Origin of the sequence: Ruminococcus intestinalis (assembly GCF_014288065.1) — a bacterium.
Taxonomy (GTDB): domain Bacteria; phylum Bacillota; class Clostridia; order Oscillospirales; family Acutalibacteraceae; genus Ruminococcoides; species Ruminococcoides intestinale_A.
This window is the reverse complement of the sequence record NZ_JACOPS010000007.1, coordinates 1-85,004: the sequence shown is the minus strand read 5'-3', so window position 1 is coordinate 85,004 and position 85,004 is coordinate 1. Positions and strand designations below refer to the sequence as shown.

The following is an 85,004-nucleotide window of genomic DNA, read 5'->3' as shown; positions in this document are numbered from 1 at the left end:
CTGTAGTATCAACGGTAGCAGCACTTGCCACTGTTGAGAATGCAAAGGTTGTGCTTGACATAACGGTGCAAAGTGCAATTGCAACGCTTGTCGCTTTTAGCATTCCGTGCTTGTTCATTAGTTTGATTACTCCTTTCAAAATTAATTTAAAGGGCAATCTGCCCTATTTTTGAATTTCTGTCATAAATAATATTATCACATAATTATCAAAATTACCATAATTTTACTAATTAAAAAATAAATACGGCAATATTTACAAATAGTTTGAGCTACTTATGTGTATTATGCCTTATGCTTTGTAAAATTTAAAGGAGTCGACTATGCTTATACGATGCTTTATGTAAGGTCAAAAAAAGCAAAGGAACCCGACATAGCAATCGGATTCCTTTTTGAAAAAACATATTATTTGTCGCCCGACTTAGTGATTAAACCTGCAATCAAGCCAAAGAATATTGCCGCAGAAATACCTGCCGCAGCACTTTTAAGTCCGCCCGTGAGAATACCGAGAGCTCCGTCTGCGGCAAGTCCCTCTTTTACGCCCTGACTCATCAAAAAACCAAAACCGCTGATAGGAACTGCCGCTCCTGCGCCCGCAAACTCGGCGAAGGGTTCATAAAGTCCGACTGCGCCCAAAATCACACCTGCCACCACAAAGCCTGTAAGTATTCGGGCGGGAGTAAGTTTTGTTTTGTCAATTAAAATCTGACCGATTACGCAAATAAGTCCGCCTGTCCAAAATGCATTTATATAATCCATAACAATTCCTCTTTACAAGATTTTATTACCTTTAGTTATTTGCAAATGTGCGATTTTTATTCCGAAATGTGACAGAAAAATGAAAATTTGTGTAGCCGCTATGATTTTTCATAAAAAATATACACAAAACTGTTTTTATATAGTATAATATATGCTGTTGCGATATGACTTTGCGGAGTACACAAAGTTTTTATATGCTTACTATTATTAAGGAGTGAACAAGTCACATGGTTGAGGTTAAAAAACTCACAAAAAATTACGGCAACATCAAAGCTGTTGATAATATCAGCTTTACTGTTGGCGAGGGCGAAATCCTCGGATTTCTTGGCCCGAACGGTGCCGGAAAATCTACCACTATGAATATAATCACAGGGTATATTTCTTCCACATCGGGCACAGTAACTATTGACGGAAAGGAAATACTTGAAAATCCGAAAGAGGCAAAGGCAAAAATCGGTTACCTCCCCGAAATTCCACCGCTTTACACTGATATGACGGTGAAAAAGTATCTTGAATTTATGTTTGACCTCAAAAAGGTTAAACTTCCTAAAAAAGAACACATTGAAGAGGTTATGCGACTTGTTCGTATTACCGAACAGGCAGACAGAATTATTAAAAACCTCTCAAAAGGTTATCGTCAGCGTGTCGGTTTTGCCCAGGCTTTGCTCGGCAATCCGCCCGTGCTTATTCTGGACGAGCCGACTGTCGGACTTGACCCTATGCAGATTATCGAAATCAGAAAACTTATTAAAAGTCTTGGCAAAAAGCATACCATTATATTATCTTCTCATGTGTTGTCGGAAATTTCCGCAACCTGCGACAGAATTCTTGTTATTTCAAACGGTAAAATAGTTGCCGATGCAAAGACAGACGAGCTTTCGTCTTCTACCGCAGGCGAAGAAAAACTTGCGCTTGTGGTCGAGGGTGCCGCTTCGGATATTATCTCTGCAATCAAAAACATTCCTGCGGTTATTCGTGTAAATAAAATCTCCGAAAAGAACGGCAACTCGGCAAAATATATGGTTGAGTACGAAAAAGATCACGACGTATGCCGTGATGTATTTAACGCAATGGCAAGAATCGGCTGTCCGATTCTTGATATGCAGTCGGGCAACGAAACACTTGAGGAAATGTTCCTTAAGCTTACTGCTAACGGCAATTATGACACAGTCGGAGGTAAAAAATAATGGTGGCAATTTTAAAGCGAGAGCTTTCTTCTTATTTTAATTCAGCCGTTGCCTATGTTGTAATGGCGGTATATTTCCTGTTTTCGGGCTTGTTTTTCAGTATGATTTGTATTGAAAACGATACTTCAAGCCTTTCCTATGTTTTCGGAAATATGTTTATTATTATTCTTTTTATAATTCCTATTATCACAATGAAGAGCTTTTCAGAGGAAAAGCGTCAGCGTACAGACCAGGCGCTCCTTACATCGCCTACAAGCCTTTTTGAAATTGTAATGGGCAAGTTCCTCGGAGCACTTATTCTCTTTGCAATATGCTCGCTTATCTTTGTTGTATATGCACTTGTAATTTCATTCTTCACTTCTCCCGACTGGGCGGTTGTGCTTTGTACCGTACTCGGACTTTTGCTTTTAGGCTCTGCTCTTATTGCAATTGACATTTTCATCTCTGTACTTACAGAAAGTATGATTATTTCCGCAGTTGCAGGTATGGGCGTAGGTCTTCTTATTTATATGCTAAGCAACCTTTCAAGCAACATCACCGTTGACTGGATCGCAACTATTGTTAAAAAAATTGATTTTCTTACATACTACACAAACTTTACATACGGTATGCTTAATCTTACAGACATTATATTCTTTTTAAGTGTTACGGGATTGTTCTTGTTCTTTACCGCCCGTGTACTTGAAAAAAGACGCTGGAGCTAAGGAGGTAAAGAGCAATGAGCGAATTGAAAAAAGACACCGTGGCAGAAAACACTGCCGAAGTTAAAACAAAAAAAGCCGACGATAAAGCGGCTAAGACCGAAAAAACCGAAAAGCCTAAGAAAGACAAGAAAAACGGCGGATTTAAGAATTTCTTAAAATCAAGAAAAGCCCGCCACGGCTCAATTGCGGCGGCAATTGTTGCAATTGTAATCGCACTTGTTATCGTTCTCAACATAGTGGTTTCGCTTCTCGTTGGAAGATTCCCGAATATGGTTCTTGACTTTACCAAAGAATCTTCATTTGCACTTGAAAACGACACTATAGACTATGTTTCTCACATTGACAAAGACATTACAATCACTGTTCTTACAACAGAAGAAAAGTTTGAGGGTTCGGGTGCGTATTACATTCAGGCAAACAAACTCCTTGAAAAAATGGAGAGCGCATCAAATGGCAAAATCAAACTTAATTACATTGACCTTTCAAGCAATCCGTCTATTTCACAGAAATACGCAGACGCAGATTGGAGCAAAAACTCAAATATGATGATCGTCGAGTGCGGCGACCAGTACAGAGTGCTTACAATTGACGACTGCTTTGAATACGACAAGGATTACTATTCACAGTACGGCACTTACTATGTAACATCTTCACTTGTTGAGCAGGCCGTTGTTACAGCTATTCTCAATGTTACTACAGAAGACAAAGTTGTAGTTGATATGATTACAGGTAACCAGGAGCAGGATTCGTCGGCAATCAAAACTCTTTTACAGAACAACGCTTATCAGGTAAACGATGTTTCTCTCGCTACAGGCGACCTTGATGAGGAAGCTAAGTTTGCAATCCTTTATGCACCGTCTGTTGACCTTGACGAAAGCACAGTCGAAAAGATTTCAAAGTGGCTTGACAATGACGGCAAATACGGCAGAAACCTTATCTTTATCCCTACAGAAAACAATGTAGACACTCCAAACATTGACAGTCTTTTAAACGAGTGGGGTATGCAGGTAAATCCGGGCTATGTTTATGAAACAAGCACAGACCGCCTTGTAAGCAACAGCTCACCGTACATCTTCACAGTTGACTACACCGACTACTACACAACAGGACTTAAAAATCCTAATATCCCTGTTGTAACACTCTTTGCAAGAAGCGTTACACTTTCGGATTCAAGCGTTTCACATGCACTTCTTACAACATCTACATCAGCAGGTATTTACCCGACAGACGCAGATGACACTTGGAATTACAAAAACGGCGTTACAGGCGAAAATATTAATGTTGCCGCCGAGGGCGTTAAGTCAAATACAGACAATGCATCTTCAAAGGTAGTTGTTTTCGGTTCATATTCAATGTTTACTTCTGACATTATGTCATACAACAGCTTTAACAATTCAGGCTACTTTATGAATATGATTAACACACTTGCAGATAAGGACGATGCGGGTATTACCATTGAGGGTAAATCAATGCAGAATGCCGAGCTCGGAATTACCGATGCAACAACAAAGAACACTCTCTTCGTTATATTTGTAATCGTAGTTCCTGTTGCAGTTCTCATAACAGGCATTGTAATGTGGTTACGCAGGAGGAACAAATAATGAAAAAGAATGTTAAACTTCTTATTATAATCGCAGCCGCAGCAGTTGTGCTCGTAGGCGTAATGCTGTTGCTGATATTCCTGCCGAAATCAGGCGATAACGCAGACCCGATGGACGGCATTGACCCGGGTATCGATATGTCAACATCTGTTGATGGAAACGGTATGCACCAGGCAACCATCAAAACAAACGATAAGGGCGAAATTGAAAATAACAGCTACGGTACTTTGATTGATTATGTGCCTGCAAAGATTTCAACAATCAATGTTGAAAACACATCGGGTACACTCGACATAAAGTCCGAAACTCCCGTTGATGATAACGGCAAGACAGAAAAAACCATTTATACTCTTGTAGGCTTTGAAGATTTTGATTTGCAGACAGGCTACTCCGATGCAATCGCAAACGATGCTGCGGCACTTGATTTCAGCAAAGTAATCAGCCTTGACGGTGCAAAATCTTCGGAGTGCGGTTTTGACAATCCAAAAGCAACAGTCCTTGTTACATATACAGACAATACAAAGGCTAAATTCATTGTAGGCGGCGATGCTCCGTCATCGGCAGGAACATATGTAAAGTTCGGTACATCCGACACAATCTACCTTGTAGCAAGCGATGCCGTAGACTCGTTCTCATACAGCCTTACCGATATGTTCTCAAAGGCAATCAACGATGCCGCATCGGATACAGACAATTCACAGTTCAGCAAAATTACACTTTCGGGTAAAAACTTCCCGCAAGCCGTAGTTCTTGAACCGAACAACGACGGAAAGAACTCCGCTGCAACAGTTATCACTTCACCTAATAAGGCTTACGCAAGCGAAGATGCAAGCAGTAAGGTATCGGGTGCAATCAGAGGCTTGTATGCCAAGTCGGTAAAAATGGTAAAACCGTCCGACGCTCAACTCAAAGAACTCGGACTGGCAGATCCGTATGTAACTCTTGAGGCTGTGTATCCGGACACAACAATAAACCTTATTGCATCACAGCCTGACGGCTCGGGCAATGTAAACATTATGGAAAAGGGCGGAAAAGTTGTTTATTCAATGGCATCCGCAAACTTGCCTTGGGTAGATATGAGTTACGAAAAACTTTCGTCAGAGTATGTTCTCCATCCGCTTATGACGGCTGTTTCCACACTTACGGTAAACAACGGTTCCGACACTTATACTTTTGACATTGGCACAAAGGAAACCGCTACAACAAACGAAGACGGCGAGGAATCAACTACAACCACAACATCTGTAATGTACGGTGACAGTGAGATTAACTCATCATACTTCTCAACATTCTTCCAGAACCTTACATTACTTAAGAAAAGCGACACAAGCAGTGACAAGCCAAGCGGAAAGGCGGTATTTACAGCCGAGTACAAATATACAGATGGCAGTACAGATACAGTTAAATTCTATGATGCAGGCGGAAACAAATACCTTGCAGAGGTAAACGGCATAAGCGTAGGACACCTTTACAAGACAAATCCAAGTAAACTTATAGAACAGGTTAAAACTGTAGCAAATAATAAAGAGGTTTCAGACTTCGCAATATAATTTGTTATAATTAAACGCTGCACAGCCCGATTCAAGAAACGAATCGGGCTGTGTTTTTGCTCTTTGTAAAAATTAGGTTTAGCAAAGTGCTTTGTCAAGGCAATTATAAAAGTTTGGTCGACCTTTTCAAAGGTTGTGGGTGTGGGCAAAGCTCACAAATACTTTCCGTTTATGCAATCTAACGATAGTCAAACAGCTTGCTGTTTGGCGGCTTGAACACAACGGCGAAAGCCTTTGCGAGAGCAACAAAAGAAAATAAACATCATTTTCATAGTCAACGCAATGCGTTGTCTATGTTTTTAGCATTTCTGTTTATAATGGCTGTCGCCTGTTTTAACAAACTAAGTCTTAGCACGCAAACAGCGTGGCTGTTTGTGACCGAAGAATTGTTATATCGAACGATTTTATGGGCGCTGCCCAAACCCGCAAGCCTTTAAAAAGGCTTGACCTAAATTTTTAATTATTTCGCTTAACCCGTGCGATACACCATAATTACCCGGCTTTTTATAAAAACCCTAAAAACCACAAAACGCAAAAACCGCCCGACATCACTATGCCGAGCGGTAATTTTTATATTAAATTAAAATTCTAAATTACTTATCCTGAGCAGCTGCTTTGATTTTCTTTGCAAGGTGCGGAGCGGTAAGCTCAAACTTATCGAGAAGTTCAAGTGCAGGACCGCTGTAACCAAAGCAATCGTTTACGCCAACCTTTGTTACCTTAACAGGATATTCCTCACTTACTACAGAACATACAGCGTCACCAAGACCACCGATTACATTATGCTCTTCAATAGTGATAATTCTGCCTGTTTCTTTTGCAGCCTTAACGATGATTTCTCTGTCGATAGGCTTGATTGTGTGAATATTAATAAGGCGAGCGTTAATGCCCTCTTCCTTAAGCTGCTTACAAGCCTTAAGAGCCTCATTTACACAAAGACCTGTTGCAATAACTGCCACATCGTCACCGTCAAGGAGTGTAATACCCTTGCCAAGTTCAAATGTATAAGTTTCAGGGTCGTTAAAGCTCTCAATAGCAAGTCTGCCAAGACGGATATATACAGGACCGTCGTACTCGATAGCTGCCTTTGTTGCAGCCATCATCTCGTAGTGGTCGGCAGGGTTGATAACTACCATACCCGGAATTGTACGCATAATACCGATATCCTCAAGGCACTGGTGAGTTGCACCGTCTTCACCTGTAGAAATACCTGCGTGGCTACCTGCAATCTTAACATTAAGGTGCGGATAAGCAACCGAGTTTCTGATCTGCTCAAATGCTCTGCCTGTTGCAAACATTGCAAATGATGCCGCTACAGGAATTTTGCCTGCTGCCGCAAGACCTGCCGCAACGCCTACCATATTGCCCTCGGCAATACCGCAGTCGAAAAATCTTTCGGGAAATTCCTTTTTAAAAATACTTGTCTTTGTTGCCGCTGCAAGGTCAGCGTCAAATACAACGATGTCCTTGTTAGTCTTAGCAAGCTCGCAAAGTGCCATACCAAAGCTCTCACGAGTAGCAATTTTCTTTGATTCAGCCATTAGCAGTTGCCCTCCAATCTGTCAATTTCAGCCTGAAGCTCGGCTGTAGCCTGCTCGTACTGCTCTTTGTTAGGAGCAGTGCCGTGCCAGCCAACCTGATTTTCCATAAATGAAACGCCCTTGCCCTTTACTGTCTTTGCAAGGATAGCAACAGGCTTGCCCTTAACTTCTCTTGCCTTGTTAAGTGCGTCCTCAATCTGATTGAAGTCATGACCGTCTATCTTAAACACTTCAAAACCAAAACTCTCAAACTTTTTGTCGAGCGGCTCAATGCCTGCAACTTCGTCAACTGTACCGTCAATCTGTAAACCGTTCTGGTCAACGAAAATCACAAGATTGTCAAGCTTATTGTGAGCGGCAAACATAGCAGCCTCCCATACCTGACCTTCTTCAACCTCGCCGTCGCCGAGTACAGAATATACACGGTAGCTCTTGTTGCTGATTTTTGCGGAAAGCGCCATACCGCAAGCCGCAGAAATACCCTGTCCGAGTGAGCCTGTGCTCATATCAATGCCGGGTGTGCCCTTCATATCGGGGTGACCCTGTAACATTGCGCCTACATGACGGAGCTTTGAAAGCTCGTCCCATTCAAAATAGCCCTTAAGTGCAAGAACCGCATAAAGGCTTGGGCAACAATGGCCCTTTGAAAGAACAAAACGATCTCTGTCCTCCCACTTAGGATTCTTAGGGTCAACATTCATTTCCTTAAAGTAGAGATATGTGAAAATATCCGCTGCCGAAAGGCTACCGCCCGGATGTCCCGACTTAGCACAAAAAGTGCCGAGAATTGCTCCCATTCTTGCCTTTGTTGCAAGGATTTGGAGTTGCTTGATTTCTGAACTGTCCATTCCATTATCCTCCTGATTAACCTTAATATAAGTAATCAATTTCATATACATAGTAACATAATTGCAATAATTTATTTTTCGATATTGGAATTAAACCGCATTTTCATTAATTATGTCGGAACTTTCTTTAATTATTTTTACAACAGACTGAAATTGCAGATTATTTGTTTGTATTTTTAGCATAATTTTCAAAAAATTACGGCATAAATTGTAGCTTTTCCCTCTCGGTAGCTTGAATATTTTTGCCTATCGTGTTACAATAAAATATATTGCTTTTTGACTTTATCAGTTAAAAATGCAAAAAGGAGATTTTTTAAATGGAATATACATTTTCCGACAGGGTTTCTAACCTTAAGCCAAGTGCAATCAGAGAAATTTTTAAATATGCGGCAGACCCCGAGGTTGTATCGCTTTCTGCGGGCAACCCTTCCCCCGACGCCTTTCCCGCAAAGGAAATAGCAGAGATTTCCGCAAAAGTTCTTGCCGAAAATCCTATTTCCGTATTACAGTACAGCGTAAGCGAGGGCTACACTCCCCTGCGCCGACACCTTACCGAATATATGAAAAAAGAACATAACATCGGCAGAGAGGGTGACGATATTTTAATCACCACAGGTGCACAGCAGGTTATGGATTTATGCTCAAAGGCTCTTGTAAACGAGGGTGATGTTGTTATTTGCGAAGCGCCGTCTTTTATCGGTTCGCTCAACACATTCAGAAGTTACAACGCAAAACTTGTCGGCGTTCCCGTTGAGCCTGACGGAATGAGCATTACCGCCCTTGAGCAGGCGCTTAAAGACAACAAAAACGCAAAATTTATTTATACAATACCAAATTTTCAGAATCCGTCGGGCGTTACAATGAGCCTTGAAAAACGCAAGGCTGTTTATGAGCTTGCAAAAAAGTACGGCGTTCTTATTCTTGAGGACAACCCTTACGGAGATTTAAGATACAGCGGCGAATTTATCCCAAACATCAAGAGCTTTGACGAGGACGAAATCGTAATTTACTGCGGTTCGTTTTCAAAGGTAATTTCACCGGGTATGCGTGTTGCTTACTGCATTGCGCCAAAGCAGATTTTCCAAAAACTCGTAGTATGCAAGCAAGGCAGTGATGTTCACACCAATATATGGTCGCAGTATGTTTGCGATGAGTTTATTACAAAATATGACTTCAACGCACATCTTGAAAAATTACGCAAGCTATACACTAAAAAAGCACAATTCTGTATGGATTTGCTCGACAAATACGCAAGTCCCGCAATTACTTATCATAAAATTGACGGCGGACTTTTCATTTGGTGCGACCTGCCAGAAAGCATTGATATGCCGTCATTCTGCAAAGAAGCCGTGCTCAAAAAGGTATGCGTAGTACCGGGCAATGCATTTCTTACAGACGAAAACGAAAAGTGCAACAGTTTCAGAATCAACTTTTCAACACCGACCGACGAACAGCTTGAAAAAGGCATTAAGATACTCGGCGAGCTGGCAAACAGCAAGCTGAAATAAAGGAGAATATTTATGGAAAACGAAAAGAAACAAATCGCATTCAGTGCCATTCAGCCGAGTGGCACAATAACACTTGGCAACTATCTTGGTGCTATCCGCAATTGGGTTACTATGCAGAACGAGTACAACTGCATTTACGCTCTTGCCGATTTACACACCATTACGGTAAGACAAGAGCCGGCTCAAATGAGAAAAAATATTCTCGACGCATACGCTTCAATTCTTGCTTGCGGAATTGATACAGAAAAGAGCCTTTTCTTCATTCAGAGCCATGTGCATACACACGCAGAAATGGCATGGGTGCTCGACTGCTACACACAGTTCGGTGAGCTTTCGAGAATGACACAGTTTAAGGACAAGTCGGCAAAGCACGCAGACAACATAAATGCAGGCTTGTTTACATATCCGTCACTTATGGCAGGCGACATTTTGCTTTATCAGGCAGATAAAGTGCCCGTAGGTGCAGACCAGCAGCAGCACATTGAGATTACAAGAGATATTGCAACCCGTTTTAACGGTCTTTACGGCAATGTTTTCAAAATTCCTGAAGGATTTATTCCAAAGAACGGCGCAAGAGTAATGAGCTTGCAGGACCCGACCAAGAAGATGAGTAAATCGGACGAAAATGTAAACGGCTGCGTACATCTTCTCGACTCACCTGAGGCAATTATGCGCAAATTCAAGCGTGCGATTACTGACAGCGAGGCTCATGTTCACTACGGCGAGGGCAAAGACGGAATCAATAACCTTATGGGTATTTACAGCACAATCACAGGTCTTAGCTTTGAGCAGATTGAGCACGACTTTGAGGGCAAGGGATACGGCGACTTTAAGACAGCTGTCGGCGAGGCAGTTGTAGAAGAACTCCGTCCTATTCGTGAGCGTTATGAGTCATATATCAAGGATAAGGCTTACCTTGAAGAGTGCTACCGTAAAGCGGATGAAATTGCACTTAAAATCAGCAGTCGTACAATGAATAAAGTTATGAAAAAGATTGGCTTTATCTTATAATATTATTTAGATTAAGCGTATTTTAATGATAAAATATTGTTTTTACTAAAACAAAATAATATCGTCCGAGTTTGACCTTTGCTGCAAATTCGGACGATTTTTATTGTATAATAAATGTATATTTTTGAATTAAAACGAATATTTATTGATTGTTAATTTGATAAATATTCATTTTGAGTGTTGTAAAATTTACAGTTTTCGACATTTAATTATAAAAGTTTGGTCAACCTTTTCAAAGGTTGTGGGTGTGGGCAAAGCCCACAAATACTTTTCGTTTACACAATCTAACGATAGCCAAACAGCCTGCTGTTTGGCGGCTTGAATATAACTGCGTTAGCTTTTGCGAGAGCAACAAAAGAAAATACACTTCCCTTTCACGGTCAACGCAATGCTTTGACCGTGTTTTTAGCATTTCCGGTTACAATGGCTATTGCCTGTTTTAACAAACTTAGTTTTAGCACGCAAACAACTACGCTGTTTGCGCCCGAAGAATTGTTATATCGGATGATTTTTATGGGCGCTGCCCAAACCCGCAAGCCTTTAAAAAGGCTTGACCTAAATTTTTTAATCATTTAACCTAAGCACCGTGTTAAACCACAGTTTTCTAAAACGACCTAGCTGACAATCTTTTAACACATTTATAACAAATTGTTAATAACTACAAGCACACGCACAAATGCCCGACAATACATTCAGTCATTGTCGGGCATTTTATTTTAATTTAAACCAAAATGTTAGTTAAAATTATTCGGCAATATCTGCAGTTTCGGTTGATTCAACAGCATTTTCATCTGCATCTTCAACCTCTGACTTCGGCTCTTCGAGCTTTACGCCTGCATATCTCGGCATACCTGTACCTGCAGGAATAACCTTACCGATAATAACATTTTCCTTAAGACCGATAAGCGGATCAATCTTACCCTTAATAGCTGCATCTGTAAGAACTCTTGTTGTTTCCTGGAATGATGCGGCAGAAAGGAAGCTGTCTGTTGCGAGTGCTGCCTTTGTAATACCGAGGAGCAGCTGTGTGAATGTTGCCTCTCTGAGGTTTTCTTCACCGTTAGCAATACGCTTTTTAATCTGCTCGTTCTCAAAGAGAACATCGTTCTTATCGTAGGTCTGACCGGACATAAACTTAGTATCGCCTGCGTCCTCAACTCTTACCTTTCTCATCATCTGACGAACGATAACCTCAATGTGCTTATCGTTGATTTCAACACCCTGTAAACGGTAGGTACTCTGTACCTCTGAAATAAGGTAGTTCATTACTGCGTCTGAACCGAGAATTGCAAGAATATCGTGCGGATTAACAGCACCGTCGGTGATTTTGTCACCTTTCTTGATAATCTGACCTTCCTGAACCTTAACTCTAAAGCCGAAAGGAATAAGGTACTGCTTTTCTTCGCCTGTTTCGTGGTTGAATACAATAGCGTGACGAGCATTTTTGATTTCTTCAAATCTAACTTCACCGTCAATTTCACTGATGATTGCAAGGCTCTTTGGTTTACGGGCCTCGAACAACTCTTCAACTCTTGGAAGACCCTGTGTGATATCTTCTGCCGATGCAACACCGCCGGTATGGAATGTTCTCATTGTAAGCTGTGTACCCGGCTCACCGATTGACTGTGCGGCGATAATACCTACTGCCTCACCGACTGTTACAGGCTGGCGGTTTGCAAGGTTAGAACCGTAGCACTTCTTACAAGCACCGTGCTTAGCACGACAAGAAAGTACGGAACGAATCTTAATTCTTTCAACGCCACTGTTTACGATAATGTCAGCCTCTTTGTCGCCCATCATTACATCCTTAGAAACAAGGGTGTTGCCGTTTGAATCGCAGAAATCGTCAACGAGGTATCTGCCGATAAGTCTTTCGTGAAGTCCCTCGATAACATTGTTTTCGCCTGCCTTGATGTCGAAAATTTCAAGACCGTCTGTTGTACCGCAGTCGTCCTCACGAATGATAACTTCCTGTGATACATCAACAAGACGACGGGTAAGGTAACCTGAGTCGGCTGTTCTGAGCGCTGTATCTGTAAGACCTTTACGAGCGCCTCGAGATGAAATAAAGTATTCCATAATGTTAAGGCCTTCACGGTAGTTAGCCTTGATAGGAATTTCGATTGTTTTACCTGATGTATTGGCAATAAGACCACGCATACCTGCAAGCTGACGAATCTGGCTCATACTACCACGGGCACCTGAATCGGCCATCATGAAGATTGGGTTGTAGCGGTCAAGGTTCTTCTGGAGGGCATCGGTTACATCGTTTGTAGCCTTCTCCCAAATCTTAAGAACTTCCTCGTAACGCTCCTCATCAGAACGAAGACCCATCATATAGTCCTCACGAACTACATCGACATCAGCCTCTGCCTTTTTGATGATTTCTTTCTTGGCAGGAGGAATAACGGCGTCACATACGGCAACAGTAATAGCGCCTCTTGTTGAGTATTTATAGCCCTGTGCCTTGATGTGGTCAAGAACATGGCTTGTAATCTCTGTGCCGTTTATCTTAATACATTTATCAATAATCTTCTTAAGTTTAGACTTACCTACAAGGAAGTCAACCTCAAGTTTAAAGCGGTTTTCAGGCTTGCTTCTGTCAACAAAACCAAGGTTCTGCGGAATCGGGTTGTTAAAGATAATCTTACCGATTGTTGTATCAACAAGGTCGGAATACTTAACGCCGTCAATTACCTTTTCGTATCTTACCTTAATCTTTGAGTGAAGCTGGATAACACCGGTCTGATAAGCCATCATAGCTTCATCAACATCACGGAATACCTTGCCCTCGCCACGCTCGCCGTCCTTATCAAGTGTAAGGTAGTACGAACCGAGGATCATATCCTGTGTAGGAACTGTTACAGGCTGACCGTCCGATGGTTTAAGGAGGTTGCCGGCTGCAAGCATAAGGAATCTTGCCTCTGCCTGTGCCTCTGCGGAAAGCGGTACATGGACAGCCATCTGGTCACCGTCAAAGTCGGCGTTGTACGCTGTACAAGCAAGCGGGTGAAGCTTAAGTGCTCTGCCCTCAACAAGTACAGGCTCAAATGCCTGAATACCGAGTCTGTGAAGTGTAGGCGCACGGTTGAGAAGAACAGGGTGACCCTTGATTACAACTTCAAGTGCATCCCAAACCTCGTCCTTTGCACGCTCAACTGCTTTTCTTGCAGCCTTAATATTGATAACAGCCTTAGTTTCTACAAGGCGTTTCATAACAAACGGTTTGAAAAGCTCGATAGCCATTTCCTTAGGAAGACCGCACTGGTACATCTTAAGTTCAGGGCCTACAACGATAACCGAACGACCAGAATAGTCAACACGCTTACCGAGAAGGTTCTGACGGAAACGGCCCTGCTTACCTTTAAGCATATCGGAAAGTGACTTGAGCGGTCGGTTGTTAGGGCCTGTAACAGGTCTGCCTCTTCTGCCGTTGTCAATGAGAGCGTCTACAGATTCCTGCAGCATTCTCTTCTCGTTTCTGATGATGATTTCAGGAGCGTTAAGCTCAAGGAGCTTTTTAAGACGGTTGTTTCTGTTGATAACTCGTCTGTAAAGATCGTTTAAGTCTGATGTAGCAAATCTGCCGCCGTCAAGCTGAACCATAGGGCGGATATCAGGCGGAATTACAGGAATAACATCCATAATCATCCATTCGGGGCGGTTGCCCGAAAGACGGAAACTCTCAACAACATCAAGGCGCTTGAGAATACGAACTCTCTTCTGACCCGATGCTGTTTCAAGCTCTTCTTTAAGCTGTGCAGAGAGCTGCTCAAGGTCAATTTCCTTGAGTAACTTCTGAATAGACTCTGCACCCATACCTGCCTCAAAGTCGTTGTCATACTTTTCACGCATTTCAGCGTACTCTTTTTCGCTCAGGCACTGATTTTTTTCAAGATCACGGCAGTTGCCGGGATCTGTAACAATATATCTTGAGAAATAAAGAACATTTTCAAGTGTTCTCGGAGAAATATCGAGCATAAGAGAAATTCTTGAAGGAATACCCTTGAAGTACCAGATATGAGAAACAGGAGCGGCAAGCTCAATGTGACCCATTCTCTCTCTTCTTACTTTTGCTCTTGTAACCTCAACACCGCAACGGTCACAAATTTTACCCTTAAAACGGATTCTCTTGTATTTACCGCAGTGGCACTCCCAGTCCTTTGTAGGTCCGAAAATACGCTCGCAGAACAAGCCGTCACGCTCAGGTTTTAATGTACGGTAGTTGATTGTTTCGGGCTTTTTAACCTCGCCGTAAGACCAGGCTCTAATTTGCTCAGGGGAAGCAAGTCCGATTTTAATTGAATCAAATGCGTTATTATCTATCATTTTTATACTTCCTCCTTACATATCATTCTTGTTTAAGTCGTCAAAGTCGAAGTAGTCGCTGTCATCGTCATCTACTGCAAGACCCGAATCGTCAAACATATTGCCCTCTTCGCCTTCTTCATCGAGGTTGTAACCGTCCATTGACTCGGTCATTACGCTCTCCTCGTTGAACTCGGTTGTAGCTGCATCTGTAATGTCTTCGTCCTCATCAAACTTCTGCTTAATGTCAATTTCCTCGCCCTGTGCGTCAAGAACACGAACATCAAGAGCAAGTGACTGCAATTCTTTAATAAGAACTCTGAATGATTCAGGGATACCCGGTGCAGGAATGTTCTGGCCCTTAACGATTGCCTCATAAGTCTTAACTCTGCCGATAACATCGTCAGACTTAACGGTAAGAATTTCCTGAAGTGTATAAGCCGCACCGTAAGCCTCAAGTGCCCAAACTTCCATCTCACCGAAACGCTGACCGCCGAACTGTGCTTTACCGCCGAGAGGCTGCTGTGTAACGAGTGAGTAAGGACCTGTACTTCTTGCGTGAATCTTCTCGTCAACAAGGTGATGGAGCTTAAGGTAATACATATAACCGACGGTTACAGGGTTGTCAAAACGCTCGCCTGTTCTGCCGTCGATAAGCCATGTCTTACCGTCCTCGCTGTAACCTGCATCTTTAAGTGCCTGGAAAATATCGCCTTCGTGAGCGCCGTCAAATACAGGTGTCATAATCTTCCAGCCAAGTGCCTTAGCCGCATAGCCGAGGTGAACCTCGAGCACCTGACCGATGTTCATACGAGAAGGTACGCCCAACGGGTTAAGTACGATGTCAAGCGGTGTGCCGTCAGGAAGGAATGGCATATCCTCTACAGGAAGAATTCTTGAAACGACACCCTTATTACCGTGACGACCCGCCATCTTGTCGCCAACGCTGATTTTACGCTTTAATGCAAGATAAACTCTGACAACCTTATTTACACCCGGCTGGAGTTCGTTACGGCTGTCGGCTCTTGTAAATACCTTAACATCTACAACTGTACCGCTCTCACCGTGAGGTACTCTGAGTGAAGTATCTCTTACTTCTCTTGCCTTTTCGCCAAAGATAGCTCTCAAAAGTCTTTCTTCGGCAGTAAGCTCGGTTTCACCCTTTGGTGTAACCTTACCTACAAGAATATCGCCTGCGTGAACCTCTGCACCTACCTGAATAATACCGTCTTCATTAAGGTACTTGAGCATATCTTCGCCGACATTAGGAATATCTCTTGTGATTTCTTCGGGGCCAAGCTTTGTATCTCTTGCCTCTGTATCGTATTCCTCAATATGAATAGATGTATAAACATCATCTCTTACGATTTTTTCGTTAAGGAGAACCGCATCCTCGTAGTTATAACCTTCCCAGGTCATAAAGCCGATGAGTGCGTTCTTACCGATAGCAACTTCACCGTGGTCTGTAGCAGGACCGTCAGCGAGAACTTCACCTTTCTTAACTCTCTGTCCTCTTTCAACAATAGGACGCTGGTTGATACATGTACCCTGGTTAGAACGAAGGAACTTGATAACCTCAAAGTCCTGAATTCTGCCCGAATCGTACTGTACACGAATGTTGCGGGCGTCAACGCTTAATACAACGCCGTCCTCTTCCGCAAGAATACATACGCCTGAGTCTGTACCTGCCTTGTACTCCATACCTGTACCTACGATAGGTGCTTCTGTTCTGAGGAGAGGCACTGCCTGACGCTGCATGTTCGCACCCATAAGAGCACGGTTTGCGTCATCGTTTTCGAGGAACGGAATCATAGCTGTAGCAACCGAAAGTACCTGCTTAGGCGATACGTCCATAAAGTCAAACTCGTCTGCAGGAAGATCTACGAATTCATCTCTTCTTCTGCCGACAACTCTGGTATGAACAAATCTGCCGTTCTCGTCAAGCGGCTCATTCGCCTGTGCTACGGTGTAGTTGTCTTCAACATCGGCTGTCATATAAACAACTTCGTTTGTAACAACGCCTGTTTCTTTATTAATCTTACGGTACGGTGATTCGATAAAGCCGTACTTGTTGATTCTTGCAAATGATGTAAGGTATGAAATAAGACCGATGTTAGGTCCTTCAGGAGTTTCGATAGGACACATTCTGCCGTAGTGGGTGTAGTGTACATCTCGAACTTCAAAGCCTGCACGATCTCTTGAAAGACCGCCCGGGCCGAGCGCTGACAAACGACGCTTGTGAGTAAGCTCTGCGAGTGGGTTTGTCTGGTCCATGAACTGTGAAAGCGGAGAAGAACCGAAGAACTCTCTGATTGCGGCAGTTACCGGACGAATATTGATAAGTGAGTTAGGAGAAAGCGAGTCCATATCCTGTGACTGTGTAGCCATTCTTTCTCTTACAACTCTGTCAAGTCTTGAGAAACCGATTCTTACCTGGTTCTGTAAAAGCTCGCCTACGCAACGGATTCTTCTGTTGCCGAGGTGGTCGATATCGTCTGTTCTGCCGACACCGTGAGCCACGCAGTTAAGGTAGTTGATTGTAGCAAAAATATCATCTTTTGTGATATGGTTAGGAGTAAGCTCGTCTGCTCTGTCTGTGAGCATTTCCTTAAGCTCTTCCTCGTTCTGTGCTGCGTCAAGAATTTCGCAAAGAACATCAAAACGAACATTCTCACGGATTCCGCATTCAGCCTCTGCATCAAAGTCAACATAAGCCTTGATGTCAACCATACCGTTAGAAATAACTTTAACGATTTTTTCGTCCGGTGCTTTTACATAAGCAATCTGAACGCCGGCATTTTCGATTTCTAAAGCCTTTTCTTTAGTAATTTTCTCATCTCTGAAAGCCATAACCTCGCCTGTGCGTGGGTTAGAGATAGGCTCTGCAATAACCTGGCCTTCAAGTCTGTCGGCAATGCCGAGTTTTTTGTTATACTTGTATCTGCCTACTCTTGACATATCATATCTGCCGGGGTCAAAGAAAAGATTATTGATATGCTGTTGAGAGCTGTCTACTGTAGGAGGCTCTGACGGACGGAGCTTTCTGTAAACTTCGATAAGACCTTCTTCAACACTGCTTGTCTGGTCTTTTTCAATAGTAGCTTTCATTCTCTCGTCGTCGCCGAAGAAGTCGAGAATTTCAGCGTCTGTGCCAAGACCTAAAGATCTGATGAACGCTGTAACGGGAAGCTTACGGTTTTTATCGATACGAACATAGAAAACATCGTTGATGTCTGTTTCGTACTCAAGCCATGCACCACGGTTAGGAATAACGGTAGCGCTGTAAAGCTCTTTACCTGTTTTATCGTGGTCCATCTTATAATAAACGCCCGGGCTTCTTACAAGCTGAGATACAATAACACGCTCTGCACCGTTGATGATGAATGTGCCGCTCGGTGTCATAAGCGGGAAATCGCCCATAAACACATTGCTCTCTTTAATCTCACCTGTAGCTCTGTTTAAAAGTCTTGCTGTAACACGCAAAGCGGCAGAGAATGTAGCATCTCTTGACTTACATTCTACAATGCTGTAATTTGGGTGATCAACATCAATAGAGTAATCAATAAAATCAAGCACAAGATTATTTTGATAATCGGTAATTCCCGACACATCCTTAAATACTTCTTTAAGACCTTCGTCAAGGAACCACTGATAAGACTGCTTCTGGACATCAATAAGGTTAGGCATATCAATAACTTCATTGATTTTGCCAAAGCTCATTCGTTCACGATTGCCGAGCTTAACGGGTTTGACATTAACCATAGGCGTATCACTCCTTAATAAATTTGAGGGCAATGCCCCTGTCAAAAAAACCTCTTGACACTTTGGAGATTTTGTGATAATATCCCCCTGTAAGATAAATTTTTTTGACGATTTGTCCGACTGTGTCGGTACATAACCCCATTATGGTACATTGTACTATTTTACGCTACCAAAGGGAGGTTGTCAAGGGCTTTTTTCTAAAAAAGCAAAAATTTTTCAGAAATTTTGATTTTTAGGCAAATAAAATTCTCCACAGGAAAATAAATCCTGTGGAGATTATTTTTGCCCTAAAATGCAACACCCGACAGCGTGTAAAGAAATATCAATACCGATTTTGAGGTAAAAAGGTGTTGAGATTTTATCAACAGTTGATAATCGCAATTTATAAGTTTTCAAAATCCGCTGCAATATTTGCAATGTCCTGCCCTCCGTAAAAAATACGGATAACCGTAACGGTCAAACTGCGGGTGTCTACCGTTTAAAAAGCAATATAAGTATAAATTCCTTTTAAATCGTCCTTTGCTTTCGGAGAGTACACAACCGAAAATAACTTATTCATATACCGAATTCCTTTGCAAGTTCAGCGTCCACCTCATCTGCCGTATAGGTTTTTCCTGCTTTTATAGATTCTTCACCCTTTATTAATTCGGCATTTAATTCAGATTGAGTCATTGAACCGATAGCAGTCGGTTTAACCACAGGAAGTTGAAGATTTAAGGGTAGACTTCTTGTAAGTACAATCTGACTGTAAAGCATCTGAATTGCACTTGACGGAGTAATACCAAGCTGTGCAAGTATATTTTCCGCATTTTCTTTCAAACCTGTATCAATACGGGCATAAACTGCTGAAGTATTTGCCATATAAATCACGCTCCTTTAACTATATTATATTCACTTATGACGGCAAATGCAAGCAATTGCTTGCAAATTATTTTGATTTTTAAAAATTGTAAATGTAAGTAAATCTCGAAAATATTTTATAAACGGTTCTTTATTAAGAATTGGAGGAAATTATGGTATAGCAGGCGGGTTAAGTAAAATAATTTAAAAATTCAGGTCAAGCCTTAAACTTTTATAATTGTTTAGCAACCGTTAAAAATCGCACAAAAAACAGTCTGACAAACGCACTGTTTATCAGACTGTCATATTGTTTATTTAATCAAAAAACCTTTGACAAAAATTCCTTTAATCTGTCATTCTTAGGGTTTGTAAAGAATTCCTGCGGCGGCGCTTGCTCTACGATTACGCCCTTATCAACGAATACAACATTTGTACCTACTTCACGGGCAAAACCCATTTCGTGAGTTACAACCACCATTGTCATTCCGTCTTTTGCAAGCCTTTTCATTACTTCAAGAACTTCGCCTACCATTTCGGGGTCAAGTGCGGAAGTAGGCTCGTCAAAAAGCATTACCTCCGGATTCATACAAAGCGCACGGACAATTGCCACACGCTGTTTTTGACCGCCCGAAAGCTGTGACGGATAGTCATTTGCTCTGTCTGCAAGCCCTACTCTTTCAAGCAGCTCCATTGCCTCTTTGGTAGCCTCTTCCTTACTCTTTTTAAGAAGTTTTACAGGGCCGAGAATCATATTCTTGAGCACTGTCATATGAGGGAAAAGGTTAAACTGCTGAAACACCATACCCATTTTTCTGCGGTGGAGGTTTATATCTACATTTCTGTCGTTAATATCAATGCCGTCAAAAATGATTTTTCCGTCTGTCGGCTCTTCAAGCAGGTTAAGGCAACGCAAAAAAGTTGATTTACCCGAACCCGACGCACCGATAACCACCATTACATCGCCCTTGTGAATTTCGGCATTAATGCCCTTGAGCACTTCGTTATTGCCAAAATACTTTTTCAGTCCCTCGACCTTAATTAAAATATCATTGTTAGTGGTCACTGCTGCGCAACCTCCTTTCAAGTTTTTTGAGGAAGTATGTCAGAATCAATACTATAACAAGGTAGATTGCCGCAACCGAAATAAGCGGGAAAAATGCCTCGTAAGTTCTTGAACGAATAAGATTGCCCACATAAGTAAGATCCTGGAGTGCAACATAACCGGCAACTGAAGTTTCCTTTACAAGCACAATAAACTCGTTGCCGAGTGCAGGCAAAACATTTTTGAAAGCCTGCGGAAGAATTACATGGAGCATTGTGCTGCTGTAATTAAATCCGAGCGAACGGCTTGCCTCAAACTGACCTTTGTCGATTGACATAATACCCGAACGCACAATTTCGGCTACATATGCGCCTGAATTGATACCGAATGCGAGTACCGCTGCGATAATTCCGTTTCTTGACGATGAAAATATGATGTAATACATAATCATAAGCTGAATTACAACAGGAGTACCTCTGATTACCGTAATATAGATATTGCAGAGAACATTTAAAAACTTGAGTAAATAATCACTCGGCTTTCTGCATTTTTTACCGACAAGGTTCTTGTCGTAAGTCGAACGAACCATTGCGATTAAAAAACCGAGGATAATACCTATAACGGCGGCAACGACTGTGATTTCAATCGTTACTCCAAGACCTCTTAAAAATTGCATCCAACGGTCGTCATTAATAAAAGTTCTCTGAAAGCTCGCAGCTATTTCTTGAAAAAACTTATCCATATGTTAAATTCCTTTATATATCAGAAAAGCAGCTTTTATGCTGCCTTTCCGGAAAAATCTTTAATTATTCTTTAACTATAATTACCTGAGTAGCTGTTGTATAGCTGTCAGAGAAGTTGATTGACTGTAATCTTTCATCTGTTACTGTCATACCTGCCATACCGAAATCAGCCTTGCCTGTCTGAACAGATGTTATGATAGAATCAAAGTCCATATCGTCAATAACAAGCTTGTATCCGAGTTTGTCGCAGATAGCCTGTGCCATAGATGCGTCAATACCTACTACTGTGTCGCCGTCATAATACTCGTAAGGCTCAAAGAAAGCGTTTGTTGCCATATGAAGCTCGCCGTTCGGATAATCTGTTCCTGCAGGAGTTACATAAGGTGTTTTTCCCTTTGTATCGTCGCCGATGAAGTTCTTTTCGATTGACTCTGTTGTACCGTCAGCTTTGAGCTCTGCAAGAGCTGTGTTGATTTTGCCGAGGAGTTCTGTATTGTCCTTAGCTACGCAGATTGCATATTCTTCTTCCGCAAACGGTTCGTCAAGAATCTTAAGACCGTCATTAGCGGCAACAAAAGCCTTAGCAGGCTCGCTGTCAATGATAACGCAGTCAATCTTGCCCTGTGTAAGAGCGAGAACAGCGTCTGCACCCTTGTTAAAGCGTTCTACCGTTGAACCCTTTTCCTCGTAATCACTTGCATAAATGTCGCCTGTTGTACCGAGCTGAACGCCGATTTTTGCGCCCTCAAGGTCATCAACAGTTGCAATGGTTTTTGTCGTGTTGCCACCACAAGCGGCAAGGAGCATTGAAGCCGAACAAATTACGGCCGCAAGCGCCAATGAAATAACTTTTTTCATAGAGATCCCCTTTTCTTTTTAAAAAAATCATACATCTATTATAGTAATACAAAAACCAAAATAAATCAAGTAAAAAAGGTAAGATAAATTTGCTAATTCCTACAAAATATCCGTAAAAATTCTGTAATTTTTACATTACGGAAAAAGATATTAAAATTTAGGTTTTTAATGCACTGTTTAAGACAAATTTTTACAATAAAAGAAGACAGCCTTGTCACCCAATTGTTACTTTGCCAAATCATTCACCCGTCACTTAAAAAAGCAAAAACAAAAGCAGGGCGATATTTACACCGATACCGCTCTGCAAAACCGTAAATTATAATTTAACCTTAAGGTTATTGTCTTTTAAATGGTTCTCACTGACTTTTTATTAAATCAAATTTTATGAAATACAAAAAGATATTCGTGTGCAATGAGTAAAAAGTTATATTTTACACTGTTTGTTTTCCAATATCCTGTGGCTCGGCAATTATGCTGTTCCTTGATTATAAGTTCTTTTAAAGTAAAACCTGCATCCTGAAATATTTTCATAACTTGAAAACTCATCGGAATCATATGTCCTTTTTGTCTTGTATCTCCCATAAGAATTGCACAAAATTTTTCTTTTTTTAATACTCTGTAACATTCTTTTGCAACAGGTTTCATTTGTTCAAGAAAGTCTTTTACTTTTAACTGTGATAAATCATTTTCAAGTCCGTCACTATATTTAATTATGTTAGCATACGGTGGATACATATTACAAATTTATTTTTCTATAATGTCCTCTTTCTAAAAATTCTATATATCCTTTATCTCGTAACAGCTGTAATTGTTGTCTGATTTTTGCCTCAATGTGATTATTATTAATATGTTTTTCTTTTAGTACCTCAATAAACCTATAAACATCATTTAGTTTAAACTCTTTATCGGGTATCTCGTTTATACAATTAAGCACATCAAATAGCCAACCTCTGTTATTAATGTTGTTGGTCTGCATATTTTTAATTAATTTATAATCATTGATAACATCTTCTTTGTTTCGCAAATGTTGACGGTCGACAATAAATATTTTTCCCTGCTTAGGTATATCGCTAATAAGTATATTACACCCAATCCAACCCGCTCTTCTTGCATTTTCAGAAAGCGGTTTTCTTTTTTCAATTATCTCCGGCGTGAAAAAGAATTTTGGTACAACTAAAAGATTTAAGACTTGGTACTCCTTTGTGTATTGCATAACAAATAAATCCGGATTAGAAATACTTGTTATTCTTTCAATCATCGTTGAATAAGCCCCATCGGTTATTTTTTTGCCTATATTATTCTCTTTTGCTTTTAATTCAAATACTTCTCCACAAGAGTCACAATAAAAATCTGCCACCGGTTTATTGTTAGCAAATTTACTTAAGTGTGAATTGCCACAATAAGGGCAATAAACATTTTCTGCAAGCCAAGTTTCACTCATTACTCTTATTTTTTGAGAATTACTTTTATAGTTTTCAATAAGTGATAAGTTAAAATTATAATTCATTAAAACTCAATCCATTCACAATTTTTACCATTTAAAACAGCTATCCTTTTTTCTAATAAATTGCCCGGCTCTAAAACATATTCGCCATTATTATATTTTTCTTTTGCAATACTTATAGCTTCATTATAAGTGTTTGCTTCAATATTAAAATTTTGTGAAATTACTTCTTCTATTGTTATATTAAAAATCAAAATATTCCCCTCTTTCTTCCAGAATATAAAAACGGATTCAACGAAAATATATAAATTTATAAAAGCAGAGCAGTATTTTGTTAAATACCGCTCTGCAAAACCGTAAATTATAATTTAACCTTAAGGTTATTGTCTTTTAAATGGTCCTCGCTGACTTTTTGATAAAGTCTGTTTCCGCTCCAACGGCTGTTGTCGGGAGTGAGGGCACAAATCAGAGGCATTTTATTTATGCCGTGGCTTTCAAGTTTTTTAAGCATAACATTAAATGTAAGGTGCGGAAAATCCTTGATAACCATAAGCTCATCGTCAAAGTTCGGAGAATCGTCGGGCAACGGTTCAATATCCTTTAATCCGAACAATGTTCCTATAGGCTTTGAAAAGTCCTTTTTCGCCGCTGTTTTTACAGGTATTTTCATAGACAAAAGCGTATTTCTTACGGCTTTCAGTCTGTCGCCTTTATAATTATAAAGAAGTACAGCCTCGTTCACGGCAAAACACCTCTGTTTTATTAATTGTATTTCTCAAGAGAAACTTCAATGATTTTTTCGCAAAGTGACGGATAGTCAATACCCTCTGCCGCTGCCTCCTGTGGGAGCAAGCTTGTCGGAGTCATACCGGGAAGTGAGTTTGCCTCAAGACAATAAGCCTCGCCCGATACTTTATCAAGAATAAAGTCAATTCTTGCATAGCTCTGCAAGTTGAGAGCCTTAAACGCAGCCTCGGCAGCTTTACGAAGAACATCGTCCTCGCTTGCAGTAATGTCAGCAGGGCAAATTTCGTCTGTTGCGCCTGCCTGATACTTTGCCACATAATCGTAGAAACCTGTCTTAGGAATAATCTCAATCGGAGGCAATGCTCTGCCGCCGATAACGCCTACGGAGAACTCTCTGCCATCTACGAACTGCTCAACTACGATTTCTTTTTCATATTTGAAAGCCTCTTTTACAGACTCTAAATACTCCGCTCTGTTTTCTGCCTTTGTAATGCCTACGCTTGAACCGCCCGAACACGGTTTTACAACGCAAGGATAGTAACTCCAATCCTCTGCGTCTTGAGCTGACTTGTAAACTCTGCCCGCAGGGGTTGTAACTCTGTTCTGAATAAGTACGCTCTTTGTAAGCGCCTTATTCATAGCAAGCGCAGAGCCGAGATAACCCGAACCCGTGTATTTGATGCCGAAAAGGTCAAGTGTAGCCTGAATCTGACCGTTCTCGCCCTCACCGCCGTGAAGAGCAAGATATGTAATATCTGCCTCGGCGCAGATTTCAATAACATTCATACCGATAAATCTTGACGATTTATCAAGGCGGTTCTCCTTGACTGTCTTAATGTCGGGAATTTCCGTGCCGACACCGAGGCTGTCCGTAAAGCTGTAATTGTGCTTGAAGAGTGCGTCAATGTCGCAGAAATTCTCTTCGTAACCCATAAATACATCAAGCAAAACTACTTCGTTACCTTTTTCACGCAAAGCAGACGCTACCTTAATACCCGAAGATATTGATACATCACGCTCTGTACTTAATCCGCCTGCAAGAACAACAATTCTCATAATAACTCTTTCTCCCGTAAAATATATAGATAATTATTCGGTAAATAACAGTCTGTTTTCAGAACATAAAGCTGTCCATACCCCAATGCTCTACTTCATCGTACTTAACATAGCAACGCTTGCCCGCAATGCCGTTTGTCTGCATAATATTGCAGATATTCTCGGTAACTTTGGCATAGCCGTCTTTTATACCCTTGCCCAGAAGTTTTACTTCAACTATTGCCGCAGGCTCGTCACTGCTGCCCTGAAAACTCATTTTTAATCCGTCATTAACGGCGCACATAACATACGCCTCGCTCTTGCCGATTGCCTTAAGCGAACCGGAAAGCTCTTTCATAAGTTCGTCTGCTTTCTCCTTTGAGAAAGTCACATTAGTTTTAACATCTATAAAAGGCATAAAATCTGTCCTTTCGTAAATCATAAGCCAAATAACTATCCTATATTATAATACGCATAAGTTTTTAAAGCAAGGATTTTTTGATGTTGTAATAAAGTTTATAAAAAGCGTTTTTTATACATCTTAAAAAGCAAAATATTTTTGGCATTTTGCATATTAAAACATTAAAATACTATTGAAAACAACGAAGTACAATTGCCGAATACACAATAATACTTTATAAACATTTTATATTATTCACAAAATGCCGTCTTATTTACAGGCTCAGAAAATTCGTTATAAAAATTTTAAAAACTGCAAATTATCTGTTGCACTTGAGTGAATTATTTGATATAATAAAATTTAATAATAAACAATTATGTATGAGAAAAGGAAAATGGAGGATAGTTTATGTTGAATACAGATTACAATCAGAAATTCGGCAAAGAAGGTCTTACCTTTGATGATGTTCTTCTCATCCCCGGTGAGTCTGATGTAGAACCTAAGAATGTTGATATTTCATCAAATCTTACAAAAAATATTAAGCTTAACACTCCTGTTGTTACTGCTGCAATGGACACTGTAACCGAAACCGCAATGGCTATTGCTATTGCCAGAGAGGGCGGTATCGGTGCTATTCATAAGAATATGAGCATTGAAAAGCAGGCTGACCAGGTTGACCGTGTTAAGAGAAGTGAAAACGGTGTTATTGTAAATCCGTTCTTCCTTTCTCCTGAAAATACAGTCCGTGACGCTAACGACCTTATGGGCAAATATAAAATTTCCGGTGTTCCGATCTGCCGTGACGGCAAACTTGTAGGTATTATCACAAACCGTGACCTTCGCTTTATGACCGGCGCTGACTTTAACCAGCCTATCGCAAACGTTATGACTTACGAAAGCCTTGTTACCGCTCCTGTAGGCACAACATTAAAGCAGGCACAGGAAATTCTCCGTAAACACAGAATTGAAAAGCTTCCGCTTGTAGGCTCTGACGGCAGTCTTAAGGGACTTATTACAATTAAAGATATTGAAAAGTCGGTTCAGTATCCTAATTCAGCCCGTGATGACAAAGGCAGACTCCTCTGCGGTGCGGCTATCGGCGCTACAGCAGATGTTCTCGACAGAGTTGCCGCTCTTGTTGAGTCACAGGTCGATGTACTCTTCCTCGACTCCGCTCACGGTCACAACTCAAACATTTTAAAAACAGTTGCCAAAGTTAAAAAGGCTTATCCTAATGTTCCGCTCGTTGCCGGAAACATTGCTACAGCAGAGGCTGCCAAGGCTCTTATTGAGGCAGGTGCAGACACAGTAAAGGTTGGTATCGGTCCGGGTTCTATCTGTACAACAAGAATTGTTGCAGGTATCGGCGTACCGCAGATTACAGCAATTTACGATGCGGCTTGTGAGGCATCTAAGTACGGTGTACCGGTTATTGCAGACGGCGGTATCAAGTACAGCGGTGATATAGTTAAGGCTCTTGCGGCAGGCGGCAGCGTAGTTATGGTCGGCTCACTTGTTGCAGGTTGCGAAGAAAGCCCGGGAGAAAAAGAGATTTATCAGGGCAGACAGTTCAAGGTTTACCGTGGTATGGGTAGCCTTGGCGCTATGGGCAAAGGCAGCTCCGACAGATACTTCCAGGCAAGCAACAACAAGTTTGTTCCGGAAGGTGTTGAAGGCAGAGTACCCTACAAGGGAACTCTCGGCGACACAATTTATCAGCTTATGGGCGGTCTTAAGTCCGGTATGGGTTACACAGGTTGTGCAACTATTTCTGACCTTCATCAGAAAGCACAGTTTGTAAGAATTTCAGGAGCAGGTCTTCGTGAAAGCCACCCACATGACATTCAGATTACAAAGGAAGCTCCAAACTATTCTTTTAACGGCTGATTTTAAATAAAAAATATTTAACCGCTTGGTGTTTTATGCATCAAGCGGTTTTTTGCGGTTTTTATTAAAGTTTTTTCAGGTTCTTTATCAAAAGTTGGGGTAAATTGTGGTTTAGCGGAGTGTCGGTCGGGCATTGAAATTCAGCTAACGCTAAATTATCCTCCCAAAAGCAAAAAAGTTTACTCAATTTTTTCAAAAATTGCGGGTTTGGGCAGCGCCCATAAAAATCTTCCGATATAACAATTTATCAGGCGCAAACAGCCACGCTGTTTGCGTGCTTGCACTTAGTTTGACAAAACAGGCGACAGCCATTATAAACAGAAATGCTAAAAACATAGTCAACGCATTGCGTTGACTATTAAAATGATGTTTATTTCCTTTTGTTGCTCTTGCAAAGGCATTCGCCGTTGCGTTCAAGCCGCCAAACAGCGAGCTGTTTGGCTATCGTCAGATTGCGTAAACGGAAAGTATTTGTGGGCTTTGCCCACACCCACGACCTTTGAAAAGGTCGACCAAACTTTTATAATTGCTTGGCTAAACTGTGAGTTAAACCATAATTTATTATTGTTACCCCAACATTTAGTACAAAACCTTTTTTCAATAATTTTCTCCAAATTTTTTATAAAAGCCTAAACAAAAAACAGCAAGGAAAAATCCTTGCTGTCTTTAAATTCCATTAAGTATTAACTTATGCCTGAGCAGGTGCTCCTACCGGGCAAGTTGCCTCGCATGCTCCGCACTCTACACAAACATCAGCGTCGATAACATACTTGTCATCGCCCTCAGAAATTGCGCTTACAGGACACTCCTCAGCACAAGCTCCGCACTTGATGCACTCATCACTAATCTGGTATGCCATTCAAAAACACCTCCTGTGAAATATTACACCTATATTGTAACATATATTTTTAAAAATGCAATATTTTTAGAACATTTTTCAAAAATAAATATTTTCCAAAAGGTATTTTTGGTTAGTTTACTCTAACCCTTTTAATTTTTCCATTTCTTCTTTATCGACTTTAATGTAGCCGTCTTTAACAATTTTGCACTGCTTTACATTAAAAGTCTTTGCCGGTGCTTCGGGCGGAGTGTTGTTCAGTTTAACCTTAAGCGTGCGGGCAATAAGGTTATTTTCCACTACAAGACCTTTTCCGTCAGGTGTATTGACTATTGCGCCAACCTTAGGAGTTTTCTTTAACAGGTCTGTGTATGCGTCCTGCTCGTACTTAAGGCAGCACATAAGTCTGCCGCAAGTACCCGAAATCTTTACGGGTGAAAGCGAAAGTCCCTGCTCCTTTGCCATTTTTATTGAAACAGGCTGAAACTCGCCCATAAAACTTGCACAGCAAAACGGTTTTCCGCATACACCGAGTCCGCCGAGCATTTTTGCCTCGTCACGCACACCTATCTGTCTTAACTCGATTCTTGTTCTGAATACAGACGCCAAATCCTTTACAAGCGCTCTGAAATCCACTCTGCCGTCTGCTGTAAAGTAAAACAAAATTTTACTGTTGTCAAAAGTACATTCAACGCTTACAAGCTTCATTTCAAGTTTGTGGTTTGCAATTTTCTGCTCGCAAATTCTGTATGCCTCCTTCTCCTTAAGTTTGTTTTCCTCAAGGTGACGAAGGTCATTTTCGGTTGCAATTCTGATAAGCGGCTTGAGCGGATACGCAAGCTCTTCATCAGAAACCGTTTTATTCGGTGTGGCAACCTTACCGCACTCAAGACCTCTTGCGGTTTCTACAATTACCATATCACCGGCGCTTAACTTATTATCAAGCGGGTCAAAGTAATAGACCTTGCCGACTTCTTTAAATCTGACTCCGATTACCTCTGCCATATTATCCTCCTGTACTCCCCGCTCAAAAAAGCGGAAAGCAAATCCATATTTACATTCTGCGGTATTTTCTGCCTTGCAAGCTCGGTTGCCTCTACAAGCTGCAAAGCCATACCCGTAGTTATTCTTTTATTCAGCTTTTGTGCAAGCTGACCGTCTATTCTCGCACTTATTCCCCGTGCAACCGCTATGCAATCTCTGAAAATCACCGTAAGCACGGCAAGGGTTTCGTCTGCAAGTTTTCTGTCGGAAAAGCCTGTCAATGCCGACAGCAACTGCCACTCGCTCGGCGCAATCGTTCCCTCTGCCACCGCTCTTGCAAGCTCGGTTGCCTGCTCGCTGTAGCTTTCTTCACCTTTAACGGTAAGCACGGTACAGCGTGACAAAATAGTGTTGAGCAATCCTCTTGAATTTTTGCAAAGCAACAAAAACAGGCAATTCTGCGGCGGTTCTTCAAGCAACTTCAAAAATGAATTTTGTACCACAGGCGAAAGCCTTGTATCTGCACTTTCAAACACAAAAATCTTTATATCCGCCTCATTCGGGCGAATACTTGCGTTTTCAATAATATCTCGCATTTGCTCAATGGAATAAATCTGCGATTTCTTTTCAGGTTGGGCATAGTAAATGTCGGGGTGCACCTTCTCCCTTGCTTTTATGCACTGCTCGCATTTTCCGCAAGGCTTATTTTCGGCTCTGCACACCGCCCTCATTGTAAGAAAGGTTGCAAGCCCCTTGCATTTTTCGGCGTCTGCGCCCTCAATTACTATTGCGTGAGGTTGTCTGTTCTGTGAATACAGGCTGTCAAGCCTTTGCTTTAAAGCCTCGTCAAACTCAAAATCCGTGTAATTCAACCTTTCGCCTCCCGACCTTATTTTAGTATAACACAAAAATGTTCATAATGCTACAAAAATCATTTTACAGCTACGGTATTGGTAATAATTTCACCCTTGTCGGTAATATCAATTATTCCGTAGCTTGCCATATATCCGCCGCAGCTGCCCGGGTTAAGAACATAAAGTCCGTCCTCGTACATAGAAAGCGCAGAGTGAGTATGACCGAAGCAGAGAATATCAGCTTTTGCCTCTCGTGCGGCGCACATAATTGTGTAAAGTCCCACCTTTGCGTTATACAAATGACCGTGGGTTATAAAAATTGTCTTTCCGTTTATTCTCAAGGTTTCGGTCGCAGGCAGCATACTGCCCCAATCGCAATTGCCACGCACGCCGACAACCATTTTATCCTTAAAATTCTGTTTTAAATATTCAACCTGTTCTTCGCCGTCGCCGCAGTGAATAATAACCTCTGCAGTCGGCTGCTCGGTAACGGCTTTCATCATTCTGTTAAAATCTCCGTGTGTATCGGACAAAACTAAAATTCTCATACTTACCTCCGCAAAACTAAAGCTAAGTGTTATAAAAATATATAAATACGCATATTATTATCCGAGGTGTTTATATGGCTGATAATAAGAATATGCAGGATATGCTTAAACAAATGTCGCAACAGCTCAACCTGTCGGAAAACGAGCTGAAATCCGCTGCAAAAAAGGGCAATGCAAACAGCATTTTTAAAAATGCCGACAGTAAAACTCAAAAAACAGTGGAGGAAATTTTAAACGACCCGCAAAAAACAAAAGAGCTTTTGGAAAGCCCGCAGGCAAAAGCAATAATTGAAATGCTGAGAAAGGGGAAGTAAAACCCGCCATGGCAGATATTCAGGATAAAATAAACGAAATACTCAGCAATCCCGAGGCTTTGCGACAGGTGCAAAGCCTCGGTGAGCAGCTCGGTCTTGCAGGAAACGCACCCGAAAAACCACAGCCTCCCGAAAAGAAAAATGAGCTTTCCCTGCCCACGGATTTTATGAACGACGACATTGCAAAAAGTCTTATTAAAATTCTGCCCGCCGTTAAATCAATCGGCTGTGAGGACGATACAACAAGGCTTTTAAATGCTCTGCGCCCGTTTTTATCTTGTGAAAAGCAGGAAAAACTTGATAAAGCCGAAAAAATGCTTAAGCTGTTCAAAATTCTCCCTCTGCTCAAAGATATAAATATATTTTGAAAAAACTCAAAACTTTTTATTATTTAACTTAATCTGTTCAATAGTATCTCTTACCCGAACATTAGGTTCTGTTCTAAATGTTGCGGTAACATTTAAAAATTACGATTTAGCAAATTGCTGTATAAAGCAATTATAAAAGTTTGGTAGACCTTTTCAAAGGTCGTGGGTGTGGGCAAAGCCCACAGATACTTTCCGCTTACGCAATCTATGGTTTCTTTTTATAAAAAAGCTTGACCTAATTTTTTAATTATTTAGCCTAAGCAGTGTGCTAAACCGTAATTACCCCAAACTTTTAATAAAGAACCGCATTTAACAAATCCCCAAAGTAATATTAACACCCAACCTTTGGAGGTGATAATTTGGCATCGTTTGAAGAAGAGGCTCTGCGCCGTGCGCAACAAATGCACTCTCGCCCACCGCATCAGACGGAGCGTGAGAAAAAGCCTAAACCGCCTGAAAAAAAGCCCGAAGATACTCCGCAAAAAACAGATAATAAACAAGAAAACAAAGCGCAGGGTCAGCAGAAAAGTCTTGTGGATTTTCTGCTCGCCGACAAAGAGCAAAGTCTGATTCTGCTCCTGCTGCTTTTGCTTTCAGGCGAAAAAGCCGACCCGTCGCTTTTGCTTGCATTGATGTATTTGCTTATGTAATTATCTGATCTGACCGTTGCCTCTTATAATAAATTTACAGCTTGTCAGCTCATTAAGGCCCATAGGACCTCTTGCATGGAGTTTCTGTGTGGAAATTCCGATTTCCGCACCCAAGCCGAACTCTCCGCCGTCCGTAAAGCGGGTTGATGCATTTACATACACTGCTGCCGAATCAACGCAGGCGGTAAATTTATTTGCGTTGTTGTAGTCATTTGTAATTATGCTTTCGCTGTGACCCGTGCTGTACTTTGCAATATGGTCTATAGCGTCATCAAGACTGTCCACAACCTTAACGGCAAGAATATAGTCGAGAAATTCCTTTGCATAATCCTCCTCGGTTGCAGGTATAACGCTGTCGCCGAGGATTTTTCTTGTGGTTTCACAGCCTCTAAGCTCTACATTCTTTGTGTCGAGTAATTTTTTAATTTCAGGCAAAGCCTTTTCGGCAATGTTCTTGTGAACAAGTATAGTTTCTATCGCATTGCATACAGACGGACGAGAGGTTTTGGCATTAAAAATAATGCTTGCCGCCATATCAACATCTGCACTTTCGTCAACAAAAATGTGGCAGTTGCCTACACCTGTTTCGATTACAGGTACTTTTGCGTTTTCGACAACGGAACGAATAAGTCCTGCGCCGCCACGGGGAATAAGCACATCAAGATAATCGGATAACTGCATAAGCTCTGTTGCGCTCTGTCTTGATGTATCCTTAACAAGTGCGATACAATCCTTTGGAAAACCAACGCTTTCAACAGCGTTTCTCATAATCTCCGAAACGGCAAGGTTTGAATTGATAGCCTCTTTACCGCCACGCAGAATTACCGCACTGCCTGCCTTAAGGCAAAGTGCCGCCGCATCCGAAGTAACATTCGGACGAGCCTCAAATATGATGCCGATAACGCCCATCGGTACTCTTACTTTCTCAATATTAAGTCCGTTTTTGAGAGTTCTGCCCTCAAGAACATTACCGATTGGGTCGGCAAGAGCGGCTACCTGTTCAACGCCCTCCGCCATACCGTTTATACGCTCGGGAGTAAGTCTTAATCTATCGAGTAAAGACTCTGTAAGACCGGCGTTTTTTCCGTTTTCTATGTCAATTTCGTTCGCCTTTATAATTTCATCGCTGTGCTCACGCAGAGCCTTTGCAATAGCCAAAAGCGCATCGTCTTTTTTACTGCCCGCCGTACGCAAAAACACCGAGGCATTCTTTGCGTTTGCACCCATAATTTCAAGCTGTGTCATATCAATTCTCCTTTCTGGCAAGGAACTTTGTTCCCACATTCATTCCGTCAAATACATAGTAAAGTACATTCGGATTTGCACCGTTTACAATGTGGCACTCTACCCCACGCTGAGTTGCATAATCCGCTGCGTGCAGTTTTGTAATCATTCCGCCCGTACCTCTGTTTGAGCCTGTGCCTGCCGCCATTTCAAAAATTTCGGGAGAAATTCTGCCCACAACATCAATTTTGTTAGCGTTTGGATTGGAGCGTGGATTATCGTCGTACAGACCGTCTATGTCTGTAAGAATAACAAGTTTATCCGCACCGACAAGACCCGCAACAATGGCGGAAAGCATATCGTTATCGCCAAAGTTGTTGCCCTCAAGCTCATCAATGGCAACCGTATCGTTTTCGTTGATTACAGGGATAATATTCATATCAAGCAGTTCATCAAGAGTATTGATTACATTCTGCCTTTTCTGCTCGGTTTCTACGGCATAGCGTGTTAAAAGTATCTGCGCAACCGAGTGGTTGTATTCACCGAAAAGTTTGTCATACATAAACATAAGCTCGCACTGACCGATAGCCGCAAGAGCCTGTTTTTTCTTGGTTTCTGTGGGACGAACTGAAAGCCCTGCCTTGCCCATTCCGACGCCGATAGCACCGGAGGACACAAGAATTATCTGCTCACCGCTGTTTTGCAAATCAGCAATAACTTTGCAGAGAGATTCGATACGGCGATAGTTGATTTTTCCGTTTTCGTATGTAAGGGTTGATGTACCCACCTTAATTACGGTAAGCTTTTTTTCCATATTATACCTCACCCGTTTTCAATATTCTTTCAATATTCATTATACTGTATTAATTTTGAAATATCTGCCGCACCGCATACGGCAGCAGACACCTGTATTTAAATTATATCACAACTGCCCCTTAAATTACAACAAAATTTACACAAATGTATATGCGGTTTTTCGCAAAAGTTTCATCAAAACTGTTAATTTATATTGACAAAAAGCCGTTAAAATACTAAAATTATAGTATATGTTACTAATTTAATATTTCACGACTTGAAAGGAGCATAACATAATGAAAAAATATGCATTTGGTGTTGATATAGGTGGCACAACAATTAAAATCGGTTTGTTTGAAACTTCGGGCAACCTTATCGAAAAGTGGGAAATTCCTACAAGAACACAGGAAAACGGCACATATATTCTTAACGATATTGCAGAGGCTATTGCGGCAAAACTTGCCGAAAAGAACATCAGCGAAAAAGAGATTGAAGGTATCGGCGTTGGCGTTCCCGGCCCTGTAGGCGATGACGGCACAGTATATAAGTGCGTAAACCTTGGCTGGAGCGTATTTAATGTAGCAATCGAGCTTGAAAGAAAGACAGGCTTTAAGGTTAAAGTCGGCAACGACGCAAATGTAGCGGCACTCGGCGAGATGTGGCAAGGCGGCGGCAAGGGCTACAAAAACCTTGTAATGGTAACACTCGGCACAGGCGTTGGCGGCGGTGTAATCATTAACGAAAAGATTATTCCCGGCAGTGACGGTGCGGCAGGCGAAATCGGCCATCTTCGTGTAAAGGAAAGAGAAACCGAAACCTGCGGCTGCGGCAATCACGGCTGTCTTGAACAGTATGCGTCTGCAACAGGTATTGCGAGAGTAACAAAGAAATATCTTGAAGAGCACGATGACGAAACCGTACTCAGAAACACACCGGAACTTACCGCAAAGGCAATCTTTGACGCAGCAAAACTCGGTGACGAGGTTGCTATTAAGATGGTTGACGAAACCGCAAAGATTCTTGCAAAGGGACTTTCACTTGTTGCCTGCGTAGTAAACCCACAGGTGTTTGTAATTGGCGGCGGTATGTCAAAGGCAGGCGACTTCCTTATTGAGCAGGTACAGAAGTATTATCAGGAATATGCGTTCCACGCTTGCAAAAATACATTCTTTAAACTTGCAGACCTCGGCAATGACGCAGGTATTTACGGTTGCGTAAGAATGATCATTAAATAATTTAATATTGTTTTAATTATCTGTCCGACTTAGGTTTTAACTTAAGTCGGATTTTTTGTGTGAATTAATAAGATGTTTTTTATTGAAAGTCGGTGTAAATTATGGTTTCAAATTTCTTTTAACATTTTATTAACTCGATGTTAAAAACTTTTCCTCTTCCCTTTTACGCAAAAATCCGAACACCGTTTTAACAAGTGTTCGGATTTTTCATTAAATATTATTTACAAAATCATTTATAACGGCAACCGTTTTCTTACTTGCCATTTCGCAGAACTTTACAAAGTCCATTCCCTTGTTTTCGTTCAGGTCATCGGAAATCGCTCTTAATATTCCGCACGGTACTTCCGTTCTTGAGCATATATGGGCAATCGCCGCACCTTCCATTTCACACGCAAGGGCGTTAAAGGTTTCCCCTATCTTTATTCTTTTCCTACGCTCCGAAATAAATATATCTCCGCTTGCAATCGTTCCTTTTTCGGCTCTTGTATTCTCAAGTTTATTTGCAGAAGCAAAAAGTTTGTCGGCAATCTTTTCGTCGCAATTAAAATACATTACCTTGCTCTCGGGGAAAGAAACCTCACCCTGCAAATCGCCGAGCGCTGTTGTATTCATATCGTGTTCGACCACATTTACAGCCACTACAATGTCGCCGACACTGACTTTTTCGGAAACCGAACCTGCTACGCCGCTGTTTATAATGCAATCGGGCTTATAATTCTGAATCATTGCAAAACTGCACATAGCGGCATTTACCTTGCCCACACCGCAAACCACAACAACAAGCTCTTTGCCGTTAAGCGTTCCGCTTGTAAATGTCATTTTGGCAATTTCCCTTTGCTTTTTGTTTTCCATAAGCGCAATTATGCCGTCTGCCTCAATCTGCATTGCGCAAATTATTCCTATCATAATTATTCTCCCTTAAGCAAAAGCTCTTTCATTTTATGAACATCTCCGTCCATTATATTATAATTGCTAAGCAGCTCACCCTCAATTTCAGGAGAAATGCTCTGGTGAATATACAATGAATCAATGCCGAAATCGTGAGCACCCTTTATATCCGAAATATAATCGTTGCCAATCATAATAGACTCGTTTTTTTCAAGTCCGTATCTGTCAAACAAAATTTCAAAATAATGACTGTCAGGCTTTGAACACTCCTCATCGGAGCTGATGCAAATACCGTCAAAGTATTTTGTAAGTCCGAGCATATCCATTTCATTTGCGGTAAAACTTCTCTGTGCATTTGAAAGCAAATAAATCTTCTTGCCGTTTGCCTTTAATGCGTCAAGTAATTCTGTTACGCCGTCATAAAGTTTAATATACTTTGTGGAAAAGCATCTGAACACTGCGCAGGTCTGCTCAACAACAGCCTTAGTCACCTTAACGCCCTTTTGGTTGTAAAGCTTTTTAAAAACCTTATCTATCTTAATGTCGATAACGCTGTAGTCCTTGTGTCGTCTGTGTACAGCCTTTTTCTCTGCCTCAACAAGTTTACCGTACTCCTCGTTTAACTCTTCGGCAGTATAGATTGCACCCTTGTATCCGTAGTAAACTGCCATTTTCTCCCAAAGTTCAATACTCCACTCATCTGTGTTTATGTCAATTAATGTTCCGTATAAATCAAAAACACAGTTTTTATACATTAAAAAATCACCCTTTCTATCTATATTTTAACAGTTTTTACTGCTGATTGCAATAGTAATTATTTTGTGTTACACTATTAAAGAGGTGATATTATGGATAAAAAACAAATTGCCCTTATGGCTGTCGATGCGCTCAAAGCAGAGTACCCCGATGCAATTTGCAGCCTTGTATATACAGACCCCTTGCAACTTCTTATAGCCACCCGTCTGGCTGCGCAATGCACAGATGCAAGGGTAAATATAGTTACTCCCGCACTTTTTGAGAGATTTAAAACCGCACAGGACTTTGCAGATTCTACTCCCGAAGAAGTTGCCGAGTACATTAAATCGTGCGGACTTTATAAAACAAAGTCAAAAGACATTGTAGCAATGGCAAAAATGCTTTGCGAGGATTTTGACGGCATTGTTCCTGACAATATTGACGATTTAATAAAATTACCGGGTATCGGCAGAAAAACCGCTAACCTTGTATGCGGCGATATTTTCGGCAAGCCTGCGGTTGTAGTTGACACGCATTGTATACGAATTACCAAGCGGCTTGGTTTGCACAATTTAAAAGACCAGAAAAAAATAGAGTTCGCTCTGCGTGATCTGCTTCCCCCAAAAGAAAGCAATGACTTTTGCCACAGACTTGTACTCCACGGTAGAGCTGTCTGCACGGCACGAAACGCTAAATGTGAAAGCTGTTGTATGGACGGCTTTTGCCCTAAGAATATATGAGGTGACTATGAACAAAATTAAATTACTTGCACTTGACCTTGACGGCACAACCCTCACAAGCAAAAACACTCTTGCACCTGCCGTTAAATCTGCGCTTGAAAAAGCAATTGAGAACGGCATAATCATTGCGATTGCAACAGGCAGACCCCTCGGCACTATGCCAAAAAGCATCTTGGATATTGAGGGTATTGACTATTTGATTACATCAAACGGCGCAGCTATCTATGATAAAAGCCGCAAAAAAATTCATTCCGCAACGCTCAGGGAAAGCGATGTGCTGAAAATTCTTGATGTTATGAAAGACGAGGATATTATTTCGGAGGCTTTTGTTGACGGATTGACTTACACCGACAAGCGTTACAGCGACAATCCTCTTGCATACGGCTGTACCGAGGCATACATAGATTATGTAAAGGCATCGCACGGTCATATTGAAGATATGAGAAAGTTTATATTTGAACACAAGAATGAGCTTGACAGCATTGAATATATTTCTACCGACCCGCAGACAAGAAAAAGAATTTGGACTATGCTTGAAAATGCTGTTGATAATATTTTTATTACCACTTCCTCCGAACACTTTATTGAATTAATGGATAAGTCGGCAACCAAGGCGTCTGCCCTATCTCACCTTGCCGAAATGCTCAACATTGATATGCAAAACACCTGTGCCTGCGGCAATGCCGATAATGATGCGGATATGATTGCCGAATCGGGATTTGGAGCGGCTGTCGATGATGCGTCACGCAAGTGCATTGAATGTGCCGATTATGTTGTACCCGACTCCGATAACGACGGTGTAGCCGTACTGATTGATTACATTTTGAGTAACTGTTAAACAATGTTTCACGTGAAACATTTGATAAACAGGTTTTCAGTATTGTGATTTCCTAAAAATTATGTTCTAAAGGAAAGTCTGCTGTCCAATTATAAAAGTTTGTCAACCTATAAAAAGGCTTGACCTAAATTTTTAATTATCTTACTTAACACCCAAGTGATAACCAACTTATCACACTTTATAAGCTAATCAAAGACAAAACTGCAACTCACTACGGGTTGCAGTTTTTCTGATATTGTTTAATTTTTGGAGCGGTAAGTTCAAAGCTAATGTCGAGAAAAAACTTTATATTCTCTTCACTTGCCGAACCGTCAAGTGCCGCCGTTATCCAATTTTCCTTATTCATATGATACGCAGGATAAAAGCCATTATTACCAAGTGCAGAGCCAACCATTACTTTATCGCACTTAAAATTTACAATATCAATGTACTCGTCACTGTCAACTCCAATACAATGCTTTTTCACCCTCATCACAAGCGCAAACCATTTTCTGTTACCAATATGACGAAAAACAGTTGACTCGGGATCTTTTTGCCACGGGTTATCGCCTTTCACACCGTATGCAGTTTGAACATAGTTTATAAATTCGTTTCTGTTCATAACACCTCAATAAAAAAATTTCAATAGATGGAGTAAATTATAATTAACGGGCCGGTTCACCAAGTAATTATAAAAGTTTGGTCGACCTTTTCAAAGGTCGTGGGTGTGGGCAAAGCCCACAAATACTTTCCTTTTATGCAATCTAACGATAGCCAAACAGCTTGCTGTTTGGCGGCTTGAACACAACAGCGTTAGCTTTTAAAAGCGATAGCAATAAGAAAACAAATTAGTTATTCCATTAATAAAAAATAGGTCTTTTTAATGGCTGTCGCCTGTTTTTTCAAACTTAGTTTTAGCACGCAAACAGCGAGGCTGTTTGCGCCGAATAAATTGTTATATCGGAAGATATTATGGGCTCTGCCCAAACCCGCAAGCCTTTAAAAAGGCTTGACCTAAATTTTTAATTATTTAATCTTAACCGTGCGTTAAACCATAATTTATTTAATGCTACCAATCATTTAGAATTAAACCACAAAAGGGAAGTCAAACGACCTCCCTTTTGAAATTAATTATTTTGTAGGAACTTCAATTTTTTCTTTGCCGCCCATATATGGTCTAAGTGCAACAGGAATATTAATTGAGCCGTCCTCATTAAGGTTGTTCTCAAGGAATGCAATCAACATTCTCGGAGGTGCAACAACAGTATTATTAAGTGTGTGAGCAAAGTATTTGCCGTTTTCACCTGTAACTCTGATCTTAAGACGGCGAGCCTGTGCGTCACCAAGGTTTGAACAAGAACCCACTTCAAAATACTTCTTCTGACGAGGTGACCATGCCTCAACATCAAGTGAACGAACCTTTAAGTCTGCAAGGTCGCCGGAACAACACTCAAGTGTACGAACAGGAATATACATTGAACGGAAAAGGTCAACTGTGTTCTGCCAGAGCTTATCAAACCACATTTTGCTTTCATCAGGCTTACAAACAACAATCATTTCCTGCTTTTCAAACTGGTGGATTCTGTAAACACCACGCTCCTCAATACCGTGAGCGCCCTTTTCCTTACGGAAACATGGCGAATAACTTGTGAGTGTATAAGGGAGGTCTTCCTCTTTATTAATTGTGTCAATGAACTTACCGATCATCGAGTGTTCGCTTGTGCCGATAAGATAAAGGTCTTCGCCCTCAATCTTGTACATCATAGCGTCCATTTCAGCAAAGCTCATAACGCCTGTAACAACATTACTTCTAATCATAAAAGGAGGTACGCAGTATGTGAAACCTCTGTCAATCATAAAATCTCTTGCGTAAGCGATAACGGCACTGTGAAGTCTTGCGATGTCGCCCATAAGATAATAGAAACCGTTACCTGCTACCTTTCTTGCAGAGTCAAGGTCAATACCATTGAGTTTTTCCATAATGTCTGTGTGGTACGGAATCTCGAAATCAGGTACAACAGGCTCGCCAAAACGCTCAATTTCTACATTCTGGCTGTCATCTTTACCAATCGGAACAGATGGGTCAATCATCTGTGGAATAACCATCATAATCTCGGTTACTTTTGCCGAAAGGTCTTCTTCTTTCTTTTCAAGCTCGGCAAGCTGTTCAGCCTGACGGGTAACCTCTTCTTTAAGAGCCATACCCTCTTCTTTTTTACCTTGAGCCATAAGAGCGCCGATCTGCTTTGAAATTTTGTTTCTGTTAGCACGCAACTCGTCAGCCTGCGCCTTTACTGCTCTGCTTTCAGCGTCAAGCTCGATTACCTTGTCAACAAGTTCAAGTTTGCTGTCCTGAAATTTATTTCTTATGTTCTGCTTTACAGCCTCAGGATTTTCTCTTAAAAATTTAATATCAATCATTTTGCATTTCCTCTCATTATATTTTAATATGCCATACGGCAAATAGAAATATCTATTTTAATTTATTTGAAAGCTCGGTCAGCTCTTCATCTGAATAGAACTCAATTTGAAGTACGCCGCCTTGCTTACCTTTGTTTTTATTTACCTTGATTTTTCTGCCAAGACTTTCGTTCAGTGCAAGCTCAACCATACTGTAAAAAGACGGTTTTCTCTCCGGTTGAGTATCTTCCTCAACTTCCGGCTTTTTCTTTGCAAGTTTTTCCGCCTGACGAACCGATAAATCTTTTTTATAGATAAGTTCTGCAAGTTCAAGCATATCTTCTTCGTTGTCAAGCATAAGCAATGCTCTTGCGTGGCCTGCGGAAATTTTGTCTTGCTTTACATACTCAAGCACGCTGTCCGGAAGTTTTAAAATTCTTAGCGAATTTGCAATTGCAGGTCTTGATTTACCGACAGATGTTGCAACTTCTTCCTGCGAAAAGCCATGCTCGTCAATAAGCGCTTTGTAACCGAGTGCCTCTTCAATAGGCGACAAGTCCTCACGCTGTAGATTTTCGATGAGCGCAAGCTCCATAGTTTCTGTATCCGAAAGTTCTCGAATTGTAACAGGCACTTCGGTAAGTCCTGCCATTCTGCAAGCACGGTATCTTCTTTCGCCTGCTACTATCTGATAGCCGCCGATTGGCAGTGGTCGAACAAGCAAAGGCTGCAGAAGTCCGTGTTGTGAAATACTCTGTGCAAGGTCGGATAATGAATTTTCGTCAAAATCTTTACGAGGCTGGGAGCGGTTTGGTTCGATTTCAGATATTTTCAGCATAACGGAGCTGTTGCTGTCTTCGGTTTCGTTCTCGGCAAAAATAGTATCAAGACCCTTGCCAAGACCGCCAAATTTTTTACTCATAGCTTCTCTCCTTTGCTATTATTTCCTTTGCAAGTTCCGTGTATGTAATACTTCCCTTGCAATTCTTGTCATAATAAATTACGGGCATACCAAAGCTCGGGGCCTCCGACAGTCTTACACCTCTCGGAATTACGGTTTTAAACACCTTACGAGGGAAGAATTTTTTAACTTCCTCGACAACCTGCTGTGTAAGATTCAGTCTGCCGTCATACATTGTAAGCAAAACGCCTTCAATGTCAATAGTGTTGTTGTATTGTCTTTTAATTCGTCTTACCGTACTCATAAGCTGTGTCAGACCTTCAAGTGCATAATATTCGCACTGAATCGGCACTAAAAAAGTATCCGATGCCGTAAGAGCATTAGTTGTAATAAGTCCGAGTGACGGTGGGCAGTCAATGATTATGTAATCATAGTATTGCTTAATTGGCAAAAGAGCATTTTTTAAAATAGACTCTCTGCCCTTTTTATCTGAAATTTCAAGTTCAGCGGCGGCAAGGTCAAGACTTGACGGCAGAATATGCAAATTTTCATACGGAGTTGTAACAATACAACTCTCTGCCTTAGCACCGTCAACCAAAATTTCATAGGTTGAGGCAGTAACCTTACGCTTATCAATAGCAACTCCGCTTGTTGCGTTACCCTGTGGGTCGGCGTCAACGAGCAAAGTTTTTTTGCCCAAAGCGCCCAAACAAGCAGCAAGATTAACCGCTGTGGTGGTTTTGCCAACACCACCTTTCTGGTTTGAAATTGAAATAATTTTAGCCAAAATATCACCTTTACCGTAAAATAATGCGTGTTTTCTAAATCTAATATACATTATACCACTAATAATGCATATTTAAAAGGGTATTTATAGAATAATTGTAATTTTTCTTATATTTTTTGTTTGTTAAACAGTAAAAATGTTTCACGTGAAACATTAAATCAACGGTCGGGTAATTTTGTTTGAGCTCGCACAAAACTTTATACTCGGACTAATAAATTTGGTCAACCTTTAAAAGGCTTGACCTAAATTTTTTATTATTTGTGCAAAAACTATTGGCTCAAAACCCGACTAATTAAATCGCTGCAATACTCAAATAAGGAATTTCTTTTAAAACCTCCTCTCCCCCACTCTAACTATCCCACATATTTTTACATAACACAAAAAGTCCGACAACAACCTTAGTCATTGTCGGACTTTAACGATTTAAATTAATGAAAAGTTATTAACTTATATAATCAATTAAACTTTTCTGTAAGATGTGTGCCAAATATCCTTAGCATACTCTACGATAGCTCTGTCTGATGAGAACTTACCTGCATTAGCAATGTTGATAAGACACTTCTTACCAAACTCTTTACGGTTAGCATAATCTTTGTTAGCTCTGATCTTTGTTTCAACATAAAGTGGGAGATCATAGATGTGGAAGTAGTGGTCTGCCTCCTGCCATGATGTACCATTGATAAGAGCATTGTGGAGTTCAGCAAAGCTGCCCTCGCCCTGAGCGCCGTCATCATCAAATGTGCCGTCGATAAGTGTATCAACAACCTTCTTGATTTCAGGATTAGCCTCATAAAGCTTCTTAGGATCGTAGCCTTCCTTCTTAAGTCTTTCAATATCTTCTACTCTTGCACCGAAGATATACTCGTTCTCTTCGCCTGCGCACTCTGCGATTTCGATGTTTGCACCGTCATATGTGCCGAGTGTTAATGCGCCGTTGAGCATAAACTTCATATTACCTGTACCTGAAGCCTCAAGACCTGCTGTAGATGTCTGCTCTGAAAGGTCAGCAGCAACTACGATCTTTTCAGCGTAAGATACATTGTAGTTAGAAATGAATACAACCTTAAGTTTATCCTTTGTATCAGGATCGTTGTTTACAAGGTCAGCAATCTCGTTGATGTACTTAATGATTGCCTTAGCTCTTGCATAACCTGGAGCAGCCTTAGCACCAAAGATAAATGTTGTTGGTGTCCAGTTAGGAAGCTTGCCCTCTTTAATGCGGAAGTAAATTGTCATAATTGAGAAAGCATTGAGAAGCTGTCTTTTATATTCGTGAAGTCTTTTTACCTGAATATCATAGATAGAATCAGGGTTAATCTCTACGCCGTCCATCTTCTTGATGTACTCTGCAAGCTGAACTTTCTTCTTCTTCTTGATTGTGTTAAACTTTGTAATTGTCTTAGCATCAATGCAGTCATTGAGCTTTGAAAGAAGTGAAAGGTCAATAAGCCAGTTGTCGCTGCCAACTTTCTCTGTGATAAGTGCAGCAAGTTCAGGGTTGCAAAGACCTAACCAACGGCGCTGTGTAATACCGTTTGTCTTGTTCTGGAATCTTTCAGGATATACCTGGTACCACTCCTTAAGAACATCGTCCTTGAGGATCTCTGTGTGAAGCTTAGCAACACCGTTTACATATGTGCCTGCATAAGTTGCAAGTCTTGCCATATGAACTGTGTTAGCGTCAACAATACGCATCTTAGCTTTCATATCCTCACTAATGCCCTTAGCTGTGAGCTCTTCCTGTAGCTTATTTGCGATAAGGCAGATGATGTGGTAAATTTCAGGAATTACCTGCATCATAAGGTCAGCATGCCACTTCTCGAGAGCCTCGCCGAGAACTGTGTGGTTTGTGTAAGCACAAGTCTTTCTTGCAATCTCGAAAGCCTCGTCAAAGTTCATACCCTCGTTCATAAGAAGTCTTACGAGTTCAGGGATTGAACATACAGGGTGTGTATCGTTAAGCTGAATAGCGTTTTCCTTAGCAAAGAAGCTGAAATCGTTGCCGTGCTTTGCTTTGTATCTGCGCATAATATCCTGAAGTGAAGCAGAGCAGAAGAAATACTGCTGCTTAAGTCTTAAAACTTTACCTTCATACTTATTATCGTTAGGATAAAGAACCTTTGTGATGTTCTCAGCATCGTTCTTCTCCTGAACTGCTCTGTTGTACTCTGTATTGTTAAATGCCTGGAAGTCAAACTCATTGATAGCTTCAGCCTGCCAAAGTCTGAGTGTGTTGATGTTAGTTGTCTTGCAACCGATAACAGCCATATCGTAAGGAACAGCCTTAACTGTCTGACCTTTAAATGATACTGTTACAGCCTCGTCCTCACGACGGAGGCACCACGGATCATCAAATCTCTGCCAATCGTCAGCAACTTCTACCTGATAACCGTCCTTGATAAGCTGCTTGAAAAGACCATACTTATAACGAATGCCGTAACCGTCGAGCGGTACTTCCATAGTAGCGGCACTGTCGAGATAGCAAGCTGCAAGACGGCCAAGACCGCCGTTACCGAGAGCTGCATCGTCAATATCTTCAAATACATTGATGTCAACGCCCTTTTTCTTGAGCATCTTCTTTACATCATCAAGAATACCGAGGCAGTAAAGGTTGTTGTACATCATTCTGCCCATAAGAAATTCAGCAGAGAAGTAGTAAGCTCTGCGCTCGCTGTTGTGTTTAGCTTTGCTTGCTTCCCAGTTGTCGGCAATTTCGCCCATAACAGCCTTGCCGAGAGAAAGATGAAGTTCGGAAGGTGTAAGCTCTTCTATCTTCTTACAATACATAGACTGTGCTGTAAGCTCAAGCTTTTCCATAATATTGCTCATTTGTTTAGTCCTCCAGTCGTCCGCTATTTACAGACATTGTTTTTAATTTATCTGCAAGCTCATCAGTAAGAGCTGCTTTATCAACTCTCCAAGTCCAGTTACCGCCGAGTGTTGACGGAATGTTCATTCTTGCCTCTTTGCCAAGGCCGAGAATATCCTGAACAGGAACAATAGCCAGATTTGCCTTGCTCTGATATGCTGTACGGATAAGACCCCAGTTAAAAGGCTCGTCCTCAGGCATCTGACAGTAACTTCTAGCATAGCTTACATCCTCTGGCTTAGCTGTTTCTACCCAGCCCATAACGGTGTCATTATCGTGAGTACCTGTGTAAACAATGCAGTTTTCAGTATATTTATGCGGGAGATAATCGTTCTCTTCACCGCTGTCAAAAGCAAACTCAAGTACCTTCATTCCCGGATAACCTGTCTGCTCCATAAGCTCGGTTACATCGGGAGTAAGAGTTCCGAGATCCTCTGCAACAATATCAATCTTGCCGATAGCCTCTTCCATCATCTTGAAGAACTTAATGCGTGGACCTTCAACCCACTCACCGTTAATAGCGTTTTCAGCAGGGTAAGGAATTGAATAGTAGCTTGCAAAAGCTCTGAAGTGGTCGATTCTTGTGACGTCATAAAGCTTTGACGCAGCTTTAATTCTCTCAAACCACCACTCGTAATCTGTTTCTGCGAGGTAATCCCAGTCATAAAGAGGATTGCCCCAGAGCTGACCTGTTGCCGAGAAATAGTCAGGCGGACAACCTGCAACCGCAATAGGATCACCGTCATCATAAAGTTGGAACAACTCGGGGTTAGCCCATGTGTCTGCGCTGTCCATGGCAACATAGATAGGCATATCACCCAAAATCTTAATTCCAAGACCGTTTACATAAGCACGGAAAGCCTCCCACTGCTCATAAAACTTAAACTGTAAGAATTTCCAGAAATCAACATCGTCTTTAAGCTTGCGCTCATAGCGCTTAACAGCAGCTTCCTCGTGCATACGGATTTCTTCGTCCGGCCACTCTGTCCAGGAAACCATATCAAAGCTCTTCTTTACAGCCATATAAAGTGCGTAATTTTTGAGCCACTTGCTGTTCTTTCTCTTAAATGAGGAGAAAGCCTTCTGGTCTTTCTTTTTGAAATTATCGTAAGCAATTCTAAGAGCATCGAATCTGTTGTTGTAGATTTTCTCGTAATCCACTTCAGCATCGTTAGAACCCCAATCATAGCTATCGAGCTGCTCTTTAGTAATAAGACCCTCTTCACAAAGTGTGTCAAGGTCAATCAGGTAAGGGTTACCTGCATAAGTTGAAAAGGACTGATAAGGAGAGTCGCCGTAGCTTGTAGGGCCGACAGGAAGAATCTGCCATACCTTCTGACCTGCCTTTTTGAGGAAGTCAGCGAACTCACGAGCCTCTTTACCAATAGTACCAATTCCGTAGGGGGACGGAAGCGAAGTAACCGACAATAGGATACCTGCACTTCTTTCCATTAAAATCAACTCCATTCTGACGGATATTAAGTTATATTTTCGGGATAAATCAAAAGATTAAATTATAATTACTTAAATGAATTATAATTTAAGGGCAAAAAAACCCCCATATCCACAGTTACGATTTTATTTTACCACAATATTAATTTTTTTACAAGATTTTTTTACAACATTTAGGTTAATTTCCAAATTGTATAAAGAACGGCATTACAAGCAAGTTTTCTTATATAATTTCGGGAATTTTTACTTCCGTTTGTTTCACCGAGCAAAAGTTTTACGGGAAATTTACTGCAATTTGCACAAATTCCCACATAAACAAGTCCGACAGGTTTTTCATCTGTTCCTCCTGTCGGCCCTGCAATACCCGTGGTGCTTGCGCCGATGTCGGCATTTGCAAGTTTTTTTACACCCTCCGCCATCTGCAAAGCGGTTTCGGGCGACACTGCGCCGAGTGTGTTAAGAGTTTCTTCACTCACTCCTAGCACCTTGTGCTTAATTTTGTTTGCATACGAGCAAACACCGCAGTCAAAAACCTCGCTTGCACCGCTCACGGCGGTAATTCTTCCCGAAAGCAAACCGCCCGTGCAGCTTTCTGCGGTGGCAAGTTTAAGGTTATTTTTTTTGAGCTTTTCCACTACCATATTCTGCAGCTCATCGGGATTTATATTCTCTTCCCTGAAAATTTTTTCCAAATCATCGGCTGTATATGTCAGCATAGTAAGACTTCCTTTTTATAGTATATCCAAATTTATGTAAACTAATTTTAATCATCATCTTCAAGTTTGCCGCCGCAGTTTGGGTAATGCTTTGGATCGCCCTTTGTACTGAACGAAAGCAAACAGTTGCAATGCGGGCATCTGGCTTTTATAAAACCGAACACAAAACCTGCAATAATAATAAGTATTCCTATAATAAATGTGGGATGAATGCTGTTCATTCCGAATTTAATCTTTGAAATAAAAGCAAAAATTGCTCCTAAGACACATATTAAACTTGCAAGATACCTGCATTGATTGGGATTTAAAAAATTTTTCATTATTTATTTAATCTTCCTTTATATAAGACATTGGGAGAAAATTCGGAAATTCCGAATTTTCTGTTTTATCAATCCGTACCCGTCAAAAACGCAATACTTCTTTCAATCGAATCTTTCGATGTACCCCAATCCTGTCCCTGACTGCGGTAATCGAACATTGAACAAAAGTGTGTAATATCCGCCTTAAGGCTTACAAGGTAATTTTTTGTGAGGGCGGCGGTTTCAGCGTAAAAGTCAGGCAAAAGTTTTGACGAAATTCCGCCCTTGCCCGTTGCGGCACTCATTATAAAAGAATAGTGCTTTAAACAGATAAACGGCTGTTCGTTATACAACTTTCTGAATTCTTCGCCCTTTACCCACTCTGCAAAAACCGTTGCCATAAAATGGTGCATATCGCTTGCGATTCTGTCGCAGACATAGCAGGAAGATAATTCTTCCCTTATGCCCTCAAGTTGTTTTTTGTCGGGCTTGCCTTTAAGTTTTGCAGGCATATATTTGTCGATAATTTCCTGCAAATGACTTTCTAAAATCAGCGCATTAGGCAATTTTTGACCTACCGTGAACATCTGCGAAAAATGGCGGTGACAAAAACCTTTTTTATTGGTTTCTATTCTGATGTTTGGCTCCATCATTGCATCGCCTGTAATGAATTTAACATACTGCTTTTCGAGCATATCCTCCATTCGGCAGATAGGGCAACCGTCTTTTGGCATAAAAATATCGTTTATCGGTATAGTACAGATTGTTTCCTTCACGGTAATTCTCCTTACACTGTTTATAATTAAATAAATTATATCACATTTTGACTGTTTTTAATAGACTTTTTAAATTTTTTCTTTAAATCATTGTATATTTTTATATACTTTTGTTTATTTTATAATGATTTAAACAAAAAGGCGGTACATTGCTAAAATACAAAACAAAAAGTTTTCAACTGTATTATAACAAAATGTTGAAAACTTTTTTGTTCTGTTTGTTGGAGTAAATGAGTTTAGCAAACAGCTTTGCAAGACAAAACTTTTATTATTGCTCGGTAAAGCCATATTCTAAACACTGAATTACATCAACTATTAATAAAAATTTCTTTTTAATTTTAATCGACAAGTGTTTTCTTAAAAAATTCAGCCACCATATTCCATAATTCGTCCTGTGCAAAGAAAATATCTGCGTGTTCAGCACCGTTTACGGCTACCAATGTTGCGTCGCAACCGTTTTTTATAAGCAAATCATAAAGCACCTTGCCTTGCGAAAACGGAACAGTTGAATCGTTTGTGCCATGAAAAATCATAAACGGCGGTGCTGACGGTGTTACAAAAGATACAGGGCAACATTTCTGCGCCTTTTCCTTGTTGAGAACTACATTCATTCCGAGCATAAGCGACTCCATACTTGCGCCTGCCTCAAGAGCCGATTTGTACGGAAAAGTTGCAAGGTCTGTCGGCGGATAAAAAGGGCAACAAGCCTGAACTTCGCTTGAATAATCGAGATAATTGCCGACATCAAGGCTTTTGTCGTTGTTGAGTGCGCACATTGCGGCAAGATAACCGCCCGCAGATTCGCCTGCAACACCGAATTTATTTTCGTCAAGACAGTAACGCTCGGCGTGAGCCTTAAGGTAACGGATAGCCGCCTTAACATCTTCAAGCGGCATAGGGTAAGCGCCCTCGTTGCTGGTACGATACTCAACGCTTGCCACGGCAAAACCGTTGAGAGCGAGTTTTGCAAGGTAAGCAAGGTGAGCGGATTTATCCATTCTTATCCAACCGCCGCCGCAAATCCAAACAATGCAGGGGACTTTTTTGCTCCTGCTTTGAGGATAAATTAAATTTAGTTTTAAATCCCGTGTTGTATGACCAAACCAAGCGTCAACCTGAGCATAGGTAATATCAGTGATTGTGAAATAACTGGGCTTTTCAATTTTTAAATCAAGGTTAATTTTCATAAGATTTTCCTTTCGTTGTATTGTACAATATTTTAAAAATAATACTTGTTTATTATGATAATTTTAGCATAACAATATTAAAATTTCAATAATTTTAATAATTTATAATTATGGTTTAACTCACAGTTTATCCAAGCAATTATAAAAGTTTGGTCGACCTTTTCAAAGGTCGTGGGTGTGGGCAAAGCCCACAAATACTTTTTGCTAACGCAATTTTCGGATAGCCTAACAGTTTGCTGTTAGGCGGCTTGAACACAACGGTGAAAACCTTTAAAAGCGATAGCAACAAGAAAAGATATTTATTATATAATAAAAAAGTTAATTATTTTTTATAAATGGCTGTCGCCTGTTTTTTCAAACTCGGTGCAAGCACGCAAACAGCGTGGCTGTTTGCGCCTGATAAATTGTTGTACCGGAAGATTTTTATGGGCGCTGCCCAAACCCGCAATTTTTGAAAAAATTGAGTAAACTTTTTTGTTTTTGGGAGGATAATTTAGCGTTAGCTAAATTTCAATGCCCGACCGACACTCCGCTAAACCATAATTTATTATTGCTATCCAAGCATTTAGAATAGAACCCTTACAAAAAATTTCACAAAACAAAAGGACTGCTTTTGAGCCGCCCCCTCAAAAGTCAGACTAAAAATCTAACGATTGTAGGTCGGCTCATTATTATAGGCAGTCCTTAATCTCACGCTTCGGTATTATATTTTTTCGGCTCGGTTTCATACACATTATTGCCCTTACTGTCAATTGCTACAATGCAAGGAAAATCTTCGACAGTATATCTTCTGACCGCCTCTGTTCCCAAATCTTCGTAACACAGCATTTCTTCTTTTTTAATGCTCTTTGCTATCAAAGCGGCGGCACCGCCGATTGCCGCAAAATACACACAGCCGTTACGGACAATAGCGTCTATTACTTCCTTATTTCTTGCGCCTTTGCCTACCATTCCTTTTAATCCGAGGTCAAGCAATGCAGGTGCGTACTTATCCATTCTATAACTTGATGTAGGGCCTGCAGGGCCTACTGCGTATCCGGGTTTTGCAGGTGCTGGGCCTACATAATAAATTATTTCGCCCTTAATATCTACAGGAAGGTTTTCGCCTTTTTCGATAAGCTCAAAAAGTCTTTTATGTGCCGCATCTCTGCCTGTAAGCATTGTGCCGCTAAGCAAAACGCTTTCGCCTGCTTTTAAATTTTTTATATCTTCATCGCTGAGCGGTAATGTTAATTTTTTAGGCATAGTTCTCTCCCCCTTAAATTTCTGTGCTTGCGTGTCTTGCCGCATGGCAACAAATATTTACCGCAACAGGCATACCTGCGATATGAGTCGGCGAAGTTTCAATATTAACTCCGATTGCTGTTGTAGTTCCGCCAAGACCGGCAGGACCGAATCCCATTTTATTTATGCTCTCAAGCAATTCGTCCTCAAGTTTTGCGTAACGCTCGTCTTCATTGTGTGTGTCAATTGCTCTGAATGTTGCCTTTTTTGCAAGCTGGGCACATCTTTCAAATGTACCGCCGATACCTACGCCTACTACAATAGGTGGGCACGGGTTAGGACCTGCGGTTCTTACAGTATCAAGAATAAATTTTTTTACACCCTCAATTCCGTATGACGGAGTAAGCATTTTTATTGCAGACATATTCTCACTGCCAAAGCCTTTGCCGCCGGCAGTAATTTTTATTTTGTCACCTTTTACAATTCTTGTATGAATAATGGCAGGTGTGTTATCTTTTGTATTTAATCGGTCAAAAACAGGGTCATTTACTACACTTTTTCTCAAGTAGCCGTCCTTATAAGCCTGTCGTACACCCTCGTTTACCGCATCTTCAAAACTGCCGTCCTCAATAACGACCTTATCGCCGTACTCTACAAACAAAATTGCCATACCTGTATCCTGGCAAAGAGGTACTTCTTCCTTTGCGGCAAGTTTGTCATTCTCAATAATCTGTGTAAGCACACTTTTGCCTACTTTTGACTTTTCGTTTTCTCTTGCGTTTTCAAGAGCGGTCATAATATCTTTGCCAATAAAATAGTTGCAGTCGAGAAAAAGCTGTTTTACCGTTTGTGTTACGGTTTCAGCCTTAATTTGTCTGATATTCATACTCAAATTCCTTTCGGTGTAATTTATCCGTATCTTTTATTATAAAACTTTTTGCGACTTATTTCAATGAATTTTGACGCTTTATCTAAAGTTGAAGAAAATTATGGTTTTAAGAAAAGTTGTAATTAAATAATTAAAAAATTTAGGTCAAGCCTTTGAAAAGGTTGACCAAACCTTTACAATTGATTGGTAAAACATTTAGCTAAGCGTTAATTAATAAACTCCAATATTTTTACGCAAAAAGAACAACCACTGTAAAACAGTGGTCGTCCTTTTTGGGTATAATAAAGAAAAAACTTGTAATCAATTTTAATCATCTGTTAAGCAGATGTTTTTTATACTGTGCAGGAGTGTAACCGTAAACCTTTTTGCACTGCGTAATGAATGACTTTACATTTGCAAAGCCGTTTTCAACTGCGGCAACCGTTACGGTAGAATTTTTTGTAAGCATATCCTGCAAAGCATTTTCAAGACGAAGATTTGCAAGGTACTCCGAAAAGCTAACCTGTGTTACGCTCTTAAAGTATTTTGAGAAATAAGACGGCGAAAGATTAACCACGCTTGAAATCTCGTTAAGAGGAATCTCCTGCTTGAAGTTTTCGTTGATATACGCAATAGCGGTTTTTGCATATGAAAAATCACGCTTCGGTATAATGAAAGAATTAGAACTTCTCTTAAGTGAAGTACAATATTTAAGCAATTTGTAGTATAATAAATTAACTCCTGAAATCTGCTTTAATACACCGTATTCGTCATGGTCTATATCAATACTTGCAATCTGGCGCAAAATTTCGCAGATTTCACCTTTTTGCTCGGATCTATCGTGAAGATCAAAGATAACGCTGTCAATGGTCTTGCAAAACATTCTCATATATTCAAACGAAAGCTGAATAATAATCATATTCGCATGATGTCCCATTTTAGGACGAACCAAATGCACATCTTCGCTGTTAAAAATTTTACATTCCCCGGCAGGAAGATCCATAACATCGCCGTTGTGAGAACACTCTCCAAGACCGTCAAGTACATATACAATCTCCGGTTCACGATGCCAGTGAAGTTCGGTTTTATGTGTTTCAGACGATAAATCGCAATATAGAATTTTTGCCGGAATGTTTTTGTCATAATTTACGATTTCGTATTTGTAGTTCATTTTCACTACCTCCGCAAACAGATGTTGCATTTAACAAAATTTTGTTGTATTATGTAATTATTATAAACAAGTTTGTAAATTATTGATATAGATATTTGTTTTTAGTTTATAGATAAATGTTGCATAAAACTAAAAAAACGGAAATTTACAGGTGAAATATGGAAAAATATAATAAATACAATATACAAGCCGCTCATAATATTTTAAACGGAAAGTACCATTTTTCAAAAAAATACAGTATAATTGCCCTTAATCAAAACATTCCCGCCTTATATTATGTACTGAAGGGCAGTGGCATTTTATGGATTGACAAGATAAAATATGATATAACCGAAATGCAAAGTATATTTGTAAGACCAAATGTTGAGGCTACTTTTGAATGCGGAGATGACAACTGCGAATTGCTGTATGTATTTTTTACAGGTGTAGATTATATGTGGCTCATTTCTCATACGGCATTTACATCGGGACTTTATGTTACCCCGCCTATTGAATTACCTGATGTTGAAAAATTGTTCAATATTACTGTTGACGGAAAAGGAGACATTTATCAGAACGCAAGGATAAACGCAAGAATGTGCTATTTGCTTTCTTATTACATACAATATTTTCCTGCGGTAAACGAAGAGTTTAATCACTATGTACTCTCTGCGGCAAAATATATTGAACTCAATTACCGAAATTCAAGTTTTACCGCAACCGATGTTTCAAACTATCTGAAACTCGACCGTTCTTACCTTTATAAGCTGTTTAAATCGGAAATGGGTATGTCTGTACACGATTATATCAATAAATTACGCATTTCAAGGGCAAGTTCATTGCTTGCAACTTCCAATCTTACTATAAAAGATGTTGCAAGCGAATCGGGATTTGCAGATCAAATGTACTTCTCCCGACTTTTTAAAAAGAAAAAAAATCTTACTCCGAGTCAGTACAGGTCATATTTTAAAGATTCACAACAAGATGATATTTAACAAAAATCCGCATTTGTGTAAAATGCGGATTTTCTTGCTTTATAATATTTTTACTTTTTAAACGCTTTAATGTTGTTTTAAAAGTCCCCGTTTTGGTAAGCTCTTGTAATTACATATGACGGTTCGTAATAAGCACTGCAATTATAATTGTCTATAACTTCACAAATCAGATTATTATAAACCCTGATAATTCCGTCAACTTTGCTTTCGGGCAACACGCTATATCATATAACAAATACAGAAAACATCATCTTGAGTAATTTTTCATCAGAAAAATATATTTGTCATAGAATTTCACTACCTTTAATTAGCTTACATTAATTATCATCAGAAATATCTTCCTTAATCTCAACAACCTTTACAGTGTCAAGTTCAAACCAGAATGTACTGCCTTTGCCGAGGGTGCTTGTTACACCGCATCTTGCGTTGTGGGCATTCAAGATAGATTTTACAATTGACAGTCCAAGACCGGTGCCTATTACACTGCGCTTGTGCTCCTTGTCAACCTTATAATATCTGTCCCAAATGTACTCGAGTTTGTCGGCAGGAATACCCTCGCCGTGATCGGTTACATTGATTCTCACCTTTTCACCGATTACCTGCTGGGTAACAACAACCGTTTTGTCCTCGCCCGCATAGTTAATAGCGTTATTTACAAGGTTGTATATAACCTGCGAAATTTTCAGTTCGTCGGCTTTTACAAATACTCTTTCCTTGCATTTATCAAGATAAATATTATATCCGTCCTGCTCCTTGAGCTTTGCATATCTCGCAAAAATAGTTTTGAAACTGTCGGTAATGCAGAAAACCGACTTTTGAAGTTCCATTGTGCCCGACTGCAATTTTGACAAATCAAGCAAATCATTTACAAGGCTTGAAAGTCTTGTTGCCTCGTCAATGATAATCTGAATGTTCTCGGCGGTATTTTCACCCGGTAAATCACGCATAACTTCGCCGTAGCCTGTAATCATAGTAAGCGGTGTGCGCAAATCGTGGGAAATATTTGCGATAAGTTCCCGTTGCAGTCTTTCGTTTGCGGCGAGTTCTTTTTTGGCAAAATTCAAGGTGTCGTTGAGTTCCTGAACCTCAAGATAACCCTTTGAATCAAACTCGACATCGTAGTTTTTCTTTGCAAGTTCTTTTGCCGCCTTTGTTGTAAGCGAAATAGGTTTTGCAATTCTTTGGCTTGCATAAAGTGATATTGCCACAGCAAGCACGAAAAATACAATAGAAATTACAAAAATTTGGTCTTTTATAATTTCAATCGTATTATTAATCGGTGTAATTACGGAAGAAACTATTACAAAACATTCGGTGCCGTCCTCGAGAGAAAGAATTTTGCCGTATGTCATAATTTTTGCTGTACCGCTCGATTTTCTCTTCCAGTTAAATTTACTTGCGGTATCGTTTGTGGCGGTATTTTTCTGATAATCTTCAAAAAGACCGTCCTGTCGTTCGTTCTCACCTATGATTTCAAGGCAGCTTCCGTTGTTATCGGACGCACAAGAATAGTATGAATAAACTTTGTGCGCCTCAATGTTCAGCGAAACCGACGGAGAGGCATAGTTACATTCGTAGCGTTTTTGAAAAAATGCTGTGCTTGTATCGTAAACCTGTACACACAAAGAATTGTATGACGCCACATTTTCTATGGTAGCAAGCGGATTTTGATTATTTTCAAGAGATTCCGCTATTATTTTTGCACTTTTTTCCGCCGCATTTTTCTTGGTAGATGTGTAGAACGATTCAAGAAAAAATGATTGGAATATCCACAGTACAACAAGAATTAAAAGACCGAAAAGCAAAAAATAACATAAAAGTGTGAAATGCAACGGCATTTCTCTGTTTTTTACCTCAGCCCAGCTGAGTTTTCTGAATTTAGAGTGTTTCAAAACGATAGCCAACTCCTCGCAGAGTAACAATACATTTGCTGTAATCTTTCAGACTTTTTCTTAACAGCTTGATGTGAGTATCAAGCGTACGCTCATCACCGAAGAAATCGTAACCCCATACTTCGCTAATCAGCTTTTCACGGGTGAGCGCAATACCCTTGTTTTTCACCATATAGAAAAACAGCTCGTACTCCTTTGGAGTCATCTCAACTCTTTCTCCGTCAATGGTAACAATTCGTGCGGAAAAATCAACGCTAAGACCTTTGTATGTAAAAATATCCTTTTCAGGCTCGCTGTTTGCCTTTCCGCTTCTTTTTATAACTGCGTTTACACGCATCATAAGTTCCTTTGGTGAAAACGGCTTTACCACATAGTCATCACTGCCGATTTCAAAGCCGTGAATTTTGTCGTACTCCTCACCTCTTGCCGAAAGCATAATAATAGGTGTGGATTTAAATTTTCTTATTTCTTTGCAAGCCGAAAAACCGTCAAGCTCAGGCATCATAACATCCATAATAATCAAGTCAAAATCCTGTCGTCTGCAAAGCTCAATAGCCTGCATACCGTCAACGGCCTCTTCTACCTCGTAGCCCTCAAATTCGGCATATTTTTTAATAATCTGTCTGATTCTGTATTCATCATCAACAACAAGCAATTTGCTCATAATGGCACATCCTTTCGTATCCCTCATTATATATGAATATCGTAACTTTTTAATGTGACAATTTTTTGATGTTCTTTTTAAAATTAATAAAAGTTTGACCAAACTTTTATAACCTATGCGCTGACATCTAATTTCTGTCAAAAAATTCGTTAATCTATTCCGTAAAATATTTTTGCATTTTCTGCGGTGATATTTAAAAGCTCCTGCACATCTGTATTTCTGATTTCAGCAATTTTTTCCGCCGTATATTTTATCATTGTACTGTCGCACCTTTTGCCACGGAACGGTACGGGCGACATATACGGACAATCGGTTTCAAGCAAAAGTCTGTCAATCGGCACTTCTTTTGCAACCTCAACGCTATGTCTTGCATTTTTAAAAGTAACAACTCCGCCAAGACTGATGTAACTTCCGTAGCGCATCACTTCACGCATCATCTCAACACTGCCCGAAAAGCAGTGAACAAGCGCCTTAGGTTTGTACTTTCTCAAATAATTGAGAGTATCGCCGTGCGCCTCTCTGTCATGCACGATTATCGGCATATTCACATCAAGCGAAAGTTTTATCTGTTCTTCAAAAACTCTGTTCTGCAAATCTTTAGAAATATCCCAATGATAATCAAGTCCCGTTTCTCCGACAGCTACAATTTTTTTGTGCTTTAAAAGCTCTGCAACCCGGTCAAGATAATCATTTGGCATATCTTCGAGATTTTCGGGGTGAAATCCAACCGCACCATACATAAAATCGTATTTTTCGCAAAAATCTATACAGACTTTTGCAGTTTTTAAATCAACAGCGTTGTTTACAATGCCGCACACGCCGTTCTCTTTCATTGAGGAAAGCAAAACTTCTCTGTCCTCGTCAAACCATTTGTCATCGTAATGTGCGTGCGAATCAAAAATGTTATAAAAATTATTTTCCATAATTACAAAGCCTTTGCTTTAATTTTTCCCAATTGACGGGGGTATTTTTGCGGTGTGTTTTTAACTTTTCTGACTACCGCAATTGCTCTTTCTCCGCCGTTTTCGGGTAATTCAAAGAAATATTTTTTTTCGAGTTTACCGCCGAGGGTGTTAATTGCATTTAAAGATTCTTTAAATTCCTCGTTTGCCTGTGCGCCCTTCATTGCGCAGAACGCACCTCCCACCTTTACATACGGCAGGCAGTATTCGCTCAAAACATTCATTCTCGCAACTGCTCTTGACACTGCAAAATCAAAATTTTCCCTAAGTTTTTCATCTCTTGCGCCGTCCTCCGCTCTGCTGTGGATAAGTTCGGCTTCAATACCGAGTTGAGCGCATACCTCGCCCAAGAAAACAAGTCTTTTATTCAGGCTGTCTATAAGGGTGAGTTTTATGTCGGGTCTGGCAATTTTCAGAACAACACCCGGAAAACCCGCACCCGTACCGACATCGGCAAGACTGCTGTTCTGCGGAATGTCAACAAAGTTGAGCAAGCTAAGGCTGTCGGCAAAATGTTTGAGTGCCACACCGCTCTCGTCTGTGATTGCGGTAAGATTCATTTTTTCGTTCCACTCTGCAAGCAATTCAAAATATTTTTGAAACTGCTCGTACTGATTTTCCGTGAGTGTGATTTTGTAATCTTTTATATAATTTTGGAGCAAATTCTTAATCATAAATTCCTCCGATTATTTATTCTGTGCAAGCCAAATGAGCAAAACGCTGATGTCGGCAGGCGAAACTCCCGAAATTCTGGATGCCTGTCCAATGCTCAACGGTTTGATTTTATTCAGCTTTTCCTGCGCCTCAAGTCTTAATCCCTTAATTGTGCTGTAGTCAAAATCATCGGGCAGTCGGCGGTTTTCAAGTTTGCGCATCTGCTCAACCTGCTTTAATTGCTTTGAAATGTAGCCTTCGTACTTGATTTCCACTTCAACCTGCTCAAAAATGTTCGGGTCAAGTTTCGGTCTGCCTGTGTCTATACTTTCAAGCGACTTGTAGTCAAGCTGCGGTCTTTTTATAAGGTCAATAAGATGTACTCCCGTGGTAATTTCACTTGTGCCACGCTCTGTAAGAATTTTGTTTACTTCTTCTGTCGGAGAAATTACGGTTGTCTTAAGTCGCTTTATCTCCTGCTTTTTAAGCTCCTGTTTGTTAAGAAATTTTTGGTATCTTTCTTCGCTGATAAGTCCGATTTCGTGGCCGAGCGGAGTAAGTCTTTCGTCCGCATTGTCCTGACGGAGAATCAAGCGGTACTCACTTCTCGATGTCATCATTCTGTAAGGCTCGTTTGCACCCTTGGTTACAAGGTCGTCTACAAGAGTGCCGATATAAGAGCTTGCTCTGTCAAGAATGAGCGGAGATTTTCCGAGAACTTTCAAAGCGGCATTAATTCCGGCAACAAGTCCCTGTGCCGCCGCTTCTTCGTAACCCGAGCTGCCGTTAAACTGACCAGCACCGAAAAGGTTTGGAAAATCTTTAAATTCAAGGGTAGCAAGCATAGCTGTCGGGTCAACACAATCATATTCAATGGCATAGGCAGGGCGCATAATTACGCAGTTTTCAAGACCTTTTATGGTGTGGTAAAACTTAAGCTGTACCTCTTCCGGGAGTGATGAGCTCATTCCCTGCAAATACATTTCTTCTGTGTCAAGACCGCACGGCTCAATAAAAAGCTGATGTCTTGGCTTATCCTTAAACCTCATTATTTTATCTTCAAAACTCGGGCAGTAACGAGGGCCTATACCCTCGATTTTACCTGCGTAAAGCGGTGAACGGTGAATATTTTCAAGGATAATCTGCTTGGTTTCGTCATTTGTCCAGCTTATGTAGCAGTCCACCTTGTTCTCGCCCAAACTTTCGGTTTCATAAGAGAAAGGCTGCGGCGGTTCGTCACCCTTTTGTACCTCAAGGTCTGAGTAGTCAATGGAATTTCTTAAAACTCTGGCAGGAGTACCTGTCTTAAATCTTCTTAACGGCAAGCCGAGTTTTTTAAGACTTGCACCGAGAAAAGATGCAGGAAAAATGCCGTCAGGGCCGCTTTCGTATGATACTTCGCCCACAAAAATTCTGCCGCCGAGGTATGTGCCTGTGGCAATAACAACCGTCTTGCAATGAAAAACCGCTAACATTCTTGTGGTAAGGTCGTAACCGTCCTCTGTCTTTTCTATTTCAATGATTTCCGCCTGTCTTAATTCAAGATTTTCCTGCAGTTCAAGTTTGTGTTTCATAACGGTGGAATATTTGCGGCGGTCAATCTGCGCTCTCAATGAGTGAACGGCAGGACCTTTACCACGGTTGAGCATACGGGACTGCAAAAAACATTCGTCGGCAGTCTTGCCCATTTCGCCGCCGAGTGCGTCAATTTCACGAACAAGATGACCTTTTGCCGTTCCGCCGATTGACGGATTGCAAGGGCAGTTGCCGACGGCATCCATATTAATAGTAAAAACAGCAGTTTTACAGCCAAGTCTGGCGGCAGCCAAAGCCGCCTCAATGCCTGCGTGACCCGCACCGATAACTGCTACATCATATTCTCCTGCAAAATATTTCATATATTTCATTCCTTTTTAGGGTTAATAAATTATAAAAGTTTGGTCAACCTTTAAAAAGGCTTGACCTAAATTTTAAAATTATTTCGCTTAATTTGCACATTAAACCATAATTTACTCTGACTTTCGATTTTCAATAACAAGACTACTTGCCCACGCAAAAATTATGGAATACTCTGTCTACAACTTCATCACTTGTTCTCTCACCCGTGAGTTCAAGCAAACTTGTAATTGCCTCTTCAATGCTTACAGTGATTGCATCATAGGTAAGTCCGATTTCAAGAGCATTTTTTGCGTCTTTTACAGAGTTTAGGGAGTTTAATACCGCCTGCCTCTGTCTTTCATTGGAAAGTACACCCTCGCTCGGGTTAAAATTATCCATTCCCGCAATATCTTCAACCGCTTTTACAAGCTCTGCTCTGCCCTCTCCGCTTTTTGCCGAAAGATAAACCACATTTTTTATCTTGCTTTCAATGTACTCTGTGTCAAGCTGTTTGTCCAAATCGGTTTTGTTGATTATTGCAATGCACGGCACTTCGCCTGCCGATTCTATCAATTCTTTATCGTCATCGTCAAGACTGCGGTTATAGTCAAACACCGCAAGCAAAAGTCCGCACTGCTTTAATCTGTGCTTTGCTCTGTCAACTCCGATTTTTTCTACCTTGTCATCGGTTGTTCTAAGTCCCGCAGTGTCGCTTAACCTAAGAATAACATCTCCGACAATTACCGTGTCTTCAATAATATCTCTGGTTGTGCCGGGTATGTCGGTAACAATACTGCGCTCGCAACCCGAAAGCAAGTTCATAAGAGTGCTTTTTCCTACATTCGGTCTGCCCGCAATTACCGTGTCTATACCCTGCTTTACCGCCTGTCCGCTGTCATAACTCGAAATAAGTCCGTCAAGTATTGCAATGCTGACATCAAACGAATCGTAAAGCTGTTCGTCGGTTACTTCGGCAATATCTTCTTCGGGATAGTCTGCCCATGCGGAAAGATGTGCCGCCGTTGAAAGCAAGAGATTTTTTACTTCGTCAATTTTGTTGCGAACCGCACCCTCTTTTACACAAAGAGCTGCCCTTGCGGCGGAACGGGATTTTGCGGAAATGATGTCGATTACAGCCTCAGCCTCGGAAAGGTCGATTTTTCCGTTTAAAAATGCCCGTTTTGTAAATTCACCTGCCTGTGCCGGAACTGCGCCTGCATCAAGCACCGCACGAAGTACAAGTTTTGTAATATAGATACCACCGTGGCATGAAAGCTCGACAACATTTTCGCCCGTATAGCTTAAAGGTTCACGAAAAACAAGAGCAACTGCCTCGTCAATTTCTTCGCCGTCACTTACAATTTTTCCGAAAGATGCGGTATAGCCTTTCATATCGGCAAGTTTTTTATTATTGATGCCTTTAAAAATTTTATCGCATACAGTAAACGCAGAATCACCGGAAATACGAATAACCGAGATACCGCCCTCACCCTGCGCCGTGCTGATAGCAGCAATAGTGTCAGACATAAAATCACTCTCTTTAAAATGGTTTTAAATAAAAAACAAAAGGGAGCAAAAATGCCCCCTTTCTTTAAAAATCATTATTTATCAATTCTGCCGTAAAGTCCGTCAAGGCTTCCTTCGTTAAGGGGCTTTCTGTCGGGATTTACCTCGTTATTAACAGAGTTGTTGTTGTACGGGCGTCTGCCGCCTCTGCCTCTGTTGTAACCTGAATTGTTGTTTCTTGAATATCTCTTAAACTTTGGATCAGGTCCTATTACAACATGACGGTTTGCGTTTTCGCCCTCGCTCCATGAAATAGCACCGTTCACCTTCTGTACAGAAGTATGAATAATTCTTCTTTCATACGGGTTCATCGGCTCAAGACTTGTTTTTCTGCCTGTCTTAATTGCCTTGAAAGCAAGCTTTCTGCCGAGAATTTCAAGAGTTTTTTCTCTCTTTTCACGGTAGTCGCCTGTGTTTACAGTAACCTTAAAGTACGAATTGTCAGCGTGATTTGCAACAAGGCTTGTAAGGTACTGCAATGCGTCGAGTGTTTCGCCTCTTCTGCCGATTACAAAACCGACATTTTCACCCTCAAGGTCAAACTCTACGCCGTTTTCAATTTCTTTTTTATTGATAGAAACCGACTCAAGCTTCATATTCTTAAGTACATTGCTTAAAAATTCTTCCGCTGTTTCGGCCGGGCCTGCCTTAAGAGTAATTTTTACCTTAGCGGGTGCACCGCCAAAAAGACCGAATTTCTTTTTCTCGGCACGCTGAATAACCTCAAACTCAACAATCTCGGATTCGTCAATACCGAGCTGTCTTTTTGCGTCTTCAAGGGCGAGAACTTCAGTTTCGCCAACACCGATTGCTTCTCTAATCATATTATTCACCTATTTCAATTACTTCTTTTTCTTTTTTCCGTTGCCGTTTGACTTAGAGCTTGTCTTCTGTTCAACAGGTGAGTAAACATAAGGAACTTTTGCCTCGTTTAGCTCCATAAGAGCAATGTGACGAGCCTCTTCTTTTGCAGTAAAGCTTACCGGAGTAAAGAACTTTGCAATAACAAGTGATTGGATAAACGCAATTACTGATGAGCAAATCCAGTAAAAACCTACCGCAGCCGGTACGGTATATGCGATATAAGCTGTAAACAGAGGCATTACATAGAGCATTACCTTGAGGCAGCCCTGCTGCTGTGCCATCTGAGCTTTATTGATTTTCTGCATTACAAACTGCGAACCAACATAAGATATAAAACAAAGTACAGGAATGAGCGAGTACCATGAAAAAATACCCATATCCTTAGGAATTGTAAGGAGGTTGATTCCCATCATATTAAATCCGTTTGCAAAATCGATTATCTGCTGGCAGTCCGCAGCTGAGAACATTCCCTGAATTGTTTCAGTGTTCATAATGCTTGGGAACACCCTGATAAGTTCGATTTGCTGATAAGTAGCATTTGTAGTGATTGTGTAACCCGGAATTGTGTTCATATATGCAACAGCGCTGTTTACTGTGTCCGAGTTAAGATGTAATGTGTTTGTAAGAGGATATGCAACGGCATAAAAAATACCGAGCATTACAAGGAGAGGAACAATCATAGTAAGGCAACCGCCCATAGGCTTTACTCCCTCTTTTTCGTAAAGCTTGTTCATTTCCTCCTGGAGCTTAACCTTGTTATTGGCGTATTTTTCCTGGAGCTCCTTTTGTTTTCTTTGCATTCTCATTGTGCCTGCCATAGATTTTTGTTGCTTGACAGTAAATGGGAACAAAATAAGTCTGATTACAATAGTAAATACAACTATTGAAAGACCGAAATCTTTTAGAAAGTAGAAAGCAGCCCAAAGAACATAGCCGAGAATACTTCCAAAAAATCCAAATATATTTGCCATAAGCTACCTCACTTAATTTTTCTTGGCTTGTCCGTTTTTTCCGGGACAGGATCGTAGCCACCCTTTGAAAAAGGATTACAGCGCAGTATCCGCCATATGGTCAGAGCGGTACCCTTTAATGCGCCAAAGCGCTCTATCGCCTCAATTCCGTATTGAGAGCAGGTAGGCTCATACTTGCAACTTTTTGGCAGATGCGGAGAGATTGCAGCTTTATAAAATTTTATCAGCAGAATTAAAATTCTTTTCATAATATTACTTTTTCAGAACGCCGGCAGACTCCATATGATTTTTCATAGCGTCATATACCTTTTGAGATTTTACAAAAGGAGTCCTCGACCTTGCCACAAAGACAAAATCGTAACCGGGTTTCAAATCATTGTAAAGCTGATAATATGCGGCACGAATCACACGCCTTGCACGGGTGCGCTTAACCGCTTTTCCGACTTTTTTGCCCGTAGTTATTCCAAAACGCAGGTTATCGGATTTATTTTTTATAACATATGTTACCAAAACAGGACTTACAAAGGATTTTCCCCTCCTGTAAAGTCTGGAAAAATCCCTATTGTCCTTTAAAGTGATGAAGTCACTCAAAATTAAAACCACCTAAGCAAAGTAAAAGCCGCAAACAACAAAGAAAGACCACTGTAATAAAGTGGCCTGTTCTTTAGTAAGACAACCTTTTTCTACCTTTAGCTCTTCTTCTAGCCAATACTTTTCTACCGTTGGCTGTAGACATTCTCTTTCTGAAGCCGTGCTCCTTCTTTCTGTGGAGCTTCTTTGGCTGATAAGTTCTCAACATACTGAAAACCCTCCCTTCAATATATAACCTTGCAATATAGCATTATATATTAATTTTTCTTTATAGTCAACAAAAAATAAAAAGTTTTTTTAAAATTTGTAAAGCAGAGCGGTTTTACGGTTTGCTTATATATACTTATATATAGAAAAAGATTGCTGATAATATTTATTAATATAAAAGTTAATATAAAAAGAAAATTGAAAGAAAAATAAACATCCGATTTTTTATTTTTTCCGTTTCAAAGCAATTATAAAATTTTCGGTTTTCTCTTTTAGTTTTAATTAAGCGTATTCCTAAGTTTTAAAAAAGAGTCTTTAAAGTCAAAAATTAAATAAAAATCCTCTCTCGGGCTTTAAAAGCACCTTAAAAGCCATTATTTTTAGAGTAATAAAAAGATTGATTTTTTTTAGGAAGTGTTCTATAATATAATAGAATAGATTTACTATGGGGTAATATGGCGATATTGCCGTATTTATTATGGAAGGGAAGTCGTATATGGAATCTTTTGAAGAAGCGTGGGGAATCATATGCAGTTATTGCAAAACTAAAATTACCGATGTCGCTTACAACACTTGGATCAGCAGAATCGAGCCTATCGAACTTGATTTTGACAAGAACAAAGCTGTAATTTTAGTTCCTAACGATTTTCATCGTCAGACTATAACTCGCTGCTATCTTTCTCTGCTTAACGAGGCTTTTGAAGCCGTATTCGGTCAGATTTTCGTTATTGAAATGAAAATTCCCGAAGAAATCTCTGTCAAAGAGGAACAACAGGCAGCTGCAAATGCGGAAATCACAGACATAAGTTATGAATATACTTTTGATACTTTTATTGTCGGCTCATCAAACAAATTTGCTCATGCAGCCTGTCTTGCAGTTGCCACAAATCCCGCCAATGCCTACAATCCGCTGTTTTTATACGGAAATTCCGGTCTTGGCAAAACTCATTTGCTTTATGCAATCGGCAACGAAATCAAGAAAAATTCACCCGAAAAAACTATTTGTTACATAAAAGGTGACGATTTTACCAACGAACTTATCGAGTCACTTCGTATGGCACGAATGAGCGAGTTCAGAAAAAAATACAGACAAGCAGATATTCTGCTCGTCGATGACGTTCAGTTTATCGGAGGTAAGGAAAGTACACAGGAAGAATTTTTCCATACTTTCAATGCTCTTTATGACGCCCACAAGCAGATCGTTCTTACATCCGACCGTCCGCCAAAGGAAATTAAAACCCTTGACGACCGACTTCGTTCAAGATTTGAGTCCGACCTCATTGCCGATGTTCAGCCGCCTGATGTAGAAACAAGAATCGCTATCATTAAAAGAAAGGCAGAGCTTCTCGATCTCGACCTTTCAAATGAGGTTTGCGAGTACATTGCTTCTAAAATCAAGGCTAATATTCGTCAGCTTGAGGGCACAGTTAAAAAATTAAAGGCAAAAAACCTCGTAAATCAGGAGAAAATTACAGTTTCTTCGGTTCAGGAGGTTATTTCAGACATTCTTAATAACGATACTCCGCCGGAGGTTACCGTAGAGCGCATTATCGAGGAAGTTTCCCGTACTTTCGGCGTTACTCCCGAGGCTATCCGTTCTGAAAACAACAGAAGTGCAAACATCAGCAATGCCAGACACATTGCAATTTATATTTCAAGAGAGCTTACAACACTCTCAATGGCAAACATCGGTGAAGAATTCGGCGGCAGACATTACTCCACCGTTATCTATACCGTTAAAAAGGTTAAGAAAATGATGCAGAATGACCGCAAGATCAAAGAGATAATCGACGATACCATCAAGAATATCCGTGACAGGTAGTTCAACGGGTTTTCAACATATTTGGTTACACGATTTTAACCTTTTAACATTATTAACATTACAGTTTTGTAACATTTGTAAACACTTAAATTTCGGCTTAAATGCTTAGCTTTCAGCCGTTTGGTCAATACTTGAAAGCATACAGATTTAACACAACCTGTTAATGCCTTTCCATAATTTCAACATTTTTAGTATGTTCAAAAATATTAAAAATTTATTTGTAAAAAACTTTGAAATATTTTTCCGTAAATTGCACTAATTAATGCAATTTCGGACTTATTTTCACCGTAGTTGAGGGAACACCCTAAAAAGCTGCGTTCACAGCAAAAAAATCAGGAAAAAATCCGTATTTTTATGAGCCTGAAAAAGAGGAGATTTTTGCCTATATATAATAGTATAGAAAAATCTAAAAAAACAGGCTTTGAATTTACTATTTTTAAAGCGTAAAATTTACGGATTTTTTAATCAAAAATGTGGCAGGATTTTTCCGTACAGTCGGAAATCTTATAAAAAACAGCTTTTGAAAGGCTTTTTTATACCGAATCCGATTAACATTTTTATTAACATTTCACTAACAATTTTCAACCCTATGTTGAAAGAAAAAGTCCTTTTAACAGACGATGTAAAAGCTGTTAAAAGGCTGTGGAGTGTTTTGTGGACGGTTTTTTCAAGGAATAATCGGAAAAGTTACAATTTTTTAACAATTTAACACCCCCTACTACTACTACGAAATATTTAAATTATCACTACATAAAGGAGAGCTACACTTGAAAATTTCGTGCTTGCGAACAGACCTCGCTAACGCTGTGTCAAATGTGTCACGAGCAGTATCTTCAAAAGCTGCAATACCCGCTCTTGAAGGTGTGCTTATAAAAGCGTACGACAATTCACTAAATATATCAGGCTACAATCTTGAAATAGGAATCACAACTGACATTGATGTTACCATCCAGGAGGAAGGCGAAATTGTTGTCAGTGCAAAGCTTTTTCTTGATATTGTCAGAAAGCTGCCGGAAGAAATCGTTATGATTGAGACCGACGAAAGAATGGTGACTTATATTACCTGCGGAAATGTAGATTACCAAATTGTGGGAATGTCATCAATCGAATATCCGGATCTTCCTACTTTTGAACAGACAGATATGATTACCGTAAATGCAAAAACTCTGCGTGAAATGATCAGGCAGACAGTATATGCCGTGTCCGATAACAACGCAAAGCCGATTTATACGGGTTCGCTTTTTGAAATTGAAGACGGACTTTTCAGAATCGTAGCAATTGACGGCTACAGAATGGCAATCAGAAGTGAAAATGTAGATTCCGAAAGCAAAAATAAATTTGTTGTTCCGGGAAAAACTCAGCTTGAAGTCCTCAAACTTTTGGGCGATGACGAGCAAAATGTAGATATTATCATAGGTCAAAGACACATCACCTTCAAGGTTGACAATTACAGAGTAATTTCAAGACTTATCGAGGGTAATTTTATTGATTACAAGACAACTATTCCGACCGATGTAAAAACAGAGGTCATTATAAACACAAGAGTTATCATAAACTCGGTTGAAAGAATGTCACTTTTAAACAACGACAGAATTCAAAGCCCTGTAAGATGCAATTTTGATAATGACGAAATCAAACTTTCATGTGCGTCTGCAGTCGGCAGAGCAAACGACAGTATTTCGGTTTCGATTATGGGAGAAAAAGTTGAGATTGGTTTTAACAACAAATATTTGCTTGACGCTCTCAAAAATTGCGATACCGATGAAATCAGACTTGCTTTAAGCGGCCCGATTAAGCCGATGGTTATCAAACCGGTGAAGGGCGACAGCTTTTTGAGCATTGTAGTTCCAATGAGGCTTTCAAATGAAGGATAAAAAAATCAGCATTGACACAGAATTTATAAAATTACAGGATTTGCTTAAGCTTGCAGGTCTTTGTGACACGGGCGGAATGGCAAAAATGATAATTCAGAACGGAGATGTCACCGTAAACGGTGAGGTTTGCACTATGCGTGGCAAAAAAATGCGTAAAGGCGACTTTGCAGAGTTTGACGGAGAAAAAATTACCGTTATCTGAGCTGGGAATGATATTTTTTGAAGGTACTTGCGCTGAAATTTGAAAATTACAGAAATCTTGATGACGCAATTATTACCCCGTGCGACGGTGTGAATGTAATTTACGGCGACAACGCACAGGGAAAAACCAATCTGCTTGAGGCTTTTTGGATGTTTTGCGGCGGTCATTCGTTTCGGGGTTCAAAGGACAACGAACTTATAGGTTTTGGCAAGCCTTTTGCAAAACTCGAAGTCCGATTTTTCGGACAGGACAGGGAACAGACCGCCTCTATAAAATTCAAAGGCAATAAAAAGCAGGTAGAAATCAACTCTGTAGCCAAAAATTCGGCTGCGGCACTGATTGAAAAATATTGTGCGGTCGTTTTTTCGCCCGAACATCTCAATTTAATTAAAAGAGGCCCGTCCGAAAGGCGAAAATTCATTGACAGCGCTATTTGCAGAGAAAAATTAAAAAATGCGGTGGTGCTTTCAAAGTACAACCGCACGCTTAATCAGAGAAATTCTTTGCTCAAAGATATTTACAGGCATCCAGAACTCGAAGAAACTCTTTCAATCTGGGACAATTCCCTGCTCTTGAACGGTGCTATACTCATAAAACAGAGAATGGAGTATCTCCAGATGCTCGAAAAACGGGCTGCGGAATACCATTTTGGCATTTCGGGCGGCAAAGAACAGCTTGAAATTAGGTATTTATCGACTACAAATGCCGAATACGGCGACAGTATTGAGCAAATTCACCAAAAATTATACGAAACTTTTGAACAAAGTAGGGCAGATGATATAAGAAACGGCTGTACTACAAAAGGTGCGCACAGAGATGATGCAGAGATACTTATAAACGGCAAAAATGCAAGACTTTATGCCTCGCAAGGGCAGCAAAGAAGTGCGGTATTGTCATTAAAACTTGCCGAGGCGGCGGTTTTGTCTGAAAGAATGGGCGAAAAGCCGATAATTTTGCTCGACGATGTTATGAGCGAGCTTGATTCCAAAAGACAGGATTTTTTACTGAATAAACTTGATGACTGCCAGGTTTTTATAACCTGCTGCGAGCAGTCAAACAAGGAGCAGCTTAAGCACGGCAAAATTTTTAATGTTTGTAACGGAGTAATCAGTTGAAATGTATTTACATTTGGGACAGGATACTGTCATAACCACAAAATCAATTATCGGTATTTTTGATATGGACAGATGTACCGTTTCTAAAAAAACGAGAGATTATCTTACAGAGGCAGAGAAAAGAGGAAATGTTGTAAATGTTTCTTACGAACTGCCAAAGTCATTTATTGTCTGCAAGGAAAACGGAAAAATTATGGTTTATATAAGCCAGCTTTCGAGTAAAACGCTGTATAAGCGTAACAAAGAAGGTACTTATAAAATATTGCAGTCGGAAATTAATTAATATTACTCAAAGTATAATTTTAATAAAACAATATTTAAACAATGCAATAAAATACAGATTATGTGAATAACTAATGAATATTTATTCATTTTAAAATACATTCAAAAAGAGGGATTGTTTATGAAAGCAAAAAAATGTCCTTACTGTTCAAAACGAATTTCGTATATTTCGGGTTTTTCAAGCAGACGAAAAAGTGAATATATATGCACAAGATGTGGAAAGGAAAGTAAAGTCATAATTAACAAAATGATTTTTGTCGGCTTTGCACTTGCAGTTGCGGTTGCCGCAGGCATTATGCTTTACTGGATTAAGTCGGGCAATATCAGCAATCCTCTCGGAGTTTTGTTTGTTGCCGTACCGCTTGTAATTTTTATGCTTATATCTCCCGTCTTTTTGAATTATGTTCCTCTTAAAAAATATAAGAAATCCATGGAGGCTAAAAAGGCCGGTATGGTTTACTCCGAAAATATTGCCGGCGACATAACCGATGAGTTTGACTTTAACCCGATGAGAACATCACACACAATTACATCCGAACCCGAGGATACAACTCCTAAGGTTGCCATAGATACAAGTGTGTTTAATCAGCTCAAGCAAAAGCGTGACGCCGAAAGAATACATTTGCAGGAAGAGATGAACAGAGCGGACGAAGAAAAAGAGGCAGATAAGGAAACGGATAAGACCGTGGCTTTTGTGCCTGTTATAAGCGATGTAAGCGAAGACCACGCATCTATGGACGCACCGCTTAAGAAAATCCGTTCGGACGCAGATACGGGCTTTTCACGCTCACGCCACTACATTCCGCAAAAGGAAGAGAGCGACGACAACAAAAAAGCCGATACAAACAAATACACCGCAAACAGAAAATTCTAATTTATGCTGAAGTTACCTATTTGTCCTCACTGCCATACCGTTTACGGCTACAGAGAGGTTAAAAAAATTGTAAAAGAAAAATCACATACCTGTTATCACTGCAAAAATGAGTTCAGAGCGAGCAAAAGGCCTTGCTTGGTACTTATACTCATTTTGTTTGTTCTCGCCGTAGCGGCGAATGTAGGTGTGTTATATATGAGCCCTAATCTGAACTTCTATGCTTTGGTTGGCATAAATGTGATTTTTATACTGCTGTTCATAGCATTGTACCCACTGTTTGTATCGTTTAAGGATATAAAAAAAGGGAAGAAAAACAAATAAATTTTGGTTTTATTCTAAATGATGGGGCAGCAGTAATGAATTATGGTTTTGCAAATTGTTTTACCAAGCAATTATAAAAGTTTGGTCGACCTTTGAAAAGGTCGTGGGTGTGGGCAAAGCCCACAAATACTTTTGGCTAATGCAAAGCATTTATAGCCGAACAGCTTGCTGTTTGGCGACTTGAACAAATAGGCAAAAGCCTTTAAATGCGACAGCAACAAGAAAAATCATTTGTTATATAATTTAAAAATTAATTATTTTTTATAAAAGGCTACCGCCTGTTTTATCAAACTAAGTGCAAGCACGCAAACAGCGTGGCTGTTTGCGCCATATAAATCGCTATATCGGAAGATATTATGGGCTCTGCCCAAACCCGCAAGCCTTTAAAAAGGCTTGACCTAAATTTTTAAATTATTTAGCCGAAAGTTACACTAAACCGTAATTTATCCTAACTTTTTGATAAAGAAACTAAATTTTATTATTGACAGATTTTTTTGTGATTTGCCAACTGAAAATTCAGAAATTGAAATTAACAACAACCTGACGGTTTATGCGCCGTAATTTTCGGTGCACAAATACGGTCAGAAAAAATACTTTCCGCTCTTTTTAAGAGTGTGAACAGGGCAAAGGCTGTGCCTTGGCTCTGATATTGGAGGTAAAAAAATGGACAATGAGAATAACATTGAGATGACCAAAGTCGAGCAAGAGTACGGCGCCAATGAAATTCAGGTTCTTGAGGGACTTGAAGCGGTCAGAAAAAGACCGGGTATGTACATAGGCTCAACAGGTCCGAGAGGTCTTCATCACCTTGTTTATGAAATTGTAGATAACTCTATCGACGAGGCGCTTGCCGGCTACTGCACAAAGATTGATGTGGTAATCGAGGAGGGCAATATCATCAGAGTTACCGATAACGGCCGTGGTATTCCTGTAGGCATCAACAGCAAAACAGGCTTGCCTGCCGTAACGGTTGTATTTACGGTTCTTCACGCAGGCGGTAAGTTTGGCGGCGGCGGTTACAAGGTGTCGGGCGGCTTGCACGGTGTTGGTGCGTCTGTTGTAAATGCGCTTTCCGAATGGCTTGAAGTAAAGGTTTGCGACGGCAAGGATATTTATATGCAGCGCTATGAAAGAGGTAAGATTGTTACCGACCTCCACAAAATAGGCAAGTCAGACATAAAGGGTACGGAAGTACGCTTTAAGGCAGATCCGCTTATCTTCAAGGAAACCGATGTTTATGAGTACGGTGTGCTTGAAAAGCGTTTGCGTGAGCAGGCTTTTCTTAACGCAGGCGTGCATATTGAGCTTAGAGATGAGAGAAACAAAGACGAAATTATAAAAAACAACTTTGTTTATGAGGGCGGTATAAAGAGCTTTGTCGATTATATTCACAAAAAGAGAGCGCTTGCCGTTATTCATCCCGATGTTATTTATTTTGCCGCAAAGAATGACGAGGACACAATCTCGGTTGAAGTTGCTTTGCAGTATAATGACAGCTACAACGAAAATCTCCTTACATTTGCCAACAACATTCATACCACCGACGGCGGTACTCACGAAGAGGGCTTTAAGCGTGCGCTTACAAGGGTTATGAACGATTACGCAAGAAAGTTCGGCAAACTTAAGGATAACGATAAAAACTTAAGCGGTGAAGATGTGCGAGAGGGTATTACCGCCATCATCAGCGTAAAACTTAAAGAGGCGCAATTTGAGGGACAGACTAAGGCAAAACTCGGTAATACCGAGGTAAGAACCATGGTTGATAAACTCGTAAGCGAAAAACTTATGATTTATCTTGAGGAAAACCCACAGGTTGCAAAGGCTATTTTTGAAAAGTCGCTTGCATCTGCAAGGGCAAGAGAGGCGGCAAGAAAGGCGAGAGAGAGCGTAAGAAGAAAATCTGCTCTTGAGTCTGCTCAATTACCGGGCAAACTTGCCGACTGTCAGTCAAAAGACAGCGAGATTACCGAAATTTACATCGTAGAGGGTGACTCTGCGGGCGGTTCGGCAAAGGGCGGTCGTGACCGTAAATTCCAGGCTATTCTGCCGCTCTGGGGTAAAATGCTCAATGTAGAAAAGGCAAGACTTGACAGAGTTTACGGAAACGATAAACTTATGCCTGTTATAACCGCACTCGGCACGGGTATAGGCGACGAATTTGATATTACAAAACTGCGTTACGGCAAAATTATTATTATGGCGGATGCCGATGTTGACGGTCAGCATATCAGAACACTTCTTTTGACCTTCTTTTTCAGATTTATGCGTCCGCTCATTGAGGAGGGGCATATCTATATTGCACAGCCTCCGCTTTACAGAATTTCAAAGGGCAAGGAGCACAAGTACGCTTACTCGGACATTGAGCGTGACCAGATTTTAGCCGCAACAGAGGGCAAAACCGAAATTCAGCGTTACAAAGGTCTTGGTGAGATGGACTCCGAACAGCTTTGGGAAACCACTATGAATCCGGAAACAAGACTTATGCTCAGGGTAAACCTCAACGAGGCGGAAGAGGCAGACGAAATCTTCACCATTCTTATGGGCGATAAGGTTGAACCGAGAAGAGAATTTATTGAGAAAAACGCTAAATTCGTTCAGAATCTTGATGTTTAATTCTGTTTTGAACTGAATTTTTTGAGCGGTAAATTTGTGATAATTTAAAACGAATGTTCCCGACCGCAGTTTAATTATTTGGGACAAGAATATTATCATTTGGCAAACTGTCTTTTCATAATAAAAATTTCCGACTGTAACTTAGCTGTTGTCGGAAGTAAGAATATATTTTATACAAATTGTCTTATCGTTGTAAAAGGAGTGATTTTTGTGCATTCACGAACTAAATTCCGGGTGCGTTATGCCGAAACGGATTGTATGGGCATTGTTCACCACTCAAATTATCCGATATGGTACGAAATGGGCAGGGGCGACTATGTAAAAATGCTCGGCTTTAATTATCGTGAAATGGAAGAACAGGGAATTATGACGCCGCTTTTGAACCTTAACTGTTCATTCGGCAAGCCTGCGCTTTATGACGATGAAATTATTTTACGCACAAAGGTAATTTTAATTTCTGCCGCAAGAATTACTTTTTCATACACAGTAAAGAGAATAGAGCCTGACGGCTCGGAAACAGAACTCGGCTACGGTACTACCGAGCACGGATTTGTCGATTCAAAGACATTCCGCCCGATAAGCATAAGAAAGCGTATGCCCGAGCTTTACGAAAAGATAAAACAATTTACATAAACCTTGAGGAATGAATAATATGGACAACGAAAATATGGAAAATGGAGTATTTAATCACGGAAGAATAAAAGATGTCGATGTGAAGGAAGAAATGAAATCAAGTTTTCTTGACTACTCAATGAGCGTTATTATCTCCCGTGCGTTACCTGATGTTCGTGACGGTTTAAAACCTGTTCACAGGCGTATTCTCTACACAATGTACGAAAAGGGTCTTGACCCTAACAAGCCGTACCATAAGTGCGCAGACACCGTAGGTGCTGTGCTCGGTGCGTATCATCCTCACGGTGATGCGTCTGTTTACGATGCGCTTGTTCGACTTGCACAGGACTTTTCAATGAGATATATGCTTGTTGACGGCCACGGTAACTTCGGTTCGGTTGACGGTGATCCGCCTGCCGCATACAGATACACAGAGGCGAGAATGAGCAAGATTTCTTGCGAAATGCTTACCGATATTGACAAAAAGACGGTTGATTTTCAGCCTAACTTTGACGACAGACTTGAAGAGCCAACCGTACTTCCGAGCAGATTTCCTAACCTGCTTGTAAACGGTTCTGACGGTATCGCCGTAGGTATGGCTACAAAGATTCCTCCGCACAACCTTGGCGAAACCATTGACGCCGCTTGTGCGCTTATTGATAATCCCGATATTGACCTTGCCGGTCTTATGGACTATATGCCCGGCCCTGACTTTCCGACAGGCGGCATTATTATGGGCAGAAGCGGTATAAGAGCCACTTATGCGACCGGCAGAGGTAAAATTACCGTGAGAGCCAAAACAGAGATTGTAGAGGCTAAAAACGGCAGATACAAGATTATTGTTACCGAACTGCCTTATCAGGTCAACAAGGCAAGACTTATCGAATACATTGCCGACCTTGTGAAAGACAAGAGAATTGACGGTATTTCTAACATTGAGGACCACTCCGACCGTCAGGGTATGCATATTGAAATTGATGTTAAGCGTGAAGCGTCTGCAAGCATTGTTCTTAACAACCTCTTTAATCTTACACAATTACAGACAACTTTCGGCGCAATTATGCTTGCAATTGTTGACGGTGTGCCTAAGATATTAAACCTTAAGGAAATGCTTACAGAGTATGTAAACTTCCAGCAGGAAATCATACGCAGAAGAACGGAATTTGACCTTAAAAAGGCAAAGGACAGAGAGCATATCCTTGAGGGCTTGAAGATTGCGATTGACTTTATTGACGAGGTAATCTCAATCATCAGAAATAGTAAAGACCAGGCTACCGCTAAGGTAAACCTTATGGAGCGCTTTGGTCTTGACGATGTTCAGGCACAGGCAATTGTTCAGATGCGTTTAGGTCAGCTCACAAATATGGAGCGCACAAAAATTGAAGACGAAATTGCCGCTTTAAAGACAAAAATCGAAGAATACAACGCTATTCTTGCCGATGAGGGCAGACAGCGTGAAATTATCAAGGAAGAGCTTATTGTAATCAGAAATAAGTTTGCAGATCCGAGAAGAACGGAAATCTGCGCTGTCAACGGCGAAGTTGACATTGAGGATCTTATTCCGAATCAGGAATGCGTGCTCACACTTACTCAATTCGGCTATGTAAAGCGCCTTGCTGTTGATACCTACAAGATTCAGAACAGAGGCGGCCGTGGCGTATCGGGTATGTCACGCAGAGAAGAAGATGTTGCGACTGAAATGTTCGTAATTAATTCTCACGATTATGTACTGTTCTTTACCGATAAGGGCAGAGTGTACAGGCTCAAGTGCTATGAAGTGCCGGAGGGAAGCCGTCAGTCAAAGGGTATGAATATTGCAAATCTGCTCCCGATTGCGGCGGACGAAAAGGTAACTTCTATGATTAGAGTGCCTGAATTTGACGAGGAAAAGTACCTTGTTATGGTTACAAAGCAGGGTATTATAAAGAGAATTTCTCTCAATGCATATAATACCGCAAGAAAAGGCGGACTTATTGCCCTTGAACTTAACGAGGGTGACGAGCTTGCATGGGTAAGACTTACAGACGGCAATCAGCAGGTTATTGTGGCTACAAAGAACGGCCTTGCTATCAGATTTGAAGAAACCGATGTTCGTCCTATGGGCAGACAGGCAAGAGGCGTTAAGGCTATTTCTCTGCGTGAGGGCGACTGCGTTGTGGGTATGTGCGTTGTTGCAAATGATGACCTTATTCTTACTGCGTCCGAAACAGGCTTTGGCAGAATTTCAAATGTAAGCGACTACCGCTTGCAGAGCCGTGGCGGTAAGGGTATTACCAACTACCACACCGAAAAATACGGAAATGTTGCGGCTGTCAGTGCGGTTAAGCTTGCTGATGATATTATCATTATTTCGCAGGAGGGCGTAATTATCAGAATTGCCGCCGATACTGTAAGAATCTGTAACAGACCGAGCAAGGGCGTTACTCTTATGAGAATAGGCGAAAACGATAAGGTAGTTACTGTTGCAAGAGCACCTCACGAGGACAGTGAGAGCGAAAAAACAGAAGAAACAGCCGAAGAAGAAACTTCCGAGGAGAATACTGCCCCTGAAACAAATGCCGAAGAGAATACAGAAGAATAAATAAAAAATATAGCCTTCCCGTAAAAAGGAGGGCTATAACATATTTTGATAAAAGTAATTGTCGGGTAAAAATTATGGTTTAGCACAGTTAATCGCAAGGCTAAGATTAAATAATTTAAAAATTTAGGTCAAGCCTTTTTAAAGGTTGACCAAACTTTTCTGATTTTTTGGCAGAGAGCGTGTTTTTTACTTTATTAACCTGAATATTAAATCACATATTTCCGACAAAACCAACACTTTGACTAATCAAACGAGGTAATAGGTATGAAAAAAATTGTGCCTGTACTGTTTGCTTTGGTGCTTGCCTTTTCTTTTGCGGCTTGTAAAGAGCAGAAAACAATTGTAAAAGGCGGTACGGCTTCACTTGACGAAATCCTTGCTTACACAAAGGAAAAAGCGCAGGAGGACAGCACCAATGTGAACGGCAAAAGATATAATATAAATATTGAGAAATTTACCGAGCGCTATAACGAAATAATGTTTCGTTCGGGCGGTGACGAATATCTCAGTATGGAAAATTGGAAAAGGCTCGGAGAAACCAAAAAAGACGCTAACGGAGTTGAGTATTTTTGTTATTACTATGATATAGACAATGCCGAGCTTACCGTGGCGGTTGAGTCACGCAGTCACAAAATAATGAATGTCGGCTGCGGCACTACTATGTCAAAGTATGTGTCTATTGACGGCGAACATCAGTACAGCGAAAGAATACTTAATATGTCGGCTGTTATGGCTGCTGCCGTCGGAGGCTACACAAGCGATGATGTTGAGCTGTTTGAAAAGATTTTTAACGAAACTACCTTTGAAAACAAAAGTTCGCTTGCTTATGAAAACAATATTTTTAACCTTACTACAGGCAAAAAAGGCAAAAAAGACGAAAATAACGACAGTACAATGCTTTTCAGGTATTTTCCCGTTACCGACGAGCATTTGGTCGAGTGGAATATTCCGACTTATTCAGAGTAAAGAGGTATTGTTATGACTCCCGAAAAACTTACAGAAATTTTATATCTTGCAGAAAATTTAAAGAAAAATACCAGACACAGTTGGCTTTCAAACGGCAGGCGAGAGAGCGTTGCCGAGCATAGCTGGAGATTGTCGCTGTTTGCTTATTTTGTAAAAGATGAGTTTCCGAATGTAGATATGGACAAGGTGATTATGATGTGTATTTTTCATGACCTTGGCGAGGCTTTTACAGGGGACATTCCGTCATTTTATAAGACGAACAATGACGAAGAAATCGAAAAGCATAAACTTTGCGAATGGTTAAATACTCTCCCACAGCCTTATAAAGATGAGCTTACTTCTCTTTATAAAGAAATGGACGAGCTTAAAACCGAAGAGGCAAAGCTCTGGAAAGCTATGGATAAACTCGAAGCGTCAATTCAGCATAACGAGGCGGAAATCCGTACATGGCTGCCGCTCGAATATGAATTAAACCCTGTTTACGGCGAAAAAGAATGCGGCTTTAATGAATATATGAAAAACCTGCAGGAATACACAAAGCAATTGTCTTTGGATAAGATTGCAAAGGAAAGTAAGAAAGATTGAAAAATGCAAGTTATTTATAATTTTGATTATGTTAATATAGCTAAAATTTTATAAGTTTATTTGTCGCTTAATATCATTGTAATAAACACTTTTTATATATTATAACTAAAAAATGATGTTTATATAATTACAAACAGTCAACTTGATGAAACAGATAATAAGATTAAACAGTTATATACTCATAATTAAATTATAGATTTTTATTGACAAAAAGTATATATTATTATATAAGATTATTATATAATAGTATTGTGACCAAGTTATAATTTTGATATTTATACAATATACTAACTATGCCCTTGAGGGTCTTATAAAAAATGCTATACCCTTTGCGGGTGACAAAGTGACGAGTTTCATACTCGTCATTTTGTCTTTATAATAAGAATTTTAATATTATAAAAATAACCGCCCAACTATTTGACAAGCAAGTGTTGGACGATTATTTAATCCGAAAACATAATAAAGACTGATTGCTTTATTATATTTTTTCTGTAACTTATTATATATTAATCAAAACGGGCGTGAGGCTCGTTTTTTATTTTAAAAATTATCTGTTTGGAACATTATAATTGAAAGTGCGGCGAGAGGTGCGGTTTCCGCTCTTAAAATTCTTTTGCCGAGGGTTGCCGGACTGCCTCCGTTTGCGATGATTTTATCAACTTCGGACTGCTCAAATCCGCCCTCACTGCCGATAAACATTGCTATACTTTTTGGCTTTTTATCGAGAATTTTATTTACTTTTTCTCCGCCGAGTTCGTAAAAAATAATCTGTTTTTCGCTTTCAAGGCTCATTTGTGCGGCTTTTTCAAAGCTCACGCAGTCGCAAACCTGGGGGATGATTCCTCTTCTGCTCTGCATTGCCGCCTGCAAAGCTATCTTTTGCCAACGCTCGCATTTTTTCTTTATTGACTTTGCGTCAGGTCTTGAAACGCATCTTGCCGAGAGCATGGGAACTATTCTTGATATGCCGAGTTCAACGCATTTTTGCACGATATAGTCCATTTTATCGCCCTTTGGCAGAGCCTGATACAGGGTTACGAATACATCGGGTTCATTCTCGCACGGCCTTTTTTCCGTAATTTTTACCGCAGAATATTCGGCTGTAATCTCTGTGAGTACACATTCACACTGCGTATTGTCGGGGGTAACCAGCGTGAGTTCTTCGCCTTTTTTCATTCGCAATGATTTTGATATATGTCGTGCGTTTTCACCTGAAATAACATAGGTGTCGGAAGTGATATTTTCATCTGTAAAAAACCAAGCCATTTAAAAAACCTCTTTTTATTTTGTTGAGGGATTAGCAGGTATAAAGTAAACGGATTAAAAAACTATCTGTAATTTTAAATTTCTAATCTAATCGTTTTGCTAAACCCTGAGCTGTATAAAATCTAATATTTATGTTTTTAATATACCAAAAATACCGCATAAATGCAAGTTTTTACCGCTTTTGTATATACGCACTTTGCCTGTATATACTATATATAGAAAAGAAAATCGTAAAAGGGAGTTTATGTATGCAATTAAAAGGTTCGCAAACAGAGAAAAATCTTGAGGCGGCTCTTGCCGGTGAGTCGATAGCAAGAAACAAATATACATTCTATTCAGATAAGGCAAAAGCCGACGGATACGAACAGATAGCCGAGCTTTTTGAAGAAACCGCAAAGAACGAAAAAGCCCACGCACAGATATGGTACAATCTTCTGAAAGGAAAAACGAGTACAACGGAAGAAAACCTACAGCTTGCTTCGGACGGCGAATATTACGAAAGGAATGAAATGTATCCGCAGTTTGCAAAGACAGCAAGAGAAGAGGGCTTTGACTTTATAGCAGGTTTGTTTGAAAAGGTTGCCGAGATAGAAAAGCAACACGAAGAAAGGTTTAAAACTCTGCTTAATAATGTACAGGAAAAACTTGTTTTTTCAAAGGACGGAGATGCGGTATGGATATGCCGAAACTGCGGTCATATTTGCGTCGGAAAAACCGCTCCGACCGTGTGTCCTGTCTGTGCTTACCCACAAAGTTTTTTTCAGCTGAAAAGCAATAATTATTAAAAAGAAAATTAAATAAAAATAGTTAAAAATTGAGTTTTAGAGATAAAGCTCAATTTTTTATTTTTGTAAAAAACACAGTGTTTAAGCGATTATTTTAAAATTTATAAAAATAGAAATAGGCATATTTTTATTTGTAATACTTTTGTAATATATGCTGATTTTTAGTTACAAACTTGTTACAAATCGGTATCTAAAAAGTAAACTTTCATTTTCTTGCAATTTGACTACAAATTTGCAGGATTTTAATTCAAAAAACGAAAAAATAATTTGCTAATACAGAAAAAAAGTCGAAATCGTTGTGCATTTTCCATAAAAACTTTATTTTCTTGCTGTTTGACATATTCAAAATATAAGCCTATAATAACGCCGTTGCTTGCGAACAGCTTTAACAAGCGTTAAAACAGCCTTCACAAGTAACCAAATTTTAGAAAAAAGCCAAACGGAAAGCGGTTTTTGCGCTTGCAAAAATCACTGAAGAAAGGAAGAATTTCTTATGATGCTAAAAACATTTTCAAAGCCTGCAATTAAATGGACGGTCGCAGCAATTCTTTGTGCAACTCTTTCTGCAGGAGCTTTGGTAAATGCAGCAGCAGCCACAGCTACAGCAGACGAAGTTACCGCAAGCAAAACTTATGTTGAAAGCTCAACAGAGTTTGAGGTGGGCAACGGCGATGTTGTTGTAAGCACAAACAAAAACTTCAATATGTCTTTTGATGTAATCAAGGCAAATAAAATCACAATCGACAACTGCGGTGAAAAGCAGACTATATCTCTTGCAAAGGGTACGGTTGAGGAAGTTCTTGACAGAACAGGAATTACCCTTACAGACAACAAGAGCGTTACACCGTCGCTTAACACAGTAATCACAGACGATACGAACATTTATGTTTACAACGCAAAAAACATTAAGCTAACAACAAACGGCACAGAGATGAGCGTAAAAGCCCCTGAGGGCACAGTAGAAAACGCTCTTAATATTCTTGGCTACACTGTTACTGACAATGATATTTTAAGCGTTGACAAAAATGCTCAGGTTGAGGACGATATGGAAATCATCCTCAAAAAGGTAACATATGTTGACGAGGTTTCAACCGAAAAAATTTCTTACGACACAATCGAAAAAGATTCCGACGATATTCTCACAGGCGAGTCGGAGGTATCTCAAAACGGTGCAGACGGTGAAAAAGAAGTAACCAAGAGATGTAAATACATTGACGGCAAGTACGCTTCAACAAAGGTAATCGGCGAGAAGGTTACAAAAGAGCCGGTTGACAAGGTTATTCTTAACGGCACAAAGAGAGGCACTATAACCGATACAAGCGGCGCACCTGTTTCATACCGCTATATGGTTTCGGGTTCGGGCACAGCCTATACGGCGGCTCCGGGTTCACTTACAGCAACAGGCGCAACAGTTTACGAGGGCGGCGTTGCGGTAAACCCTGCAATCATTCCTTACGGTTCAAAGCTCTACATTGAGGCGGCAGACGGCAGTCATGTTTACGGCTATGCAACCGCTGTTGACACAGGCGGAGCATTGATGGACGGTTCGGCTATAGTTGACCTCTTCTACTTCAGCTACGATGACTGCGTAAACTTTGGCAGAAGAGATGTTAATGTGTATGTTCTTTAATATATAAATTTAAGCGGAAGTGCGTTTGCATTTCCGCTTTTTCTGTAAAAATAATATAATGCTTGATTTATCGGCAAATATAAGCTATAATATACGAAAAGTGTAAATTCGCATTGAAAGGATTTTGAAATATGAAGAAGATTATCTCTGCATTGTTGATGGCATCTGTAATTGCAATTTCAGCAGCAGGCTGTGGATATAATGATGCTCTTGAGCAGGCGTCTAAGGCAAACCAGCAGACAACATCTGCAAGTCAGTCATCGGATTCTACATCTGACGAAACAAGCAAGGTGACAGACGCCGATTACAAAGATACCTTTGACGGACTTTGCAGCTATATGCAGGATAAGGGTTATTATACAGACAAAGCTGTCAAAACAGAAATGGACGCATCTTTTATCGGCGCAAAGCAGGGCGTTAAGTACAGCATAAGCAATAACCTTGCTATTGAGTTTTATGAGTACGATACAACTAAACTCAACGATACAGCAAAAGAAATCGTTAAAGAGGTAAATGACAGCAACAGCTTTACTATTATTGAGGGTTATCCTGTAAATGCGGCTTACCTTTCAAATAACGGCAAGTATCTTATGATTTACAACGATACAAAAATAGACAAGGACAACCCTAAAAAAGACTCAAACGAGTATAAGGCAAGAGAAAATGCGGTTGAGGACTTCCTTGCATTTAAAAATTGATTTGTAATTTAATAAGCATAATTAAAAGGAGATACCGAGCGTGGTATCTCCTTACTTTTTGTTTATTCTCAAAATTTATTACCGCAATAAGGGCAGAAGTTCATATCAACAGGCGATTGCTTACCGCATTTGGCACAAATCTTTTCGGCAGAATTATTTTCCGCTTTTTCTGTATTATTAAATACAGGTTGAGGAACAAAATCCTGCGGCGGTGTTTGCGGTGTCGGCTGAACATTATTAACTCTGTTGCTTGCATATGGATTCTCATAAACAAATTGCTGTGAAGGCTGATTATCAATCGGCTGATTGTTTGGAACAACAGGCGGAGCAAACGGTGTGCCGTTATTCTGATTAAACGGCATCTGCGGCTCATTGTCGTGAACAGGCTCGCTATCTCTGTAAAAGCGTGTTGCTTCGCTGTCGACAGGTGAAAGCACAAGGCTGTCGGTTGTTTTCTTTATATAGTTAAAGTACATTAAAGCCACAATGCTTACGAATATAAACGGAATAAGCTCTATAATACCGCAAACTAAGGTAATAGGGTATAAAGTATTTGCAACATTTGTTACTGTATCAAAAAGCTCTGAATTGTTTACAAAATTGCTTGAGAAATTCACACCCGATCTTTCAAGTGTTCCGGATATTTGAGTGGCAAAGTAAAACAAAGCGTCAATCGAGCCTGATATAAACATATATCCTATAACAGACGATATAACAGAGATTACCGCATAAACAAAACCCGATACGGCGGTTGCCTTTGCGCCCGCTTTTGTAATAAATACAGATGAAAGCGAATACTTAATGCCTTTTGTAAGTTTACAGGAGGCAAGGAAAAAGATAAACTCGCAGAGCGTACTGATAAAATTAATACCCAACAGTATAGCAGAAGTTCGGAAAATATCTTCGGGCATATCAGAGCCGAATACAATTAATAAAATAACCAATATCAATGATACTGCAAGCGATATTCCCGTAAAAGCGGTAAAGATAATTGTAAGTACCCTTAAAAATGTAACAGGCGGTTTTAGCTTTACAATAGGCCTGCGGCTTCTTGCTGTGCAGAACAGCAATATAAATGCAAACAAAAAGGCTAAAGACGATATATCAATAGAAAAAGATAAATTGACATTCTCGTTTTTTTCTATAATGTATTTAAATGAAATCATCATAGAAGAAACCGCTGTGACTATTTTGCAAATAGTAGGTACACAAAAGGTAAGCGCAGTGATAAGGATAATAGGTTTTCTGAAAAAACCTCTAAGTATATCAACATTGTGTTGATACGGATTAAAAGGCTGGTTCATAGTTTTCCTCCGATTAAATTGATAATTATATTTTATAATATAGTATAATTAATTGCAATAGAAAGAAATAATTTATACAAAGCTGTCGATATAAATTGTTATTAATGTATTTAGTTAAGCTAAAGCAATTTTAATTTAAGAAAATAAAGGAAAATACATTGATTATATAGACTGTATATAATATAATATTGAAAATCGTTATGCTTAAGTAAAACACAACTACTATATATTGTGGTTGTGTAAATAAAAAAGTCAAATATAGTCGTATTTAAAATAAAATAGGAATTTTTTTAAAGTTTTTTTAAAAAAGTGTTGACATTTGGCAAAGTAAATGATATAATAATTGAGCACTTGAGAGTGACACGGAAAATTCCGATAAACACAAGTGCGTAGGACCTTGAAAATTAAACAACGAGAAAAATAAAGGAACCCGTAATACTTTGAGGATACTCAAAGATTTACAGTGAGATGCACACAACAAAGCATCAAGAAATTACGGATACGTTAGTATTCGGAATGAGCGATTAAAGCTCTGAAATTGATAGTAAGCGAAAGCTTAATATACAAATTTTAGAGAGTTTGATCCTGGCTCAGGACGAACGCTGGCGGCGTGCCTAACACATGCAAGTCGAACGGAACTTTTTTAAAAGATTTCTTCGGAATGATTTTGATTAAGTTTAGTGGCGGACGGGTGAGTAACGCGTGAGTAACCTGCCTCTAAGAGGGGAATAACATTCTGAAAAGAATGCTAATACCGCATAATATATATTTATCGCATGGTAGATATATCAAAGATTTATCGCTTAGAGATGGACTCGCGTCCGATTAGTTAGTTGGTG

81 protein-coding genes and 1 rRNA gene are annotated in these 85,004 nt (G+C 40.2%); 31 read left to right on the top strand and 51 right to left on the bottom strand.

Translation table 11 applies throughout. The annotated features are described in order from the left end of the window. Positions 1 to 402: 402 nt before the first annotated feature. Entirely contained in the window at positions 403 to 756 is a 354-nt protein-coding gene (locus H8R91_RS11880) for a SpoVA/SpoVAEb family sporulation membrane protein (protein WP_186936399.1), read from the bottom strand. A gap of 227 nt (positions 757 to 983) precedes the next feature. On the opposite strand from H8R91_RS11880, the gene H8R91_RS11875 reads away from it, so the two are divergent. The 4 genes from H8R91_RS11875 to H8R91_RS11860 are packed head-to-tail and all read left to right on the top strand — an operon-like array spanning position 984 to position 5,798. After that, a complete protein-coding gene (locus H8R91_RS11875) occupies positions 984 to 1,943 on the top strand; it encodes an ABC transporter ATP-binding protein (protein ID WP_186936398.1) in 960 nt (319 codons plus the stop codon). Then, on the top strand, positions 1,943 to 2,647 hold the full coding sequence (locus tag H8R91_RS11870; RefSeq protein ID WP_022233884.1) for an ABC transporter permease: 705 nt from the start codon (positions 1,943 to 1,945) through the stop codon (positions 2,645 to 2,647). Before H8R91_RS11875 ends, H8R91_RS11870 begins: the two co-directional genes overlap by 1 nt. A 14-nt stretch (positions 2,648 to 2,661) precedes the next feature. Next, positions 2,662 to 4,248 carry a GldG family protein gene (locus H8R91_RS11865; RefSeq protein ID WP_186936397.1) on the top strand — a complete coding sequence of 529 codons (1,587 nt, stop codon included), beginning with the start codon at positions 2,662 to 2,664 and terminating at the stop codon, positions 4,246 to 4,248. Beyond that, entirely contained in the window at positions 4,248 to 5,798 is a 1,551-nt protein-coding gene (locus H8R91_RS11860; protein ID WP_186936396.1) for a DUF4340 domain-containing protein, read from the top strand. Before H8R91_RS11865 ends, H8R91_RS11860 begins: the two co-directional genes overlap by 1 nt. 593 nt (positions 5,799 to 6,391) lie before the next feature. Here H8R91_RS11860 and H8R91_RS11855 read toward each other — a convergent pair. Together H8R91_RS11855 and H8R91_RS11850 are read right to left on the bottom strand one after the other, a co-directional pair. Next, positions 6,392 to 7,339 (bottom strand): transketolase family protein, encoded by a 948-nt coding sequence (locus tag H8R91_RS11855; RefSeq protein WP_186936395.1) that lies wholly within the window; start codon positions 7,337 to 7,339, stop codon positions 6,392 to 6,394. Beyond that, complete coding sequence (locus H8R91_RS11850) at positions 7,339 to 8,187, bottom strand: transketolase (protein ID WP_022234133.1); 849 nt, start codon at positions 8,185 to 8,187, stop codon at positions 7,339 to 7,341. Before H8R91_RS11850 ends, H8R91_RS11855 begins: the two co-directional genes overlap by 1 nt. A gap of 317 nt (positions 8,188 to 8,504) precedes the next feature. Here H8R91_RS11850 and H8R91_RS11845 point away from each other — a divergent pair, with 317 nt between their 5' ends. The 3 genes from H8R91_RS11845 (at position 8,505) to H8R91_RS11835 (ending at position 11,282) form a co-directional block, all read left to right on the top strand. Continuing rightward, a complete protein-coding gene (locus tag H8R91_RS11845) occupies positions 8,505 to 9,695 on the top strand; it encodes an aminotransferase-like domain-containing protein (protein ID WP_186936394.1) in 1,191 nt (396 codons plus the stop codon). Positions 9,696 to 9,707: 12 nt separating this feature from the next. After that, positions 9,708 to 10,706, top strand: a complete 999-nt coding sequence (gene trpS / locus H8R91_RS11840) for a tryptophan--tRNA ligase (protein WP_186936393.1) — start codon at positions 9,708 to 9,710, stop codon at positions 10,704 to 10,706. 318 nt (positions 10,707 to 11,024) lie between these two features. Continuing rightward, positions 11,025 to 11,282 carry a hypothetical protein gene (locus tag H8R91_RS11835; RefSeq protein WP_186936392.1) on the top strand — a complete coding sequence of 86 codons (258 nt, stop codon included), beginning with the start codon at positions 11,025 to 11,027 and terminating at the stop codon, positions 11,280 to 11,282. A gap of 168 nt (positions 11,283 to 11,450) precedes the next feature. Here H8R91_RS11835 and rpoC read toward each other — a convergent pair whose 3' ends face one another. From rpoC to H8R91_RS11775, 12 genes are all read right to left on the bottom strand, one after another. Beyond that, the gene (gene rpoC, locus H8R91_RS11830) at positions 11,451 to 15,035 is read right to left on the bottom strand and encodes a DNA-directed RNA polymerase subunit beta' (RefSeq protein WP_186936391.1); all 3,585 of its coding nucleotides are present in this window, start codon (positions 15,033 to 15,035) and stop codon (positions 11,451 to 11,453) included. Positions 15,036 to 15,050: 15 nt separating this feature from the next. Further along, positions 15,051 to 18,776, bottom strand: coding sequence for a DNA-directed RNA polymerase subunit beta (rpoB, locus tag H8R91_RS11825; protein WP_186936390.1), 3,726 nt, complete (start codon positions 18,774 to 18,776; stop codon positions 15,051 to 15,053). Between the two features lie 555 nt (positions 18,777 to 19,331). Beyond that, the gene (locus H8R91_RS11820) at positions 19,332 to 19,637 is read right to left on the bottom strand and encodes a type II toxin-antitoxin system RelB/DinJ family antitoxin (protein ID WP_022234234.1); all 306 of its coding nucleotides are present in this window, start codon (positions 19,635 to 19,637) and stop codon (positions 19,332 to 19,334) included. A 298-nt stretch (positions 19,638 to 19,935) separates the two neighbouring features. Beyond that, the gene (locus H8R91_RS11815) at positions 19,936 to 20,679 is read right to left on the bottom strand and encodes an amino acid ABC transporter ATP-binding protein (protein WP_022234235.1); all 744 of its coding nucleotides are present in this window, start codon (positions 20,677 to 20,679) and stop codon (positions 19,936 to 19,938) included. Next, positions 20,669 to 21,400 (bottom strand): amino acid ABC transporter permease, encoded by a 732-nt coding sequence (locus H8R91_RS11810; RefSeq protein ID WP_186936389.1) that lies wholly within the window; start codon positions 21,398 to 21,400, stop codon positions 20,669 to 20,671. The genes H8R91_RS11815 and H8R91_RS11810 overlap by 11 nt, the downstream gene beginning before the upstream one ends. Positions 21,401 to 21,464: 64 nt before the next feature. After that, a complete protein-coding gene (locus tag H8R91_RS11805) occupies positions 21,465 to 22,259 on the bottom strand; it encodes a transporter substrate-binding domain-containing protein (RefSeq protein ID WP_186936388.1) in 795 nt (264 codons plus the stop codon). 375 nt (positions 22,260 to 22,634) lie between these two features. After that, positions 22,635 to 22,994: a DNA methyltransferase gene (locus H8R91_RS11800; RefSeq protein ID WP_279287616.1), complete on the bottom strand. Its 360-nt coding sequence runs from the start codon at positions 22,992 to 22,994 to the stop codon at positions 22,635 to 22,637. Between the two features lies 1 nt (position 22,995). Then, a complete protein-coding gene (locus H8R91_RS11795) occupies positions 22,996 to 23,766 on the bottom strand; it encodes a DpnI domain-containing protein (protein ID WP_186936387.1) in 771 nt (256 codons plus the stop codon). After that, positions 23,766 to 23,957: a DpnD/PcfM family protein gene (locus H8R91_RS11790; protein ID WP_186936386.1), complete on the bottom strand. Its 192-nt coding sequence runs from the start codon at positions 23,955 to 23,957 to the stop codon at positions 23,766 to 23,768. Before H8R91_RS11790 ends, H8R91_RS11795 begins: the two co-directional genes overlap by 1 nt. Positions 23,958 to 24,064: 107 nt before the next feature. Beyond that, a complete protein-coding gene (locus H8R91_RS12470) occupies positions 24,065 to 24,445 on the bottom strand; it encodes a DUF3783 domain-containing protein (RefSeq protein ID WP_022234241.1) in 381 nt (126 codons plus the stop codon). A 20-nt stretch (positions 24,446 to 24,465) separates the two neighbouring features. After that, complete coding sequence (locus H8R91_RS11780; protein ID WP_186936385.1) at positions 24,466 to 25,506, bottom strand: D-alanine--D-alanine ligase family protein; 1,041 nt, start codon at positions 25,504 to 25,506, stop codon at positions 24,466 to 24,468. Positions 25,507 to 25,564: 58 nt separating this feature from the next. Next, complete coding sequence (locus H8R91_RS11775) at positions 25,565 to 25,927, bottom strand: phenylpyruvate tautomerase MIF-related protein (RefSeq protein WP_186936384.1); 363 nt, start codon at positions 25,925 to 25,927, stop codon at positions 25,565 to 25,567. A gap of 366 nt (positions 25,928 to 26,293) precedes the next feature. On the opposite strand from H8R91_RS11775, the gene guaB reads away from it, so the two are divergent. Beyond that, positions 26,294 to 27,772, top strand: coding sequence for an IMP dehydrogenase (gene guaB / locus H8R91_RS11770; RefSeq protein ID WP_186936383.1), 1,479 nt, complete (start codon positions 26,294 to 26,296; stop codon positions 27,770 to 27,772). Positions 27,773 to 27,964: 192 nt separating this feature from the next. On the opposite strand, the gene H8R91_RS11765 is transcribed toward guaB, so the two are convergent. The 5 genes from H8R91_RS11765 to H8R91_RS11745 form a co-directional block, all read right to left on the bottom strand. After that, positions 27,965 to 28,189: a hypothetical protein gene (locus H8R91_RS11765; protein ID WP_186936382.1), complete on the bottom strand. Its 225-nt coding sequence runs from the start codon at positions 28,187 to 28,189 to the stop codon at positions 27,965 to 27,967. Positions 28,190 to 28,460: 271 nt separating this feature from the next. Beyond that, a complete protein-coding gene (fdxA, locus tag H8R91_RS11760) occupies positions 28,461 to 28,631 on the bottom strand; it encodes a 4Fe-4S ferredoxin (RefSeq protein WP_022234789.1) in 171 nt (56 codons plus the stop codon). A 117-nt stretch (positions 28,632 to 28,748) separates the two neighbouring features. Beyond that, entirely contained in the window at positions 28,749 to 29,615 is an 867-nt protein-coding gene (locus H8R91_RS11755) for a PSP1 domain-containing protein (RefSeq protein WP_022234788.1), read from the bottom strand. Continuing rightward, positions 29,603 to 30,466, bottom strand: coding sequence for a DNA polymerase III delta subunit-related protein (locus tag H8R91_RS11750; RefSeq protein ID WP_186936381.1), 864 nt, complete (start codon positions 30,464 to 30,466; stop codon positions 29,603 to 29,605). The genes H8R91_RS11755 and H8R91_RS11750 overlap by 13 nt, the downstream gene beginning before the upstream one ends. A gap of 59 nt (positions 30,467 to 30,525) precedes the next feature. After that, positions 30,526 to 30,996, bottom strand: a complete 471-nt coding sequence (locus tag H8R91_RS11745; RefSeq protein ID WP_022234786.1) for a metallophosphoesterase — start codon at positions 30,994 to 30,996, stop codon at positions 30,526 to 30,528. Between the two features lie 74 nt (positions 30,997 to 31,070). Here H8R91_RS11745 and H8R91_RS11740 point away from each other — a divergent pair, with 74 nt between their 5' ends. The 3 genes from H8R91_RS11740 (at position 31,071) to H8R91_RS11730 (ending at position 32,328) form a co-directional block, all read left to right on the top strand. Further along, a complete protein-coding gene (locus H8R91_RS11740) occupies positions 31,071 to 31,310 on the top strand; it encodes a hypothetical protein (RefSeq protein ID WP_022234785.1) in 240 nt (79 codons plus the stop codon). An 8-nt stretch (positions 31,311 to 31,318) separates the two neighbouring features. Beyond that, a complete protein-coding gene (locus H8R91_RS11735) occupies positions 31,319 to 31,678 on the top strand; it encodes a hypothetical protein (RefSeq protein ID WP_022234784.1) in 360 nt (119 codons plus the stop codon). Positions 31,679 to 32,037: 359 nt separating this feature from the next. Beyond that, positions 32,038 to 32,328, top strand: coding sequence for a hypothetical protein (locus H8R91_RS11730; RefSeq protein WP_022234783.1), 291 nt, complete (start codon positions 32,038 to 32,040; stop codon positions 32,326 to 32,328). On the opposite strand, the gene H8R91_RS11725 is transcribed toward H8R91_RS11730, so the two are convergent. Continuing rightward, positions 32,329 to 33,573 (bottom strand): glutamate-5-semialdehyde dehydrogenase, encoded by a 1,245-nt coding sequence (locus tag H8R91_RS11725; protein WP_186936380.1) that lies wholly within the window; start codon positions 33,571 to 33,573, stop codon positions 32,329 to 32,331. It abuts the gene before it with no gap. A 1-nt stretch (position 33,574) separates the two neighbouring features. Continuing rightward, positions 33,575 to 34,366: a glutamate 5-kinase gene (proB, locus tag H8R91_RS11720; protein WP_186936379.1), complete on the bottom strand. Its 792-nt coding sequence runs from the start codon at positions 34,364 to 34,366 to the stop codon at positions 33,575 to 33,577. A gap of 277 nt (positions 34,367 to 34,643) precedes the next feature. Between proB and H8R91_RS11715 the strand changes: the two genes are divergently transcribed. Then, positions 34,644 to 35,582: an ROK family glucokinase gene (locus tag H8R91_RS11715; RefSeq protein WP_022234780.1), complete on the top strand. Its 939-nt coding sequence runs from the start codon at positions 34,644 to 34,646 to the stop codon at positions 35,580 to 35,582. Between the two features lie 210 nt (positions 35,583 to 35,792). Here the strand turns inward: H8R91_RS11715 and H8R91_RS11710 are convergent, their stop codons facing one another. Both H8R91_RS11710 and H8R91_RS11705 read right to left on the bottom strand, forming a co-directional pair. Continuing rightward, positions 35,793 to 36,488 (bottom strand): 5'-methylthioadenosine/adenosylhomocysteine nucleosidase, encoded by a 696-nt coding sequence (locus H8R91_RS11710; protein ID WP_022234779.1) that lies wholly within the window; start codon positions 36,486 to 36,488, stop codon positions 35,793 to 35,795. A 2-nt stretch (positions 36,489 to 36,490) separates the two neighbouring features. Continuing rightward, complete coding sequence (locus tag H8R91_RS11705) at positions 36,491 to 37,225, bottom strand: HAD family hydrolase (RefSeq protein WP_186936378.1); 735 nt, start codon at positions 37,223 to 37,225, stop codon at positions 36,491 to 36,493. A gap of 93 nt (positions 37,226 to 37,318) precedes the next feature. Between H8R91_RS11705 and nth the strand changes: the two genes are divergently transcribed. After that, the gene (gene nth / locus H8R91_RS11700; protein WP_022234777.1) at positions 37,319 to 37,945 is read left to right on the top strand and encodes an endonuclease III; all 627 of its coding nucleotides are present in this window, start codon (positions 37,319 to 37,321) and stop codon (positions 37,943 to 37,945) included. 7 nt (positions 37,946 to 37,952) lie between these two features. Next, the gene (locus H8R91_RS11695; RefSeq protein ID WP_186936377.1) at positions 37,953 to 38,783 is read left to right on the top strand and encodes a Cof-type HAD-IIB family hydrolase; all 831 of its coding nucleotides are present in this window, start codon (positions 37,953 to 37,955) and stop codon (positions 38,781 to 38,783) included. A 211-nt stretch (positions 38,784 to 38,994) separates the two neighbouring features. Here the strand turns inward: H8R91_RS11695 and H8R91_RS11690 are convergent, their stop codons facing one another. From H8R91_RS11690 to H8R91_RS11630, 13 genes are all read right to left on the bottom strand, one after another. Further along, positions 38,995 to 39,384 carry an MmcQ/YjbR family DNA-binding protein gene (locus tag H8R91_RS11690; RefSeq protein WP_186936376.1) on the bottom strand — a complete coding sequence of 130 codons (390 nt, stop codon included), beginning with the start codon at positions 39,382 to 39,384 and terminating at the stop codon, positions 38,995 to 38,997. Positions 39,385 to 39,893: 509 nt separating this feature from the next. Further along, positions 39,894 to 41,183: a serine--tRNA ligase gene (gene serS / locus H8R91_RS11685; protein ID WP_186936375.1), complete on the bottom strand. Its 1,290-nt coding sequence runs from the start codon at positions 41,181 to 41,183 to the stop codon at positions 39,894 to 39,896. Between the two features lie 52 nt (positions 41,184 to 41,235). After that, entirely contained in the window at positions 41,236 to 42,084 is an 849-nt protein-coding gene (locus tag H8R91_RS11680; protein ID WP_186936374.1) for a ParB/RepB/Spo0J family partition protein, read from the bottom strand. Continuing rightward, positions 42,077 to 42,850: a ParA family protein gene (locus H8R91_RS11675; protein WP_117706661.1), complete on the bottom strand. Its 774-nt coding sequence runs from the start codon at positions 42,848 to 42,850 to the stop codon at positions 42,077 to 42,079. Before H8R91_RS11675 ends, H8R91_RS11680 begins: the two co-directional genes overlap by 8 nt. Before the next feature lie 459 nt (positions 42,851 to 43,309). Next, the gene (locus tag H8R91_RS11670) at positions 43,310 to 45,679 is read right to left on the bottom strand and encodes a glycogen/starch/alpha-glucan phosphorylase (protein WP_186936373.1); all 2,370 of its coding nucleotides are present in this window, start codon (positions 45,677 to 45,679) and stop codon (positions 43,310 to 43,312) included. Between the two features lie 4 nt (positions 45,680 to 45,683). Beyond that, positions 45,684 to 47,171, bottom strand: coding sequence for a 4-alpha-glucanotransferase (gene malQ / locus H8R91_RS11665; RefSeq protein WP_186936372.1), 1,488 nt, complete (start codon positions 47,169 to 47,171; stop codon positions 45,684 to 45,686). A 173-nt stretch (positions 47,172 to 47,344) separates the two neighbouring features. Continuing rightward, complete coding sequence (locus H8R91_RS11660; RefSeq protein WP_186936371.1) at positions 47,345 to 47,887, bottom strand: CinA family protein; 543 nt, start codon at positions 47,885 to 47,887, stop codon at positions 47,345 to 47,347. A 47-nt stretch (positions 47,888 to 47,934) separates the two neighbouring features. Next, positions 47,935 to 48,207 (bottom strand): hypothetical protein, encoded by a 273-nt coding sequence (locus H8R91_RS11655; RefSeq protein ID WP_186936370.1) that lies wholly within the window; start codon positions 48,205 to 48,207, stop codon positions 47,935 to 47,937. A 68-nt stretch (positions 48,208 to 48,275) separates the two neighbouring features. Continuing rightward, complete coding sequence (locus H8R91_RS11650) at positions 48,276 to 48,962, bottom strand: DUF6062 family protein (RefSeq protein WP_186936369.1); 687 nt, start codon at positions 48,960 to 48,962, stop codon at positions 48,276 to 48,278. 338 nt (positions 48,963 to 49,300) lie between these two features. Further along, entirely contained in the window at positions 49,301 to 50,149 is an 849-nt protein-coding gene (locus H8R91_RS11645) for an alpha/beta hydrolase (RefSeq protein WP_186936368.1), read from the bottom strand. Positions 50,150 to 50,839: 690 nt separating this feature from the next. After that, positions 50,840 to 51,394: a Fe-S-containing hydro-lyase gene (locus H8R91_RS11640; RefSeq protein WP_186936367.1), complete on the bottom strand. Its 555-nt coding sequence runs from the start codon at positions 51,392 to 51,394 to the stop codon at positions 50,840 to 50,842. A gap of 13 nt (positions 51,395 to 51,407) precedes the next feature. Continuing rightward, positions 51,408 to 52,259: a fumarate hydratase gene (locus tag H8R91_RS11635; protein ID WP_186936366.1), complete on the bottom strand. Its 852-nt coding sequence runs from the start codon at positions 52,257 to 52,259 to the stop codon at positions 51,408 to 51,410. Positions 52,260 to 52,572: 313 nt separating this feature from the next. Then, positions 52,573 to 53,412, bottom strand: a complete 840-nt coding sequence (locus H8R91_RS11630; protein WP_186936365.1) for an AraC family transcriptional regulator — start codon at positions 53,410 to 53,412, stop codon at positions 52,573 to 52,575. Positions 53,413 to 53,570: 158 nt separating this feature from the next. Here H8R91_RS11630 and H8R91_RS11625 point away from each other — a divergent pair, with 158 nt between their 5' ends. Next, a complete protein-coding gene (locus tag H8R91_RS11625) occupies positions 53,571 to 54,386 on the top strand; it encodes an AraC family transcriptional regulator (RefSeq protein WP_186936364.1) in 816 nt (271 codons plus the stop codon). A 77-nt stretch (positions 54,387 to 54,463) separates the two neighbouring features. On the opposite strand, the gene H8R91_RS11620 is transcribed toward H8R91_RS11625, so the two are convergent. From H8R91_RS11620 to rpmH, 12 genes are all read right to left on the bottom strand, one after another. After that, complete coding sequence (locus H8R91_RS11620) at positions 54,464 to 54,601, bottom strand: hypothetical protein (protein ID WP_186936400.1); 138 nt, start codon at positions 54,599 to 54,601, stop codon at positions 54,464 to 54,466. Positions 54,602 to 54,703: 102 nt separating this feature from the next. Then, the gene (locus H8R91_RS11615) at positions 54,704 to 56,278 is read right to left on the bottom strand and encodes a sensor histidine kinase (protein ID WP_186936363.1); all 1,575 of its coding nucleotides are present in this window, start codon (positions 56,276 to 56,278) and stop codon (positions 54,704 to 54,706) included. After that, positions 56,265 to 56,942, bottom strand: coding sequence for a response regulator transcription factor (locus H8R91_RS11610; protein WP_022234761.1), 678 nt, complete (start codon positions 56,940 to 56,942; stop codon positions 56,265 to 56,267). The genes H8R91_RS11615 and H8R91_RS11610 overlap by 14 nt, the downstream gene beginning before the upstream one ends. Positions 56,943 to 57,091: 149 nt before the next feature. Beyond that, on the bottom strand, positions 57,092 to 57,865 hold the full coding sequence (locus H8R91_RS11605; protein WP_186936362.1) for a TatD family hydrolase: 774 nt from the start codon (positions 57,863 to 57,865) through the stop codon (positions 57,092 to 57,094). A gap of 2 nt (positions 57,866 to 57,867) precedes the next feature. Next, on the bottom strand, positions 57,868 to 58,578 hold the full coding sequence (gene rsmG / locus H8R91_RS11600; protein WP_186936361.1) for a 16S rRNA (guanine(527)-N(7))-methyltransferase RsmG: 711 nt from the start codon (positions 58,576 to 58,578) through the stop codon (positions 57,868 to 57,870). A 12-nt stretch (positions 58,579 to 58,590) separates the two neighbouring features. Next, the gene (gene mnmG / locus H8R91_RS11595; protein WP_186936360.1) at positions 58,591 to 60,456 is read right to left on the bottom strand and encodes a tRNA uridine-5-carboxymethylaminomethyl(34) synthesis enzyme MnmG; all 1,866 of its coding nucleotides are present in this window, start codon (positions 60,454 to 60,456) and stop codon (positions 58,591 to 58,593) included. A gap of 142 nt (positions 60,457 to 60,598) precedes the next feature. After that, complete coding sequence (gene mnmE / locus H8R91_RS11590; protein WP_186936359.1) at positions 60,599 to 61,963, bottom strand: tRNA uridine-5-carboxymethylaminomethyl(34) synthesis GTPase MnmE; 1,365 nt, start codon at positions 61,961 to 61,963, stop codon at positions 60,599 to 60,601. Positions 61,964 to 62,037: 74 nt separating this feature from the next. Next, the gene (jag, locus tag H8R91_RS11585) at positions 62,038 to 62,826 is read right to left on the bottom strand and encodes an RNA-binding cell elongation regulator Jag/EloR (protein WP_207722770.1); all 789 of its coding nucleotides are present in this window, start codon (positions 62,824 to 62,826) and stop codon (positions 62,038 to 62,040) included. Positions 62,827 to 62,844: 18 nt separating this feature from the next. Then, the gene (locus tag H8R91_RS11580) at positions 62,845 to 63,837 is read right to left on the bottom strand and encodes a YidC/Oxa1 family membrane protein insertase (RefSeq protein ID WP_186936357.1); all 993 of its coding nucleotides are present in this window, start codon (positions 63,835 to 63,837) and stop codon (positions 62,845 to 62,847) included. Between the two features lie 8 nt (positions 63,838 to 63,845). After that, positions 63,846 to 64,085: a membrane protein insertion efficiency factor YidD gene (gene yidD / locus H8R91_RS11575; RefSeq protein WP_117706617.1), complete on the bottom strand. Its 240-nt coding sequence runs from the start codon at positions 64,083 to 64,085 to the stop codon at positions 63,846 to 63,848. Between the two features lie 4 nt (positions 64,086 to 64,089). Beyond that, positions 64,090 to 64,428, bottom strand: a complete 339-nt coding sequence (gene rnpA, locus H8R91_RS11570) for a ribonuclease P protein component (protein WP_022234754.1) — start codon at positions 64,426 to 64,428, stop codon at positions 64,090 to 64,092. Positions 64,429 to 64,501: 73 nt separating this feature from the next. Beyond that, complete coding sequence (gene rpmH, locus H8R91_RS11565; RefSeq protein WP_022234753.1) at positions 64,502 to 64,636, bottom strand: 50S ribosomal protein L34; 135 nt, start codon at positions 64,634 to 64,636, stop codon at positions 64,502 to 64,504. A gap of 495 nt (positions 64,637 to 65,131) precedes the next feature. Between rpmH and dnaA the strand changes: the two genes are divergently transcribed. From dnaA to H8R91_RS11505, 12 genes are all read left to right on the top strand, one after another. Further along, entirely contained in the window at positions 65,132 to 66,457 is a 1,326-nt protein-coding gene (gene dnaA / locus H8R91_RS11560) for a chromosomal replication initiator protein DnaA (protein ID WP_022234752.1), read from the top strand. Positions 66,458 to 67,224: 767 nt separating this feature from the next. Continuing rightward, positions 67,225 to 68,331: a DNA polymerase III subunit beta gene (gene dnaN, locus H8R91_RS11555; protein WP_022234751.1), complete on the top strand. Its 1,107-nt coding sequence runs from the start codon at positions 67,225 to 67,227 to the stop codon at positions 68,329 to 68,331. Beyond that, positions 68,321 to 68,533 carry an RNA-binding S4 domain-containing protein gene (locus H8R91_RS11550; protein WP_022234750.1) on the top strand — a complete coding sequence of 71 codons (213 nt, stop codon included), beginning with the start codon at positions 68,321 to 68,323 and terminating at the stop codon, positions 68,531 to 68,533. Before dnaN ends, H8R91_RS11550 begins: the two co-directional genes overlap by 11 nt. Before the next feature lie 17 nt (positions 68,534 to 68,550). Beyond that, complete coding sequence (gene recF / locus H8R91_RS11545) at positions 68,551 to 69,648, top strand: DNA replication/repair protein RecF (protein WP_186936356.1); 1,098 nt, start codon at positions 68,551 to 68,553, stop codon at positions 69,646 to 69,648. A gap of 1 nt (position 69,649) precedes the next feature. Continuing rightward, positions 69,650 to 69,931, top strand: coding sequence for an extracellular matrix regulator RemB (gene remB, locus H8R91_RS11540; RefSeq protein ID WP_186936355.1), 282 nt, complete (start codon positions 69,650 to 69,652; stop codon positions 69,929 to 69,931). A gap of 120 nt (positions 69,932 to 70,051) precedes the next feature. Next, positions 70,052 to 70,804, top strand: coding sequence for a hypothetical protein (locus H8R91_RS11535; protein WP_186936354.1), 753 nt, complete (start codon positions 70,052 to 70,054; stop codon positions 70,802 to 70,804). Positions 70,805 to 70,807: 3 nt separating this feature from the next. After that, a complete protein-coding gene (locus H8R91_RS11530; RefSeq protein WP_186936353.1) occupies positions 70,808 to 71,125 on the top strand; it encodes a hypothetical protein in 318 nt (105 codons plus the stop codon). Between the two features lie 663 nt (positions 71,126 to 71,788). After that, entirely contained in the window at positions 71,789 to 73,738 is a 1,950-nt protein-coding gene (gene gyrB / locus H8R91_RS11525) for a DNA topoisomerase (ATP-hydrolyzing) subunit B (RefSeq protein WP_178587299.1), read from the top strand. A gap of 210 nt (positions 73,739 to 73,948) precedes the next feature. Next, positions 73,949 to 74,371: an acyl-CoA thioesterase gene (locus H8R91_RS11520; protein ID WP_022234745.1), complete on the top strand. Its 423-nt coding sequence runs from the start codon at positions 73,949 to 73,951 to the stop codon at positions 74,369 to 74,371. A 19-nt stretch (positions 74,372 to 74,390) separates the two neighbouring features. Further along, positions 74,391 to 76,931, top strand: coding sequence for a DNA gyrase subunit A (gyrA, locus tag H8R91_RS11515; protein WP_186936352.1), 2,541 nt, complete (start codon positions 74,391 to 74,393; stop codon positions 76,929 to 76,931). 264 nt (positions 76,932 to 77,195) lie between these two features. Next, the gene (locus H8R91_RS11510) at positions 77,196 to 77,897 is read left to right on the top strand and encodes a hypothetical protein (RefSeq protein ID WP_186936351.1); all 702 of its coding nucleotides are present in this window, start codon (positions 77,196 to 77,198) and stop codon (positions 77,895 to 77,897) included. Between the two features lie 12 nt (positions 77,898 to 77,909). Beyond that, the gene (locus H8R91_RS11505; RefSeq protein WP_186936350.1) at positions 77,910 to 78,482 is read left to right on the top strand and encodes an HD domain-containing protein; all 573 of its coding nucleotides are present in this window, start codon (positions 77,910 to 77,912) and stop codon (positions 78,480 to 78,482) included. 540 nt (positions 78,483 to 79,022) lie between these two features. On the opposite strand, the gene H8R91_RS11500 is transcribed toward H8R91_RS11505, so the two are convergent. Then, positions 79,023 to 79,748: a 16S rRNA (uracil(1498)-N(3))-methyltransferase gene (locus H8R91_RS11500; RefSeq protein ID WP_022234740.1), complete on the bottom strand. Its 726-nt coding sequence runs from the start codon at positions 79,746 to 79,748 to the stop codon at positions 79,023 to 79,025. A gap of 248 nt (positions 79,749 to 79,996) precedes the next feature. On the opposite strand from H8R91_RS11500, the gene rbr reads away from it, so the two are divergent. The 3 genes from rbr (at position 79,997) to H8R91_RS11485 (ending at position 82,861) form a co-directional block, all read left to right on the top strand. Then, the gene (gene rbr, locus H8R91_RS11495) at positions 79,997 to 80,533 is read left to right on the top strand and encodes a rubrerythrin (RefSeq protein ID WP_186936349.1); all 537 of its coding nucleotides are present in this window, start codon (positions 79,997 to 79,999) and stop codon (positions 80,531 to 80,533) included. 493 nt (positions 80,534 to 81,026) lie between these two features. Further along, a complete protein-coding gene (locus H8R91_RS11490; RefSeq protein ID WP_186936348.1) occupies positions 81,027 to 82,163 on the top strand; it encodes a resuscitation-promoting factor in 1,137 nt (378 codons plus the stop codon). A gap of 131 nt (positions 82,164 to 82,294) precedes the next feature. Next, positions 82,295 to 82,861 carry a hypothetical protein gene (locus H8R91_RS11485; protein ID WP_186936347.1) on the top strand — a complete coding sequence of 189 codons (567 nt, stop codon included), beginning with the start codon at positions 82,295 to 82,297 and terminating at the stop codon, positions 82,859 to 82,861. A 68-nt stretch (positions 82,862 to 82,929) separates the two neighbouring features. On the opposite strand, the gene H8R91_RS11480 is transcribed toward H8R91_RS11485, so the two are convergent. Continuing rightward, on the bottom strand, positions 82,930 to 84,165 hold the full coding sequence (locus H8R91_RS11480) for a zinc ribbon domain-containing protein (protein ID WP_186936346.1): 1,236 nt from the start codon (positions 84,163 to 84,165) through the stop codon (positions 82,930 to 82,932). A gap of 567 nt (positions 84,166 to 84,732) precedes the next feature. On the opposite strand from H8R91_RS11480, the gene H8R91_RS11475 reads away from it, so the two are divergent. Beyond that, positions 84,733 to 85,004: ribosomal RNA gene (locus H8R91_RS11475) — 16S ribosomal RNA — on the top strand; the annotation flags it as partial.

Coding starts and splice junctions, on each gene's coding strand:
- H8R91_RS11880 (WP_186936399.1), bottom strand. CDS start 756: ATGGATTATATAAATGCATTTTGGACAGGCGGACTTATTTGCGTAATC.
- H8R91_RS11875 (WP_186936398.1), top strand. CDS start 984: ATGGTTGAGGTTAAAAAACTCACAAAAAATTACGGCAACATCAAAGCT.
- H8R91_RS11870 (WP_022233884.1), top strand. CDS start 1,943: ATGGTGGCAATTTTAAAGCGAGAGCTTTCTTCTTATTTTAATTCAGCC.
- H8R91_RS11865 (WP_186936397.1), top strand. CDS start 2,662: ATGAGCGAATTGAAAAAAGACACCGTGGCAGAAAACACTGCCGAAGTT.
- H8R91_RS11860 (WP_186936396.1), top strand. CDS start 4,248: ATGAAAAAGAATGTTAAACTTCTTATTATAATCGCAGCCGCAGCAGTT.
- H8R91_RS11855 (WP_186936395.1), bottom strand. CDS start 7,339: ATGGCTGAATCAAAGAAAATTGCTACTCGTGAGAGCTTTGGTATGGCA.
- H8R91_RS11850 (WP_022234133.1), bottom strand. CDS start 8,187: ATGGACAGTTCAGAAATCAAGCAACTCCAAATCCTTGCAACAAAGGCA.
- H8R91_RS11845 (WP_186936394.1), top strand. CDS start 8,505: ATGGAATATACATTTTCCGACAGGGTTTCTAACCTTAAGCCAAGTGCA.
- trpS (WP_186936393.1), top strand. CDS start 9,708: ATGGAAAACGAAAAGAAACAAATCGCATTCAGTGCCATTCAGCCGAGT.
- rpoC (WP_186936391.1), bottom strand. CDS start 15,035: ATGATAGATAATAACGCATTTGATTCAATTAAAATCGGACTTGCTTCC.
- rpoB (WP_186936390.1), bottom strand. CDS start 18,776: ATGGTTAATGTCAAACCCGTTAAGCTCGGCAATCGTGAACGAATGAGC.
- H8R91_RS11820 (WP_022234234.1), bottom strand. CDS start 19,637: ATGGCAAATACTTCAGCAGTTTATGCCCGTATTGATACAGGTTTGAAA.
- H8R91_RS11810 (WP_186936389.1), bottom strand. CDS start 21,400: ATGGATAAGTTTTTTCAAGAAATAGCTGCGAGCTTTCAGAGAACTTTT.
- H8R91_RS11805 (WP_186936388.1), bottom strand. CDS start 22,259: ATGAAAAAAGTTATTTCATTGGCGCTTGCGGCCGTAATTTGTTCGGCT.
- H8R91_RS11800 (WP_279287616.1), bottom strand. CDS start 22,994: ATGTATCCACCGTATGCTAACATAATTAAATATAGTGACGGACTTGAA.
- H8R91_RS11795 (WP_186936387.1), bottom strand. CDS start 23,766: ATGAATTATAATTTTAACTTATCACTTATTGAAAACTATAAAAGTAAT.
- H8R91_RS11780 (WP_186936385.1), bottom strand. CDS start 25,506: ATGAGAATTGTTGTTCTTGCAGGCGGATTAAGTACAGAGCGTGATGTA.
- H8R91_RS11775 (WP_186936384.1), bottom strand. CDS start 25,927: ATGATTTACGAAAGGACAGATTTTATGCCTTTTATAGATGTTAAAACT.
- guaB (WP_186936383.1), top strand. CDS start 26,294: ATGTTGAATACAGATTACAATCAGAAATTCGGCAAAGAAGGTCTTACC.
- fdxA (WP_022234789.1), bottom strand. CDS start 28,631: ATGGCATACCAGATTAGTGATGAGTGCATCAAGTGCGGAGCTTGTGCT.
- H8R91_RS11755 (WP_022234788.1), bottom strand. CDS start 29,615: ATGGCAGAGGTAATCGGAGTCAGATTTAAAGAAGTCGGCAAGGTCTAT.
- H8R91_RS11745 (WP_022234786.1), bottom strand. CDS start 30,996: ATGAGAATTTTAGTTTTGTCCGATACACACGGAGATTTTAACAGAATG.
- H8R91_RS11740 (WP_022234785.1), top strand. CDS start 31,071: ATGGCTGATAATAAGAATATGCAGGATATGCTTAAACAAATGTCGCAA.
- H8R91_RS11735 (WP_022234784.1), top strand. CDS start 31,319: ATGGCAGATATTCAGGATAAAATAAACGAAATACTCAGCAATCCCGAG.
- H8R91_RS11725 (WP_186936380.1), bottom strand. CDS start 33,573: ATGACACAGCTTGAAATTATGGGTGCAAACGCAAAGAATGCCTCGGTG.
- proB (WP_186936379.1), bottom strand. CDS start 34,366: ATGGAAAAAAAGCTTACCGTAATTAAGGTGGGTACATCAACCCTTACA.
- H8R91_RS11715 (WP_022234780.1), top strand. CDS start 34,644: ATGAAAAAATATGCATTTGGTGTTGATATAGGTGGCACAACAATTAAA.
- H8R91_RS11710 (WP_022234779.1), bottom strand. CDS start 36,488: ATGATAGGAATAATTTGCGCAATGCAGATTGAGGCAGACGGCATAATT.
- H8R91_RS11705 (WP_186936378.1), bottom strand. CDS start 37,225: ATGTATAAAAACTGTGTTTTTGATTTATACGGAACATTAATTGACATA.
- nth (WP_022234777.1), top strand. CDS start 37,319: ATGGATAAAAAACAAATTGCCCTTATGGCTGTCGATGCGCTCAAAGCA.
- H8R91_RS11695 (WP_186936377.1), top strand. CDS start 37,953: ATGAACAAAATTAAATTACTTGCACTTGACCTTGACGGCACAACCCTC.
- H8R91_RS11690 (WP_186936376.1), bottom strand. CDS start 39,384: ATGAACAGAAACGAATTTATAAACTATGTTCAAACTGCATACGGTGTG.
- serS (WP_186936375.1), bottom strand. CDS start 41,183: ATGATTGATATTAAATTTTTAAGAGAAAATCCTGAGGCTGTAAAGCAG.
- H8R91_RS11680 (WP_186936374.1), bottom strand. CDS start 42,084: ATGAGTAAAAAATTTGGCGGTCTTGGCAAGGGTCTTGATACTATTTTT.
- H8R91_RS11670 (WP_186936373.1), bottom strand. CDS start 45,679: ATGAGCAATATTATGGAAAAGCTTGAGCTTACAGCACAGTCTATGTAT.
- malQ (WP_186936372.1), bottom strand. CDS start 47,171: ATGGAAAGAAGTGCAGGTATCCTATTGTCGGTTACTTCGCTTCCGTCC.
- H8R91_RS11660 (WP_186936371.1), bottom strand. CDS start 47,887: ATGCTGACATATACAGCCGATGATTTGGAAAAAATTTTCAGGGAAGAG.
- H8R91_RS11655 (WP_186936370.1), bottom strand. CDS start 48,207: ATGAAAAATTTTTTAAATCCCAATCAATGCAGGTATCTTGCAAGTTTA.
- H8R91_RS11645 (WP_186936368.1), bottom strand. CDS start 50,149: ATGAAAATTAACCTTGATTTAAAAATTGAAAAGCCCAGTTATTTCACA.
- H8R91_RS11640 (WP_186936367.1), bottom strand. CDS start 51,394: ATGCCTAAAAAATTAACATTACCGCTCAGCGATGAAGATATAAAAAAT.
- H8R91_RS11635 (WP_186936366.1), bottom strand. CDS start 52,259: ATGAATATCAGACAAATTAAGGCTGAAACCGTAACACAAACGGTAAAA.
- H8R91_RS11630 (WP_186936365.1), bottom strand. CDS start 53,412: ATGAACTACAAATACGAAATCGTAAATTATGACAAAAACATTCCGGCA.
- H8R91_RS11625 (WP_186936364.1), top strand. CDS start 53,571: ATGGAAAAATATAATAAATACAATATACAAGCCGCTCATAATATTTTA.
- H8R91_RS11610 (WP_022234761.1), bottom strand. CDS start 56,942: ATGAGCAAATTGCTTGTTGTTGATGATGAATACAGAATCAGACAGATT.
- H8R91_RS11605 (WP_186936362.1), bottom strand. CDS start 57,865: ATGGAAAATAATTTTTATAACATTTTTGATTCGCACGCACATTACGAT.
- rsmG (WP_186936361.1), bottom strand. CDS start 58,578: ATGATTAAGAATTTGCTCCAAAATTATATAAAAGATTACAAAATCACA.
- mnmG (WP_186936360.1), bottom strand. CDS start 60,456: ATGAAATATTTTGCAGGAGAATATGATGTAGCAGTTATCGGTGCGGGT.
- mnmE (WP_186936359.1), bottom strand. CDS start 61,963: ATGTCTGACACTATTGCTGCTATCAGCACGGCGCAGGGTGAGGGCGGT.
- jag (WP_207722770.1), bottom strand. CDS start 62,826: ATGATTAGAGAAGCAATCGGTGTTGGCGAAACTGAAGTTCTCGCCCTT.
- H8R91_RS11580 (WP_186936357.1), bottom strand. CDS start 63,837: ATGGCAAATATATTTGGATTTTTTGGAAGTATTCTCGGCTATGTTCTT.
- yidD (WP_117706617.1), bottom strand. CDS start 64,085: ATGAAAAGAATTTTAATTCTGCTGATAAAATTTTATAAAGCTGCAATC.
- rpmH (WP_022234753.1), bottom strand. CDS start 64,636: ATGTTGAGAACTTATCAGCCAAAGAAGCTCCACAGAAAGAAGGAGCAC.
- dnaA (WP_022234752.1), top strand. CDS start 65,132: ATGGAATCTTTTGAAGAAGCGTGGGGAATCATATGCAGTTATTGCAAA.
- H8R91_RS11550 (WP_022234750.1), top strand. CDS start 68,321: ATGAAGGATAAAAAAATCAGCATTGACACAGAATTTATAAAATTACAG.
- remB (WP_186936355.1), top strand. CDS start 69,650: ATGTATTTACATTTGGGACAGGATACTGTCATAACCACAAAATCAATT.
- H8R91_RS11535 (WP_186936354.1), top strand. CDS start 70,052: ATGAAAGCAAAAAAATGTCCTTACTGTTCAAAACGAATTTCGTATATT.
- H8R91_RS11530 (WP_186936353.1), top strand. CDS start 70,808: ATGCTGAAGTTACCTATTTGTCCTCACTGCCATACCGTTTACGGCTAC.
- gyrB (WP_178587299.1), top strand. CDS start 71,789: ATGGACAATGAGAATAACATTGAGATGACCAAAGTCGAGCAAGAGTAC.
- gyrA (WP_186936352.1), top strand. CDS start 74,391: ATGGACAACGAAAATATGGAAAATGGAGTATTTAATCACGGAAGAATA.
- H8R91_RS11510 (WP_186936351.1), top strand. CDS start 77,196: ATGAAAAAAATTGTGCCTGTACTGTTTGCTTTGGTGCTTGCCTTTTCT.
- H8R91_RS11505 (WP_186936350.1), top strand. CDS start 77,910: ATGACTCCCGAAAAACTTACAGAAATTTTATATCTTGCAGAAAATTTA.
- H8R91_RS11500 (WP_022234740.1), bottom strand. CDS start 79,748: ATGGCTTGGTTTTTTACAGATGAAAATATCACTTCCGACACCTATGTT.
- rbr (WP_186936349.1), top strand. CDS start 79,997: ATGCAATTAAAAGGTTCGCAAACAGAGAAAAATCTTGAGGCGGCTCTT.
- H8R91_RS11490 (WP_186936348.1), top strand. CDS start 81,027: ATGATGCTAAAAACATTTTCAAAGCCTGCAATTAAATGGACGGTCGCA.
- H8R91_RS11485 (WP_186936347.1), top strand. CDS start 82,295: ATGAAGAAGATTATCTCTGCATTGTTGATGGCATCTGTAATTGCAATT.
- H8R91_RS11480 (WP_186936346.1), bottom strand. CDS start 84,165: ATGAACCAGCCTTTTAATCCGTATCAACACAATGTTGATATACTTAGA.